111 protein-coding genes (2 of these 111 only partly in view) are annotated in these 112,623 nt (G+C 64.5%); 59 read left to right on the top strand and 52 right to left on the bottom strand.

Annotated elements, in window-relative coordinates; translation table 11 throughout:
- A protein-coding gene (locus tag BM374_RS06465) for an RNA pyrophosphohydrolase (protein WP_092289992.1) crosses the window boundary here: on the top strand, window positions 1-29 show its final stretch. The gene continues 472 nt to the left of window position 1, outside the view; only the last 29 of its 501 coding nucleotides appear in the window; the start codon falls outside the window, past its left edge; it ends in the stop codon at window positions 27-29.
- A gap of 77 nt (window positions 30-106) precedes the next feature.
- Here the strand turns inward: BM374_RS06465 and BM374_RS06460 are convergent, their stop codons facing one another.
- The 6 genes from BM374_RS06460 to BM374_RS06435 form a co-directional block, all read right to left on the bottom strand.
- Window positions 107-1,756, bottom strand: a complete 1,650-nt coding sequence (locus tag BM374_RS06460; protein ID WP_092289991.1) for an adenylate/guanylate cyclase domain-containing protein — start codon at window positions 1,754-1,756, stop codon at window positions 107-109.
- Window positions 1,757-1,907: 151 nt separating this feature from the next.
- A complete protein-coding gene (locus BM374_RS06455; protein WP_092289989.1) occupies window positions 1,908-2,315 on the bottom strand; it encodes a F0F1 ATP synthase subunit epsilon in 408 nt (135 codons plus the stop codon).
- An 87-nt stretch (window positions 2,316-2,402) separates the two neighbouring features.
- The gene (gene atpD / locus BM374_RS06450) at window positions 2,403-3,836 is read right to left on the bottom strand and encodes a F0F1 ATP synthase subunit beta (protein WP_027561880.1); all 1,434 of its coding nucleotides are present in this window, start codon (window positions 3,834-3,836) and stop codon (window positions 2,403-2,405) included.
- Between the two features lie 82 nt (window positions 3,837-3,918).
- A complete protein-coding gene (locus BM374_RS06445) occupies window positions 3,919-4,791 on the bottom strand; it encodes a F0F1 ATP synthase subunit gamma (RefSeq protein ID WP_092289987.1) in 873 nt (290 codons plus the stop codon).
- 147 nt (window positions 4,792-4,938) lie between these two features.
- Window positions 4,939-6,468, bottom strand: coding sequence for a F0F1 ATP synthase subunit alpha (gene atpA, locus BM374_RS06440; protein WP_035702888.1), 1,530 nt, complete (start codon window positions 6,466-6,468; stop codon window positions 4,939-4,941).
- The gene (locus BM374_RS06435; protein WP_092289984.1) at window positions 6,468-7,028 is read right to left on the bottom strand and encodes a F0F1 ATP synthase subunit delta; all 561 of its coding nucleotides are present in this window, start codon (window positions 7,026-7,028) and stop codon (window positions 6,468-6,470) included. Before BM374_RS06435 ends, atpA begins: the two co-directional genes overlap by 1 nt.
- A gap of 637 nt (window positions 7,029-7,665) precedes the next feature.
- Here BM374_RS06435 and BM374_RS06430 point away from each other — a divergent pair.
- Complete coding sequence (locus tag BM374_RS06430; RefSeq protein WP_092289983.1) at window positions 7,666-8,166, top strand: septal ring lytic transglycosylase RlpA family protein; 501 nt, start codon at window positions 7,666-7,668, stop codon at window positions 8,164-8,166.
- Between the two features lie 229 nt (window positions 8,167-8,395).
- On the opposite strand, the gene BM374_RS06425 is transcribed toward BM374_RS06430, so the two are convergent.
- Window positions 8,396-10,606 carry a primosomal protein N' gene (locus tag BM374_RS06425; protein WP_092289982.1) on the bottom strand — a complete coding sequence of 737 codons (2,211 nt, stop codon included), beginning with the start codon at window positions 10,604-10,606 and terminating at the stop codon, window positions 8,396-8,398.
- Between the two features lie 113 nt (window positions 10,607-10,719).
- On the opposite strand from BM374_RS06425, the gene BM374_RS06420 reads away from it, so the two are divergent.
- Window positions 10,720-11,685 (top strand): tyrosine recombinase XerC, encoded by a 966-nt coding sequence (locus BM374_RS06420; RefSeq protein WP_092289981.1) that lies wholly within the window; start codon window positions 10,720-10,722, stop codon window positions 11,683-11,685.
- A 235-nt stretch (window positions 11,686-11,920) separates the two neighbouring features.
- A complete protein-coding gene (locus BM374_RS06415; RefSeq protein WP_092289978.1) occupies window positions 11,921-12,511 on the top strand; it encodes a DUF4337 domain-containing protein in 591 nt (196 codons plus the stop codon).
- 196 nt (window positions 12,512-12,707) lie between these two features.
- Here the strand turns inward: BM374_RS06415 and BM374_RS06410 are convergent, their stop codons facing one another.
- From BM374_RS06410 to BM374_RS06350, 13 genes are all read right to left on the bottom strand, one after another.
- Window positions 12,708-13,238 carry a hypothetical protein gene (locus BM374_RS06410; RefSeq protein WP_092289975.1) on the bottom strand — a complete coding sequence of 177 codons (531 nt, stop codon included), beginning with the start codon at window positions 13,236-13,238 and terminating at the stop codon, window positions 12,708-12,710.
- A gap of 34 nt (window positions 13,239-13,272) precedes the next feature.
- Complete coding sequence (gene lpdA, locus BM374_RS06405; RefSeq protein WP_092289974.1) at window positions 13,273-14,673, bottom strand: dihydrolipoyl dehydrogenase; 1,401 nt, start codon at window positions 14,671-14,673, stop codon at window positions 13,273-13,275.
- A gap of 55 nt (window positions 14,674-14,728) precedes the next feature.
- On the bottom strand, window positions 14,729-15,490 hold the full coding sequence (locus BM374_RS06400; protein WP_092289973.1) for an SDR family oxidoreductase: 762 nt from the start codon (window positions 15,488-15,490) through the stop codon (window positions 14,729-14,731).
- A gap of 55 nt (window positions 15,491-15,545) precedes the next feature.
- Window positions 15,546-16,787, bottom strand: a complete 1,242-nt coding sequence (odhB, locus tag BM374_RS06395) for a 2-oxoglutarate dehydrogenase complex dihydrolipoyllysine-residue succinyltransferase (protein WP_092289972.1) — start codon at window positions 16,785-16,787, stop codon at window positions 15,546-15,548.
- 179 nt (window positions 16,788-16,966) lie between these two features.
- A complete protein-coding gene (locus tag BM374_RS06390; RefSeq protein WP_092289971.1) occupies window positions 16,967-19,924 on the bottom strand; it encodes a 2-oxoglutarate dehydrogenase E1 component in 2,958 nt (985 codons plus the stop codon).
- 136 nt (window positions 19,925-20,060) lie between these two features.
- Window positions 20,061-20,945: a succinate--CoA ligase subunit alpha gene (gene sucD, locus BM374_RS06385; protein ID WP_092289970.1), complete on the bottom strand. Its 885-nt coding sequence runs from the start codon at window positions 20,943-20,945 to the stop codon at window positions 20,061-20,063.
- Window positions 20,946-21,009: 64 nt separating this feature from the next.
- Entirely contained in the window at window positions 21,010-21,471 is a 462-nt protein-coding gene (locus BM374_RS06380; protein WP_092289969.1) for a hypothetical protein, read from the bottom strand.
- A gap of 9 nt (window positions 21,472-21,480) precedes the next feature.
- Window positions 21,481-21,960 (bottom strand): DUF1579 family protein, encoded by a 480-nt coding sequence (locus tag BM374_RS06375; RefSeq protein WP_092289962.1) that lies wholly within the window; start codon window positions 21,958-21,960, stop codon window positions 21,481-21,483.
- Between the two features lie 4 nt (window positions 21,961-21,964).
- The gene (sucC, locus tag BM374_RS06370) at window positions 21,965-23,161 is read right to left on the bottom strand and encodes an ADP-forming succinate--CoA ligase subunit beta (RefSeq protein WP_092289960.1); all 1,197 of its coding nucleotides are present in this window, start codon (window positions 23,159-23,161) and stop codon (window positions 21,965-21,967) included.
- Window positions 23,162-23,359: 198 nt separating this feature from the next.
- A complete protein-coding gene (gene mdh, locus BM374_RS06365) occupies window positions 23,360-24,328 on the bottom strand; it encodes a malate dehydrogenase (RefSeq protein WP_092289958.1) in 969 nt (322 codons plus the stop codon).
- Window positions 24,329-24,580: 252 nt separating this feature from the next.
- A complete protein-coding gene (gene zapE, locus BM374_RS06360; protein WP_092289956.1) occupies window positions 24,581-25,765 on the bottom strand; it encodes a cell division protein ZapE in 1,185 nt (394 codons plus the stop codon).
- A gap of 214 nt (window positions 25,766-25,979) precedes the next feature.
- A complete protein-coding gene (thpR, locus tag BM374_RS06355) occupies window positions 25,980-26,516 on the bottom strand; it encodes an RNA 2',3'-cyclic phosphodiesterase (RefSeq protein ID WP_025032850.1) in 537 nt (178 codons plus the stop codon).
- Window positions 26,517-26,692: 176 nt separating this feature from the next.
- A complete protein-coding gene (locus tag BM374_RS06350; RefSeq protein ID WP_177248150.1) occupies window positions 26,693-27,328 on the bottom strand; it encodes an arylesterase in 636 nt (211 codons plus the stop codon).
- Window positions 27,329-27,383: 55 nt separating this feature from the next.
- Between BM374_RS06350 and BM374_RS06345 the strand changes: the two genes are divergently transcribed.
- From BM374_RS06345 to BM374_RS06330, 4 genes are all read left to right on the top strand, one after another.
- Window positions 27,384-28,106, top strand: a complete 723-nt coding sequence (locus BM374_RS06345; RefSeq protein WP_092289951.1) for an ABC transporter ATP-binding protein — start codon at window positions 27,384-27,386, stop codon at window positions 28,104-28,106.
- A complete protein-coding gene (locus BM374_RS06340; protein ID WP_092289948.1) occupies window positions 28,103-30,673 on the top strand; it encodes an ABC transporter permease in 2,571 nt (856 codons plus the stop codon). The genes BM374_RS06345 and BM374_RS06340 overlap by 4 nt, the downstream gene beginning before the upstream one ends.
- A gap of 283 nt (window positions 30,674-30,956) precedes the next feature.
- The gene (locus BM374_RS06335) at window positions 30,957-31,748 is read left to right on the top strand and encodes a Bax inhibitor-1/YccA family protein (RefSeq protein WP_092289946.1); all 792 of its coding nucleotides are present in this window, start codon (window positions 30,957-30,959) and stop codon (window positions 31,746-31,748) included.
- 277 nt (window positions 31,749-32,025) lie between these two features.
- Window positions 32,026-32,556, top strand: a complete 531-nt coding sequence (locus BM374_RS06330) for a GNAT family N-acetyltransferase (protein ID WP_092289944.1) — start codon at window positions 32,026-32,028, stop codon at window positions 32,554-32,556.
- Between the two features lie 128 nt (window positions 32,557-32,684).
- On the opposite strand, the gene BM374_RS06325 is transcribed toward BM374_RS06330, so the two are convergent.
- From BM374_RS06325 to acnA, 3 genes are all read right to left on the bottom strand, one after another.
- Window positions 32,685-33,056, bottom strand: a complete 372-nt coding sequence (locus tag BM374_RS06325; RefSeq protein WP_092289942.1) for a DUF2794 domain-containing protein — start codon at window positions 33,054-33,056, stop codon at window positions 32,685-32,687.
- Window positions 33,057-33,615: 559 nt separating this feature from the next.
- Window positions 33,616-34,392, bottom strand: a complete 777-nt coding sequence (locus tag BM374_RS06320; protein ID WP_092289940.1) for a DUF1223 domain-containing protein — start codon at window positions 34,390-34,392, stop codon at window positions 33,616-33,618.
- A gap of 220 nt (window positions 34,393-34,612) precedes the next feature.
- A complete protein-coding gene (acnA, locus tag BM374_RS06315; RefSeq protein WP_092289938.1) occupies window positions 34,613-37,333 on the bottom strand; it encodes an aconitate hydratase AcnA in 2,721 nt (906 codons plus the stop codon).
- A gap of 242 nt (window positions 37,334-37,575) precedes the next feature.
- On the opposite strand from acnA, the gene ccmA reads away from it, so the two are divergent.
- From ccmA to BM374_RS06290, 5 genes are all read left to right on the top strand, one after another.
- Complete coding sequence (gene ccmA / locus BM374_RS06310; RefSeq protein WP_092290291.1) at window positions 37,576-38,178, top strand: heme ABC exporter ATP-binding protein CcmA; 603 nt, start codon at window positions 37,576-37,578, stop codon at window positions 38,176-38,178.
- A 253-nt stretch (window positions 38,179-38,431) separates the two neighbouring features.
- Window positions 38,432-39,100, top strand: a complete 669-nt coding sequence (gene ccmB, locus BM374_RS06305; RefSeq protein ID WP_092289936.1) for a heme exporter protein CcmB — start codon at window positions 38,432-38,434, stop codon at window positions 39,098-39,100.
- An 88-nt stretch (window positions 39,101-39,188) separates the two neighbouring features.
- Window positions 39,189-39,974, top strand: a complete 786-nt coding sequence (locus tag BM374_RS06300) for a heme ABC transporter permease (RefSeq protein ID WP_092289934.1) — start codon at window positions 39,189-39,191, stop codon at window positions 39,972-39,974.
- Window positions 39,971-40,156: a heme exporter protein CcmD gene (ccmD, locus tag BM374_RS06295; RefSeq protein ID WP_092289932.1), complete on the top strand. Its 186-nt coding sequence runs from the start codon at window positions 39,971-39,973 to the stop codon at window positions 40,154-40,156. The genes BM374_RS06300 and ccmD overlap by 4 nt, the downstream gene beginning before the upstream one ends.
- On the top strand, window positions 40,153-40,746 hold the full coding sequence (locus BM374_RS06290) for a DsbE family thiol:disulfide interchange protein (RefSeq protein ID WP_092289929.1): 594 nt from the start codon (window positions 40,153-40,155) through the stop codon (window positions 40,744-40,746). The genes ccmD and BM374_RS06290 overlap by 4 nt, the downstream gene beginning before the upstream one ends.
- 144 nt (window positions 40,747-40,890) lie before the next feature.
- Here BM374_RS06290 and BM374_RS06285 read toward each other — a convergent pair whose 3' ends face one another.
- On the bottom strand, window positions 40,891-41,493 hold the full coding sequence (locus BM374_RS06285; RefSeq protein WP_092289927.1) for a septation protein A: 603 nt from the start codon (window positions 41,491-41,493) through the stop codon (window positions 40,891-40,893).
- Between the two features lie 3 nt (window positions 41,494-41,496).
- Window positions 41,497-42,444 (bottom strand): signal recognition particle-docking protein FtsY, encoded by a 948-nt coding sequence (gene ftsY / locus BM374_RS06280; protein ID WP_092289925.1) that lies wholly within the window; start codon window positions 42,442-42,444, stop codon window positions 41,497-41,499.
- 62 nt (window positions 42,445-42,506) lie between these two features.
- Here ftsY and BM374_RS06275 point away from each other — a divergent pair, with 62 nt between their 5' ends.
- Both BM374_RS06275 and BM374_RS06270 read left to right on the top strand, forming a co-directional pair.
- Window positions 42,507-43,208: an RluA family pseudouridine synthase gene (locus BM374_RS06275; RefSeq protein ID WP_177248149.1), complete on the top strand. Its 702-nt coding sequence runs from the start codon at window positions 42,507-42,509 to the stop codon at window positions 43,206-43,208.
- A gap of 104 nt (window positions 43,209-43,312) precedes the next feature.
- Window positions 43,313-44,422 carry a DUF2336 domain-containing protein gene (locus BM374_RS06270; RefSeq protein ID WP_092289923.1) on the top strand — a complete coding sequence of 370 codons (1,110 nt, stop codon included), beginning with the start codon at window positions 43,313-43,315 and terminating at the stop codon, window positions 44,420-44,422.
- Between the two features lie 179 nt (window positions 44,423-44,601).
- Here the strand turns inward: BM374_RS06270 and mtaB are convergent, their stop codons facing one another.
- Both mtaB and dapF read right to left on the bottom strand, forming a co-directional pair.
- Complete coding sequence (gene mtaB, locus BM374_RS06265; RefSeq protein ID WP_092289921.1) at window positions 44,602-45,855, bottom strand: tRNA (N(6)-L-threonylcarbamoyladenosine(37)-C(2))-methylthiotransferase MtaB; 1,254 nt, start codon at window positions 45,853-45,855, stop codon at window positions 44,602-44,604.
- On the bottom strand, window positions 45,855-46,730 hold the full coding sequence (gene dapF / locus BM374_RS06260; protein ID WP_092289919.1) for a diaminopimelate epimerase: 876 nt from the start codon (window positions 46,728-46,730) through the stop codon (window positions 45,855-45,857). The genes mtaB and dapF overlap by 1 nt, the downstream gene beginning before the upstream one ends.
- A gap of 204 nt (window positions 46,731-46,934) precedes the next feature.
- On the opposite strand from dapF, the gene BM374_RS06250 reads away from it, so the two are divergent.
- Together BM374_RS06250 and BM374_RS06245 are read left to right on the top strand one after the other, a co-directional pair.
- On the top strand, window positions 46,935-47,672 hold the full coding sequence (locus BM374_RS06250; protein WP_092289917.1) for a GyrI-like domain-containing protein: 738 nt from the start codon (window positions 46,935-46,937) through the stop codon (window positions 47,670-47,672).
- Between the two features lie 5 nt (window positions 47,673-47,677).
- A complete protein-coding gene (locus BM374_RS06245; protein WP_177248123.1) occupies window positions 47,678-48,382 on the top strand; it encodes an SIMPL domain-containing protein in 705 nt (234 codons plus the stop codon).
- Between the two features lie 199 nt (window positions 48,383-48,581).
- On the opposite strand, the gene BM374_RS06240 is transcribed toward BM374_RS06245, so the two are convergent.
- Entirely contained in the window at window positions 48,582-49,568 is a 987-nt protein-coding gene (locus tag BM374_RS06240) for an MBL fold metallo-hydrolase (protein ID WP_092289915.1), read from the bottom strand.
- Between the two features lie 301 nt (window positions 49,569-49,869).
- Between BM374_RS06240 and ffh the strand changes: the two genes are divergently transcribed.
- From ffh to BM374_RS06205, 7 genes are all read left to right on the top strand, one after another.
- A complete protein-coding gene (gene ffh, locus BM374_RS06235; protein WP_092289914.1) occupies window positions 49,870-51,414 on the top strand; it encodes a signal recognition particle protein in 1,545 nt (514 codons plus the stop codon).
- Window positions 51,415-51,514: 100 nt separating this feature from the next.
- Window positions 51,515-51,847, top strand: coding sequence for a 30S ribosomal protein S16 (gene rpsP, locus BM374_RS06230; RefSeq protein ID WP_061850367.1), 333 nt, complete (start codon window positions 51,515-51,517; stop codon window positions 51,845-51,847).
- 9 nt (window positions 51,848-51,856) lie between these two features.
- Window positions 51,857-52,411, top strand: coding sequence for a ribosome maturation factor RimM (gene rimM / locus BM374_RS06225; protein WP_092289913.1), 555 nt, complete (start codon window positions 51,857-51,859; stop codon window positions 52,409-52,411).
- Window positions 52,412-52,417: 6 nt separating this feature from the next.
- Window positions 52,418-53,173: a tRNA (guanosine(37)-N1)-methyltransferase TrmD gene (trmD, locus tag BM374_RS06220; RefSeq protein ID WP_092289912.1), complete on the top strand. Its 756-nt coding sequence runs from the start codon at window positions 52,418-52,420 to the stop codon at window positions 53,171-53,173.
- Between the two features lie 110 nt (window positions 53,174-53,283).
- Window positions 53,284-53,664, top strand: a complete 381-nt coding sequence (rplS, locus tag BM374_RS06215) for a 50S ribosomal protein L19 (protein WP_092289911.1) — start codon at window positions 53,284-53,286, stop codon at window positions 53,662-53,664.
- 319 nt (window positions 53,665-53,983) lie between these two features.
- Window positions 53,984-55,390, top strand: coding sequence for a 3-isopropylmalate dehydratase large subunit (gene leuC, locus BM374_RS06210; RefSeq protein ID WP_092290287.1), 1,407 nt, complete (start codon window positions 53,984-53,986; stop codon window positions 55,388-55,390).
- Between the two features lie 84 nt (window positions 55,391-55,474).
- Window positions 55,475-55,684, top strand: coding sequence for a hypothetical protein (locus tag BM374_RS06205; RefSeq protein ID WP_092289910.1), 210 nt, complete (start codon window positions 55,475-55,477; stop codon window positions 55,682-55,684).
- 66 nt (window positions 55,685-55,750) lie between these two features.
- On the opposite strand, the gene BM374_RS06200 is transcribed toward BM374_RS06205, so the two are convergent.
- Window positions 55,751-56,011 (bottom strand): hypothetical protein, encoded by a 261-nt coding sequence (locus tag BM374_RS06200; RefSeq protein ID WP_092289909.1) that lies wholly within the window; start codon window positions 56,009-56,011, stop codon window positions 55,751-55,753.
- 33 nt (window positions 56,012-56,044) lie between these two features.
- Window positions 56,045-56,326, bottom strand: coding sequence for a hypothetical protein (locus BM374_RS06195; protein WP_177248121.1), 282 nt, complete (start codon window positions 56,324-56,326; stop codon window positions 56,045-56,047).
- Between the two features lie 156 nt (window positions 56,327-56,482).
- Between BM374_RS06195 and BM374_RS06190 the strand changes: the two genes are divergently transcribed.
- A complete protein-coding gene (locus BM374_RS06190) occupies window positions 56,483-56,881 on the top strand; it encodes a metallopeptidase family protein (RefSeq protein ID WP_092289908.1) in 399 nt (132 codons plus the stop codon).
- On the opposite strand, the gene BM374_RS06185 is transcribed toward BM374_RS06190, so the two are convergent.
- Complete coding sequence (locus BM374_RS06185; protein WP_177248120.1) at window positions 56,869-57,687, bottom strand: helix-turn-helix transcriptional regulator; 819 nt, start codon at window positions 57,685-57,687, stop codon at window positions 56,869-56,871. The genes BM374_RS06190 and BM374_RS06185 overlap by 13 nt on opposite strands.
- A 92-nt stretch (window positions 57,688-57,779) precedes the next feature.
- On the opposite strand from BM374_RS06185, the gene BM374_RS06180 reads away from it, so the two are divergent.
- From BM374_RS06180 to BM374_RS06150, 7 genes are all read left to right on the top strand, one after another.
- Window positions 57,780-58,349 carry a pyridoxamine 5'-phosphate oxidase family protein gene (locus BM374_RS06180; RefSeq protein ID WP_092289904.1) on the top strand — a complete coding sequence of 190 codons (570 nt, stop codon included), beginning with the start codon at window positions 57,780-57,782 and terminating at the stop codon, window positions 58,347-58,349.
- A 115-nt stretch (window positions 58,350-58,464) separates the two neighbouring features.
- On the top strand, window positions 58,465-59,070 hold the full coding sequence (gene leuD / locus BM374_RS06175) for a 3-isopropylmalate dehydratase small subunit (protein ID WP_061027179.1): 606 nt from the start codon (window positions 58,465-58,467) through the stop codon (window positions 59,068-59,070).
- A 138-nt stretch (window positions 59,071-59,208) separates the two neighbouring features.
- Window positions 59,209-59,994: a glycosyltransferase family 32 protein gene (locus tag BM374_RS06170; RefSeq protein WP_092289902.1), complete on the top strand. Its 786-nt coding sequence runs from the start codon at window positions 59,209-59,211 to the stop codon at window positions 59,992-59,994.
- A 48-nt stretch (window positions 59,995-60,042) separates the two neighbouring features.
- Window positions 60,043-60,777, top strand: coding sequence for an alpha/beta fold hydrolase (locus BM374_RS06165; RefSeq protein WP_092289900.1), 735 nt, complete (start codon window positions 60,043-60,045; stop codon window positions 60,775-60,777).
- A gap of 107 nt (window positions 60,778-60,884) precedes the next feature.
- Window positions 60,885-61,304, top strand: coding sequence for a DUF6455 family protein (locus BM374_RS06160; RefSeq protein WP_092289899.1), 420 nt, complete (start codon window positions 60,885-60,887; stop codon window positions 61,302-61,304).
- A gap of 144 nt (window positions 61,305-61,448) precedes the next feature.
- Window positions 61,449-61,964 (top strand): hypothetical protein, encoded by a 516-nt coding sequence (locus BM374_RS06155; RefSeq protein WP_092289898.1) that lies wholly within the window; start codon window positions 61,449-61,451, stop codon window positions 61,962-61,964.
- 390 nt (window positions 61,965-62,354) lie between these two features.
- A complete protein-coding gene (locus BM374_RS06150; RefSeq protein WP_092290283.1) occupies window positions 62,355-63,143 on the top strand; it encodes a Crp/Fnr family transcriptional regulator in 789 nt (262 codons plus the stop codon).
- 4 nt (window positions 63,144-63,147) lie between these two features.
- Here the strand turns inward: BM374_RS06150 and BM374_RS06145 are convergent, their stop codons facing one another.
- On the bottom strand, window positions 63,148-64,029 hold the full coding sequence (locus BM374_RS06145) for an HpcH/HpaI aldolase/citrate lyase family protein (RefSeq protein ID WP_092289897.1): 882 nt from the start codon (window positions 64,027-64,029) through the stop codon (window positions 63,148-63,150).
- A gap of 112 nt (window positions 64,030-64,141) precedes the next feature.
- On the opposite strand from BM374_RS06145, the gene BM374_RS06140 reads away from it, so the two are divergent.
- The gene (locus tag BM374_RS06140; RefSeq protein WP_092289896.1) at window positions 64,142-64,783 is read left to right on the top strand and encodes a carbonic anhydrase; all 642 of its coding nucleotides are present in this window, start codon (window positions 64,142-64,144) and stop codon (window positions 64,781-64,783) included.
- 68 nt (window positions 64,784-64,851) lie between these two features.
- On the opposite strand, the gene BM374_RS06135 is transcribed toward BM374_RS06140, so the two are convergent.
- Complete coding sequence (locus BM374_RS06135; protein WP_092289895.1) at window positions 64,852-65,886, bottom strand: aspartate-semialdehyde dehydrogenase; 1,035 nt, start codon at window positions 65,884-65,886, stop codon at window positions 64,852-64,854.
- 116 nt (window positions 65,887-66,002) lie between these two features.
- Here BM374_RS06135 and BM374_RS06130 point away from each other — a divergent pair, with 116 nt between their 5' ends.
- Entirely contained in the window at window positions 66,003-66,779 is a 777-nt protein-coding gene (locus BM374_RS06130; RefSeq protein ID WP_092289894.1) for a hypothetical protein, read from the top strand.
- A gap of 156 nt (window positions 66,780-66,935) precedes the next feature.
- The gene (locus BM374_RS06125; RefSeq protein ID WP_092289893.1) at window positions 66,936-67,316 is read left to right on the top strand and encodes a hypothetical protein; all 381 of its coding nucleotides are present in this window, start codon (window positions 66,936-66,938) and stop codon (window positions 67,314-67,316) included.
- 142 nt (window positions 67,317-67,458) lie between these two features.
- Here BM374_RS06125 and leuB read toward each other — a convergent pair whose 3' ends face one another.
- Window positions 67,459-68,571, bottom strand: coding sequence for a 3-isopropylmalate dehydrogenase (leuB, locus tag BM374_RS06120; RefSeq protein ID WP_092289891.1), 1,113 nt, complete (start codon window positions 68,569-68,571; stop codon window positions 67,459-67,461).
- Window positions 68,572-68,792: 221 nt separating this feature from the next.
- On the opposite strand from leuB, the gene BM374_RS06115 reads away from it, so the two are divergent.
- Window positions 68,793-69,992 (top strand): YbfB/YjiJ family MFS transporter, encoded by a 1,200-nt coding sequence (locus tag BM374_RS06115; protein WP_177248119.1) that lies wholly within the window; start codon window positions 68,793-68,795, stop codon window positions 69,990-69,992.
- Between the two features lie 124 nt (window positions 69,993-70,116).
- Here the strand turns inward: BM374_RS06115 and BM374_RS06110 are convergent, their stop codons facing one another.
- From BM374_RS06110 to BM374_RS06095, 4 genes are all read right to left on the bottom strand, one after another.
- Complete coding sequence (locus tag BM374_RS06110; RefSeq protein WP_092289889.1) at window positions 70,117-70,899, bottom strand: molybdopterin-binding protein; 783 nt, start codon at window positions 70,897-70,899, stop codon at window positions 70,117-70,119.
- Window positions 70,900-70,913: 14 nt separating this feature from the next.
- Window positions 70,914-71,543, bottom strand: coding sequence for a cytochrome b/b6 domain-containing protein (locus BM374_RS06105; protein WP_092290279.1), 630 nt, complete (start codon window positions 71,541-71,543; stop codon window positions 70,914-70,916).
- A gap of 184 nt (window positions 71,544-71,727) precedes the next feature.
- On the bottom strand, window positions 71,728-72,282 hold the full coding sequence (locus BM374_RS06100) for a fasciclin domain-containing protein (RefSeq protein ID WP_092289885.1): 555 nt from the start codon (window positions 72,280-72,282) through the stop codon (window positions 71,728-71,730).
- Between the two features lie 299 nt (window positions 72,283-72,581).
- On the bottom strand, window positions 72,582-73,343 hold the full coding sequence (locus tag BM374_RS06095; protein WP_092289883.1) for an SDR family oxidoreductase: 762 nt from the start codon (window positions 73,341-73,343) through the stop codon (window positions 72,582-72,584).
- An 86-nt stretch (window positions 73,344-73,429) separates the two neighbouring features.
- Between BM374_RS06095 and BM374_RS06090 the strand changes: the two genes are divergently transcribed.
- Both BM374_RS06090 and BM374_RS37775 read left to right on the top strand, forming a co-directional pair.
- Entirely contained in the window at window positions 73,430-74,959 is a 1,530-nt protein-coding gene (locus BM374_RS06090) for a malonate--CoA ligase (protein ID WP_092289881.1), read from the top strand.
- Between the two features lie 27 nt (window positions 74,960-74,986).
- Window positions 74,987-75,238: a hypothetical protein gene (locus BM374_RS37775; RefSeq protein ID WP_143270151.1), complete on the top strand. Its 252-nt coding sequence runs from the start codon at window positions 74,987-74,989 to the stop codon at window positions 75,236-75,238.
- Here the strand turns inward: BM374_RS37775 and BM374_RS06085 are convergent.
- Entirely contained in the window at window positions 75,192-76,052 is an 861-nt protein-coding gene (locus BM374_RS06085; RefSeq protein ID WP_177248148.1) for a sulfite exporter TauE/SafE family protein, read from the bottom strand. The two genes, BM374_RS37775 and BM374_RS06085, sit on opposite strands and share 47 nt — an antisense overlap.
- 107 nt (window positions 76,053-76,159) lie before the next feature.
- On the opposite strand from BM374_RS06085, the gene BM374_RS06080 reads away from it, so the two are divergent.
- From BM374_RS06080 to BM374_RS06030, 11 genes are all read left to right on the top strand, one after another.
- Complete coding sequence (locus BM374_RS06080; protein WP_092289878.1) at window positions 76,160-77,065, top strand: LysR family transcriptional regulator; 906 nt, start codon at window positions 76,160-76,162, stop codon at window positions 77,063-77,065.
- A 440-nt stretch (window positions 77,066-77,505) separates the two neighbouring features.
- Window positions 77,506-77,907, top strand: coding sequence for a succinate dehydrogenase, cytochrome b556 subunit (sdhC, locus tag BM374_RS06075; RefSeq protein ID WP_092289877.1), 402 nt, complete (start codon window positions 77,506-77,508; stop codon window positions 77,905-77,907).
- Window positions 77,904-78,308, top strand: a complete 405-nt coding sequence (sdhD, locus tag BM374_RS06070; protein WP_092289876.1) for a succinate dehydrogenase, hydrophobic membrane anchor protein — start codon at window positions 77,904-77,906, stop codon at window positions 78,306-78,308. The genes sdhC and sdhD overlap by 4 nt, the downstream gene beginning before the upstream one ends.
- Window positions 78,309-78,311: 3 nt before the next feature.
- Complete coding sequence (gene sdhA / locus BM374_RS06065) at window positions 78,312-80,147, top strand: succinate dehydrogenase flavoprotein subunit (RefSeq protein ID WP_092289874.1); 1,836 nt, start codon at window positions 78,312-78,314, stop codon at window positions 80,145-80,147.
- Window positions 80,148-80,247: 100 nt separating this feature from the next.
- Window positions 80,248-81,030: a succinate dehydrogenase iron-sulfur subunit gene (locus BM374_RS06060; protein ID WP_092289871.1), complete on the top strand. Its 783-nt coding sequence runs from the start codon at window positions 80,248-80,250 to the stop codon at window positions 81,028-81,030.
- A gap of 192 nt (window positions 81,031-81,222) precedes the next feature.
- On the top strand, window positions 81,223-83,376 hold the full coding sequence (locus BM374_RS06055; RefSeq protein ID WP_092289869.1) for a hybrid sensor histidine kinase/response regulator family protein: 2,154 nt from the start codon (window positions 81,223-81,225) through the stop codon (window positions 83,374-83,376).
- A gap of 39 nt (window positions 83,377-83,415) precedes the next feature.
- Window positions 83,416-85,362, top strand: coding sequence for an ABC transporter ATP-binding protein/permease (locus BM374_RS06050; protein ID WP_092289867.1), 1,947 nt, complete (start codon window positions 83,416-83,418; stop codon window positions 85,360-85,362).
- Between the two features lie 228 nt (window positions 85,363-85,590).
- Window positions 85,591-86,415, top strand: a complete 825-nt coding sequence (locus BM374_RS06045; RefSeq protein ID WP_177248118.1) for an FkbM family methyltransferase — start codon at window positions 85,591-85,593, stop codon at window positions 86,413-86,415.
- A 16-nt stretch (window positions 86,416-86,431) separates the two neighbouring features.
- Window positions 86,432-86,818, top strand: a complete 387-nt coding sequence (locus BM374_RS06040) for a VOC family protein (RefSeq protein ID WP_092289863.1) — start codon at window positions 86,432-86,434, stop codon at window positions 86,816-86,818.
- A 73-nt stretch (window positions 86,819-86,891) separates the two neighbouring features.
- Window positions 86,892-87,134, top strand: coding sequence for a hypothetical protein (locus BM374_RS06035; protein ID WP_177248117.1), 243 nt, complete (start codon window positions 86,892-86,894; stop codon window positions 87,132-87,134).
- A 188-nt stretch (window positions 87,135-87,322) separates the two neighbouring features.
- Window positions 87,323-89,470 carry an OmpA family protein gene (locus BM374_RS06030; protein WP_092289859.1) on the top strand — a complete coding sequence of 716 codons (2,148 nt, stop codon included), beginning with the start codon at window positions 87,323-87,325 and terminating at the stop codon, window positions 89,468-89,470.
- Between the two features lie 150 nt (window positions 89,471-89,620).
- Here BM374_RS06030 and argG read toward each other — a convergent pair whose 3' ends face one another.
- From argG to BM374_RS06000, 6 genes are all read right to left on the bottom strand, one after another.
- Window positions 89,621-90,958: an argininosuccinate synthase gene (gene argG, locus BM374_RS06025; RefSeq protein WP_092289857.1), complete on the bottom strand. Its 1,338-nt coding sequence runs from the start codon at window positions 90,956-90,958 to the stop codon at window positions 89,621-89,623.
- A gap of 92 nt (window positions 90,959-91,050) precedes the next feature.
- Window positions 91,051-91,827 carry a phosphatase PAP2 family protein gene (locus tag BM374_RS06020; protein WP_092289855.1) on the bottom strand — a complete coding sequence of 259 codons (777 nt, stop codon included), beginning with the start codon at window positions 91,825-91,827 and terminating at the stop codon, window positions 91,051-91,053.
- Between the two features lie 154 nt (window positions 91,828-91,981).
- Window positions 91,982-92,476 carry a hypothetical protein gene (locus BM374_RS06015; RefSeq protein ID WP_092289853.1) on the bottom strand — a complete coding sequence of 165 codons (495 nt, stop codon included), beginning with the start codon at window positions 92,474-92,476 and terminating at the stop codon, window positions 91,982-91,984.
- 148 nt (window positions 92,477-92,624) lie between these two features.
- Window positions 92,625-93,827: a dual-specificity RNA methyltransferase RlmN gene (rlmN, locus tag BM374_RS06010; RefSeq protein WP_092289850.1), complete on the bottom strand. Its 1,203-nt coding sequence runs from the start codon at window positions 93,825-93,827 to the stop codon at window positions 92,625-92,627.
- 169 nt (window positions 93,828-93,996) lie between these two features.
- Window positions 93,997-94,638 carry an invasion associated locus B family protein gene (locus tag BM374_RS06005; RefSeq protein WP_092289848.1) on the bottom strand — a complete coding sequence of 214 codons (642 nt, stop codon included), beginning with the start codon at window positions 94,636-94,638 and terminating at the stop codon, window positions 93,997-93,999.
- Window positions 94,639-94,752: 114 nt separating this feature from the next.
- Window positions 94,753-95,592: an SDR family oxidoreductase gene (locus BM374_RS06000; protein WP_092289846.1), complete on the bottom strand. Its 840-nt coding sequence runs from the start codon at window positions 95,590-95,592 to the stop codon at window positions 94,753-94,755.
- A 245-nt stretch (window positions 95,593-95,837) separates the two neighbouring features.
- Between BM374_RS06000 and BM374_RS05995 the strand changes: the two genes are divergently transcribed.
- From BM374_RS05995 to BM374_RS05985, 3 genes are all read left to right on the top strand, one after another.
- On the top strand, window positions 95,838-96,812 hold the full coding sequence (locus tag BM374_RS05995) for an NADPH:quinone oxidoreductase family protein (protein WP_092289843.1): 975 nt from the start codon (window positions 95,838-95,840) through the stop codon (window positions 96,810-96,812).
- 311 nt (window positions 96,813-97,123) lie between these two features.
- Entirely contained in the window at window positions 97,124-97,972 is an 849-nt protein-coding gene (locus BM374_RS05990) for a hypothetical protein (RefSeq protein WP_092289841.1), read from the top strand.
- A 17-nt stretch (window positions 97,973-97,989) separates the two neighbouring features.
- Window positions 97,990-99,144, top strand: a complete 1,155-nt coding sequence (locus BM374_RS05985; RefSeq protein WP_092289839.1) for a TAXI family TRAP transporter solute-binding subunit — start codon at window positions 97,990-97,992, stop codon at window positions 99,142-99,144.
- Between the two features lie 142 nt (window positions 99,145-99,286).
- Here the strand turns inward: BM374_RS05985 and BM374_RS05980 are convergent, their stop codons facing one another.
- Both BM374_RS05980 and BM374_RS05975 read right to left on the bottom strand, forming a co-directional pair.
- A complete protein-coding gene (locus tag BM374_RS05980; RefSeq protein ID WP_092289836.1) occupies window positions 99,287-99,652 on the bottom strand; it encodes a YkvA family protein in 366 nt (121 codons plus the stop codon).
- Between the two features lie 90 nt (window positions 99,653-99,742).
- Window positions 99,743-100,045 carry a 4a-hydroxytetrahydrobiopterin dehydratase gene (locus BM374_RS05975; RefSeq protein WP_092289834.1) on the bottom strand — a complete coding sequence of 101 codons (303 nt, stop codon included), beginning with the start codon at window positions 100,043-100,045 and terminating at the stop codon, window positions 99,743-99,745.
- A gap of 152 nt (window positions 100,046-100,197) precedes the next feature.
- On the opposite strand from BM374_RS05975, the gene BM374_RS05970 reads away from it, so the two are divergent.
- Both BM374_RS05970 and BM374_RS05965 read left to right on the top strand, forming a co-directional pair.
- Window positions 100,198-101,643: a TAXI family TRAP transporter solute-binding subunit gene (locus BM374_RS05970; RefSeq protein ID WP_092289832.1), complete on the top strand. Its 1,446-nt coding sequence runs from the start codon at window positions 100,198-100,200 to the stop codon at window positions 101,641-101,643.
- 105 nt (window positions 101,644-101,748) lie between these two features.
- The gene (locus BM374_RS05965; protein ID WP_092290277.1) at window positions 101,749-103,296 is read left to right on the top strand and encodes an alkaline phosphatase D family protein; all 1,548 of its coding nucleotides are present in this window, start codon (window positions 101,749-101,751) and stop codon (window positions 103,294-103,296) included.
- A 99-nt stretch (window positions 103,297-103,395) separates the two neighbouring features.
- Here the strand turns inward: BM374_RS05965 and BM374_RS05960 are convergent, their stop codons facing one another.
- On the bottom strand, window positions 103,396-103,779 hold the full coding sequence (locus BM374_RS05960) for a response regulator (RefSeq protein WP_177248116.1): 384 nt from the start codon (window positions 103,777-103,779) through the stop codon (window positions 103,396-103,398).
- Between the two features lie 185 nt (window positions 103,780-103,964).
- Between BM374_RS05960 and BM374_RS05955 the strand changes: the two genes are divergently transcribed.
- From BM374_RS05955 to BM374_RS05945, 3 genes are all read left to right on the top strand, one after another.
- Window positions 103,965-104,741, top strand: a complete 777-nt coding sequence (locus BM374_RS05955) for a Crp/Fnr family transcriptional regulator (protein ID WP_092289828.1) — start codon at window positions 103,965-103,967, stop codon at window positions 104,739-104,741.
- A 293-nt stretch (window positions 104,742-105,034) separates the two neighbouring features.
- Window positions 105,035-106,861 carry a translational GTPase TypA gene (gene typA, locus BM374_RS05950; RefSeq protein WP_092289826.1) on the top strand — a complete coding sequence of 609 codons (1,827 nt, stop codon included), beginning with the start codon at window positions 105,035-105,037 and terminating at the stop codon, window positions 106,859-106,861.
- Window positions 106,862-106,962: 101 nt separating this feature from the next.
- Entirely contained in the window at window positions 106,963-108,207 is a 1,245-nt protein-coding gene (locus BM374_RS05945; protein WP_092289824.1) for a flavin monoamine oxidase family protein, read from the top strand.
- Window positions 108,208-108,299: 92 nt separating this feature from the next.
- On the opposite strand, the gene BM374_RS05940 is transcribed toward BM374_RS05945, so the two are convergent.
- Genes BM374_RS05940 through BM374_RS05925 form a run of 4 tightly spaced genes read right to left on the bottom strand, consistent with a single transcriptional unit; the run spans window position 108,300 to window position 111,398 of the window.
- A complete protein-coding gene (locus tag BM374_RS05940) occupies window positions 108,300-108,707 on the bottom strand; it encodes a thiol-disulfide oxidoreductase DCC family protein (RefSeq protein ID WP_092289822.1) in 408 nt (135 codons plus the stop codon).
- Window positions 108,707-110,026: an SDR family oxidoreductase gene (locus BM374_RS05935; protein WP_092290274.1), complete on the bottom strand. Its 1,320-nt coding sequence runs from the start codon at window positions 110,024-110,026 to the stop codon at window positions 108,707-108,709. The genes BM374_RS05940 and BM374_RS05935 overlap by 1 nt, the downstream gene beginning before the upstream one ends.
- Window positions 110,027-110,034: 8 nt before the next feature.
- Window positions 110,035-110,502, bottom strand: coding sequence for a DUF2269 family protein (locus BM374_RS05930; RefSeq protein WP_092289820.1), 468 nt, complete (start codon window positions 110,500-110,502; stop codon window positions 110,035-110,037).
- Window positions 110,499-111,398, bottom strand: coding sequence for an alpha/beta hydrolase family protein (locus BM374_RS05925; protein ID WP_092289818.1), 900 nt, complete (start codon window positions 111,396-111,398; stop codon window positions 110,499-110,501). Before BM374_RS05925 ends, BM374_RS05930 begins: the two co-directional genes overlap by 4 nt.
- Window positions 111,399-111,664: 266 nt before the next feature.
- Here BM374_RS05925 and BM374_RS05920 point away from each other — a divergent pair, with 266 nt between their 5' ends.
- Window positions 111,665-112,174 (top strand): GNAT family N-acetyltransferase, encoded by a 510-nt coding sequence (locus tag BM374_RS05920; RefSeq protein WP_092289816.1) that lies wholly within the window; start codon window positions 111,665-111,667, stop codon window positions 112,172-112,174.
- 240 nt (window positions 112,175-112,414) lie between these two features.
- On the top strand, window positions 112,415-112,623 hold the start of the coding sequence (gene ppa, locus BM374_RS05915) for an inorganic diphosphatase (RefSeq protein ID WP_092289814.1). 328 nt of this gene lie beyond the right edge of the window; the window shows 209 of its 537 coding nt (coding positions 1-209); the start codon lies at window positions 112,415-112,417; its stop codon lies beyond the right edge, outside the window.

The following is a 112,623-nucleotide window of genomic DNA, read 5'->3' as shown; positions in this document are numbered from 1 at the left end:
CGCAAGAATTTGCGGCCTTCGCTGGCTGAAATCGCAAAAACAACCCCATGCACAGTAGAATGGGGATTGAAATCATTGCAGCATTTTCGCCGCGCAGGCCACCGGCCTAATTCGTCGGCGCCACCGTGAACGGGCCGATCGCGATCACGTGGCAGTCGCGGTCGTGCTTGCCGCAGTCGGCGAGCGCGCCGTTGACGGCGCTCTGCTCGTCGACCGCCTTGATACCCAGACCCGGGCGGCCTGCGGTGCCGACCGCGACCGCGTTCCAGCCCATGCCATCGCCGAGCTTGCGCACGACGTCGTCGCGGGCATCGGCAATGATCGAGGGATGAGTCGCGACGTGGAAGAAGCCAACGGCCCTGAGCAGGGTCGGGATCGGCACGACGAAGACGTCGTCGACCGCCACGATCATGCAAGGAGAGCCCGCGATTGCGCCGCAGGACTCCAGCGAACGGCGCGCCGCATCGTCGACCGACGTCGCGCCCAGCGCCATGAAATATTGCCCGCCCGGACCGAGCGCGACCGTGCGCGATTTTGCGGCCACCGCGTAGATGTTCTCGAGCCGGGTCTTGGCCTGGTCACGCAGCATCGGAAAATCCTTCGGCGCGAATGGTCGCTCGGTCGTGCTGTCGTGCCGCACCCAAGGCTGCGGCGGCATCGGCGGACTGCCGTGGCTGTAGACCACCTTGTTGCCGACCGCATAGATCTCGCAGCGCCGCGGTGATTGCGCGGCGTCGGCGCGCTTCTGGCACTGGTCGACCGCAGCGTTGCGCGCGACCTCCTCGGTCGACTGATTGAGCGCGGAGCCGTAGAAGCCGCCGATGTTCAGGGCATAAGCCTTGTAATCTCCGGCGGTCGAATATTCGTTGCTGAGAAACGAACGCTGACGCTCGCCGATGAACGGCACCGCGTCCACGGGAAACTTGCCGTTCGATTCCGCCGGGGCCATTGGCATTGGCGTCGCCGCAGCCATTTGGGTCGGCGCGGAAGTCGGCATGGGCGCGGACATTGACGCCTTCGCGGCCATCGCCGGCGTCGGGCTGGGTGATGGCACGGCAATCGGAGGCGACGATGCGGCGGTGGATTTGACCTGACCGGTCTCGAGCTTGGCGAAATAGAGAAAACCGCCGACGCCGATGGCGACGACCGAGACCACGCCAACCACCAGCGGCCACATCCAGTGCGGCGCGGCTGCCGGTTTGGCGATCTTCTTCAGCTGCGGCGTCGCATAAGACCCATCCTCGCGCCGCATCGCCACCATATAGGCGTGCACCGGCATCGGGATGTTCTTCACCTCCTGCGCGCCGATATCGGCGAACTGCACCGACAACTTGTTGGCGACCTGTTCGTGCACCGCGCGGGAGACGCAGATGCCGCCGACTTCCGCCAGTCCCTCGAGCCGGGCTGCGATGTTGACGCCGTCACCCAGCAGATCGCCGTCGCGCTCGACCACGTCACCGATGGTGATGCCGATGCGGAACGACATCTGCCGGCTCGGCGGATAGGCCATGTTGCGGGTTCGCAAGGACTCCTGGATGTCGATCGCGCAGCGCACCGCGTCAACCGCGCTCGGGAATTCGGCGAGCACTGCGTCACCGGCGGTGTTGAAGATGCGCCCGTTTGCCTTGGCGATGAAGTCGTCAATGACCTCGCGATAGGAGGCCAGACGCCGCAGCGTCTCCTCTTCGTCCTCCGCGACCAGCCTTGAGTATCCGGCAATATCGGCTGCGAAGATCGCTGCGATCTTGCGTTTCATCTGTGACCCGCCCCGGAACAAGTTCCGCGGGCGCAGAATGCCGCTATCTCCGGCGCGGTGCAACAAAGTTTCAGCGCCCGTCACATCAGTGACGAGCGCTGAACCTGTTCAGGAATCTGGAGTTCTATGCCCCGGTGCGATGCGCCGGGGCTTAGTGCATAGCCGTCGTGTTCAGCTGCTGCTGGATGCTCTTGAAGTGATCGAGCCGCTCGATGGCATGATCGAGCTCGTCACCCTCGTGCTCTTTCAGGTTTTCTTCCATCTCCGAGATCGTCTCGGCGAATTGGGCCCGGTCGAGCTCCGCCAGCGAGGTGGCGACGTCGGCGAGCACAGTCAGGCCCTTTTCGGAAACTTCGGCAAGTCCGCCCAGCACGATGATCTTTTCGTGCTTACCGCCGGTGGTGACGGTGAGGATGCCCGGGCGGATCGCAGCCACGACCGGCGCATGACCTGCCAACACACCGAAGTCACCCTCGACGCCGGGAACGTCGACCTGATCGACTTCGCCCGAGAAGGCGAGCTTTTCCGGAGAGACGAGATCGAAGTGGAAGGTGGCCATGGGAAACCTTGCGAATGGTGAGTAGCGAATGGCGAGTGGCGAAAAGAGCAGCGCGTCTATTCGCTGCTCCCTATTCGCCATTCGCCCTTAGGCGGCTTCCGCTGCCAGCTTCTTGCCCTTCTCGACCGCCTCTTCGATGGTGCCGACCATGTAGAAGGCAGCTTCCGGCAGGTGGTCGTACTTGCCTTCCACCAGGCCCTTGAAGCCCTTGATGGTGTCGGCGAGGTCGACGAACTTGCCAGGCGAACCCGTGAAGATTTCGGCGACGTGGAACGGCTGCGACATGAAGCGCTCGACCTTGCGGGCGCGGGCCACGGTCAGCTTGTCCTCTTCCGAAAGCTCGTCCATGCCGAGAATGGCGATGATGTCCTGAAGCGCCTTGTAGCGCTGCAGCACCTGCTGGACCTGACGGGCGACCGCGTAATGCTCCTCGCCGACGACCAGCGGGGAGAGCATGCGCGAGGTCGAGTCGAGCGGATCCACCGCCGGATAGATGCCCTTTTCAGCGATCGAGCGCGACAATGTGGTGGTCGCGTCAAGATGCGCGAACGAGGTCGCGGGCGCCGGATCGGTCAAGTCGTCGGCCGGAACGTAGATGGCCTGCACCGAGGTGATCGAGCCCTTCTGCGTGGTGGTGATGCGCTCCTGCAGCGCGCCCATGTCGGTCGCGAGCGTCGGCTGATAGCCCACCGCCGAAGGAATACGGCCCAGGAGCGCCGACACTTCCGAGCCGGCCTGGGTGAAGCGGAAGATGTTGTCGACGAAGAACAGCACGTCCTGGCCCTGGTCGCGGAAGTCTTCCGCGATGGTCAGGCCGGTGAGCGCGACGCGGGCGCGGGCGCCGGGCGGCTCGTTCATCTGGCCGAACACCAGCGCGCACTTCGACTTCACGCTCGGATCCGGATTCTTCGGGTCGGCGTTGACCTTGGATTCGATGAACTCGTGATAGAGGTCGTTGCCCTCGCGGGTGCGCTCGCCGACGCCGGCGAACACGGAGTAACCACCGTGCGCCTTCGCGACGTTGTTGATCAGCTCCTGAATCAGCACGGTCTTGCCGACGCCAGCGCCGCCGAACAGGCCGATCTTGCCACCCTTCGCATAGGGAGCGAGGAGATCGACGACCTTGATGCCGGTGACGAGAATTTCAGCCTCGGTGGACTGGTCCGTGTAGGTCGGCGCTTCCTGGTGGATGGCGCGCAGGCCTTCGGTCTTGACGGGACCGGCTTCGTCGATCGGCTCGCCGATGACGTTGATGATGCGGCCGAGCGTGCCTTCGCCGACGGGAACGCGGATCGGCGCGCCGGTGTCGGTCACTTCCTGGCCGCGGACCAGACCTTCGGTGGTGTCCATCGCGATGGTGCGGACCGTGGACTCGCCGAGATGCTGGGCGACTTCGAGCACCAGGCGGTTGCCGCCGTTCTTGGTCTCGAGCGAGTTGAGAATGGCCGGGAGGTGGCCTTCGAACTGCACGTCGACGACGGCGCCGATGACCTGGGTGACGCGACCGACCTGGGCTGCCATTGAATGTCTCCTTCGATCCGAACTTCTAAGCCGCGGTCAATTCGACCGGGATGTTGCGTTGATGGGTGCCGATGCGTCTTTGCTAGACGGCTTCGGCGCCCGAGATGATTTCGATCAGTTCCTTGGTGATCTGCGCCTGACGCGTCCGGTTGTAGACCAGCGTCTGCTTGCGGATCATTTCGCCTGCGTTGCGCGTCGCATTGTCCATCGCGCTCATCTGCGCGCCGTAGAACGAGGCGTTGTTTTCGAGCAGTGCGCGGAAGATCTGGACCGCGAGGTTGCGCGGCAGGAGACGGGTGAGGATCTCGTCCTCCTCCGGCTCGTATTCGTAGGACGTCGTGTTGGCGCCAGCGCCCTCCTCGACCACCAGCGGGATGATCTGCTGGGCGGTCGGGATCTGTGCGATCACCGAACGGAAACGCGAGTAGAACAGCGTGCAGACATCGAACTCGCCGGCATCGAACCGCGCCAGAACCTTCTTGGCGATGTCCTCGGCGTTGACGAAGCCGAGCTGGCGCACGCTGCGCAGGTCGAGATGCTCGACGATCTGCTTGTCGAACTGGCGGCGGAGCTGCTCGTAGCCCTTGCGGCCGACGCAGAAGAATTTGACTTCCTTGCCTTGCGCGATCAGCGCCAGCGCACGCTCGCGGGCGAGACGCACGATCGACGAGTTGAACGCGCCTGACAGGCCGCGCTCGCCGGTGCAGACCAGCAGCAAATGAACCTGGTCGCGGCCGGTGCCGGCCAGCAGCGTCGGCGCGCCGGGCGAGCCCGCGGCCGCGCTGGCGATATTCGAGATCACCGCGCTCATCTTGTCGGCATAGGGACGTGCAGCTTCCGCGGCGGTCTGCGCGCGGCGCAGCTTCGAGGCCGCGACCATCTGCATGGCCTTGGTGATCTTTTGCGTCGCCTTGGTGGAGGCGATGCGCACGCGCATGTCTTTAAGTGACGCCATTCTTCGTTCACCCCGGCGGCCTGACCCTTTGGCCTGACCGCAACCCTATCCATTCGTCATGCCCGGGCTCGTCCCGGGCATCCACGTAGCTGCCTCGCACGCCGATAGACGTGGATGGCCGGGACAAGCCCGGCCATGACGGCAGTTTTATGCAAAGGACTTCGCGAAACCTTCGACCACCGACTTCAGCTTGGCAGCGGTGTCGTCGGAGAGATCGCGGCTGTCGCGGATCGCGTTGAGGATGTCGACATGCTTGCCGCGCAGCAGCGAGAGCAGGCCGTCCTCGAACGCCTTGACCTTGTTGAGCGGCAGCGGATCGAGATAGCCGTTGGTGCCGGCCCAAATCACGCAGACCTGCTCTTCCATCTTCAGCGGCGAGAATTGCGGCTGCTTCAGGAGCTCGGTGAGGCGCGAACCGCGGTTGAGCAGGCGCTGCGTCGAGGCATCGAGGTCGGAGCCGAACTGCGCGAACGCCGCCATTTCGCGGTACTGCGCGAGCTCGCCCTTGATCTTGCCGGCGACCTTCTTGGTGGCCTTGGTCTGCGCCGAGGAGCCGACGCGCGACACCGACAGACCGACGTTCACCGCGGGACGGATGCCCTGGAAGAACAGGTCGGTTTCCAGGAAGATCTGGCCGTCGGTGATCGAGATGACGTTGGTCGGGATGTAGGCCGACACGTCGTTGGCCTGGGTTTCGATGACCGGCAGCGCCGTCAGCGAGCCCGAGCCCTGGTCCTTGTTCAGCTTCGCCGCGCGCTCGAGGAGGCGGGAATGCAGGTAGAACACGTCGCCGGGATAGGCTTCGCGGCCCGGCGGGCGACGCAGCAGCAGCGACATCTGGCGGTAGGCGACGGCCTGCTTGGAAAGGTCGTCATAGATGATGACCGCGTGCATGCCGTTGTCGCGGAAGTACTCGCCCATGGTGCAGCCGGTGAAGGGCGCGATGTACTGCATCGGCGCCGGATCGGAGGCCGTGGCGGCGACGACGATGGAGTATTCGAGCGCGCCCTGCTCTTCCAGCACCTTCACGAATTGCGCGACGGTGGAGCGCTTCTGACCGACCGCGACATAGACGCAGTACAGCTTGATGTTCTCGTCCGGCTGCGCGTTGAGCGGCTTCTGGTTCAGGATGGTGTCGAGCGCGATCGCGGTCTTGCCGGTCTGCCGGTCGCCGATGATCAGCTCGCGCTGACCGCGGCCGATCGGGATCAGGGCGTCGATCGCCTTGAGGCCGGTCGCCATTGGCTCGCTCACCGACTTGCGCGGAATGATGCCGGGCGCCTTGACGTCGACGCGCATGCGCTTGTCGGCCTGGATCGGACCCTTGCCGTCGATGGGATTGCCGAGCGCGTCGACGACGCGGCCGAGCAGGCCCTTGCCGACAGGCGCGTCCACGATGGCGCGGGTGCGCTTGACGGTCTGGCCTTCCTTGATCTCGCGGTCGGCACCGAAAATCACGACACCGACGTTATCGGTTTCGAGGTTCAGCGCCATGCCGCGGGTGCCGTTCTCGAACTCGACCATTTCGCCGGCCTGGACGTTGTCCAGACCGTAGACGCGGGCGATACCGTCGCCGACGGACAGCACCTGTCCGACTTCGGAGACTTCAGCTTCCTGGCCGAAATTCTTGATCTGGTCCTTGAGGATCGCGGAAATTTCCGCGGCGCGGATGTCCATCAGCCTGCCTCTTTCATCGCGTGCTTGATCGAATTGAGTTTGGTGCGAAGCGAACTATCGACCATGCGGCTGCCAAGCTTCACGACGAGGCCACCGATGATCGAGGGATCGATCTTCACGTTGAGCGCGACGTCCTTGCCGGTCACCGACTTCAGGGCAACCTTGAGGGCATCGAGATTCTTGTCCGAGAGCGCTTCCGCCACCGTCACATCCGCCGTCGCTTCGCCCTTGAACTTGGCGACCAGGGCGCGATAGGCGCGGATGACGTCAGCTACCGCGAAAAGGCGGCGGTTGGCGGTCAGCACTTTCAGGAAATTGGCGGAGATGCCGGCAATGCCAGCCTTGTCCAGCACGGCCGCGAGGGCCTTGGACTGGGCGTCGGCCGCGAAAACCGGGCTGCGGACGAGGCGCTTCAGATCGGCGCTCTCGTTCAGCAGAGCCTCGAACCTGTCGAGGTCGGCTTTGACCTCGTCGACCACTTTCTGGTCGCGGGCCAGTTCAAACAAGGCCGTTGCATAACGGCCCGACACACCTGAAACGGACGTATCTTCTGCAGCCACAGACGCGCTCTTTGTGCTGTCAAATTCGCAAGGGAAAAACCGTCGCCACAACGCGGCGCCTAGCGATCCAAGCCCTTGGAATTCAAGCGGGACTTCGATTTTCGACCGACACGGGAAGTGCCGGGCTCGTTAAAATCGCGGCTTTGCTAACATAGCAGGCGCGCAGGTGCAACATGACGCCAAATTAAAGGCACGACCTTCTGTCGCCAGTTCGTCGCACATTGCGACAGCTCCGCAGCGATCGACGCGGGACGCGTCATGTCACGGAATTGCCGCGAGCGTTACGGCGGCCTGACGCCCGTTGGTTCCCGCCCTCAGCGCATAGCGGCTATGAACACGGCTCGCTGAGCCGTGACCGGGCTCTGCCCGCCGAATACTTACCGAATTCTAAATGCCGCGAGTAAAGACTTCGCTCTACAGTATTCGCAAGTAATACCTTGGTTAAAGATTCGTTAAAGTGAAATATTACGGAACATCCGCCGATTATCGATTCCGGTCACAAGATATTTCATCAGGACACATACCGGAATTACTGCCCAATTCATGCCTCATTGGGAATCGAAACGCCAACCCGCTCACAAACTGATGGGGGCTCCACTAGCCACATATGTGGCAATACTAGCGTAGGGACCATTCAATGCTGTCTTTGAAGACGCTGGGCACTGTAACCCGGCCGCGTACGGCGATCGCATTCGTCGCTGCAACTCTCCTCGTCGGTGGAACTGCCACCGAAGCTTCGGCCAAATCCAGGCATCACCATCGGGGTTCTCACCGCCACCACGTCCAGGACGCGTCCAACGACGCCTTCGGTTGGCGCAACGCCAATGCGTCGATGACGCCGTCGCAGGGCACGGGCCGCAGTTTCTCGGGCATGGCCTCCTATTACGGCAACGAGTCCGGCAGCCGCACCGCCTCGGGTGCACGCTTCAACCAGAATGCCCTGACCGCTGCGCACCGTTCGCTGCCGTTCGGCACCAAGCTGCGCGTCACCCATGGCGGCCAGAGCGTCATCGTCACCATCAATGACCGTGGCCCGTTCGTGCGCGGCCGCGTGCTCGACCTCTCCACCGGCGCGGCCCGCGCCATCGGCCTCACCGGTGCCGGCGTCGGCCGCGTCACCGCGGAAGTCGTCTCCTAACGGCGCTTCCCGAGCCTGATCTCACACGCGCAGTTTTCATCAGTTTGCTGCGCGAATGAAACAAGCCCGCGGTCTTGGGGGACCGCGGGCTTTTTGTTATTTGGCCAGCGCCCTCAATGTCCGTCATTCCGGGGCGCGCATAGCGCGAGCCCGGAATTCATCAGGCGGCAGAGTTGGCGGATGAATGGATTCCGGGTTCATGCTTCGCATGCCCCGGAATGACGGAGAGCTACAAAAAGCTCTGCGGATCGACGTCGACTTCGAGCTTCTGATTGCCGGTCGGCTTCGGGCACACCGCGAGCCAGTTGCGCAAATAGTCCGAGAGATCGAAACCCCGCGCCGATTTCACCAGGATGCGGAAGCGGTAGCGGCCCTTGATCACGGCGAGCGGGGCTTCGGCCGGGCCCAGCACCACGACGCGCTCGTCGCGCGGCGCAAGTGCAACGAGCTTGCGGCCAAGGCCTTCGGCGCTCGGACGATCGCCGGCGGAGATGATCAGGCTCGCGAGCCGGCCGAACGGCGGATAGAGCGTCTTCTCGCGCAGGTCGATCTCGCTGTCGTAGAAGGCCTCGCGGTCGCAGGCAATCAACGCCTTCATCACGGGATGATCGGGCTGATGCGTCTGCAGATAGCCGACACCGCGGCCCTGCTCGCGTCCGGCGCGGCCGATCACCTGGTTGAGCAATTGCCAGGTGCGTTCCGCCGCGCGCGGATCGCCGTTGGAAAGACCGAGATCGGCATCGATCACGCCGACGAGATTCAGCCGCGGAAAATTGTGCCCCTTGGCGACGAGTTGCGTACCGATGATGATGTCGACGCGCCCGTCGGCGATCTCCGCGAGCTCGCTGCGCATCGTCTCGATCGAGGTGATGAGATCGCTCGACAGCACCATGGTGCGGGCATCAGGGAAGAGCGCGGCCGCCTCCTCCTGCAAGCGCTCGACGCCCGGACCGACCGCAACCAGCGATTCCTCCGCTGCGCAATGCGGACAGGTCGGGGGCCGCGGCATCGAAAAACCGCAGTGATGGCAGACCAGGCGCTGGCGGAATCTGTGGTCGACCAGCCAGGCATCGCAGATGGTGCAGGCGAAGCGATGGCCGCAGGCGCGGCACAGCGTCAGCGGCGCATAACCGCGGCGGTTGAGGAACAATAGCGCCTGCTCGCGCCGCTCGATCGCAGTTCTGATTTCGCCGGCCAGGCGCGGCGAGATGTAGCGGCCACGCGCCGGCGGCTCGCGGCGCAGATCGATGGCCTCGATTTCAGGCATATGCTGGCCGCCGAAGCGCGAGGGCAGCGCGATGCGCTGATAGCGGTTCTTGCGCGCGTTGACCTCGGATTCGACCGACGGCGTGGCGGAGGCCAACACGATCGGGATCTTTGCGATATGCGCGCGCACCACCGCCATGTCGCGAGCGTGGTAATGCACGCCCTCGTCCTGCTTGTAGGCCTGGTCGTGCTCTTCATCGACGACGATGAGCCCGAGATTGGCGTAAGGCAGAAACAGCGCCGAACGCGCGCCGACCACGACCGGCGCGGTGCCTTCCGAGATTGCCGCCCAGTTGCGCGCGCGGGTGCGCGGGGTGAGTTCGGAATGCCACTCGATCGGGCGCACGCCAAAGCGCCGCGCGAAGCGATCGAGGAACTGGCCGGTCAGCGCGATCTCCGGCATCAGGATCAGCGACTGCTTACCGCGACGGATGGTTTCCGCCACCGCCTCGAAATAGACCTCGGTCTTGCCCGAGCCGGTGACGCCGTCGAGCAGCGCGACGTGGAAGGTGCCGTTGGCCGCGAGCGCGCGCATCGCATCGACGCCGGCGCGCTGGAGCGGCGAGAAATCCGGGCGGCCGAACTCGGGATCGGGGCGAGGTGGCGGGGGCGACGGCGGCATCGGCTCGACCGTCAGCGTGCCTTCATCGACGAGGCCGTCGATCACGCCGGCCGAGACGCCGGCTTCCTTGGCGGCCTCGGATTTGCCATGCAGCAGCCGGTCCGACAGCACCTCGATCACGCGCTGCCGCGCCGGCGTCAGGCGCCGCGGCGGATCGCCTGTCAGCCGGACGCCGGCGCGAACCCGCTCGGGGCCGAGGTTCTCGCCCATCCGCAGGCACATGCGCAGCACCATGCCGCGCGGGCTCAGCGTGTAATTGGCGACCCAGTCGACGACCGCACGCAGCTCGGGTTTCAGGGGCGCAACGTCGAGCTTCTCGCTGACCTCCTTGAGGCGGTTGTGCAGGCGTGGATCGGGATTGGCGTTTTCAGCCCAGACCACGGCGAGCACCTCGCGCGCGCCCAGCGGCACACCGACGAGATCGCCCGCCTTCAGCTCCATACCCGCAGGCACCTTGTAGGAATAGGTCTGGTCGAGCGCGACCGGCACCAGCACGTCGACCATGCGGGTCGCGTAGGTGGCGGCGGCGTTGCTGCGCGACGTGTGATCCATGAGGAGAGAATCGGAACCTTGCGGGAGTGAAGGCTAGCGCGCCGTCGGCACCTTAGCGAACAGTAAACCTGTGGGATGCGATATACTGTGCGGAATCATTCCGTCCAGAGCGCATGAGCAAAGCAGCCGCCCCCACAATCGAGCTCGCCAGCGCCGATCCCTCCATTGCCCAGGAGATGGCGCGCTGGCTGTCGCATCTCGGCGCCGAGCGGCGGCTGTCGCCGAAGACGCTAGAAGCCTATGGCCGCGACTTGCGGCAGTGCCTGGATTTCCTCTGCTCCCATTGGGACGAGCGCGTGACGCTGGAGCGCTTCGCCGCGCTCGAAGCCACCGACGTGCGCGCCTTCATGGCGATGCGCCGCGCCGACGATATTGCCGGCCGCTCCTTGATGCGCGCGCTCGCAGGCCTGCGCTCGTTCGGCCGCTTCCTCGAGCGCGAAGGCAAGGGCAAGGTCGGCGCACTCTCCGCCATCCGCGCACCCAAGGTGGCAAAGAGCCTGCCGAAGCCGCTGCCGATGGCATCGGCAAAACGTCTCGCGGACGCCGACGAGCGCGCCGGCGAGGAACGCGAGACCTGGATTCTGGTGCGCGACGCCGCGGTGATGGCGCTGCTCTATGGCTCGGGCCTGCGCATCTCCGAGGCGCTCGGCCTGAAGCGCCGCGAGGTGCCAAAGGCAGGGGAAGGCGATGTGCTCGTCGTCACGGGCAAAGGCAACAAGACCCGCATGGTGCCGGTGCTGCAAAACGTGCTGGCGCTGATCGACGAATATGTCGCGATGTGCCCGCATGCGCTCCCCGCCGACGGTCCAATCTTCGTCGGCGCGCGCGGCGGACCCTTGAGCCCGCGCATCATCCAGCTCGCCATGGAGCGGCTGCGCGGCGCGCTCGGCCTGCCCGACAGCGCCACACCGCACGCGCTGCGGCACTCCTTCGCCACGCATCTTTTATCGCGCGGCGGGGACTTACGCGCGATCCAGGAATTGCTCGGCCATTCCTCGCTCTCGACCACGCAAGTGTATACCGGCATCGATTCCGAGCGATTGCTGGAAGTCTATGCCAGCGCGCATCCAAGGCGGTAGATCAACCGACGCTCTCGTGCCCCGGACGCAGCGCAGCGCTGCTTCAGCGGTGCGTTGCTGAGCCGGGGCCCATTTCGCGGCAAATGACTGGGTCCCTGCTCAGCGTCGCAGCGTTGCACGCTGCGACGTGGCCGGGACACGTTAGCCGCTGACACACTCCCGTCATCACGCGCGTGCCTCTTGCGCAGGCCGCTCGGTTCAGTCAATCGTTGCGGAACCGCGACAGGAGGGATTCATGAGCGCACACGAAAGCATGGAGCACGCCGAGCATGCCGAGCACGCATCCGGCGAGAACAAGAAGATCGCTCTTCTGATCGCGGTGCTGGCGCTGTTCCTGGCAATCTCGGAAACGCTCGGCAAGGGCGCGCAGACCGAATCGATCAGCAAGAACGTCGAGGCCGCCAATCTCTGGGCCTTCTTCCAGGCCAAGAGCATCCGCCGCACCGTGGTGCAGACCGCCGCCGAGCAGGGCAAGCTGACACTGGGGGCTGCCACCGACGACGCCACGAAGGCGGCGGTGCAGAAGCAGATCGATGACTGGCAGAAGACCGCGGCCCGCTATCGCTCGGAGCCCGAGACCGGCGAAGGCACCGAGCAGCTTGCCGAGAAAGCCAAGGAAGCCGAGCACGAGCGCGACGAGGCGACGGCGAAGTATCATCACTTCGAGCTCGCCTCCGCTGCCTTCCAGATCGGCATCGTGCTGGCGTCAGCCACGATCATCACCGGCATGATCGCGCTCGCCTATGTCGGCGGCCTGCTGACGCTCGCCGGCATCGTCATGACCGCGCTCGGCCTGTGGTTGCCGCATCTGCTGCATTTGCATTGAGGGGCTGTTGCCAACGCCTCACTGCTAATTCCGTCATCCTGAGGTGCGACGGCCGCGATGCGACGCATAGCGGGCGGAGCCTCGAAGGATGAACGGCCACAGCTGCAACAGCGCGGAAGGAGTCGGGCCGTCGCCCTTCGAGGGCCGCTGAAGAAGCGGCCACCTCAGGGTGACGGTGACAGAGTGAACATCGCCCTCAGCGCGCTTCGTGCACGCTCTTGCGGAAGCGCTGGATCAGGCGGAACGTGCGCGAGGACCATCCTTCGCCGTTGCCTTTGATCAGCTCGCGGATGCGGCGCTTGACCGGCTCGACCAGTTCGGCCGCCTTGGCGCGAAGCCTCAAGACCAGCTCATAGAGCCGCTCGAACCAGTGCATCTCCAGCAGCTTGTCGCGTGTGACGTCGAACACGAAAGCGGTGACGCCGACGCCGAGCATCTTGGCGAACAGGATCGTGAAGACGGCGCTGGTCCAGTATTCGTGCGTGAGCAGCCACAGGCCGACCAGCTTGAGCGGAAACAGCGGGATGATCGGAACGGCGAAGACGATCAACGTCATCGCCGGCGACAGCGCATCGACACGCTCCGCCAGCCATGCCTTGAACCGGGCAAGCGGGATCAGTGCGACGACCTTGGCGACGATCGGCTCGAGATGGTCCCACAGCCAGGCTTCGATCAGGAAGATGATCGCCAGCAGGACCCAGACCGGTTGAAGAAGGCGGCGCAGCATATGATGTCCCGCCCGTTCGGCTCTGGGCACGAACCTACATATGGATGGCCCGCTTGCCGACTGCAAGCGCGGCTTCCTTCACGGCCTCCGAGCGGGTCGGATGTGCGTGGCAGGTGCGGGCGAGATCTTCCGCGCTGCCGCCAAACTCCATGAGAACGCAGGCCTCATGGATCATCTCGCCGGCCTCAATGCCGATGATGTGCACGCCGAGCACGCGATCGGTCTTCGCATCTGCGAGAATCTTCACGAAGCCATCAGTCGTCTGGTTGACCTTGGAGCGGCCGTTGGCGGTAAAGGGAAACTTCCCGACGGTATAAGCCACGCCCGCCTGCTTCAGCTCTTCCTCGGTTTTGCCGACGGAGGATACTTCCGGCGTGGTATACACGACGCCCGGGATCACGTCGTAATTCACGTGGCCGGCCTGGCCTGCGATGATCTCCGCAACCGCAACGCCCTCGTCCTCGGCCTTGTGCGCGAGCATCGGGCCGGCGACGACGTCGCCGATGGCATAGACGCTCTTCAGGCTGGTGGCGAAATGTGGGTCGATCTGCACGCGGCCGCGCGCGTCGAGCGCGACGCCGGCTTCCTTCAGGCCAAGACCATCGGTGTAGGGCACGCGGCCGATGCAGACCAGCACGACGTCGGCCTCCAGCGTCTCGGCCGCGCCGCCGGCGGCGGGCTCGATCGTCGCCTTCAGCATCTTGCCCGAACTGTCGACCGCGGTGACCTTGGCCCCGAGCTTGAACGCAAAGCCCTGCTTCTCGAGGATGCGCTGGAACTGCTTGGCGATCTCGCCGTCCATGCCGGGCAGGATGCGATCGAGGAATTCGACGACGACGACTTCGGCGCCAAGACGTTTCCACACCGAGCCGAGTTCGAGGCCGATCACGCCGGCGCCGACGATCAGGAGCTTGCCCGGGACCTTGTCGAGCGACAACGCGCCGGTCGAGGACACGATGCGCTTCTCGTCGATCTCGATGCCCTTGAGGCGCGCGATGTCGGAGCCGGTGGCGATGACGATGTTCTTGGTCTCGATTACCTGCGACTTGCCGTCGGCGGAGATCTCGACCTTGCCGGTCCCCAAGATCTTGCCGGTGCCCTTGAGCACGTCGACCTTGTTCTTCTTCATCAGGAACTCGACGCCCTTGACGTTGCCGTCGATGCCCTGCTGCTTGAAGTTCATCATCGCGGGTAGATCGAGCTTCGGCGCAGACACCGACACGCCCATCTTGGCGAAGGAGTGACCGGCCTCCTCGAACATCTCGGAGGCATGCAGCAGCGCCTTCGAGGGCATGCAGCCGACATTGAGGCAAGTGCCGCCGAGCGTGGCGTTCTTTTCGACCACGGCGACTTTCATGCCGAGCTGGCTGGCGCGCACCGCGCAGACATAACCGCCAGGTCCGGTGCCGATGACGACGAGATCGTAGGTAGCCATGAGAGAAAGTCCCGTAAGGTTAGGCGTGATGAGGTGTCAGCGTCCGCGCGGTGCGTCAGCGTCCGCCGGACACATCGAGAATGGCTGAGGTGACGTAAGAGGCATCGTCCGACATGAGCCAGACGATGGTGTTGGCGATTTCATCCGCGGTGCCGACGCGCTTCATCGGCACGAGATGGGCCAGGCGATGGGCGCGGTCGGGCTCGCCGCCGGCGGCGTGGATTTCAGTGTCGATCAGGCCGGGGCGGATCGCTGCGACGCGGATGCCTTCGGCTGCGACCTCATAGCCAAGGCCGATGGTGAAGGAATCGACCGCGCCCTTCGATGCGGCGTAGTCAACGTAAGTATTGGGCGAGCCGAGCTTGGCTGCGACCGACGACAGGTTGACGATGACGCCGCCCTTGCCGCCATGCTTGGTCGACATCCGCTTCACCGCCTCGCGTGCGCAGAGAATGGAGCCGGTGACGTTGACCGCCATCACGCGCTGGATCCGCTCGGCCGACATCTCGTCGACGCGCACGCCGCTCTGGCCGACGATGCCGCCATTGTTGACGAGCGCCCCGAGCGTGCCGAACTTGTCGGCTTCCCTGAACAGGTTGAGGATATCGCTTTCCTCGGCGACGTCGCATTTCACCGCGATCGCCTTGCCGTTGTTGGCCGCGATCTGCGCGACGACCTCGTCGGCGGCCTTCTTGTTGCTGGCATAGCCGACCACGACGCGATAGCCGCGCGCGGCCGCTGCGAGCGCGGTCGCCCGCCCGATGCCGCGGCTGCCGCCGGTGATGACAACGACCTTATCCGTCACATCAGCCTCCATGGTTCGACACGCGCCGTCGCTCACATGAGCGACGGCGCTCGCAGAGCACTAGGGATCAGAGATCGAGCACCAGGCGCGCCGGATCTTCCAGGCTCTCCTTGACGCGAACCAGGAAGGTGACGGCTTCCTTGCCGTCGATCACGCGGTGATCGTAGGACAGCGCCAGATACATCATCGGGCGGACCTCGATCTTGCCGCCGACGACCATCGGGCGATCCTGGATCTTGTGCATGCCGAGGATGCCGGACTGCGGCGCGTTCAGGATCGGGGTCGACATCAACGAGCCGTAGATGCCGCCATTGGTGATGGTGAAGGTCCCGCCCTGCATCTCGTCGATCTTGAGCTGACCGTCACGGGCGCGGCGGCCGAAATCGGCGATGCCCTTCTCGATGTCGGCGATCGACTTGTGGTCGCAGTCGCGCACGACGGGCACGACGAGGCCCTTGTCGGTGCCGACGGCGACGCCGATGTGGTAGTAGTTCTTGTAGATCAGGTCGGTGCCGTCGATCTCGGCGTTGACGGCCGGGATGTCCTTCAGCGCCTGCACGACGGCCTTGGTGAAGAAGCCCATGAAGCCGAGCTTCGAGCCATGCTTCTTCTCGAACGCATCCTTGTAGTGGGCACGCAAGGCCATGACGTTGGTCATGTCGACCTCGTTGAAGGTCGTCAGCATGGCCGCGGTGTTCTGCACGTCCTTGAGGCGGCGCGCGATGGTCTGGCGCAGGCGGGTCATCTTGACGCGCTCTTCGCGGGCTGCGTCATCGGCCGGCGACGGCGCGCGAACCTGCACGGCGGCGGCGGGCTGGTTGACCGGGGTCGGTGCGGAGGCCGCACGCTCGATCGCGGCGAGCATGTCGCCCTTGGTGACGCGGCCGTCCTTGCCGGAGCCGGGAACGGTCGAGGCGTCGATGCCGGTCTCGGCCGACAGCTTGCGCACGGACGGCGCGAGCGGCGCATCGGCCGGCGGCGCCTTTGCGGCGGGAGCAGCAGCCGGCGCGGCGGCAGCAGGTGCCGGGGCAGCAGCGGGCTTGGCGGGCGCGGCAGCGGGCTTCGCAGCGCCGGCACCGTCGGTGATCTGGCCAAGCAGCGCACCGACCGCAACGGTCGCGCCGTCGGCGGCGATGATCTCGCTCAGCGTGCCCGCGGAAGGCGCCGGGACTTCGATGGTGACCTTGTCGGTCTCGAGCTCCACCAAGGGCTCATCGACGGCGACGGGATCGCCAGCCTTCTTGAACCAGCGGCCGATGGTGGCCTCGGTGACGGATTCGCCGAGCGTCGGCACACGAATTTCAGTCATGGTCTTTTCCTCAAGGGGATCGCAGTCGCGGACAGGAATTCATAGGTCAGGCCCCGCCTGGTGCGCCATTGCGCACGGGGGGCGGGGCATCCAGTACTCCGCAACGTTCGTTCTGATCACGAATTTCACGGCGTACTGGATTGCCCGCCTTCGCGGGCAATGACAGGCTTTAAAAAACTTCAGCTCAACGCTTCGTCCAGGAACGCCTTCAGCTGCGCCTGATGCTTGGACATCAGACCCGTGGCGGTCGCAGCGGAAGCGGCGCGGCCGACATAACGCGGACGCCGGCTCGCGCCGTTCACCTGGTTCAGCACCCATTCCAGATAGGGCTCGATGAAGTGCCAGGCGCCCATGTTGCGCGGCTCTTCCTGGCACCAGATCACTTCGGCCTTCTTGAAGCGGGACAGCTCGGCCACCAGCGCCTTCAGCGGCACCGGATAGAGCTGCTCGACGCGCATCAGATAGATGTCGTCGATGCCGCGCTTCTCGCGCTCTTCGTAAAGGTCGTAATAGACCTTGCCGGAGCAGAGCACGATGCGACGGATCTTCTCGTCGGGGACGAGCTTGATCGCCTCGTTCGGCAGCATCTGGGCGTCATCATAGAGGATGCGGTGGAAGGTCGTTCCCTTCGCCAGCTCCTCGAGACGCGACACCGCCCGCTTGTGACGGAGCAGCGACTTCGGCGTCATCATGATCAGCGGCTTGCGGATCTCGCGATGCAGCTGGCGGCGCAGCACGTGGAAGTAGTTCGCCGGCGTGGTCGGGTAGACCACCTGCATGTTGTCTTCCGCGCACATCTGCAGGTAACGCTCGAGGCGCGCCGATGAGTGTTCCGGACCCTGGCCTTCATAGCCGTGCGGCAGAAGGCAGACGAGACCGGACATGCGCAGCCATTTGCGCTCGCCCGAAGAGATGAACTGGTCAAACACGACCTGTGCACCGTTGGCGAAGTCGCCGAACTGGGCTTCCCAAAGAGTGAGCGTGTTCGGCTCGGCGAGCGAGTAGCCGTATTCGAAGCCGAGCACCGCTTCTTCCGACAGCAGCGAGTTGATGACCTCGTAATGGCCCTGCTCGTTGCCGAGATGGTTGAACGGCGTGTAGCGGCTCTCGTCTTCCTGGTCGATCAGCACGGAGTGGCGCTGCGAGAAGGTGCCGCGCTCCGAATCCTGGCCCGACAGGCGGACGTGGTGGTTTTCCTGGAGCAGCGTGCAGAACGCCAGCGCTTCGCCGGTCGCCCAGTCGATGCCGGCACCGGTGTCAATCGCCTTGGCGCGGTTGTCGAGGAAGCGCTGGATGGTGCGGTGAACGCGGAAACCATCCGGCACCTTGGTGATCTTGCGGCCGATGTCCTTCAGAACGGGAAGATCGACGCCGGTGACGCCGCGTCGCGCATCCTCTTCCTGGTCGGCGATCTTGAAGCCGGACCACTTGCCGTCGAGCCAGTCGGCCTTGTTCGGCTTGTAGGAGGTGCCGGCCTCGAACTCGGCGTCGAGCCGCGCACGCCAGTCGGCCTTCAGCTTGTCGACTTCCCCCTCGGTGACCACGCCTTCGGCGACCAGGCGCTTGGCGTAGAGCGTGAGGGTCGAGGGATGGGCCCCGATCCGCTTGTACATCACCGGTTGGGTGAAAGCCGGCTCATCGCCTTCGTTGTGGCCGTAGCGGCGATAGCACCACATGTCGATGACGACGGGCTTGTGGAACTTCTGCCGGAATTCGGTCGCGACCTTCGCGGCAAACACCACGGCTTCCGGATCGTCGCCGTTCACGTGGAAGATCGGCGCGTCGATCATCTTCGCCACGTCAGACGGATAGGGCGAGGAGCGCGAGTAGCGCGGATAGGTGGTGAAGCCGATCTGGTTGTTGACGATGAAGTGCACGGAGCCGCCGGTGCGATAGCCCTTCAGATCGGAGAGACCGAAGCATTCCGCGACCACGCCCTGGCCGGCGAAGGCGGCGTCGCCATGCATCAAGAGCGGCATCACGGAGATGCGCATGTCAGGCGGATCGCCGTGCTGGTCCTGCTTGGCCCGGACCTTGCCGAGCACGACGGGATCGACGATCTCGAGATGCGAGGGGTTGGCAGTCAGCGACAGATGGATGCGGTTGCCGTCGAACTCGCGGTCCGAGGAGGCGCCGAGGTGATACTTGACGTCGCCCGAGCCTTCGACCGCGTCGGGATTGGCCGAGCCGCCCTTGAACTCGTGGAACAGCGCGCGGTGCGCCTTGCCCATCACCTGCGTCAGCACGTTGAGGCGGCCGCGATGCGGCATGCCCAGCACGATTTCCTTCACACCGAGATTGCCGCCGCGCTTGATGATTTGCTCGAGCGCGGGGATCAGGGCTTCACCGCCGTCGAGGCCGAAGCGCTTGGTGCCGGTGAACTTGGTGTCGCAGAACTTTTCGAAGCCCTCGGCCTCGACCAGCTTCATCAGGATGGCGCGCCGGCCTTCGCGGGTGAACGAGATCTCCTTGTCGGGTCCCTCGATGCGCTCCTGGATCCAGGCCTTCTGCGCGGCGTTGCTGATATGCATGAATTCGACGCCGAGCGTCTGGCAGTAGGTGCGCTCGCAGATCGCGGTGATCTCGCGCAAGGTGCCGTATTCGAGGCCGAGCACGTGATCGAGGAAGATCTTGCGGTCGAAATCGGCCTCGGTGAAACCGTAGGTGCGCGGGTCGAGCTCTTCGCGGTTGCGGGGGGCTTCGATGCCGAGCGGATCGAGCTTGGCGTGAAAATGACCGCGCATGCGGTAGGAGCGGATCAGCATCAGCGCGCGGACGGAGTCGCGCGTGGCCTGGAGCAGGTCGGCGGAGGAAATATCGGCGCCCTTCGCCTGCGCCTTCGCGGCGATCTTGCCGCCGACCGCTTTCTCCACCTGGGCCCAATTGCCGTCGAGGGCGGAGGTCAGGTCATCCTGCGGCGTCAGCGGCCAGTTGTCCCGCTCCCAGGACGGGCCTTCCGCATTCTTGCTGATGTCGGCAGGCGGGTCGTTCAGGCTCTTGAAGAACTCCTGCCACTCGGCGTCGACCGAGGAGGGGTCCTTCTGGTAGCGGGCGTAGATTTCGTCGATGTAGGCGGCGTTGGTGCCCTGCAAAAATGAGGACAGGGCAAAGGCTGCGTTCGCGTCCTGGCGAGACATACTGGGTTCCTGGCGATTTCGGTTCGCGCATAACAAACGGCGCTGGCGCCGAGCTCCCCCGACAGGGCTCGACGCGACAGGCACCCTTTACCCTATTTGCTGCGAAACTTCGCCCGGAAAAGTACGAAGAAGTGAATTAGCCTTTCAACTTTTCGGCAAGCGTATGGCCGAGGCGGGCGGGCGACGGGGACACTGTAATCCCTGCCGATTTCATCGCTTCGGTTTTGGAACCGGCATCGCCCTTGCCGCCCGAGATGATCGCACCGGCATGACCCATGCGGCGGCCGGGAGGTGCGGTGACGCCGGCGATGAAGCCGACCATCGGCTTCTTGCGGCCGCGCTTGGCTTCGTCCTTGAGGAACTGGGCGGCGTCCTCCTCGGCGGAACCGCCGATCTCGCCAATCATGATGATCGACTCGGTCTTGGGGTCGGCCAGGAGCATTTCCAGGACGTCGATGAACTCGGTGCCCTTGACCGGATCGCCGCCGATGCCGACCGCGGTGGTCTGGCCGAGCCCTTCCTGGGAGGTCTGGAACACGGCTTCATAGGTCAGCGTGCCCGAGCGGGAGACGATGCCGACCGAACCGGTCTTGAAGATGTTGGCGGGCATGATGCCGATCTTGCACTCGCCGGCGGTCATGACACCGGGGCAGTTCGGCCCGATCAGGCGCGACTTGGAGCCGGCGAGCGAGCGCTTCACACGCACCATGTCGATGACGGGAATGCCTTCGGTGATGCAGACGATCAGCGGGATCTCGGCGTCGATGGCTTCGCAGATCGCGTCCGCTGCGCCCGGCGGCGGCACGTAGATCACCGACGCGTCGGCGCCGGTCTTCTCGCGCGCTTCGCGCACGGTGTCGAACACCGGCAGGCCAAGATGCGTCGCGCCGCCTTTGCCCGGCGAGGTGCCGCCGACCATCTTGGTGCCATAGGCGATCGCGGCTTCGGAGTGGAAGGTGCCGTTCTTGCCGGTGAAGCCCTGGCAGATGACCTTGGTGTTCTTGTCGATCAGGATGGACATGAGACGAGCCTGCTTTCGTGGAGTTCAGTTACCTGGCCGGATGACGGCTATTTGATGTGGCTGTTTAATCGAAAGAGTAACCGCCGAAGAAGATTTCGTGCGGCTCGCCCTTTTCGAAAATGACTGTGTAGACCGCCGATCCGCGTTCGATGCGATCCCACATTCGCTTGTTGGTCGCGACCTGTTCGCGCGTCGGATTCGGCGTTCCGAACAGACGCTCGACGTCGGGCGGAGCCAACGGAAAGGCCGTCATGAATGGCATTCCACTTCCATCGAAGGGCGCGGGCGCGACTTGCGCGATATCGAGGATGGATCGGGTACCGGATTCGTCACACTGCTCCATGACCTCCTCGATCGAAGCATGCCTCGCACCGGGCACGGGCGCAGAGATATCGACTGGAAAGGTCGGAAAAGGCATCACAGGATTGTAGCGACCTGCCTTGAATTCGCGCTCCCGCAACTTCTGCAGCGCTGCACCAAAATCGTCCTCATACGGAACGAAATACCAGTATGGATGTGCTCCCATGGATTCGTCCTAATGCACCCGGCGGTAGACGCCGGTGAGCACGTCGGCCCAGCCTTCCGCGTCCGGCGAGAACTGGATCTTCAACGAATAGCAGTCGTCGTCGATGATTTCATAGACGTGGCGCGCATTGCCGCGGAGCGAGCCGCGCACCAGCGTCAGGGTCTTGCCGACCCACCCGCCCGAGGCGGGCGAGGGCGGCGTGTAGCCGAGCGAATCGTACCAGAACAATTTGTAGGTCCGGTCGTCGCGGTCGAAAGTGAAGAGGCCGTGGGTGGCAAAGCTCTGCTTGCCCTCACGCATCTGGACCGTGTCCTGGATCAGATAGAATCCATTGAGATCCAAGCGCGCGACGACATGCGACGTGGCCGGCCCGCCTTCCGTCCAGCGCGACGGAAAGACCGTCTCTTCGCCATTCCATTCGCCGGCGAACGCGGCGAGACGCGCATGCTCTGCAAGTGGAGATGATGCGGAGAGATGGTCCTGGGCCATGGCCTTAGCCTCCCTTGACGGCCTTCACGATCTTCTGCGCGGCGTCGTCGAGATTGTCCGCCGGCACCACGTTGAGGCCGGATTCGCGGATGATCTTCTTGCCGAGTTCGACATTGGTGCCTTCGAGGCGAACCACCAGCGGCACGCTGAGACCGACCTCGCGCACCGCAGCGGTGACGCCCTCGGCGATCACGTCGCACTTCATGATGCCGCCGAAGATGTTGACCAGGATGCCCTTCACGTTGGGATCGGCAGTGATGATCTTGAACGCGGCCGCGACCTTCTCCTTGCTGGCGCTGCCGCCGACGTCGAGGAAGTTCGCCGGCGCCATGCCGTAGAGCTTGATGATGTCCATCGTCGCCATGGCAAGACCGGCGCCGTTGACCATGCAGCCGATATTGCCGTCGAGCGCGACGTAGTTGAGGTCGTACTTCGATGCCTCGATTTCCTTGGCGTCTTCCTCCGTCTCGTCGCGCAGCGCGAGCACCTCAGGGTGCCGGAACAGCGCGTTGTCGTCGAATGACACCTTGGCGTCGAGCACGCGGAGCTGGCCCTGCTTGGTCACGACCAGCGGGTTGATCTCCAGCATCGACATGTCCTTGGCGACGAAGGCCGCATAGAGCTGCGCGGTAAGCTTCTCGGCCTGCTTGGCGAGATCACCGGAGAGCTTCAGCGCCTTGGCGACGGTGCGGCCGTGATGACCCATGACGCCGGTGGCGGGATCGACCGAGAAGGTCACGATCTTCTCGGGGCTGTTATGGGCAACGTCCTCGATGTTGACGCCGCCTTCGGTCGAGACGACGAAGGAGACGCGCGAGGTTTCGCGGTCGACCAGGATCGAGAGATAGAATTCCTTGTCGATGTCGGAGCCGTCCTCGATGTAGAGGCGGTTGACCTGCTTGCCGGCGGGTCCGGTCTGCACGGTCACCAACGTGGCACCGAGCATCTGCTTGGCGAATTCGGCAACCTCAGCGGCCGACTTGGCGATGCGGACGCCGCCCTTGTCGCCGGCCGAGGCTTCCTTGAACTTGCCCTTGCCGCGGCCGCCGGCATGGATCTGGCTCTTAACGACCCAGACGGGGCCTGGCAGGGCCATGGCTGCGGCGTCTGCATCAGAGGCGCTCAGGACCGGTACGCCCTTGGAGATGGGCACGCCGAACTCATTCAGCAGCGCTTTGGCCTGATATTCATGGATATTCATATGGTCGCTCCCTGAACCCGCGGGCGGTGACCCCTCAAGGCCCACCTCAGTCTTGTGGCTGGCATACCATATACCACATGAACTGCAACCCGGATTCTTTGACATCAAAATCCTGGACCAGACCCACCCCGGTCAGCAGGGTCCGGAAATGAAACCGCCGAAGACCGGGTTTCGATCTTCGGCGGGGAATTTTCGCGCTTAGCGGCCGAGAAGATCGGGCGCGATCTTCTTGCAGGCATCGACGAGGCCCTGCACCGCACCGACCGACTTGTCGAAGGCTTCGCGGTCCTTGCCGGCGAGCTCGATCTCGACGACGCGCTCGACGCCCTTGGAGCCGATCACGACCGGCACGCCGACATACATGTCCTTCACGCTGTATTCGCCGTTCAGATACGCGGCGCAGGGAAGCACGCGCTTCTTGTCACGCAGATAGCTCTCCGCCATCGCAATCGCGGAAGCGGCCGGGGCGTAGAAGGCCGAGCCGGTCTTGAGCAGGTTGACGATCTCGGCGCCGCCGTTGCGGGTACGATCGACGATCTCGTCGAGACGCGCCTGCGAGGTCCAGCCCATCTTGACGAGGTCGGGTAGCGGAATGCCGGCGACGGTGGAGTACTTCACCAGCGGCACCATGGTGTCGCCATGGCCGCCGAGCACGAAGGCGGTGACGTCTTCGACGGAGACGTTGAACTCGTCGGCCAGGAAGTAGCGGAAGCGCGCGGAGTCGAGCACGCCGGCCATACCGACGACTTTCTTGTGCGGCAGGCCGCTAGCCTTCTGCAGCGCCCAGACCATGGCGTCGAGCGGGTTGGTGATGCAGATGACGAAGGCGTCGGGCGCGTACTTCTTGATGCCAGCACCGACCTGCTCCATGACTTTCAGGTTGATGGAGAGGAGATCGTCGCGGCTCATGCCGGGCTTGCGCGGCACGCCGGCGGTGACGATGCAGACCTTGGCGTTGTCGAGCGCTTCGTAGGAGTTGGCGCCGGAATAGTTCGCGTCAAAACCGTCGACCGGCGAGGACTGCGCGATGTCGAGCGCCTTGCCCTGCGGCACGCCCTCGGCGATGTCGAACATCACGACGTCGCCCAGTTCTTTCAGGCCGATGAGGTGAGCCAGCGTTCCGCCGATCTGGCCGGAGCCAATCAAAGCAATCTTGTCGCGCGCCATGTGAACCTGTCCTTTAGACACGTAAGGAGGGGAAAACTGAGAGGGTGGTTATCCCTTTCGCCTCCCCCGTTCAAGTCGGTGGATGCCCATTTGTCGGGCTTGGCGCGATAGCAGCCAGCATACCCCGTCTGTCATTCCGGGGTGCGCCGACAGGCGCAGGCCCGGAATCCATCGGGCGACAGAGATCGAGGCGCGACGGATTCCGGGCTCGCGCTTCGCGCACCCCGGAATGACAGCGCTGGCAAATAGGACTTAAGTCTCCACCAGACCCTTGGTGGAGCCGCTGGCGGTGGAATCCTTGCGGCCGTGAGCGAGCGCCAGATAGGATTCCGAGCTCATCTCGATCAGGCGCGAGGCGGTCCGCTTGAACTCCATGGCCTCGTTGCCCTCGGTGGCAAGATAGAGCGAGATCGGATTGGCGTCTGCGGAGGCCATCAGCTTCACGGCATTGTCATAGAGCGTGTCGATCAGCGTGATGAATCGCTTGGCGGCGTTGCGCTGGGAGAAGTCCATCACTGGAATATGGTCGACCAGGATGGTGTGATAGTCATGCGCCAGCCTGAGGTAGTCGGATGCACCTAACGGCTTCTCGCAGAGATCGGCGAACGAAAATCGCGCCACGCCATGGGCCGCGCACGGCACGTGCAGGGTGCGGCCCTTGATCTTTATGTCGTGCGACTTGCATTTGGCGTTGCCGGTCATCTTCGCCCAGGCGCGGTCGAGCGCGACGTCGGCATCGCCGTCAGCCGGCGTCAGCCACATCGGCACGCCCTGAAGTTTTTCCAGCCGGAAGTCAGTGCGCGCATCGAGCCGCGAGACGTCCATGTGCTCGGTGATCTGCTTGATGAAAGGCAGGAACAGCGCGCGGTTCAAACCGCCCTTGTAGAGATCGTCAGGCGCGACGTTTGAGGTCGCGACCACGATGGTACCGAGCTCGAAGAGTTTTGCGAACAGCCGCCCGAGGATCATCGCGTCGGCGATGTCGGTGACGTGGAATTCGTCGAAGCAGAGCAGCCAGCTTTCCTCGAAGATCGCATTCGCCGTCAGCGCGATGACGTCGCCGTCAGGGATCTGTCCGCGCGCGATGCTCTGGCGATAATCGTAGATGCGCTCGTGCACGTCGGCCATGAATTCGTGGAAATGCGCGCGGCGCTTGTGCTCGACATTCGAGTGCTGGAAGAACAGGTCCATCAGCATGGTCTTGCCGCGGCCGACCTCGCCATGGATGTAGAGCCCGCGCGGCGCCTCGTCCTTGTCGCTGCTGAACAGGCGGGCGAGCAGGCCCTGCTTGCGCTTGGGACTGTAGTTCGCGAGCCGCAGATCCAGCGCCGTATAGGCCTCGGCGACTTCGGCTTGAGCAGCATCCGGCTCGATCGCGCCGGACGCGATCTGGGCCTGGTATGCATCGCTGAAGGAAGAATTCGGGGTGGAGAGCATCGCTCTTTACCGCCAGAGACCGGCGGAAATTGCAAGCCGTCAATTGGTGGACGGGCTATGCGTTCCGTGTCCCGGACGCGCTGCGGCACGGAGTGACGCTGCGCAGAGCCGGGACCCACCATCTCGTATCTCGTCCATCAACATCGTGGAGGATGGCCCCGGCTCGGCAGTGCACCACGTCGTGGCGCGCTGCGTCCGGGGCACGAGAGCGGTGCTACTCACACAGCTCGTAGGCGTCCTCGACCACGTAGGGGCCGCCGCCGGTCGATGCGCGCGAGGAGAACAGCACGAACCGCTCCGCCATGAACGCCTTGCTGGGGAAGTAGCCTCGGATCGAGAGATAGTCGGCGACATCGCGGTCGGAGGCGTCGTGCAGCCGGGCCAGCGTGACATGCGGGATATATTTGCGCCCCTCCGGATCGAGGCCGATCCGCTGCATCATGCGTTCGAGCTCGGCCTGCAATTCCATCAGCGGCTTGCTCGGTGCGATCGTCGCGACGACGGCTCTCGGCTTGCGGCCGCCGAAGCTCGTCAGCCCCTGCACCTTGACCTCGAACGGCTTGCGATCGACGCGAAACAGCATCGATGCGATCTCGTTGGCGGAGGCGCCGTCGATATCGCCGATGAAGCGCAATGTGACGTGATAATTTTCGGGGTCGATCCACCGGGCGCCGGGAAGGCCGCCCCTAAGATTGGAAAGCGACTGGCCGATCTCGGCCGGAATTTCCAGACCAGTGAACAAACGCGGCATCGTTTCGCACTCCCGATGCTTGGGTACGGTCCCTTGGAAGCAAGGACCCTATCCAAATTAGAGCCGGCGACGAATCACCGGTACCCTGATTCCTATCGCAGTTGTGTGACTCTGCGAAGCATCACGCGCCTCGTCCCGGGAAAACCCTGGGAGTTAGGGTTAGCGCTGCCTGTTTTTCAACGCCGATGCTCGTTGATGGTGCCAAGGAATGCCTCGACGGTGGGCAGCATCCTGCTGACGACAATGTCGACGCCTTCAGCGGTCGGGTGAATGCCGTCGGCCTGGTTGAGCTTGGCGTCGGCCGCAACACCGTCGAGGAAGAACGGATAGAGCGGCACGTCGAACTGTTTCGCCAGATCCGGATAAATCGAATTGAAGCGCGCGCCATAGTCGGCGCCGAAATTCGGCGGCGCCAGCATGCCACATAACATCAAGGCGATCTTGCGCGCCTTGAGACGCTGAACGATGTCGGTCAGCGCCGCCCGCGTCAAGTCGGGGTCGATGCCGCGCATCGCATCATTGGCGCCGAGCTCGAGGATCACGCCGTCGGTTCCATCGGGCACCGACCAGTCGAGCCGGTCGCGACCGCCGGACGAGGTGTCGCCCGACACGCCGGCGTTGGTCATCTCAACCTCTATGCCCTTGGCCTGCAAGGCTTTTTGAAGCTTCGCCGGGAACGCATCCTGGGCCGGAAGGCCAAGACCGGCGCTCAGGGAATCGCCGAGAACGACGAGCTTGATCGGTTTTGTCGTTTCGGCCCGAGCCGGATGGGCGAGCGTCATCAAAGCGAACATCAACACGGCTATGTGCATGAACAATCCGTAACGCCCCTCGACCGCGCGTGCGGACTTGCCATATGACCGGACCATGGACAGTCGCATCGAATCCTCTTCGCTCGCCGGCACCGTGCCGGACACCATCGCCATCTCCGACGTCAATCTCTCATTGGGTACGGGAGCGGCACGCGTTCACATCCTCAAGGATATCAGCCTGCGCGTCGGCTCGGGGGAGACGATCGGCCTGATCGGCCCGTCAGGCTCGGGCAAATCCACGCTGCTGATGGTGATGGCGGGGCTGGAGCGTCCTGATAGCGGAGAGGTGGTGGTGTCAGGCACCCGTTTCAATGCCCTCGACGAGGATGCGCTGGCGCGCTTTCGCGGCCGCCAGATCGGCATCGTCTTCCAATCCTTCCATCTGATCCCGACCATGACCGCGCTGGAGAACGTCGCAGTGCCGCTCGAGCTCGCCGGCAATCCCGACGCCGGCAAGCGCGCAGCCGAGGAGCTGCAATCGGTCGGGTTGGGTGATCGCCTGCATCATTATCCGACGCAGCTCTCCGGCGGCGAACAGCAGCGCGTCGCGCTCGCGCGGGCACTGGCGCCCGATCCCGCCATTCTCGTCGCCGACGAGCCGACCGGCAATCTCGATGAGACCACTGGCAAGCAGATCATCGATCTCTTGTTCACTAAGCACGCCGAGCGCGGCATGACGCTGGTTCTGGTCACGCACGATTCCTCGCTCGCGCATCGCTGCGATCGCGTGATCCGCCTGCGCTCAGGCCGCATCGACACGCAGACGACCAACGCATGAGCGTCGCCGTCGAACCGTTGGCGAAGCCGAACGGCGTCGCGCTGTCGCTGCGCTATGCCTTGCGCGAATTGCGCGGAGGCCTGCGCGGCTTCTACGTCTTCATCGCCTGCATCGCGCTCGGCGTGATGGCAATCGCCGGCGTCGGTTCGGTGTCGGCGAGCCTCTCCGATGGTCTCGCGCGCGAGGGACGCACGCTGCTCGGCGGCGACGTCTCCTTCGTGCTGTTCCAGCGCGAGGCGAAACCGGAAGAGGTTGCGTTCCTGCGCTCGCGCGGGACCGTCTCGACGGCGGCCACTCTGCGCGGCATGGCGCGCTCGGCCGAGGGCAAGCTGGCACTGGTCGAGATGAAGGCGGTCGATGACACCTATCCGATGCTCGGGCAGCTGACATTGGCGCCACAGCTGCCGCTGAGCGACGTGCTCGCGGAGCGCGACGGTGCGTTTGGCGCGGCTGCCGATCCGGCGCTGCTGGCGCGGCTGTCACTCAAGATCGGCGACCGCGTCACCATCGGCTCTGCGACCTTCCAGATCCGCGCGAGCGTCGAGGCCGAGCCCGACAAACTCGCCGGCGGCATCGGCTTTGGTCCGCGCTTTTTGATCAGCCAGGCGGCCTTGCGTGCCACCGGGCTGATCCAGCCCGGCAGCCTGGTGCGCTGGGTCTACCGCGTGAAGCTGCCTGACACCGCCAACAGCGATCGCGCCAGCGACGCCTTCATCGCTGATGCCCGCAACGCGGCGCCGCAGGCCGGCTGGGAGGTACGCAGCCGCTCCAACGCCTCGCCGCAGCTCGAACGAAATATCGGCCGCTTCACCCAATTCCTGACCCTGGTCGGCCTTGCAGCGCTGTTGGTCGGCGGCGTCGGTGTCGCCAACGCGGTGAAGAGCCATATCGACCGCCGGCTCGAAGTGATCGCGGCGTTCAAGGCCGTCGGCGCTACCGGTCGCGACGTGTTCCGTATTTATCTCGCGCAGGTGATCCTGCTGGCCGCGATCGGCTCGGTGATCGGGCTGGCGCTCGGCGCAGCGATGCCGTTTGCGATCGTCGGCCTGTTCGGCAAGCTGCTGCCGCTGCCGGTGGTGCCGGCGGTGCATGAGGGCGAGCTCGCGCTCTCCTTCGTCTATGGCCTGCTGACCGCGCTGGCCTTCGGCCTGTGGCCGCTCGGACGCGTGCACGACGTGCCGGTCGCCGCGCTGTTCCGCGACACCGTCGCGGCCGAATGGCACCGGCCGCGCGCGAGTTATCTCGTCTTCATGGGCGTCGTCGTGGCCCTGCTCGTCGCGGTCGTGATCGGGTTGTCCTTCGACAAGCGCATCGCGGCGGTGTTCGTGGTCTCCTCCGTCGTCGTATTCGCGGTGCTGCGCGGTGTCGCCGCCGTGCTGATGGCGATCGCGCGGCGGCTGCCGCGCAGCCGCTTCACCATGCTGCGGCTGGCGATCGCCAACATCCACCGGCCGGGCGCGCTGACGCCCTCGGTCGTGCTCTCACTGGGGCTCGGCCTCGCGGTGCTCGTCACCATCACCCAGATCGACGGCAATCTGCGCCGGCAGTTCCTCGCCGCGCTGCCCGATCGCGCTCCCTCCTTCTACTTCATCGATATTCCGAGCACGCAGGCCGCAGCGTTCGACGATTACCTGCGCCAGGTCGCCCCTGGCGCGAAGGTCGAGGACGTGCCGATGCTGCGCGGGCGTATCGTCGCCGCCCGTGGCGTGCGCGCCGAGGACCTCAAACCGTCGACCGATTCCGAATGGGTGCTTCAGAGCGACCGCGGCCTCACCTACACCGGCGAGGTGCCGAAAGGCTCCAAGGTGGTCGAGGGCGAATGGTGGAGCGCCGACTATTCCGGTCCGCCGCTGGTCTCGATGGAGAAGAAGATCGCCGACGGCCTTGGCCTCAAGCTCGGCGACGAAGTCGTGGTCAACGTGCTCGGCCGCGACATCCCGGCGAAAATCGGCAATCTGCGCACCATCGACTGGCAGGGGCTCGGCATCAATTTCGTGCTGGTGTTCTCGCCCAACGCCTTCAAGGGCGCGCCGCACACCCACATTGCGACGCTGACCGAGACCGGCGGCGATGCTGCGAGCGACGGACAGATCATCAGGCAGGTGGCCGACGCCTATCCGATGGTGACGAGCGTGCGCGTGCGCGAGGTGATGGAGACGGTCGGCTCGGTCGTGACCAACCTCGCACTCGCCATCCGCGGCGCCAGCGCCGTGACCCTGATCTCGGCGATCCTTGTCCTCGGCGGGGCGCTCGCCGCCGGCCATCGCCACCGGGTCTATGACGCGGTGATCCTGAAGACGCTCGGCGCGACGCGGCTGCGGCTGCTCGGCGCCTATGCGCTCGAATATCTCCTGATCGGACTTGCCACCGCCGTCTTCGGCGTGATCGCCGGCAGCATCGCAGCCTGGATGATCGTGACGCGGCTGATGACGCTGAGCTTCGTCTGGCAGGGTGCAAGCGCCGCCGGCGTGGTGGCGGCCGCCCTGGTCGTCACCGTCGGACTGGGACTCGCCGGCACGCTGCTGGCGTTGAACAAAAAGCCCGCCACAGTGTTGCGGAATTTGTGACAAAAGGTAGCGGATGCCGGCGCGGGACCGGAATCGCACGATTCCTGCGATTAACCACGTCTGCTTGTCAGGCTGTCGTCAGGAAGGCGCGCGGAGGGCGACATTCGGCCGCGCGTGGACGGTTGCAGCGGATGTGTTAGTTTCCCACATATCGAGTGGGTTCGGAGCCCCGATTGTTAGCCAAAATTAATGTCGGCGGGCATCGGTATCCGAGATAGAATTTGACGAACCGGCGGCATGGTGACCCCTATGCCGGACCGGACCAACCAACGGGAATTCGACCATGTCGGACCTCAACCGTAACTACGCTTCTCCTTTCGGCAGGGCCGCCGGGCGTGTTGACGCCGCGACGGTCGATGCCGGTCTGCGCGCCTACATGCTGCGCATTTACAATTACATGAGCATTGGCCTGGCCATCACCGGCCTTGCTGCGCTCGGTGTCTATATGGCGGCCGTGACCGACGTCCCGACGGCGGACGCTGTGCGCGTCGGCAAGATCTTCCTGACGCCGTTCGGCTATGCGATGTTCGTCAGCCCCCTGAAGTGGCTGTTCATGCTCGCGCCGCTCGCGATGGTGTTCGTGATCTCGGCGGGCATCAACCGCCTGGCACCCTCCACCGCCCAGATCCTGTTCTGGGTGTTCTCGGCGCTGATGGGTGTCTCGCTGTCGTCGATCTTCCTGGTGTTCACGCATACCTCGATCGTGCGGGTGTTCTTCATCACCGCGGCGACCTTCGGTGCGTTGAGCCTCTACGGCTACACCACCAGACGTGACATGACCGGCATGGGCTCGTTCCTGTTCATGGGCCTGATCGGCATCATCATCGCGAGCCTGGTGAACCTGTTCCTGGCGAGCTCTGCGCTGCAGTTCATCGTCTCGGTGGGCGGCGTTCTGGTATTCGCAGGCCTCACCGCCTGGGACACCCAGCGGCTGAAGAACGACTACATCTACGGCTACGCCTCGGCCGGCGGTGACATCGCAGAGCGCGCGGCCATCACCGGCGCACTGTCGCTGTACTTGAACTTCATCAACCTGTTCACGCTGCTGCTGCAGCTCCTCGGCCAGCGCGATTAGGCGCTAGACCCGAGGGAACAGACACGAACCCCGGCCGAAAGGCCGGGGTTTTTTGTTTGCGCCACGTACATGCCCCGCGCCCGCTGTCGTCGCCCGGCCTTGACCGGGCGATCCAGTACTCCGAGACGTCAGTGATTTATCGAGAAGCCGCGGCGTACTGGATGCCCCGCCTTCGCGGGGCATGACGACGGAGAAAGTGGAGGCTGCGCTCGCAACGACGGGTGTGGAAGCATCGTTGCCCCTTCCAGCCGCTCCGGGAAAGCTCTAGTCTTCCCCCATGTCCGCACCCGAAATCAGGCCCACCCTCGAGGCCGACCTCCCCGCCATCACCGCGATCTACCAGCAGGCCGTCCGCGAGGGCACCGCGACGTTCGAGCTGGAGCCGCCCGACCTCACCGAAATGACGCGCCGCTATCGCGCGCTGGTCGACGGGGGCTACCCCTATTTCGTCGCCATCCTCGACGGCCGCGTCGCCGGCTACGCCTATGCCGGAGCCTATCGGCCCCGTCCGGCCTATCGCTTCACGGTCGAGAACTCGATCTATCTCGACCCCAGCTTCCACCGCCGCGGCATCGGGTCGTTGCTGCTGGAGCGGCTGATAAGGGAATGCGAGGCGCGCGGCTTCCGCCAGATGATCGCAGTGATCGGCGATTCCGCCAATGCCGGCTCGATCGGCGTGCATACCAGAGGCGGCTTCAAGATGATCGGCACGCATCCGAATGTCGGCCTGAAATTCGGCCGCTGGCTGGATACGGTGATGATGCAGCGCGATCTCGGCGAGGGCGCGACGACGCTGCCGGCGAAGTAGGATTCCTGCTTGTCATTCCGGGGCGCGACGAAGTCGAGAGCCCGGAATCCATTCATCCAGCGTCTGTGTCGTTCAATGGATTCCGGGCTCGCGCTACGCGCGCCCCGGAATGACGACCGTTGGTCGGGTTAGACCACCGCCAATTTCCGGTCGATCACCAGCAGCACGCGCTCGAGCTCGTGGCCGCGACGCAGGATCAGGCCGGTCGCCGAAATCACACTGTACATGCCCTGCTTGCGGGCGAGCCGCGGATCTTTCTCGATGCGGTAGATCGGCACTTCGGAGGCACGGCGATAGACCGAGAACACCGCGCGGTCCTTCAGGAAGTCGATGGCATAATCGCGCCACTCGCCGTCGGCGACCATGCGGCCATAGAGGTTGAGAATTCGGTGCAGCTCAAGCCGATTGAACGTCACACGGTTCGGCTGGGCATTTGCAGCGGCGGGGCGCGCCACTGCGCGCTGCTCGCTCGGATCGGCATCCTCCGACGTCAAGCTCATGGGGCGCCTCCTCATCGCATCGCATGACCGCCTCCGCGAAGACCGTCCCCGGAGCCGCGGATCATGACAATGGTATGATTGCGCCAACTGTTCCCCACCGCAAGGGGCTCCTGAACGGCCTGGAGGACCGTGGCCTCCTCGCCGGGGGTTGCGAGCCATGATACACGCAGTGGTGGAACTTCGCAGCGGCAAACCGTCACGGGATCGTTAGCAGGAATCACAGGATCGCCGCTTTTCCGCCCATCGCCTGCCGCCCTGCATTGCGAAAAGACCTGTGTGCGTTGACCCGGTCCTTTCGGTTCCGGATTCCTCAGCCCCCAGCCCCCCGGGGTCGAACAGGATCGGGTCTGTACGCACGACAAGGAGGGCCAGCGCGAGTTGGTCCTTTTTTGTTTGTGGCGGGATGTTTCACTCTCCGCTGTCATTCCGGGGCGCGCGAAGCGCGAACCCGGAATCCATTTCTCAGCTCGGATAGTGGATCGATGGATTCCGGGTTCGCACCGAGAGGCGCGCCCCGGAATGACTGCGACCGGTTTTGCAGAGAGGGCTCGCGTTCGCTTCAATGCAGCGACGTGTACGCCGCGCCCAGCATCGCTCCGGGCTTCTCGCGGCTGCCGTCCTGGACGTAGACCACCGCACCGTCCACGCCGTCGCGCGACGTCAGATTCTCGAGCGGCACGGTCCAGCTTTCCGGATGTCCGTTCCAGTCGCCGACCTTGAGCAGATTGCGCACGACGTTGTGGTAGGTGATCTGCTGTCCGCGGTTTTCGCCGCGGCTGATCTCGATCGGCACCGCTTTCGCGATCGAGCAGATCCAGACCTCGCCATGGGACACTGCAGGCTCCTTGCTCGCGGCCACCGATACGTTGATCTGCCTGCCTGCGAGCGACATCGAAACGGGGACGCTCATCACGCCTAGCCCCTTGTCGGTCTTGCCGATCGCATTTTCGATGCCGGCACGGTCGCTGCCGATGACATGCGTGGCGCCGTTGACCACGACTTGCGGCGTATAGACCTCGCGGTCGCCGCGCATCCGCGAATAAGCGCGCTGCCGCGCCGTGAAGCGCGAGTCCGCCAACGTGTCCTTCCAGCCGAGATAATCCCAGTAGTCGATCGGCATGCTCAGCGCGATGATCGAGGGGTCCTTGGCGAGGTCGCCGATGACCTTGTCGGCGGGCGGGCAGGACGAGCAGCCCTGCGAGGTAAACAATTCGACAACGGCGCGGGGGTCGGCCTGGGCGGGACGGATGATGGCGACGATGGCACAGATACCGAGCGCTCCCGACCAGAATGCACCGGACCAGCGCGTAACGAGATTAGAAGCCATACCAGTCATATCGAACGTCACACACCGTCATTCGTTGGGGAGAAAGCTTATCGCCTGATGGTCACCGTAGTCTTACGGGGCGCGGCACGTTCAACCATCCAGTGCGGGATTTCCGCCAGACGGGCCCATCTGAAGCATGCCGCAAACGCGCGAAGGCGGCCTTTTGATAGGCCGCCTTCGTCTAACCTTCTACTCACGTCGCGGTGAGCCACCGTTCACAAATTCGCGCTTAGGCCGCGAGCTTGCGCAGCACGTAGTGCAGAATGCCGCCGTTCCGGTAGTAATCCAGCTCGTCCAGCGTATCGATGCGGCAAAGCAGCGAAACGCGCTGCAACGAACCGTCGGCGGACACGATCTCCGCGGTCAGCTTCTGGCGCGGCTTCAGATCGCCGACCAGACCACGCAGCGTGACCTTCTCGTCGCCCTTCAGGCCGAGCGACGACCAGGAGGTGCCTTCCTCGAAGGTCAGCGGCAGCACGCCCATACCGACCAGGTTGGAGCGATGGATGCGCTCGAAGCTCTGGCAGATCACGGCGCGCACGCCGAGCAGACGGGTGCCCTTCGCGGCCCAGTCGCGCGAGGAGCCGTTGCCGTATTCGGCGCCGGCGAACACCACCAGCGGCACCTGCTCCTGCTGATACTTCATCGCAGCGTCGTAGATCGACATCTGCTCACCGTCGGGCCAATGCTTGGTGAGGCCGCCTTCCGGAATGTTGCCGTCAGCACCCTTCAGCATGAAGTTCTTGATGCGGATGTTGGCGAAGGTGCCGCGCATCATCACTTCGTGGTTGCCGCGACGCGTGCCGTACTGGTTGAAGTCGGCCGGACGCACCTGGTGCTCGCTGAGATATTTGCCGGCGGGCGAGGTGAGCTTGATCGAACCGGCCGGCGAGATGTGGTCGGTGGTGATCTTGTCGCCGAACATGGCGAGGATGCGCGCCTCGACGATGTCGGTGACCGGCTCCGGCTCCTTCTTCATGCCTTCGAAATAGGGCGGGTTCTGCACATAGGTCGAAGACATGTTCCAGCGGTAGGTCTCGCTCTCGACTGTCTTGATCTTGCGCCAGTTGGTGTCGCCCTTGAACACGTCGGCATACTTCTTCTTGAAGATCGACGCGGTCACGAACTTCTTCATGAAGGCATTGATCTCTTTCGTCGTCGGCCAGATGTCCTTGAGGTACACCGGCTTGCCGTCCTTGCCTTCGCCGAGCGGCTCGACGGCGAGATTCTTGGTGACGCTGCCGGCGAGCGCGTGCGCGACGACCAGCGGCGGCGAGGCCAGATAGTTCGCCTGCACGTCCGGCGAGACGCGGCCTTCGAAGTTGCGGTTACCCGACAGCACGGCGGCGGCAACAATGCCGTTGTCGTTGATCGACTTCGATATCTCCTCGGGCAGCGGACCGGAATTGCCGATGCAGGTGGTGCAGCCGAAGCCGACCAGGTTGAAACCGACCTTGTCGAGTTCCTTCTGGAGACCGGAATCGGCGAGATAGCCCGCGACGACCTGGCTGCCCGGAGCCAGCGAGGTCTTCACCCACGGCTTGGCCTTGAGGCCCTTCGCGGCGGCGTTACGTGCCAAGAGGCCGGCGCCGATCAGCACGCTCGGGTTCGAGGTATTGGTGCAGGAGGTGATGGCGGCAATGACGACGTCGCCATGACCGATCTCATAGTCCTTGCCTTCAACCGGGAAGCGCTTGCTGGGCTCTTCGGCCTTCTTGTACTCGCTGCCGAGCGCGAGCGAAAAACCTTCGGCGACCGACGGCAGCGCGATGCGGCCTTCGGGACGCTTCGGACCGGCCATCGACGGCACGACGTCGGCGAGGTCGAGCGTCAGCGTTTCCGTGAACACGGGATCAGCCGACTTGGCGGTCCGGAACAGGCCCTGCGCCTTGGCATAGGCCTGCACCAGCGCAACGCGCGGCGCCGCGCGGCCGGAGGTCTTGAGATAGTCGATCGCAGCGGCGTCGACGGGGAAGAAGCCGCAGGTTGCGCCGTATTCGGGCGCCATGTTGGCGATCGTGGCCTTGTCGGCGACGGAGAGATTGTCGAGGCCGGGGCCGAAGAACTCGACGAACTTGCCGACCACGCCGAGCTTGCGCAGCATCTGCGTGACGGTGAGCACGAGATCGGTGGCGGTGACGCCTTCCTTCATTGCGCCCTTCAGCTTGAAGCCGACGACGTTGGGCAGCAACATCGACAGCGGCTGGCCGAGCATGCAGGCTTCCGCCTCGATGCCGCCGACGCCCCAGCCGAGCACCGCGAGACCGTTGACCATGGTGGTGTGGGAGTCGGTGCCGACGAGCGAGTCGGGATAGGCGACCTCGAAGGTGCCGGTCTTCTTGCCGACCGTCATCTTCTCCTTCTTGGTCCAGACGGTCTGGGAGAGATATTCGAGATTGACCTGGTGGCAGATGCCGGTGCCGGGCGGCACGACGGAGAAGTTCGAGAACGCCTTCTGGCCCCACTTCAGGAACTCGTAGCGCTCCTGGTTCTGCTTGTACTCTTCAGTGACGTTCTTGGCGAAGGCCTTGTTGTCGCCGAAGAAGTTCACGATCACGGAGTGGTCGATGACGAGGTCGACGGGGACCAGCGGGTTGATCTTCTCGGCATCGCCGCCGAGCTTCTGCATCGCGTTGCGCATCGCGGCGAGATCGACCACCGCGGGCACGCCGGTGAAGTCCTGCATCAGCACGCGCGCCGGGCGGAACGCGATCTCATGCTCCAGCGACTTCTTGCGCAGCCACTTCGACACCGCGACGATGTCTTCCTTCTTGACCGAGCGGCCGTCTTCGTTGCGGAGCAGGTTCTCGAGCAGGACCTTCATCGAATAGGGGAGTTTCGAAATTCCCTTCAGACCATTCTTCTCGGCCGTGGGCAGGCTGTAATAGACATAGGTCTTGGCGCCGACCTTGAGGGTCTTTTTGCATTTGAAGCTGTCGAGCGAGGTCATGTAGGAATCCCAATTGTTAGACATACCCGGCAGAGGGTATTGTAACACCGTCAGCGTATCAGGCTGGGCCGCTTGCAGGGGCAGGTTGAGTTGCTGCATCAAGTAGTTCCGGGCTTATAGAAGCTTTCTAACCGCGCCGCCACAGCCACAATCGTGCCGCAGCAATTCGCCAGCCAAAAATTCCCATGCGCTACCCCAAGTTTTCCTGAGGCCTGGCTTTGAGCTTGATGATGCAAGGCAAGCTGCAGCTTTCCGGACGCGGGGTCGGCTGCGTGCGGGGCGGCCGCGAGGTGTTTTCCCGGCTCGATTTCGAGGCGACCTCCGGCGAAGTCGTGGCCGTCGTCGGCCGCAACGGATCGGGCAAGACCTCGCTGCTGCGACTGATCGCGGGCCTGCTCGTTCCGGCCGGCGGCACGATCGTATTGGAGGGTGGCAACCCCGAGATGACGTTGCCGGAACAGTGTCACTATCTCGGTCATCGCGACGCCCTGAAACCGGCCCTCACCGTTGCCGAAAACCTGTCGTTCTGGGCGGATTTCCTCGGCGGCGAGCGCGCTGATGCGGCCGAGAGCCTCGCCACGGTCGGGCTCGACCATGCCACCCATCTGCCCGCGGGCTTCCTCTCAGCGGGCCAGCGCCGCCGGCTGTCGCTGGCCCGGCTGCTGACGGTCCGGCGGCCGGTCTGGCTGCTGGACGAGCCGACCAACGCGCTTGACGTCGCCGGCCAGGACATGTTTGGCAGCCTGATGCAGCAGCATCTGGCGCGCGGCGGGATGATCATCGCGGCGACTCATGGGCCGCTGGGGGTTGAAACGCGGGAGCTAAGGATCGGGGAGATGGCATGAGTCTGGCCGACCCTCAGCTTTCCAAGCGGCCAGGCGCCGCTCTCTCCGTTCCCTCCCCCCTTGCGGGGGAGGGTCAGGGAGGGGGGTGCCACACGGGGACGCTCTCAATCGACCGAAGTTCTTCTCTACCTCCAAGCGCACCATTTCCTGGGCTACCCCTCTCCCCCGCCCTCCCCCACAAGGGGGGAGGGAGCGCAGTGTGCCCGGGGCGCGAGCTCGGCTCTCATGACCACCTCAGCGCCGAGGCCACCCCATGACCCCCCTCTCCGCTCTCATCCGCCGGGACATCAAGATCGCGCTCCGCGTTGGCGGCGGGGCGCTGATCGGGGTGCTGTTCTTCCTGACCGTCGTCGTGCTGATGCCGTTCGCGGTCGGGCCAGACCTTGCGCTGCTGTCGCGGCTAGGGCCTGCCATCCTGTGGCTCGGCGCGCTGCTGGCGAGCCTGCTGACGCTGGACCGGCTGTTCATGTCCGACCACGAGGACGGCTCGCTCGACCTCATCACCATGAGCCGGACGCCGCTGGAACTCGCCTGTGCCGCCAAGGCGCTGGCGCATTGGCTGGCCGCGGGCCTGCCGCTGATCGTCGCAACCCCCGTGCTGGGTCTCCTGCTCAACCTCGACATGGTCGCAACCGGGGCGGTCGCGCTGACGCTGCTCGCCGGCACGCCGGCGCTGACCTTCACCGGCATGATCGGCGCTGCGCTGGCGGTGACCCTGCATCGCGGCGGGTTGCTGATGGCGGTGCTGGTGCTGCCGCTGTCGATCCCGGTGCTGATCTTCGGCGTCGCTGCCTCGCAGGCCGCGATCGTCGGTCCCATGACGTTCGGCGCGCCGTTCTCGATCCTGTGCGCGCTGTCGCTGGTCAGTCTCGTGATCGGCCCCTTCGCGGCGGCCGCGAGCCTGAAACATGGACTGGACTGAAATGGGCTGATGCCTTGACCCCGATCAACTTTCGCTGCGCGCTTTCATGCTGATTGCGTGAGCAGCCCCCGGTGATTATCACGATACCATGTCGCTGATCGACCTCGCCAACCCCACCAGGTTCCTCGCGCTCTCGGCGCGGGTGTTGCCGTGGCTTGCGGCCGCGACCGCCATCCTGTTTGCGATCGGCCTCTATCTATCCGCTCTCGCGCCCGACGATTATCAGCAGGGCGCGACCGTGAAGATCATGTTCATCCACGTGCCCAATGCGTGGCTGTCGATGTTCGTCTGGGGCGTGATGAGCATCGCCTCGCTCGGCACGCTGGTGTGGCGGCATCCGCTCGCCGACGTCGCAGCCAAGGCCGCAGCCCCGATCGGCGCTGCCTTCACCTTCCTTGCGCTGCTCACGGGCTCGCTGTGGGGCCGGCCGATGTGGGGCACCTATTGGGAATGGGACGCGCGGCTGACCTCGGTGCTGATCCTGTTCCTGATGTATCTCGGCCTGATGGCGCTGTGGCGGGCGGTCGAAGATCCCTCCCGCGCGGCGCGCGCCGCGGCGGTGCTGACGCTGGTCGGGGCACTCAATCTTCCCATCATCAAATTCTCGGTCGACTGGTGGAACACGCTGCACCAGCCGGCCTCGGTGATGCGCATGGGCGGCTCCACGCTCGACAAATCGTTCCTGATTCCGCTGCTGGTGATGGCGGTCGCATTCACGCTGCTGTTCGTCACGCTTCATCTCGCCGCCATGCGCAACGAGATTTTGCGCCGACGCGTGCGCTCCCTGCAGATGATGCAGGCGAGCCGCGTCGCGTTTTCCGGCGACGTGAGTACCGGTTCGCGCCAGGAAAACGCATCGACAGGAGCTGCATGATGATGTCGCTCGGTCCTTACGCGCCCTTCATCGTGACCTCCTACGTCGCCGCAGCCGTCGTGGTCGTGCTCCTGATCGGTTGGATCGTGCTCGATCATCGTAACCAGACGGAACGTCTGCGCGAGCTCGAGCGCAGCGGCATCAGCCGCCGCTCCGGTCGCAGCGCGACGGGCACGCCATGACGGATCAATCGACCTCCGCACCGCCGCAGCGCCGCACCTTCCTGATGGTGCTGCCGCTGCTCGCCTTTCTCGGACTTGCCGTGCTGTTCTGGTTCGGGCTCGGCGGGGGCGATCACTCGCGGATTCCCTCCGCGTTGATCGGAAAGCCCGCTCCACAAATCACGCTGCCGCCGCTCGAGGGACTGCAGGCCGACAGCACGCAAGTGCCGGGGCTCGATCCCTCCGCGTTCAAGGGCAAGGTCAGCCTCGTCAATGTCTGGGCCTCCTGGTGCGTGCCGTGCCATGACGAGGCGCCGCTGCTGACGGAGCTCGCCAAGGACAAACGCTTCCAACTCGTCGGCATCAACTACAAGGATGCGCCTGACAACGCGCGGCGCTTCCTCGGCCGCTACGGCAACCCGTTCGGCCGCGTCGGCGCTGACGCCAACGGCCGCGCCTCGATCGAATGGGGTGTCTATGGCGTGCCGGAGACTTTCATCGTCGGCCGCGAAGGCACCATCGTCTACAAGCTGGTCGGCCCGATCACGCCTGAGAATTACCGGGCGGTGCTGCTGCCGCAGATGGAGAAGGCGTTGAAGGCGGGGAGCTGACCCTGATCTCGCGTGCCCCGGACGCAGCGCAGCGCCTCTTCAGCGGTGCGCTGCAGAGCCGGGGCCCATGTCACCGCGACCGCGCGCTTGGAGAGAGTCTGGATGCCGGCTCGCGCTTCGCGCGTCCGGGACACGAGACCGCGCTCAGCCCTTCCTGATATCCCCCGCCTCGGCCTCGCTGGTCTCCAGCGAGACCGGCTCGACCCCGTAGCGCTTGGTCAGCGGCATCTGGGCGATGGCGAAGAGCATGGTCAGCGGCGTGACGCCGAACACCTTGAAGTTCACCCAGAAGTCCGTGCTCTGGGTGCGCCAGACGATCTCGTTCAGCACCGCCATGCCGGCGAAGAACAGCGCCCAGCGCAGCGTGAGGATGCGCCAGCCCTGCGGGGTCAGGTTGAACATCTGGTCGAACATCACGGCGATGAAGGAGCGGCCGAACAACAGGCCGCCGCCGAGGATCGCGGCGAACAGGCCGTAGATGATGGTCGGCTTGACCTTGATGAAGGTCTCGTCGTGCAGCACCAGTGTCAGCGTGCCGAACACCAGCACGATCACGCCTGTCACGATCGCCATGATCGGGATGTGACGCGTCACTACATAGGAGGCGATCATCGCCGCCACGATCGCCACCATGAAGGCACCGGTCGCGGCGAACAGGTTGAACTTCGCATTGACGAAGAAGAACACGAGCAGCGGACCGAGCTCGGTCGCAAGCTTGAACAGCGGATGCGGCTGGGTCTTGTCCATTCTCTAGCTTTCGATTCCGGCAATCGCGCGGGCAAAATCGCGCGCCGTGAACGGCGCAAGATCGTCGACGCCTTCACCGACACCGATGAAATGCACTGGCAGTTTGAATTTCTCCGCGAGCGCCACCAGAATGCCGCCGCGCGCGGTGCCGTCGAGCTTGGTCATCACCAGGCCTGTGACCCCAGCGGTGCGATGAAAGGCCTCGACCTGCGACAGCGCGTTCTGGCCGACGGTGGCGTCCAATACGAGCAGCACCGCATGCGGCGCCGTTGCGTCCACCTTGCGGATGACGCGCACGACTTTCTCGAGCTCGTTCATCAGCTCGGCCTTGTTCTGCAAACGGCCGGCGGTGTCGATCAGAAGCACATCGATGTTCTGCTCTTTGGCAGCCGTCAGCGCGTTGAAGGCGAGGCTCGCCGAGTCCGAGCCCTGCGCGCCTGCGATGACCGGCGTCTTCGTCCGCTCGCCCCAGACCTTGAGCTGCTCGATGGCGGCGGCGCGAAACGTGTCGCCGGCGGCGAGCATCACCTTGCGGCCTTCGGAGGCGAATTTCTGCGACAGCTTGCCGATCGTGGTGGTCTTGCCGGAGCCGTTGACGCCGACCACGAGGATCACGAACGGCTTCCTGGCCGTATCGATCTCGAGGGGCTTCGCCACCGGCGCCAGCACCTTCTCGACCTCGGTCGCAACCACGTCCTTGACCTCGTCGGCAGAGATCGCCTTGTCATAACGTCCCGTGCCGACCGCATCCGCGATCCGCACCGCGACTGATGTGCCGAGGTCGGCGCGCAGCAGCACGTCCTCGATGTCGTCGAGCATGGCGCGGTCGAGCTTGCGCTTGGTGACGAGGTCGGCGACCGCGGTTCCCAGTGAGGACGAGGTCCGCTTCAGCCCGTTGGACAGGCGGCGCCACCAGCTCAACTTGGGGGGATCTGACGTGGTATCGTTCATGGCGGGGGTGTGTTAGCCGTTCCGGCCTCCAAACGAAAGTCTTGACCCTGAAAGTCTTGCAATTGCTCGATGTTCCCGAATTGACCGCAGATGAGATTTTAGGCCGCGTGCTCCATCGCGACGGCTTGATGCTGGTCATCAACAAGCCGGCCGGTCTGCCGGTGCATCGCGGCCCCAAGGGCGGGCCCAATCTGGAAGATTCCTTCGACGCGCTCCGGTTCGGCCTGCCGCGGCCGCCGGTGCTGGCCCACCGCCTGGACAAGGACACCTCCGGCTGCCTCGTGCTCGGCCGCCATCGCAAGGCCACCGCCTCGCTCGGCCTCCTCTTCAAGCATGGCAAGATCGGCAAGACCTACTGGACCGTGGTCGAGGGCGGACCGGCTGAGGACGAAGGCACCATCGACATGCCGCTCGGCCGGCTCAATGCCGAGCGCGGCTGGTGGCAGAAGCCGGACCCGGAAGGGCAGAAGGCGATCACCAACTGGAAAGTGATGGGCCGGGGTGAGGGTTTTACCTGGCTCGCCATGGAACCGGTGACCGGGCGGACCCATCAATTGCGGGTGCATTCGTCCGCGACCGGCTGGCCGATCTTCGGCGATAATATTTACGGCAATGGCCCGCGCTTCGGCGAGCCGAAGCTGCATCTGCATTCCCGCGAGATCGTGGTGCCGATCTCCCGGAACAAGGAGCCGATCCGCGTCGTCGCGCCGGCCCCGCCCCACATGCACGAGAAGCTCCGCGCTTGTGGCTGGAACGGGGAATAAGGGGCTCTCCAAGCCATGGTTTACCAAACGTTCAGGGCTCGTCGCTAATCCTAACGGTTGCTTAGAACAAGCCTCCGTCATCCGCTCAGGACGAGCAACGCGTCATGTCCACGGCCGCGCTATCTGTTATCGACGAGGTCGAGTCCGCGATCCGGACCGGCTCGCCGGAAAAGGGCCTGGAGACCGCTCGGCGCGTCACCGACCTGTTTCTCTCCTCCGCCGGAAGCTTCAACGACGAACAGATTGCCCTGTTCGATGACGTGCTCGAGCGCCTGATCGGCACCATCGAGCTGCGCGCCATCGCCGATATGGCTGCGCGCATTGCGCTGGCTGAAATCAGCGCCCAGCTCGCGCCGATCGCGCAGGCGCCGCCGTCCGTGATCCGCCGTCTCGCCAACAACGACGAAATTCGCATCGCCGGTCCCGTACTGCAGGAATCCGCGCGCCTCGACGACGGCGAGCTGGTGAAGATCGCCTCCAGCAAGGGCGAGCCTCATCTGCTTGCGGTCGCCGGTCGCTGGTGGCTGAAGGAGATCGTCACCGACGCGCTGCTGGCGCGCCGCTATCCCAGCGTCAGCCGCCGCCTCGCCGCCAACCCCGGCGCGCGCATGTCCGCAAAGGGATTTACCGTCATCGTTGGACAGGCCGAGAGCGATCCCGAGCTCGCGGCAAGCGTCGGCATCCGCGTTGACCTTCCGTCGGATCTGCGCCGCCGATTGCTACGTTCGGCAACCGACGCCGTTCGCACCCGCCTGTTGTCACGCGCCCCGCCTGACCTGTTCGAAGAAATCCAGAATGCGATCGCCGCAGTGACCGTCGGCATCGAGCGCGACATGTCGGGCGTACGCGACTTCGAGGGCGCCAAGCGGGCGATCGCAGGTCTCAAGGCAACGGGGCAGCTCAACGAAGCAACGCTGCTCGGTTTCGCCAGGCAGCGGCGCTACGAAGAAACCGTGGCCGCATTAGCCGCGCTGTCCGGATCGACCGTCGAGGTGATTCGTCCGCTGATGCAAAGCCTGCGCGAAGACGGCCTGCTGGTGCCGTGCAAGGCGGCGCAGCTCAGCTGGGAAACGACGGCGGCCGTGCTGGAAAGCCGTTTTGCGACGGGTGCGATGAAGCCGGCCGATCTCGAGAGAGCGCAAAGCAATTTTGCGCGCATGACCGCTGAGAATGCACGACGCACGCTCAGGTTCTGGCAGGTACGCGCCTCGTAGTTCTTTCCCTCTCCCCTTGTGGGCCCCTTGTGGGAGAGGCTGGCTCGCCGCATGGCGGCGAGACGGGTGAGGGGTATTTCTCCGCGAGTCCACACCTCAGTTTGAGTACGCGGAAGCAACCCCTCATCCGGCGCTTCGCGCCACCTTCTCCCACAAGGGGAGAAGGAAGGACGCAGCTCTTACGTGGCCAGCCGCTCGCCATCGTTGCCAATTATCCTTCGCGGCACAACGCTCCCCACGCGCTCGCCCGCAATCGCCACCGGCAGATAATGCTCGGTACGCCCCTGACCGTCGCTCTCGATCAGCACCTCGCGCGTCGCGCCGATCTCTGCGTTCAATCGTTGCCGCAACGCGACCTCGCCAGCCGCACGCAGCCGCTTCGCGCGCGCCTTGATCGCACCGCCCGCAACCTGCGGCATCTTCGCAGCCGGCGTGCCGGGGCGCGGCGAATAAGGGAAGACGTGCAGGAACGTCAGGCCGCACTCCTCGACCAGATCGAGCGAGCGCGAAAACATCTCCTCGGTCTCGGTCGGGAAGCCCGCGATGATGTCCGCGCCGAACACGATGTCTGGGCGCAGGTGCCGGACCCGATCGCAGAACGCGATTGCATCCTGCCGCGAATGCCGCCGCTTCATGCGCTTCAGGATCATGTCGTCGCCTGACTGCAGCGACAGATGCAGATGCGGCATCAGCCTGATATCGTCGGCAATGGCATCGAGCAGATCGGCGTCCGCCTCGATCGAATCGATCGAGGAGATGCGCAGCCGCTTCAGTTCCGGCACATGCCGCAAGATCTGCTTGGTCAGCATGCCGAGCTTGGGCGCGCCCGGCAGGTCAGCGCCGTAGCTGGTCAGGTCCACGCCGGTCAGCACGATCTCGGCATGACCACGTTCGACCAGGGTGCGAACCTGCTCGACCACGGCGCCCATCGGCACCGAGCGCGAATTGCCGCGGCCGAACGGGATGATGCAGAAGGTGCAGCGATGATCGCAGCCGTTCTGCACCTGCACGAACACGCGCGGCAGGCCGCTCGCATAGCCGTCGATGAGATGCGGCGCCATCTCCCGGACAGCCATGATGTCGCTGACGGCGATCTTCGCGCCGGCGCCGAGATCGAAGGCATCGCGCGCCGCGCGCCAGGCATCGCCGCGCATCTTGTCGTCATTGCCGACGACGCGGTCGACCTCGATCATGTCGGCGAACATCGCGCTTTGCGTCTGCGCCGCGCAGCCGGTGACGACGATGCGCACCTCCGGTCGCTCGCGCTTCAATTTGCGGATCGACTGCCGCGCCTGTGCCACGGCCTCGTTGGTAACGGCGCAGCTGTTGATGACGATGGTGTCGGAGAGGCCCGCATCCTCCGCTTTGCTGCGGATCACCTCGGCCTCGAAGGCGTTGAGGCGGCAGCCGAAGGTGACGACGTCGACGGCCATTAGCCTGCAGGCGCGAACAGCGCCGGATCGAACTTGCCTTCATATTCGAAGGTCGCCGTTCCCGTCATCAACACGTGATCGTCGCGCTCGCGCCATTCGATACCGAGCTTGCCGCCGGGCAGCGTCATCTCGACCTTGCGCTCGGTGCGCTTCAGCCGCGCAGCCGCAACCGCAGTCGCGCAGGCCGCAGACCCGCAGGCCCTGGTCAGCCCGGCGCCGCGCTCCCAGGTGCGCATGGTGATGTGCTCACGATCAACGATATGGGCCAGCGTGATGTTGGCGCGCTCCGGGAAGATCGGATGATTTTCCAGCAGCGGACCGAAACGTTCGAGATCGTAGGCATTGACGTCGTCGACCCAGAAGATCGCGTGCGGATTGCCCATGCTGACCACGGAGGGCGAATGCAGGATCGGATTGTCGATCGGCCCGATCTGCAATTCGATGTAGCGGGTGTCCCGAAACTCTTCCGCCAGCGGAATGTCCTGCCAGCCGAACTTCGGCGCGCCCATATCGACGGTGTAGAGGTCGGGCGCCGGACCCTGCCAGGCATTGAGCAGGCCGGCGGCGGTTTCGAACGTCGCGGTGGTCTGCCCGCTCTTTTCGAAGATCCGGCGCACGACGCAGCGCATGCCGTTGCCACAGGCACCGGCTTCCGAGCCGTCATTGTTGTAGATGCTGATGAAGGCTTCGGTGCCGCCGAGCCGCGGCTTCTGCAGCACCATGAGCTGGTCATAGGGCACGCCGCCATGCGCGGAGGCGACGGCGCGGGCGTCATCAGGCGTGATGCGGCCGGCGGAATCGCGCATGTCGACAACGACGATCTCGTTGCCGATGCCGTTCATCTTGGCAAATGCGTGGTTGGCCAGCGCGCTCATGAAAATTCCCGAATTTCGCCTGCCTTATATGGCGATCCTTGCCGACTTGGCCAGTGATTTGGCTGTGGCAGCCGAGATGAACTGCCATGACGCATCTGTCATGGGACGAATTTGGCACTCGCGTGTTAGAACGGCGCAGTTCGCGCGACCGGGGATGTGCGACCGGATGTGGGCCTTGGTCGTTAAGGCCTTGGGGAGAATAGAATGATTGGGTTTCGTCGTCTTGCTCTGGCCGCGCTGATCCCGGCAGCGGTCTTGTCGCTGGGCTTTTCGGGCGCCCTGGCTCAGAGCCCAAGCCCGGCGCCGTCAGCCTCGGCAAGCCCCTCGCCGGCCCCGTCAGCCGCGCCCTCCCCGGCCGCAAGCGCATCGCCCGCGCCCGCAACAACGCCCTCGCCGGCACCATCGCCTGCGGCCAGCGCCTCACCGAGCCCGGCGGCGCCGCCGCCCGCAGCGGCCGCCACCCCTGCCCCGGTGCAGACCGCCGACCCCTTTGGTCAGGAAACCACGCTCGAGGCCAAGAAGGTCGTGATGGTCAAGGGCACTGCCAATTGGGACACCGCCTTCGACACCCTGATTGACGCCTTCAAGGCGCTGAACGCGCTGCTCGACAAGCAGGGCATCAAGCCATCTGGCAACCCGATGATCGTCTATACCTCGACCGACGACACCGGCTTCACCTTCCTCGCCGAGATCCCGATCGAGCAGGACCCGAAGAACCTGCCGAAGGACATGAGCATCGGCAAGTCGCCCGAGGGCAAGGCGCTGAAATTCGTCCATCGCGGCTCTTACGACAACATGGACAACACCTACGAGGCGATCACCAATCACCTCGACGACAAGAAGCTGGAAGCCAAGGACACGTTCATCGAGGAGTACCTCACCGATCCCTTGAAGACCGTCGAGGACAAGCTCGTGATCAATGTTTTTGTGCCGTTGAAGTGAGACCGATGAAGAAGCCTGCCGTAATCGCCGCCCTTTTCACCGCCGCGCTGCTGGCATCGCCTGCCTTTGCCGATGATTTCCCGTCCGCCATCACCGTAAGCGGCCAAGCAACCGTCTCGGCCGCGCCCGATCTCGCGCAGATCGATGCCGGCGTCGCCAATGACGCCAAGTCGGCGAAGGAAGCCTCCGATACCAACAACGCCGCGATGGGCAAGGTGCTGCTGGCACTGAAGGGCGCCGGCATCCCCGAAAAGGATTACCAGACATCGCGGCTGTCATTGCAACCGCAATATGCGCCGAACCGCTCGAGCGGCGCCTCGCCCGTGGTCGGCTTCCGCGCCTCCAACCGCGTCACGGTGAAGATTCGCGATGTGGCCACGGTCGCTAGCATCATCGACACGCTGGTCAGCGCCGGCGCGAATGATATCGGCAACATCTCGTTCGAGGTCACGCAGGCCTCGAAACTGCTCGACGATGCCCGCGAGCAGGCGGTGGCCGATGCGCGGCGCAAGGCCGAGATCTACGCCAAAGCCACCGGCGTCACGTTGGGTGCGCCACTCAGCGTCTCCGAGGGCGGCGCTCCGATGCCGCTGTTCAAGGGCCGCATGGCCGCAGCCCCGATGGCCGCGCCCGCGGCCGTCGCACCGGGTGAGGAAACGCTGGCGGTGACGGTGAATGTGAGCTGGGCGATCAAGGCGAAAGAGCAATAGGTCTTGAGAGGAGCACTGCCCGCTCCAAGCATAGCTGTCGTCCCCGCGCAGGCGGCGACCCATAACCACAGCGAGTGGTTATGATTCGACGCAGGTAACTCCGAGCCTTCGTCAAACTCCTCCCTTTGGTTATGCATCCCGGGCTCGCGACTTCGTCGCGGCCCGGGACAACGAGCTGTATGTGTTGGAACGGCGGAGATTAAATCTCCACCACTTGCCCCGGTTTCATCGCCACGAACCGCGCCTGCGGAATCTTCGCCGCGTCAAGTGCTTCCACCAGCGCCTTGGCCGGCGCATCGATGGCTTCATCCGTCAGCTGAAACGTGCCGTGATGATGGCCTAGCGCCCGCTCTGCGCCGCAATCGGCGAGCGCCTTCACCGCATCTTCCGGATTCATGTGCTGGTCGCGCATGAACCAGCGCGGCTCGTAAGCGCCGATCGGCAGGATTGCCAGACGCAAAGCTCCGTGCCGCTCGGCGACACGACGAAAATGCGTGCCGTCGCCATAGCCGGAATCGCAGACGACGTAGATCTTCCCCGCAGGTGTCTCCAACACGAAGCTCGCCCACAGCGCCTTGTTGCGGTCGAACAGGCTGCGCGCCGTCCAGTGCCGCGTCGGGACCAGATGCACCGCAATGCCGCCGCCGAGTTCGATCCGATCGTGCCAGTCGAATGCTTCCGCCTTGATGGTGGAGTCAGCCCGGCGCATCGTCACGTCATTGCCGAGCGGCGTCAGCACACGCGGGGCGAAGTTCTTGGCGAGCCGCGACAGCGTCGCGATATCCAGGTGATCGTAATGGCCGTGCGACACCAGCACGACGTCGATGTCAGGCAGGTTCTCGAATGCGATGCCGGGGTCGTTGTGCCGCTTCGGCCCAGCCCAGGCCACCGGCGAGACCCGCATCGACCAGACGGGATCGACCAGGATGTTCAGGCCGCCGGCCTGGATCAGCCAACTGGCATGGCCGACGAAGGAGAGCCGTACCTTGTCGCCCTCGACGCGCCCCGGCGGGATGTCGGCATGAGGGCTCGGGGCCCATTCCGGCCATTTCGCCCGTTCCCGCGCGCTGAACTGCCAGCGCAGCACCTCGCGCAGCGATTTTGGCGGCGCGCCGTCCGGATCAAAGAAGTGCAGGCCATTGAAATGGTCGGAGGCGGGACCGTCATAGGTTTTCATGCGGGACATCAAGGCTGGTGAGGTAAGACATCACCGGCTATATGGGCGGGGTCACCGAAAAAGGAACCCGTGACCGGAAACCTCCTGTTTTCAGGATCTTAGCCCGGCAAAGGCGTCCCGGCACCCTAACTTTCCTTGACTTTTGGCCGGGAGCGGCGTTTAACCCCGCTACTTTCTCGGAAAGGCTTTCTTTTCGACCCGCCGACTGGCCCTGGAGGCCAGAGGTCAACGCCCGACAGCGCGATGCGCCCTCGGGCGCAAAGGTGTTTGGAAGATCGCCATTCTGGCGAGCAGGACAAGGACAACTTCATTGTTCGACAATCTGTCGGAACGGCTTGGCGGCATTCTCGATCGTCTAACGGGGCGCGGTGCGCTGACCGAAAAGGATGTCGACGCCGCGATGCGCGAGGTGCGCCGCGCGCTGCTCGAGGCCGACGTTGCGCTCGAGGTCGTGCGCAGCTTCACCGAACGCGTCCGCGAACAGGCGATCGGCGCCACCGTCGTCAAGTCGGTCACCCCAGGCCAGATGGTGGTCAAGATCGTCCATGACGAGCTGATCAACACGCTCGGCGCGGAAGGCCAGACCATCGACGTCAATTCCGTGCCGCCGGTGCCGATCATGATGGTCGGTCTGCAAGGCTCGGGCAAGACGACCACCACCGCCAAGCTCGCCCGCCGCCTCGTCCAGCGCGACAAGCGCAAGGTGCTGATGGCCTCGCTCGACGTCTATCGCCCGGCGGCGATGGAGCAGCTGGCCGTGCTGGGCCGCGACCTCGACATTCCGACGCTGCCGATCGTGGCGGGCCAGCAGCCGTCGCAGATTGCCAAGCGCGCGCTGGAAGCCGGTAAGCTCGGCGGCTACGACATCGTGCTGCTCGACACTGCCGGCCGCACCACGCTCGACGAAGAGATGATGGCGGAGGCGGCCGCGATCAAAGCCGCGGCCAATCCACATGAAGTGCTGCTGGTCGCCGACAGCCTCACCGGTCAGGACGCCGTGAATCTGGCGCGCTCGTTCGACCAGCGCGTCGGTCTCACCGGCATCGTGCTGACCCGCGTCGACGGCGACGGCCGCGGGGGCGCCGCGCTGTCGATGCGCGCGGTCACCGGCAAGCCGATCAAGCTGATCGGTACCGGCGAAAAGACCGATGCGCTGGAAGACTTCCATCCTGATCGTATCGCCGGCCGTATCCTCGGTATGGGCGACGTGGTGTCGCTGGTCGAGAAGGCCGCCGCCAATATCGATGCCGAGAAGGCCGCGCGTACCGCCGAGCGCATGCGCAAGGGGCAGTTCGACCTCAATGACATGCGCGAGCAGCTGCTGCAGATGGCCAACATGGGCGGCATCAGTGGGTTGATGGGCATGATGCCCGGCATCTCCAAGATGAAGAATCAGATCGCCGCCGCCGGCATCGACGACAAGATCCTGAAGCGCCAGGTCGCCATCATCGATTCCATGACGCGCGACGAGCGCCGTCATCCCGATCTGCTCAAGGCCAGCCGCAAGAAACGCATCGCCGCAGGGTCCGGCCAGAGCGTCGAGCACGTCAACAAGCTGCTGAAGATGCACCGGAACATGGCCGACGTGATGAAGGCGATGGGCTCGGGCAAGCGCGGTCCGCTCGCCGGCATCGCGCAGGCGATGGGCTTTGGCGGCGGCATGAAGATGCCGTCTCCGGAAGAGATGAAAGCGCTTCAGGAAAAGATGGGCGGCGGCGGACAGGGTCTGCCCAGCCTGCCCAAGGATTTGCCGCCCGGTCTTCGCACCGGCCTGCCGAACCTGCCCGGACTGACCGGGCTGAGCGGCAAGCCGACGCTGCCGGGTCTCGGCGGTTTCCCGGGCAAGAAGAAATGAGGAATTCGTCGCAAGGGATCGCATCGGTCTCGCGCGACGCGGAATACCAATCAACCGAACAAAACGTACTTTGCAAACCACACTTTCAAGGAGAAACTGAATGTCCGTCGTTATCCGCCTCGCCCGCGCAGGCACCAAGAAGCGTCCCGTCTATCACGTCGTCGTCGCCGACTCGCGCTTCCCGCGCGATGGCCGCTTCATCGAGCGTCTCGGCTATTTCAACCCGCTGCTGCCGAAGGACAACGAAACCCGCCTGAAGCTCGACATGGACAAGGTGAAGGCCTGGCTCGCCAAGGGCGCGCAGCCGTCGGACCGCGTGTCCCGCTTCCTCGACGCCGCCGGCGTCAAGAAGCGCGAAGCGCGCAACAACCCCGAGAAGGCCGTGCCGCGCAAGGAGCGCAAGGCGCAGGCCGAAGCGGCTGCGAAGAGCTAAGGCGAGACCATGTCGGCGCTGATCTGCGTCGCGCGGATCGGCGCTGCGCATGGTGTGCGCGGCGCGGTCAAACTGTGGACTTTCACCGAAGATCCCTTTGCCGTGAAGCGCTACGGTCCGCTCCTCTCCAAGGACGGCAAGCGCCAGTTCGAACTGGCGCAAGTCCGCGAAGCCCGGGATCATCTGGTCGCGACCTTCAAAGGCGTCGCGACCCGCGATGAGGCCGAGCGCCTCAACGGCATCGAACTCTACGTCGCGCGCGAAAAACTGCCCGCCACCGATGAGGACGAATATTACCACGCCGATCTGATCGGGCTCGCCGCCGTCACCACCGACGGCGATGCGCTCGGTCGCGTGCTCGCGATCCATAATTTCGGCGCCGGCGACATCATCGAGATCGCACCCCTCAAGGGGGCGACGATGCTGGTGCCGTTCTCCAACGCAGTGGTGCCTGAGGTCGATATTGCGGGCGGCCGCGTGGTGATCGCGCTGCCGCAGGAGATCGAGGGCGACAGGGACGCGGACGATGATCTCTCCCCGGATCGTCCCCGCGAAGGCAACTGAGATCGAATGAGCAATCCCTCACCCTGGCACGTGACGGTGCTGACGCTGTTTCCGGAGATGTTTCCGGGGCCCCTCGGCGTGAGCCTGGCCGGCCGGGCCCTCGCCACCGGGATCTGGCAGATCGAAGCGCGGGACATCCGGGCCTCAGCCACGGACCGTCATCGCAGCGTCGATGACACTCCGGCGGGCGGTGGCCCCGGCATGGTGCTGCGGGCGGACGTTCTGGCGGCCGCCATCGATGCCGCTGATATCGCTCCCGAGCGGCCCAGATTGCTGATGAGCCCACGCGGTCGGCCATTGACCCAGGCGCGCGTCATGGAACTCGCGCAAGGCCCCGGCCCCCTGATCGTCTGCGGGCGATTCGAGGGGATCGACCAGCGGGTGATTGACGGCCGCAGCCTGGAGGAGCTCTCGATCGGGGATTACGTGCTATCGGGGGGCGAAATCGCCGCGATGGCGCTCGTCGACGCCTGCGTCCGGCTACTGCCGGGCGTCATGGGCAAGGAAGCCTCGGGGACCGAGGAGAGCTTTTCCGACGGCCTGCTCGAATACCCCCAATACACCCGCCCGCAGCTGTTCGAGGGGGTTCCGATCCCTGAGATCCTGACCTCCGGCGACCATGCCAAAGTCGCTGCCTGGCGGCGGGCGCAATCCGAAGCCCTGACGGCGGCCCGGCGGCCGGATTTATGGGCCCAAATCCCGCCCAAAGCCCCGAATCGGCCCGGACGCCAAAAAACGCCAAAAAACAAGACAGACGGGTGACAAACGCTCCGGCTTGCCTTATAGGAGCGCCCACATCCGCAATGGCTGGATAAACGAATTTCGCGCGGCCCCCGTTTTCGAAGGCTGGGCGCGCCGATGGAGATTTACCCATGAACCTGATCCAACAGCTTGAAAAAGAGCAATTCGACAAGCTCTCCGCCAGCAAGGACATTCCGGAATTCGGTCCCGGCGACACCGTGATCGTCAACGTGAAGGTCGTCGAAGGCGACCGCACCCGCGTGCAGGCCTATGAAGGCGTTTGCATCGGCCGTTCCGGCGGCGGCCTCAACGAGAGCTTCACCGTCCGCAAGATCTCTTACGGTGAAGGCGTGGAGCGCGTGTTCCCGGTGATGTCGCCGATGATCGACTCGATCAAGGTGGTGCGTCGCGGCAAGGTGCGTCGTGCCAAGCTCTATTATCTCCGCAACCTGCGCGGCAAGTCGGCCCGCATCGTGGAGAAGAGCGAGCACGCCAAGGCCGTCAACGAGTAAGCTTCGCCACGAGGCGATTTTTCGAAAGCGCGGGCAGGTCCCGCGCTTTTTTGTTGCGTCAGCCGTGCGCGTCAAACCACTCGCGCTTCCAAACCGGCCTGCTATATATTCCTGGAATGTTTCCAGATCTGACCAGCTTCGTGAGCCCCCGGCGCATCGTCATCGACGATCGCTCGCGGCTGCCTGGCCGATTTTTCGGACGCTTCGCGACCTCGGCAACGTCAGAGCTTATTCGCGCAGCCTGAGAGCTGCGCCGACGATTTGTTGCCCGCGCGTACTCGCGCACATCCGCTTCACACATTCTTTGGAGCTGACGCTCATGTCCAAGCCGACCACCCTGTACGACAAGATCTGGAACGACCATCTGGTGCACGAAGCCGACGACGGCACCTGCCTGCTCTATATCGACCGCCACCTGGTGCACGAGGTGACCTCGCCACAGGCCTTCGAAGGCCTGCGCGCCACGGGACGCAAGGTCCATGCGCCTGAGAAGACGCTCGCGGTCGTCGACCACAACGTGCCGACCACCGACCGCACCAAGCCGAATCCCGATCCTGAAAGCATCGAGCAGATCAAGGCGCTGGCCGAGAACGCCAAAGAGTTCGGCATCGAATATTACAACGAGTTCGACAAGCGCCAGGGCATCGTCCACGTCATCGGCCCCGAGCAGGGCTTCACGCTGCCCGGCACCACCATCGTCTGCGGTGACAGCCACACCTCGACGCATGGCGCGTTCGGCGCGCTCGCGCACGGCATCGGCACATCAGAGGTCGAGCACGTGCTGGCGACGCAGACGCTGATCCAGAAGAAAGCGAAGAACATGCGCGTCACCGTCGACGGCAAATTGCCCGACGGCGTGACCGGCAAGGACATCATCCTCGCCATCATCGGCGAGATCGGCACCGCAGGCGGTACCGGCTACGTGCTGGAATATGCCGGCGATGCAATCCGCGCGCTCAGCATGGAAGGCCGCATGACGGTCTGCAACATGTCGATCGAAGGCGGCGCGCGCGCCGGCCTCGTCGCGCCCGACCAGAAGGCGTACGACTTCCTGCGCGACCGTCCGAAGTCGCCGAAGGGCGCGGATTGGGATGCGGCGATGCGCTATTGGGAGAAGCTGCGCTCCGACGACGGCGCGCATTTCGACCACGAGCTGCGGCTCGATGCGGCCAAGCTGCCGCCGATCGTGACCTGGGGTACCAGCCCTGAGGACGTGATCTCGGTGACCGGCATCGTGCCCGACCCCGATAAGATCGCAGACGAGGCCAAGCGCATCTCCAAGCATCGGGCCCTGAAGTACATGGGTCTGACGGCGGGGACGAAGATCACCGACATCAAGCTCGACCGCGTCTTCATCGGCTCCTGCACCAACGGCCGCATCGAGGATCTGCGCGCCGCTGCGAAGATCGCCGAAGGCAAGACCGTTTCGGCGAATGTCAACGCCATGGTCGTGCCTGGCTCCGGCATCGTGAAGGAGCAGGCCGAGGCCGAAGGTCTGGACAAGATCTTCATCAAGGCCGGCTTCGAATGGCGCGAGCCCGGTTGCTCGATGTGCCTTGCGATGAACCCGGACAAGCTGAAGCCGGAAGAGCGCTGCGCCTCGACCTCGAACCGCAATTTCGAGGGCCGTCAGGGCTTCAAGGGCCGCACGCATCTGGTATCGCCGGCGATGGCGGCGGCCGCCGCGATCGCGGGCCATTTCGTCGACGTCAGGGATTGGCGCTAAGCTGCTCCCGACAATTGTAACTGATGCGGCAAGCCGCCGTTAATCGCCTGCACCGACACTGCGCCCTCGCGAGGACGCAGTGTCATGGCCAACAAGCCTGAATATGTCGACCTGATCAGCGATGCGACGCGCCAGCACCGGCGGCGCGCAACGCGCTTGCGCATCGTCGCCAAGCCCGAGGTCGAGGAGAGCTCGAAGCTGAGCCGCTGGCCGCCGGCGATGTTCCGGAAATGGAAGATCGAGACGCTGATGCGGTGGAAGCCGTCGTCATGGAATGTGAAGGATTGGCTTTGAGTCACGCACCAAGGGCGCCATGAAACAGCGGCGTGAACGCGCCCTGAATGAGCGAGGTTGCTGGCGTCACCAGAACGGCCCGTAGCCGAACACGAACGGCGCGGGCACGCGGTAGGGATAGGGACGGTAATAGACCGGCCGCGCGTAATAGTACGGATCGGGACGCGGCGTGTACCGCGCAACGTCGTATCGCGCATGCCGCCGCCCGTCGAACACCGCGCGCCCGGCGGAGGCATCGGGCAGCTTGGTCACGCGCTGCGTCGCGGACGCCCGGGACAGGCCGGTCGCAAGTGCGACGACAACAGCGAATGCGATCCATCTCGTCATGCTGACCTCCGCTGCAACATCGGGCAGCGCGTATCAGCCGCGGCGCCAGTAGCAGCTCATATGCGGCGTGATCACCGTGCCGCTCGGCCTGTGTTCCTGCACATAGGCGACATTGCACTCGCGCACCGCATCGGGGCCCGGATTGTAGCGCGGATAAACACCATCAGGACTGTAATAGGGCGTAACGCGCAGACGGGTCTGGGGCCGCCTGTGGGGCGGAGGGACGTCGTCGGGCGAGACCGCCTGGGCGATACGGACTTCGGTACCGGCTGTCTGGGCCTGCGCGCTCACGGCAACTTGCGAAAACAACCCCATGCACAGTAGAGCTACCGCTGTTCTTGCTCGCATTTTTGCGCCCACCTGAACTGTCCTCGACCTAGCGCCCACGCTCCCCGTTTTGGCGGCGCCCGTCAACCTCGCGCGCTTATAAAGCTGGATGCGCCAGCGGGAAACCCGCGCTAAGACAAGCCGATGTGGACGAACCTGAAAGCGCCCTCGCTGGCCGAGATGGAGGTGGCGGCGCACGACATTTTCGAGCGCCTGCCGGCAGAGTTTCGACGGCTGTGCGAAGGCCTGATCATCCGCGTCGACGACTTCCCGACCGAGGAGGTCCTGGACGAGATGGAGTGCGAGAGCGAGTTCGACCTGCTCGGCCTGTTCCAGGGCGTCGGCCTGCCCCAGCAGAGCCTTGGCGACGTGGCGCGGCTGCCCAACATGGTCTGGCTCTACCGCCGGCCGATCCTGGACTACTGGGCCGAGCACGATGAAAGCCTCGGCCATATCGTCCGCCACGTCCTGATCCACGAGATCGGCCACCATTTCGGCCTCTCGGACGACGATATGGCTGATATCGAGGCTCAGGCGGAGTAGGAGGCGGATTTGTCAAGGCGCGGTGCGGGGAGAAGCATCGTCAGTCGATAATCGGGCCAGCCCGCGAGAGACAGCGACACCTGCTGATAGTTCAGCAATCCCATGGTCGGATGATTGAAGGCGCGTTCGCCACCTTCGCGTGCCAGCACCCCATGCGTCTCCCAGCAGCGTGCGAAGTCGGGGCTTGCAATTCTCAGCTCGTCGACGAGCCGGCGAATATCCGGATCGTCGGAGTAGGCCGTCACCGCGGCGCGGAACTCCGCGACGACGCGATGCGCACGGGCCATCCAGTCAAGGATGAGCGTTTTGGCCTCAGGCCTGAGAAAGATGTAGCGTAGCAGGTTCGTCTCGCCGCCGGCATCGAGCCACTCCGCAAACAGTCGGGACGCTTTCGCATTCCAGCGACGCGCGCTCCATGTGCGATCGAGGATGTAGGCGGGACCGTCGATCGCATCGACGCAGGCCAGCACCGCCTCGGGTGGATCATCGCCGCCGCCCGGGCGCTCGGGGTCGCGCTTGCCGGCCACTTCGAACAGATAGCTGCGCTCGGCCCGTGACAGCCGCAATCCGCGTGCGAGGCGCGCAAGGGTCGAAGCCGAAACGGAGACATCGCGACCCTGCTCGATCCAGGTGTACCAGGTGGCGCTCAATCCGCAGAGCTGAGCGACCTCTTCGCGCCGAAGCCCGGGCGTGCGCCGTCGTGATCCGCCGGCGAGGCCGAATTCTGCCGGAGATTGCCGCTCCCGGAGCGCCCGCAGGAATGCGCTGAGCGAGAGAGCCGGGGCGGTCGGATCTGTTCCCTTCATGGTGGTTTTTATACCAGCATAAACAACTCTCTTAAACGGGTATATCTTACCTGATAGCTTTTGCGGCGGCGCTGCGCAAAGGACGCACGGACATGGGCAAGCAATTCGCGAAGATCGAACCAGAGCATCAGGCGTTCATCGAGCGGCAGAAGATATTCTTCGTCGCGAGCGCCCCGCCGAAGGGACGCATCAACGTGTCCCCCAAGGGCCTGTCCTCCTTCCGGGTGCTCGGAGACAGCGATGTCGCCTATCTCGATTGCACCGGCAGCGGCAGCGAGACCCGCGCACATCTGATCGCCTCCGGCGACAAGCGGCTGACCATCATGTTTTGCGCCTTCGATGGCCCTCCGATGATCCTGCGACTGTACGGCCAGGGCCGATCGATCATGCGCGGCACGCCTGAGTACGCCAATCTTGCCCCTCGGTTCGAGGACATGGCCGGGGCGCGCCAGATCGTGCGCCTTTCGGTCGACCTCGTGCAGACATCGTGCGGTATGGGCGTGCCCCTGTTCGACTACAAGCAGGAGCGCGGCAGCCTCATCCGTTACTGGACGGCGCAGGGCGTCAACAACTTACGCAAGTACTGGGGCCTGAAGAACGTGAAGAGCATCGACGGGCTGCCGACCGGCTTTGCCCCCGACAGCATGGCTCCGCAGATCTGACAGGTCACCGCTGACAGATCAGGTCTGACAGACCAAGATTGCCGAATCCGGCCTAGGATTTGTATTCCAACCGGGCTAAACAGCCCACCCTGACTGCAACCCGGGAAGCGCAACCATGGACAAGTTCACCACGCTGGAAGGCGTCGCGGCGCCGCTGAAGATCATCAATGTCGACACCGACATGATCATTCCGAAGCAGTACCTCAAGACGATCAAGCGCACCGGTCTTGGCAAGGGGCTCTTCTCCGAGCAGCGCTATAAGGACGACGGCAGCGAGAACCCGGATTTCGTCCTCAACCAACCCGCCTATCGCAACGCGAAGGTGCTGGTCGCCGGTGATAATTTCGGCTGCGGCTCGAGCCGCGAGCATGCGCCGTGGGCGCTGCTCGACTTCGGCATCCGCTGCGTGATCTCGACCTCGTTCGGCGACATCTTCTACAACAACTGCTTCAAGAACGGCATTCTGCCGATCCGCGTGTCGCAGGAAGATCTCGACAAGCTGTTCGACGACGCCGAGCGCGGTGCCAACGCGACGCTGACGATAGACCTGCCGAACCAGGAGATCCGCGGCCCCGACGGCGGCACGGTCAAGTTCGAGATCGACCCGTTCCGCAAGCACTGCCTGATCAACGGCCTCGACGACATCGGTCTCACCATGGAGAAGAAGGCCTCGATCGACACCTATGAAGAGAAGCTCAAGCGCGAGCGCGCCTGGGCCTGAGATCATATCTTTTGAGCATGATCTTTTCGGAAAACCGCTGCACACTTTTCCGGATCATGCTCTGAATTTCGTTCGAGCCCCGGTGCGTGCCGCGCGCCGGGGCTTTTTCTTTGCCCTTGATATCCCTATAGCTCGCCTATGCTGCCCGAGATCGTCACCTTCTGGCATGGCCCGATGGACGCATTGCGCCAGACCTGTCTGCGCTCGCAGCTGGCGGCCGGCCATAAGGTCACCGTCTACAGCTTCGACCCCATTCCCGGTCTGCCTGCCGGGATCGAGAATGCGGAGGCGGAAGCGATCTTGCCGCACGCGTTCTCCGAACGACTGCGACCGCCGCAGCCTGATGGCAGCTGGCGCGACTGGACCATTCTGCAGTTCAGCGATTTCTTCCGCATGAAGCTGATGGCGAGGGGTCTCGGCCTCTGGCTGGATGCCGACGTGCTGCTGCTCAAACCCGTCGAGATCGATCCGGCAAAAACCTATTTCGCCTGGGAGCGGCCGCGCCAGCTCGGCAATTCCGTGATCTATCTTCCGCCCCAGCACGGCATCGTGCGCGCGTTCGAGGAGCTGATGGCGCAAGAGGAGCTGACGCCGAACTGGCTGTCGCTGCGCCATCGCATCACCTTCGCGATGCGCCGCCTGCGCGGCGGCTCCAACCGTCTCTCCGATATTCGCGTCGCGATCTACGGCCCGGCCGCGCTCACGGCGCTCGCGCGCCGCACCGGCGAACTGCACAACGCGCTGCCGAAGCAGTCGTTCTACGCCGTGCATGCCGAGCCAAAGCTGTTCTTCGATCCCTCCAGCTATCTCGGCCTCGTCACCAACCCCGAGATCATCGGCCTGCACATCTCTCCTAAGGGCCGCGGCGGCGAAAAACCGATCCCGGGGAGTCTTTATGCGTGGGCGACGGAGCGGTTTGCATGAGGCTCCTGCGGCCGCTTACGATCCACGAGAGATGAGGCTCATGACCTCATGACCCATCGGATTTTCCTGCACGGTGTCCCCGATACGCCCACGATCTGGCAGCCTCTGATCGACAGGCTGGGCGAACCGGTGAGCGTCCCCTGCCTGCCTGGCTTCTGCGCACCAGCCCCGGACGGGTTCGGCTGCAGCAAGGATGAATACGTGCAATGGCTGGCCCAGCTGCTCGAGAGCCGATGCGAGCAAGACGGTCCGGTCGATCTGGTCGGTCATGATTGGGGAGCCCTGTTTACGCTTCGCGCCGCCTCGCTGCGTCCGGAGCTGATCCGGTCCTGGGCAATCTGCGGTGCGGCCATCGATCCCTCATATCGAGGTCACCTGATCGCCCGCATCTGGAACACCCCCATGCTGGGGGAGATCGCCATGGCGTTGTCGGGGAAGCCGGCCATCGAGAGCAGTTTTCGCCGAGGCGGGCTCCCGGCCGGACTGGCGCGACAGGAAGCGTCGGCCTGGACCCCTCACATGCGCAGCGCGATCCTCAGGCTTTATCGTTCGGCAAACGGCCTCCGTTTCGAAGGGGATTGGGTCGACCGCCTCGACCGGCTCCCCAAACGCGGGCTCGTGGTCTGGGGTGCCCTGGACCCCTACGTGCCGCTGTCCGTCGCCGAACGCTTTGCCGCAAGACATGCCAGCAAGCTTCACATCGAAGCGGACGCAGGCCATTGGCAGATCGTGGAGCGTGCGGAGACCGTTGCCGAGGCTCTGCTCGCGCACTGGCGCGATTGAGACTTTGCGGGCGCCGCGGCTTCCATTCCCAGTTTGATCCAGCGCAACGCGCCTCTGCATCATTGTGCTTAATTCGCTCCAATTCCGCCGTCCGAAGGGAGCTTTCCATGAGCACCGCAAGCAGGCCCTATCCCCTCGTCCAGGATCTCATCGAGTCCTTTGCCGGCTGGCTGAAGCATCGCCGCGAGCTGAGCGAGATACGGCAGCTCGATCGTTTCGATTTTGACCGGATCGCGAACGATCTCAGGATCGCGCCTGATGATCTCGAGGAGCTGGTTCGTCACGGCAAGCATTCCGCCGACGAGCTGCCGAAAATGCTGGAGCAGCTCGGCATCAGCGCGGAGCGGCTCGGGCAAGTGCAACCGCTTCTGCTGCGCGACATGGAGCGGGTCTGCTCGCTCTGCCAACACAAGGCACAATGCGACCGCGACCTTGCCGACGGCACCGCCCCGGAGAACTACCACGGCTATTGCGGCAATGCCGCGACGCTGGAATCCCTCGACCGCGCCGACGTCGCGCAGCATTGAGGCGGAAGACGCCGTCAGCGCCACGAATCGATGCCGGAGGGTCATCGAATCTGACCCTTCGCCTCAGCTGGATTCGAATCAGAACCATTCTTAAGAACGAACGCTGAGCCACCGAGTTACACAGGAAACTCGCGAGGTGAGACCATGCGTCGCTCAGATCTAGCAATCGTCTTCATCGTGGCCTCTGCATTGATTCCTGCCACGGCATTGGCTCAGCAGAGCGCAACCGACACCAACCAATCTTCGAGCCAGGTTGGGCCCAACGGCAATCCGCTGCAGGCCGGACCATCCCAAACTCAGAGCACACCAACTCAGCCGGAGCGCACGCCGCAGCAGTCCGACGAGCACCGTGAGCGAGATCGCCGCAGCGCGGAAGACACGCGCATCAATCGGGACTGGACGACGCGGCAACGTGATCGCGATACAATGGACATGGATCGTATGCGACAACGGCAGATGGGTCGCATGATGGACCAGGACGAGGAGCATCGGACCACGGGCCGGAATTGGCGGCGAGACGACGACGACATGGATCGCGGCCACAGATATGGCTCAGGAGACCGGAGCGAAGGTCGCTACTATGACGAGCCCCGGCGTCCTCGCGTGAAGACCTGCATCGAATACGAGAATGGCGACGAGTTCTGCCGGTACCGCGACTGAGCACTCTGCCGACGAGCGCGCCGTGCAGCGATAAGGCACGATGTGACCGCGAGCTTCCCGACGGCACCGCCGTCGAGAACTAGCAGAGCTATTGCGGTAACGCCGCGGGCTGGAATCGCTCGATCGCGTAGACGTCGCGCCGCACTGAGGCGGAACATTCGCCAGCGCGGATCAGACGTTTCCGCCGAGCCATGAGATCGTGAATAGTCATACGAATGCAAGATTTTGCTTGCGGGGCGGGCGCCCGCAATTGTCCGTGCTTGATCTCGACCGATGGCTCTGTTTGGATCAATTCGGTTCGACAATTGGTATCTCGTATCTCCGATCATCATGGTGAATGAAATCGTTGGATTGCGTCGTCCGTTGGGTGCCCGTTCACACGGAAGCACCGTGACCGCCCACCGCGCTGGCGTCGGGAATCGGCTACTGGCGGCGTTGCCGGCGGCGGATCTCGGCCTGCTCACGCCCTATTTCCAGAAGGTCTCATTCGAACCCGATGCCGTCCTGGTACGGTCGGGCGAAGAGCTCGACCCGGTTTATTTTCCCCATAGCGGCGCAATCGCTTTCATGCTCGATATGCCGGACGGGCAAACGGTCGCCACCACCCTGATGGGGCGGGAAGGCGCCTTGGCCTCATTCTCCGTGCTCGGCCCGTCGCCTTCATCCGTCACTGCAATTGCTCGCGTGGCGGGCACGGCATCGCTGATTTCCGCCGCCAAATTTCGGGCTGCCTTTGCGCAAAGCGCCGCCATCAGGCACGTCGTGCAGGTCCATGCCCGCGCGGTCTTGTTGCAGCTCCAGCATGTCGCCGCTTGCAACGCGCTGCACCGGGTGGATGGCCGCATGGCGCGCTGGCTCCTGCAGCTTCACGACCGCGTTCCCGATGACATGCTTCCGGTCACGCAGGAGGCGCTCGCGCAATTGCTCGGGGTGCGGCGCACGACAGTGACTCTAACGATGAGCAAGCTGCGCGAGGTCGGCGCCGTTCCGTCTGACCGACGCGGGTTCGTCGAAATCGATCGAGCGCGGCTCGAGAAGGCCGCATGCCATTGCTATGCGCTCATGCAGCGCACGATCGACCAGATGTATTGCGAGGAACTGGCCGCATCGCCGCCTGCTCCCGGCGAACAGAAGATGCCCGCCTGGAGCGGAGCAGCGGACCGCGCTTTTCCACGTTGATGCCTTAGCCCTTCCCCATCGCCGCGATCGCATCCGCGATCTCGATCGTGCGCCTGGCCATGTCGGCGTGCAGGCGCTCCACCATCGCGCCGTCGAGACGGATCGCGCCGCGCGAGGCGTTCTCCGGCAGCTCGAACGCCGCGATGATTTTTCGGGCGCGCGCGACTTCCTCTTCCGGCGGCGTGAAGATCGCGTTGCAGGCCTCGATCTGCGAGGGATGGATCAGCGTCTTACCGTCGAAGCCGAGGTCGCGGCCTTGCGCGCATTCGGTGGCAAAGCCGTCGGAATTGGCAATGTCGCTGTAAGGGCCATCGAGGATCTCGAGGCCGGCGGCGCGCGTTGCCAGGATGCAATGGGTGATCATCGGGATCATCGCGGCGCGGCCGGGCAGCATCTTGATCCGCGTCTCGCGCGAGATGTCGTTCGGGCCGAACACGAAGCCTGCCAGTCGCGATTTGGGATCGCGACCGGCCTCGGCCAGTTCCTCGGCATGCAGCACGGCCCGCGCAGTCTCGATCATCGCCCAGACCTTCACCGTCGGCGCCGCGCCGAGCCCGGCGAGGTCGCGGCCGATGGTCTGGAGTTCCTCGATGCTTGAAACTTTTGGAACCAGGATGCCGTCCGGCGATGCCTTGGCGGCCATCGCGATGTCTTCAGCCCACCACGGCGTGTCCAAGCCGTTGGTCCGGATCAGGATCTCGCGCTTGCCAAATCCCCTGGCCGCGATCGCGGCGGCGATGCCGTCGCGCGCCGCCGCCTTGGCGTCGGGGGCGACGGAATCTTCGAGGTCCAGGATCAGGCCGTCGGCGGCGAGGTTCCGCGCCTTTTCCAGAGCGCGAGGGTTGGAGCCGGGCATGAACAGATGGCTGCGGCGCGGGCGGGTCATGCTGATGGTCCTTCCGGTTTCCTCACGCGGGCTATTTCCTGGAGGCGATAGCATCCGGCCTGCCTGTTCGAAAGGCTTGTTCGCTCCAGCGGTATATGATTAGGCATAGGCCATGATCACATTCCCGAAGTCCTTGCTGGAAGGGTACAAAGCCTTCGCCACCCAGCGGCTCCCCGACGAGCAAAGCCGCTATCGCGAGCTGTCGGTGAAGGGGCAGTCACCTGAAGTGATGGTAATCGGCTGCTGCGACAGCCGCGTCTCACCCGAGGTGATTTTCGACGTCGGCCCGGGCGAATTGTTCGTCGTGCGCAACATCGCCAATCTGGTGCCGACCTATCAGCCCGACGAGAACGCGCATGGCGTCTCCGCCGCGCTGGAATATGCGGTGACCGTGCTGAAGGTGAAGCACATCGTGGTGCTCGGCCACGCCCAGTGCGGCGGTATCCGCGCCTTCGTCGACAAGATCGAACCGCTCACGCCCGGCGATTTCATCGGCAAATGGATGCAGATGTTCATCAAGCCCGGCGAAGTGGTCGAGCAGCGCGACCACGAGACGATGGCGCAATTCGTCGAGCGCATCGAGAAGGCCGCGGTGTTCCGCAGCCTGGAAAATCTCATGACGTTTCCGTTCGTGCGCAAAGCCGTCGAGAACGGCCAGATGCAGCTGCACGGCGCCTATTTCGGCGTCGCGGAGGGAACGCTGTTCGTGCTGGACAAGGCGACCAAGGAATTCAAAAAGGCGAATGGCGAATAGGGAGTGGCGAATGGCGCGTTGCGAATGGAAAATCCATTCGCCATTCGCTACTCACCACTCGGCTCGTTTCAGGCCGCCTGCTTCTTCGCGCTGATCAGCTTGCGGTTGATCAGGACTTCCGCGATCTGGATCGCGTTCAGCGCTGCGCCCTTGCGTAAGTTGTCGGATACGCACCACAGCACGAGGCCGTTCTCCACCGTCGCGTCCTCGCGGATGCGGCTGATATAGGTGGCGTCCTCGCCGGCGGCTTCATAGGGCGTCGCGTAGCCGCCGGGCTCCTGCTTGTCGATCACGAGGCAGCCGGGCGCCTTGCGCAGGATCTCGCGCGCTTCGTCGGCGGTGATGGGATTCTCAAACTCGATGTTGACGGCCTCGGAGTGACCGACAAAGACGGGCACGCGCACGCAGGTGGCGGTGAGCTTGATCTTGGGATCGAGAATCTTCTTGGTCTCCGCCATCATCTTCCACTCCTCCTTGGTGAAGCCGTCTTCCATGAAGACGTCGATGTGGGGGATGACGTTGAAGGCGATGCGCTTGGGGAATTTCTTCGCGATCAGCTCGTCATTGGTGTAGACGGCCTTGGTCTGCGAGAACAATTCGTCCATCGCGTCCTTGCCGGCGCCCGACACCGATTGATAGGTCGAGACCACGACGCGCTTGATCGTTGCCTTGTCGTGCAGCGGCTTCAGCGCGACCACGAGCTGCGCGGTCGAGCAGTTCGGGTTGGCGATGATGTTCTTCTTCTTGAACCCTTCGGTCGCAGCCGCATTCACCTCAGGCACGATCAGCGGCACGTCCGGGTCCATGCGCCAGGCCGAGGAATTGTCGATCACGACGGCGCCGGCGGCGCCGATCTTCGGCGACCATTCCTTCGACACCGAGCCGCCGGCCGACATCAGGCAGATGTCGACGTCGGAGAAATCGTAATGCTCGAGCGCTTTGACCTTCAGGGTGCGGTCGCCATAGGAGACCTCGACGCCGACGCTGCGGCGCGACGCCAGGGCCACGACCTCGTCCGCAGGGAATTTGCGCTCATCCAGGATGTTGAGCATTTCCCGTCCGACATTGCCGGTCGCGCCGACGACTGCGACTTTGTAACCCATCGTTCACTCTCCGATGAAAAAGCCCGTTCCTGAAGCTGACGCTTAAACAGGAGGAGCAGCGCTTCTATGCGAGAACCGGCCTCAAGACAACGTTGGACCATCTCTGAAGGCCGTGGATGCAGTCGCCTGAGGCCGGCCCGGCCGTCAGCCCCACCCAGATCCACCTGACGCTCGCCAATTTCGCCGACGAGGTCGTCGGCACGCTGGCGCGCCTGTTCGCCTATGTGGGGACGCTGGCTTTGTTTGCCATGCTCGCCCTCGCAGGGCTCCGCCAGCTGCCTGATTTGCGCGACGATGATCCCGCCGGGAAGCCGGGCTGGGCCGTGGCCACCCGCTCGCGCCCGGCGTTCGCTCTCAGCCGCCTAGATTCGTCCGATAAAACAGCGTCTTACACCATCTTCCGGCACCCCGGGGGCGGCCGGCGCGACATCCTGCGCTGGGCTGGCGATGCCGACAGGCCGGTGGCGGAGCTCGAGATCTACCGGGAAGGCTACGAATTTGACGTCACGCGTCCGGCGGCTGCCGGTCTCGCCGTCCAGATGGGCCTGGATGCGGCCACCGCGCTCGAGCAGGCCGGCCTGATCGAGACCAAATTCGGCCCCGTCGCCCTGTTCCGGCCATCCGGCACCACGGCCTGCCTGGGTTACCTCAAGCGCCACGAGGAACCGGGCTTGCAGATCTCCGGCTTCTCCTGCCAGGGCGACACGATGCCGGCGAGGCGTGCGGCAATCGCCTGCACGCTGAACCGGCTGACGCTGCTGACCTCAGGCAACGAGCCGACGCTCGCCGAATTGTTCGCCCATGCGGAGCTGAAGCGCCGCGCCTGCGACGCGCAGGGCTCGGCGGACTGGCTGGTGGGTGCCGCGAACGCGCAATTGCGCGGCACGCTCTAGGCCGCATCAAGCCCAAGTCGCTGGTATCCATGCAACTTTTGCGGGCGCGCCCCATTATTCCGGCGCGGTGTGACTGAATAGACCTAGTTCCGGTCCCCCCGGCCGGGGTAGTATGGGGTGAAATCGAGTGGCGGCTTGCCGCCTGAAGGGGACGTGATGAGCTCGAAATTCTCTGCCAAACTGGCGGCCTTCTTTGCGGCTGGCGCTGTTGTCGCTGTGGCCTTCGCGGCGCCGGCCTCGGCCGACACCAAGACCAAGCAGCGCTTTGACGATCGCGGCCGGCACTATTACGGCCCTGCTGGTCCCAACGCCGTGTATCAACAAGGCCGCACCCGTATTTACGTGAGCAAGCGCTCCTGGCTCGACGGCGGCACCGAGGTCAATCCGGGCGACCGCAAGTTCACCGATTACGCCTTCCCGCCGGCTGTCGGCTATCCGTCCTTCGCCCGCGAGAACCTCAACCGCCCGATCGATCGCCAGCCGCTGGCGACCCCGGCCGATGTCGGCGGCTACCCGCAGAATTTCCCGCTGTACTGAACGGCGTATCTTTCGAATCAAAACGGCCGGGCTCGCGCCCGGCCATTTTTGTTTGGGGAGATCTCGTAGGGTGGGTTACGCCAAACGGCCTGCGCTTCGCGCAGTCCGCATGGCTAACCCACCCTATGATTCTGTACCCGCCTTACGCGTGCAGCTTCTGCAATTCCTTCAGGATCGCTTCGCCCATTTGCGTGGTCGAGACGGCCGTGGTGCCTTCCGACTTGATGTCGGCGGTGCGGAGACCGCCGGCGAGCACGGCCGATATCGCGGCGTCGACCTTATCGGCGAGCGCGCCCATGTCGAAGGAATAGCGCAGCGCCATGCCGAAGGACGAGATCATCGCGATCGGATTGGCGAGGCCCTTGCCGGCGATATCGGGGGCCGAACCGTGCACGGGCTCGTACAGCGCCTTGCGCTTCTTGGTCTTGACGTCGACCTCGCCGAGCGAGGCCGAGGGCAGCATGCCGAGCGATCCGGTGAGCATCGCCGCGATGTCGGACAGCATGTCGCCGAACAGATTGTCGGTGACGATGACATCGAACTGCTTCGGCCACTTCACCAGCATCATGCCGCCGGAATCGGCGAGCTGGTGCTCGAGCGTGACGTCGGGATATTCGCGCTTGTGGACCGCCGTCATGACCTCGTTCCAGAGCACGCCCGACTTCATGACGTTGCGCTTCTCCATCGACGTCACCTTGTTCTTGCGCTTCCGGGCAAGCTCGAAGGCGACGCGGCCGATGCGCTCGATCTCATAGGTGTCGTAGACCTGGGTATCGATGGCGCGCTTCTGACCGTTGCCGAGATCGGTGATGGTCTTGGGTTCGCCGAAATAGACGCCTCCGGTGAGCTCGCGCACGATGACGATGTCGAGACCCTCGACCGCCTCGCGCTTCAGGCTCGAAGCATCCGCCAGCGCCGGATAGCAGACGGCGGGACGCAGGTTGGCGAACAAAGCGAGATCCTTGCGCAGGCGGAGCAGGCCGGCTTCGGGGCGGACCTCGTAGGGCACCGCATCCCACTTCGGGCCGCCGACGGCGCCGAAGATCACGGCGTCGGCGTCCTTGGCCTTGGCCATGTCGCCTTCCGAGATCGAGACCTTGTGGGCGTCATAGGCCGAGCCGCCGACGAGGCCGGTATCGGTCTCGAACTTGGCGATCCCTGCCGAATTCAGCCAATCGATCAGCCGCTTCACCTCGCCCATCACCTCGGGGCCGATACCGTCGCCGGGGAGCAGCAGCAATTTGTGGGTCGCCATGGTCGTTCTTCCTCAGATTTTTCTCGTCATTGCCGGGCTTGACCCGGCAATCCAGCTCTCTTGAACGATGGATGCCCGGGTCAAGCCCGGGCATGACGAACGGGATGAATTTCGGCCGGAGTGCTAGAGCGGCGTTGCGCGCTTGGCAAGACACCATTGCCGCGCCGCGGCTGTGCAAGGCGGGCGGGGCCTGCCACAGTGCGGGCCGCCGGAGTAGCCCTTTGCACGCGCCTGACCGCTCGCCCCCAGCCCATCCCGCAAGGCTGATCCTGACCCTGTCGCTGGCCGCAACCGTCGGGCTCGGCATCGGCCGTTTTGCCTATGCGCTGGTGCTGCCCGACATGCGGGAGGACCTCGGCTGGTCCTATTCGGCAGCCGGTTTCATGAACACCATCAACGCCGTCGGCTACCTCGTAGGCGCGCTGGCAGCGTCGCGGCTGATCCAGCGCGTGGGCTGGTCGGCGGCGATCCGGCTGGGAACCGTGGCCTGTGTTGCCGCGCTCGCCACTTGTGCGCTGACGGGGAACTTCATCGCGCTGAGCCTTGCGCGCCTGGTGCTGGGCTTAGGTGCCGCGGCGGGCTTCGTCGCCGGCGGCGCGCTGGCCGCGACGATTGCGCAATCGCGACCGGAGCGGGCGAATTTCCTGCTGAGTCTGTTTTACGCCGGGCCCGGCATCGGCATTCTCTCCTCCGGGCTGATCGCACCGTTCACGCTGCAGCATTTCGGCCCGGGATCGTGGTGGATCGTGTGGTGGGCGATGACGCTGCTCTCGGCCGCGATGACGGTGCCGCTGTTCCTGATCCCCATCGAGAGCCGCGCGCGCTTCTCCGAAGACAGCCACGCATCCTTCGCCATTCTTCCCGTGCTGATCTACCTCGCCGCCTATTTCCTGTTCGGCGCCGGTTACATCGCCTACATGACCTTCATGATCGCCTATGTCCGCGACGGCGGCGGCGGCGCCGCAGCGCAGGCGGCGTTCTGGAGCCTGATCGGCCTGTCCGCCTTCGTCACGCCCTGGGCCTGGCGCGGCGTGCTCGCGCTCGACCGCGGCGGGCTCGCCACCGCGATCATCCTCGGCACCAACGCACTGGGTGCGGCCTTGCCGATCCTCGGGCATTCGCCGGCATGGCTCGGAATCTCGGCGGTGGTGTTCGGCGTCGCCTTCTTCGCCGTCGTCGGCTCGACCACCGCGTTCGTGCGCTTCAACTATCCGCCGGAGGTGTGGCCGACCGCGATCGCGGCGATGACGATCTCGTTCGGCATCGGCCAGACGCTCGGCCCGATCGTAGTCGGCGCGATCACGGATGCGCTGGGGAGCTTGAGCTACGCGCTCAACGTGTCGGCGGCGCTGCTGGCGCTGGGAGCGGTGCTGGCGCTGTGCCAGCGAAAGGTGGGGCCGGCCAAGCAACCGGTGCCGTAGGGTGGGTTAGCGCCAGCGTAACCCATCACTTCTGTCACCGTGGAAACGAAAGAGGTGGGTTAGGCCGAGCAGATGCGCTTCGCCCATCTGCAGGGCTAACCCACCCTACAAGGCTACAAAATCGTCAGCTCCCGCTGAACGAATTGTAGCCCTGGTCTTCCCAATAGCCGCCCTTGTAGTCGTTGGTGACTTCCATCGACACCACGTATTTGGGGTTCTTGAAGCCGAGCTTTGTCGGCACGCGGATCTTCATGGGAAAACCATAGGCGCGCGGCAGGATCTCGTTCGCATATTTGAACGTCATCTGCGTCTGCGGATGCAGCGCGGTGCGCATGTCGAGCGGCGAGTTGTAGCCGTCCTTGTCGGCGCACTGGAACCAGACGTATTTCGCGCGGGTGTCGGCGCCGACGAGTTTGAGGAAATCGCGCAAGGACGTGCCGGTCCAGCTGCCGATCGCGCTCCAGCCTTCGACGCAGATATGACGTGTGATCTGCGTGACCTGCGGGAGCTTATAGAGCTCGGGCAATGTCCACGACTTCTTGTTGTCCACGAGGCCGCGCACCTCGAGCTTCCAGTCGGCGCCGTCGACGTCAGGCGCATCGTCGAGATCATAATAGGCGTTGAACGGGAACGGCTTTGTAATCGCGCTCTCCGGGAAGGTCGGTGCCAGCGCATCGGGATTGAAGATGAAGGCCTGCACGGCATCGTTGAACTTCGAGACGCTTTTCAACATCTCCTCGGCCGAGGAGGAGTCGACGACATCGCAACCCGTGAGCAAGGTCAGCGCGCCCAAGCTGGCGCCGCCCGCGATGAAGCGGCGACGGGTGAGATCCGGCATCGTCTTGAGCGAGTCCTTGATCAGCAGCCGCTTGTCGACGCCGGATATCAGGAATGAACGCTTGGCCATGATGGTTCTCCTAATCAGCGACCGATGATCATCGCGCGCAGGCTCTTCGGCACCAGGAACGCGAGCAACACGTGAACGACGAGGAAGGCGCAGATCGCGGCCATGCAGAAGAAATGGACGTAGCGGGCCGTCGGGTAATCGCCGAACAGCTTCACCAGATAATAGAGCTGCACCGGCTTCCACATCGACAGACCCGACAGCACGATCAGCACGCCGACCACGATGATGCCGGCATAGAGCAGGCGCTGGACGTAATTATAGACGGTGAGATCGTCATGACCTAGCTTGAAGGTCAGCGCCGCCCTGACGTCGTGCAGCACGCCCGAGGGCGTGATCGGCAGCAGCTTCTTGCGGAAGCGGCCGGTGGCGAAACCGGTGACGAGATAGGCAAGGCCGTTGACCATCAAGAGCCACATCGCCGCGAAGTGCCAGAGCAGGCCGCCGCCGAGCCAGCCGCCCAGCGTGTACTCGCGCGGGAAGCTGAAGCCGAACAGCGGCGAAGCATTGTAGATCTGCCAGCCCGACAGGATCATCAGGATCATGGCGACCGCGTTGGTCCAGTGCATGACGCGGACCCAGACCGGCTGGATCACCTTGGCCCTGATGGCGCTGGTCTGCTCGTCGGTCATGGTGAGGCTCGACATGATGGTTCCGTCCTGAAGGTCGTCTGACACCCGAATATACGCCGATGCTTCCGCTTTCGTTACGCCCCGCTGGCCATGGAATCGATGTCGGCAGGCTATCAGGGTCACAAAAAGGCGAGCCGGGCACCCCCGGCTCGCGGTTTAACCGCATCCTGTTCGAGGGATGAAACAGGGCGGCGCGGGGTTACGTCGCCGGCATCAGCACGGTGTCGACCACATGGATGACACCGTTGGACTGGTTGACGTTGGAGATCGTCACCATCGAGGTGCCGCCCTTGGCGTCGACGATCCAGACCTTGCCGTCCTGCTTCTTCACCGTCAGTTCCTCGCCTTCGACGGTCTTCAGCTTCTTGCCGTCGGTGAGGTCGGAGGCCTCGAGCTTGCCGGGCACGACATGATAGGTAAGGATCTTGGTCAGGGTCGCCTTGCTCTCGGGCTTGACCAGGGTGTCGACGGTGCCGGCCGGCAGCTTGCCGAAGGCGGCGTTGGTCGGCGCGAACACGGTAAACGGGCCCTTGCCTTCCAGCGTCGGCACCAGGCCGGCCGCCTTCACCGCCGCAACCAGCGTGGTGTGGTCCTTCGAGTTGACGGCGTTCTGGACGATGTTCTTGGACGGGAACATCGCGGCGCCGCCGACCATGACGGTCTTTTCCTCGGCACGCGCGGGCGCAACGATAGTCGCAGTGATGGCCAGGGCGCTGAAGGCAGCGGCGGTGAGATAGGCAATGCGCTTGGACATGGAGAGTCTCCCGAGTTTCGATGATGACCGGCGTTTGCGTTGGGCAACAACGGCAGCGAGCGACAGTTTGACGTGAAGCAGCCGCGCGTCGTTGGCCGAACTACGGGAGGGCTTGCGATGCGGTTTCGGGAAATAATTTATTGTGATGGGTGAAACTATGGAGCGGTGTGGCCGTGTGCTCGCTCCAGCGTCATTGCGAGGAGCCCTTGCGACGAAGCAATCCAGACTGTCTCCGCGGATGGATTCCTGGATTGCTTCGCTTCGCTCGCAATGACGGAGCACGTGGCGCGTATGCCGCCTCAATCCCTGTTGTTCGGCGTCTGGATGAATCCGCGATTATGCGTCGGGCTGATCAAGAGCTCGTTGATGCACACGCGCGGCGGCATCGATGCGATGAACGCGATGGTGCGTCCCAGATCTTCCGGCTGCAGCATCTTGGCCTGTTCTTCCGCGCTCGGCACCACCGGCCGCAGCTTCAAGATCGGCGTCGCCACTTCGCCCGGCATCAGGCAGCAGGCGCGCAGGCCATTGACGCATTCGTCCATGTTGAAGGAGTGGGTCAGCGCCAGCACCGCATGCTTGGTGGTGGTGTAGGCGGGGCCCGGCATCTTCGAGACGTGACGCCCGGCCCAGGACGAGACGTTGATGATCGATCCGTCCTGCTGCTTGCGCATCGTCGGCAGCACCGCGCGCATGCAATAGAGCACGCCGTTGAGGTTGACCTGGACCAGCTTGTCCCAGCCTTCCAGTTCCATGTCCTTCCAGCTGCGCTTGGGGACGTTGATGCCGGCATTGTTGACGAGTAGGTCAATGCGGCCGTGCTTGGCCACGATCTGATCGGCTGCGTTCTGGGCTGCGGCGGCGTCAGCGACGTCAAGCGCAAGCGCCTCGGCCGCCCCGTCGGCCTTGGTAATCTTGGCCACCACGCCTTCCAGGGCATCCTTGCGGCGCCCCGACACCACCACCGTCCAGCCGTCGGCTGCCAGTGCCTCGGCGCCCGCCTCCCCGATCCCGCTGCCGCCGCCCGTGACCCAGGCCACGCGTTTCCCTGATTTTGCCATGCCAACTGTCTCCGTTGCTTCATCGGGGCGGTTTTTGCTAATCCAGCCCTCGGTTTTGACCGGCCCCCGCCGGCGAGGAATGTTGCATGAACAAAGCTGCCAACGCCAATTTGTTTTCCCGCCTGTTCGACGACCTCGACGACCCCAAACGTCTCGCGATCGAGACGCAGGACGGCGCCCATATCAGCTACGGCGATCTGATCGCGCGAGCCGGGCAAATGGCGAATGTGTTGGTCGCGCGCGGCGTCAAGCCCGGTGATCGCGTTGCAGTTCAGGTGGAGAAATCCGTCGCGAATATCGTGTTGTATCTCGGCACCGTCAGGGCCGGTGCGGTCTATCTGCCGCTCAACACCGCCTATACGCTCAACGAGCTCGATTACTTCATCGGCGATGCCGAGCCGTCGCTGGTGGTTTGCGATCCCTCCAAGGCCGAAGGCCTCGGCCCGATCGCCGCCAAGGTGAAGGCCAAGGTTGAGACGCTCGGAGCCGACGGCAAGGGTTCGCTGACCGAGGCGGCGGACAAGGCGAGCTCCGAATTCACCACGGTGTCACGGGCAAACGATGATCTCGCCGCGATCCTCTACACCTCGGGCACCACAGGCCGCTCCAAGGGCGCGATGCTGAGCCACGACAATCTCGCCTCGAACTCGCTCTCGCTCGTCGACTACTGGCGCTTCACCGACAAGGACGTGCTGATCCACGCGCTGCCGATCTACCACACCCACGGCTTGTTCGTGGCGACCAACGTGACACTGTTTGCCCGGGCGTCGATGATCTTCCTGCCGAAGCTCGATCCCGATCTCATCATCAAGCTGATGGCGCGCGCCACGGTGCTGATGGGCGTGCCGACCTTCTATACCCGCCTGCTTCAGAACCCCGCGCTGTCGCGCGAGACCACCAAGCATATGCGGCTGTTCATCTCGGGCTCGGCGCCGCTGCTGGCCGAGACGCATCGCGAATGGTCCGCACGCACGGGTCACGCCGTGCTCGAGCGCTACGGCATGACCGAGACCAACATGAACACGTCGAACCCGTACGACGGCGAGCGCGTGCCCGGCGCGGTCGGCTTTCCCCTCCCCGGCGTCTCGGTGCGCGTCACCGAGCCCGAGACCGGCAAGGAGTTGCCGCGCGAGGAAATCGGCATGATCGAGGTGAAGGGTCCGAACGTCTTCAAGGGCTATTGGCGCATGCCTGACAAGACCAAGGCCGAATTCCGGCCCGACGGCTTCTTCATCACCGGCGATCTCGGCAAGATCGACGCCAAGGGCTACGTCCACATTCTCGGCCGCGGCAAGGACCTCGTGATTTCGGGCGGCTTCAACGTCTACCCCAAGGAAATCGAGAGCGAGATCGACGCCATGCCCGGCGTGATCGAATCCGCCGTGATCGGCGTGCCCCATGCCGATTTCGGCGAGGGCGTGACGGCCGTGCTGGTGCGCCAGCCCGGCGCGAGCATCGATGAAGCGGCCGTGCTGAAGGGCCTGGAAGGGCGCCTTGCGAAATTCAAGATGCCCAAGCGCGTCTTCGTCGTCGACGAACTGCCGCGCAACACCATGGGCAAGGTGCAGAAGAACATCCTGCGCGACACGTACAAGGATATTTACGCGAAGAAATAGGGGCGAATGCTCCGGGCTGGGGAAGACATGAAACTCGATCAGGCGGTCCGGATCAACGATCATCTTCTTGATGCCGGCGCGGCAATGGAAAAGGCCCGAATGGCCATCGCGGGGCTTGGCAAGGTTGAGCGGATCGAGCTCGGAGATTGGCTCGACGCTATGATCGGCGTTCTGGAAGACAAGCTACTCCAGCCAATTTACGCGGCGCGATCGATGCCGGGGTACTCGAGCCTCATTGCCCGCCCAACAAACTCATCACAAAGCGGCTGCCGACGATGAACAGGTAGCACCCAAACGCGGCCTCGAGCGTACGCTTCGACATCGCATGCGCGGCCCGTACACCGAGCGGCGCGGTGACGAGACTCATCGGCATCACCAGCACGGCACCGATCAGCGAGACGTAACCGAGCGCGAATGGGATTTGCAGAGCCGTGACGGCGGGATAATTCGCCGCCGCCGGCCACCCCGCATAGATGTAGCCGAGCGCGCCGGGGATCGAGATCAGCACGGCGAGTGCCGACGAGGTCGCCACCGCCTGATGAATCGGACGGCCGTAGAAGGTCATCAGGAGATTGGAGAACAGACCGCCGCCGATGCCCATCAGCGTCGAGAGAATGCCGACGCAGAAGCCGTAGACGCGCATCAGCGGGCCATCGGGCAGATCGTCGCCGAACTTCCAGCCTTCGCGCGCGAAGATGAGGCGGGCGGCGGCGGAGTAGGCGACGGCGACGAACACGATCTTAAACAGCCGCTCCGGCGCATAGCGCGCGATGACGCTCCCCGAGATGACGCCGATCACGATCGGCAGCCACCACGTGCGCAGGATGGTCATGTCGACGGCGCCGCGCTTGTAATGCGCCTGGAACGAGCGGATCGAGGTCGGGATGATCACTGCGAGCGAGGTGCCGATGCAGAGCGGCATGCGCACCTCGAGCGGGACGCCGGCCATTCGGAAGCATTCGTAGAACACCGGCACCAGGATCGCGCCGCCGCCAATGCCGAACACGCCGGCCAGGAGGCCCGAGAGCGCGCCGACCGCGATCAGCAGCAGAGCGAGCTCCACGAGCTCGGAAATATCGAGACCAGCCATCATCACGTCCCACGCCCGGTTCGCGCTTGCCCCCTGTAGATAGACCCTTTCATATTCCGCGACTATGCGCGAACATCGGCGGGGTATCTTGCGGAAAACGGAAGAGCGGCATGGACCAGCTCGCGGCGATGGCGACCTTCGTTCGGGCGGTGGACGCCGGCAGCCTGTCGGCGGCCGCGCGGGCGATTCCGAGCTCGCTGACATCGGTGAGCCGGCAGATCTCGGCGCTCGAGCAGCATTTCGGCACGCGCCTGCTGCTGCGGACGACACGGCAGCTTGCGCTCACGGAAGACGGACGCATTTTCTACGAACGCGCCCGGTCCGTCCTCGGCGAGATGAAGGAGATCGAGGAAGCGCTGGCGAGAAACCGCCGCGAGCCGGCGGGGCGCCTGCGGGTCAGCGCACCGGCCTTGATGGGGCGCCTGCTGATCGCGCCGCTGCTCGGTGATTTTTTGCGGGCCTGTCCCTCGCTGTCGGTCGACCTGCTGCTGATCGATCGCAACGTCGACTTGATCGAGGAGGACGTTCATCTCGCGCTTCGCGTCGGGCGCGTGGCCGATTCGCAGCTGGTGACGCGAAAGCTCGGTGAGGTGCAGATGATCCATTGCGCCTCGCCGGACTATCTCGCACGCCGCGGCGAGCCGCAGAGCCCGTCCGACCTCGCGCAACATGATTGCCTGGTGTTTTCCGACGCGCCGGGCGTTGCGACGTGGCGATTCGGCCGCGATGCCGGCAGCGGACAGAGGGTGCGGATATCGGGGCGGCTCTGGGTCAACAGCCTCGATGCGCTCGCCACAGCCGCCGAGAGCGGCGCCGGCGTCGTCCGCGTGCCGTCATGGCAGGTCGAGCGCCAGCTCGCCGAAGGGCGCTTGCGGCGGCTGTTGCGGGAGCACGAACCGGCTCCGGCGCCGCTCCACGCGCTCTATCAGCCGTCGCGCCTGGGATCGGCGAAGATCCGGGTGTTCGTCGATTTCCTGGTGGAGCGATGGCGCGGCAGCGATCCGTTCCGCCGATGATCTCCAGAGCGATCCAGCAGCCATCCTCCTGGCGGGGTTGGGATGCGGGGCGCGCATATCCGCCGCGCGACGGAAGATCGGTGCGCATGACGAAATTTGCAGGAGACGTTCGGCTGACCAGGTGGCGCGCAGGTGTGATGAACTGACTAGTTCGAATCCGAGACGCCGCGCTACGTCTTAGAGCCGTTCCAATAGTAATTTCAATGCGCCTCGACAGCTGCACCAAATAGTGAATTAACGTTCCACTCTTGGTCAGTGCACCATCGCCCTGGTATACCAAGCCCCTGATTGGCCTTGGTTCATCAACGTTCTAGAGCTGAACGCTGGTTCGATTTATGGCGATTTGGTGATTGCGCGGGGCAATTCGACTCCGTAAATAGAGCCGACCTTTCGCGATCCCCGCGCGCCCCCTGCTGGGCCGCAACAAACATCAAAAGCCCATGACCGCACGGATCGAACGACCGCTTTCACCACACATGCAAGTCTACCGCTGGACGTTGACGATGGCGCTGTCCATCGTCCATCGCGCCACCGGTATCGCTCTCTATGTCGGGACCCTGCTGCTGGCCTGGTGGCTGATCGCGGCAGCGTCAAACTCCGCCGGGGCCTATGCCAATGTGCAGGCCTTCACCGGCAGCATCATCGGCCGCCTCATCGTGTTCGGCTACACCTGGGCGCTGATGCACCACATGCTGAGCGGTATCAGGCATTTCGTGTGGGACCTCGGCTTCGGCTTCAAGGCCAACGAGCGGGAAGCGCTGACCTGGGGCGCGCTGATCGGCGGCATCGTGCTGACGATCCTGATCTGGATCATCGCCTACGCGATCGGAGGTGTACGATGAGCGCAGCCGATACGCCCAAGCGCTCCATGCGCACCCCGCTCGGCCGCGTCCGCAATCTCGGCGCCGCGCATTCGGGAACATCTGATTTCTGGCGCCAGCGGCTCACGGGCGTCGCAATGACCCTGCTGATGCTGCCGGCGATCGTCGTCGTCATGATGACGCTCGGCAGCAACCAGGCCGGTGCCAAGGTGATCCTCGGCTCGCTGCCGATCGCGGTGATCATGCTGCTCTTCATCATCGCCAGCGCCTGGCACATGAAGATCGGCATGCAGGTCGTGATCGAGGACTACGTCCATAACGAGAAGCTGAAGCTGATCTCGATCATGCTCAACAACTTCTTCTCGATCGCCGTGGCGCTCGCCTCGACCTACGCGATCATCAAACTTTCATCCGGAGTGTAACCCATGGCCACCGAGACAAATGGCAAGGGCAACGGCGCTCCCGCCACCAACGGCAAAGCCTATCCGATCGAAGACCACACCTATGACGTCGTCGTCGTCGGGGCGGGCGGCGCGGGCCTGCGTGCCGTGGTCGGCTGCAGCGAGGCCGGACTGAGAACGGCCTGCATCACAAAGGTGTTTCCGACCCGCTCGCACACGGTGGCGGCGCAGGGCGGCATTTCCGCATCGCTCGGCAACATGCACAAGGACGACTGGCGCTGGCACATGTACGACACCGTGAAGGGGTCGGACTGGCTAGGGGACCAGGACGCAATCGAATACATGGTGCGCAACGCGCCCGAGGCCGTCTACGAGCTCGAGCATTGGGGCGTGCCGTTCTCGCGCACCGAAGACGGCAAGATCTACCAGCGTCCGTTCGGCGGCATGACCATGGACTTCGGCAAGGGCCAGGCGCAGCGCACCTGCGCGGCTGCCGACCGTACCGGCCACGCCATGCTGCACACGATGTACGGCCAGTCGCTGCGCCATGCGGCCGAGTTCTTCATCGAATTCTTCGCCATCGATTTGATCATGGACGACCAGGGCACCTGCCGCGGCGTCATCGCGCTCAAGCTCGACGACGGCACGCTGCACCGCTTCCGCGCCCAGACCGTGATCCTCGCCACCGGCGGCTATGGCCGCGCTTATGCGTCCTGCACCTCGGCGCACACCTGCACCGGCGACGGCGGCGGCATGGTGCTGCGCGCCGGCCTGCCGCTCCAGGACATGGAGTTCGTCCAGTTCCACCCGACCGGCATCTATGGTTCGGGCTGTCTCGTCACCGAAGGCGCGCGCGGCGAAGGCGGCTATCTCGTCAACTCCGAGGGCGAGCGCTTCATGGAGCGCTATGCGCCGTCGGCGAAGGACCTCGCCTCGCGCGACGTCGTCTCGCGCGCGATGACCATCGAAATCCGCGAGGGCCGCGGCGTCGGCAAGAAGAAGGATCATATCTTCCTTCATCTCGACCATCTCGATCCCGCCGTGCTGGCCGAGCGCCTGCCGGGCATCTCCGAATCCGCCAAGATCTTCGCCAATGTCGACGTGACGCGCGAGCCGATTCCGATCGTGCCGACCGTGCACTACAACATGGGCGGCATCCCCACCAATTATCACGGCGAAGTCCTGACCAAGAAGGACGGCGACGACAACGCCGTGATCCCCGGCCTGATGGCGATCGGCGAAGCCGCCTGCGTCTCGGTGCACGGCGCCAACCGGCTCGGCTCGAACTCGCTGATCGACCTGGTCGTGTTCGGCCGCGCTGCCGCGCTCCGTCTCGCCGAGAAGCTGACGCCGAACGCCAAGCAGCCCGAGCTGCCGGCGAACTCCGCCGACCTCGCGCTCGGCCGCCTCGATCATTATCGCTACGCCTCCGGCGGCACGCCGACCGCGAAGCTGCGCGAAGGCATGCAGCACGTGATGCAGAACAATTGCGCCGTGTTCCGCACCGGTGAAGTGCTGAGCGAGGGCCAGAACCTGATCGCGAAGGTCCACAGCGGCATCACCGACATCGCAGTGTCCGACCGCTCGCTGGTGTGGAATTCGGACCTGGTCGAGACGCTGGAGTTCGACAATCTGATCTCGCAGGCGGTGGTGACGATGAACTCGGCCGCCAACCGCACCGAGAGCCGCGGCGCGCATGCGCGCGAGGACTATTCCGAGCGCGACGACAAGAACTGGATGAAGCACACGCTGGCCTGGCTGGACGATGCCGGCAAGGTCAAGATCGAGTACCGCCCGGTTCACGACTACACCATGACCAACGACGTGCAGTACATCCCGCCGAAAGCGCGCGTGTACTGATTGCTGCTTGTCATTGCCGGGCTTGACCCGGCAATCCATCCCTCAAAGATGGCTGCGCGGGTCAAGCCGCGCATGACGAAAGAAACCAGAGGCAGGACTAATGGTTGAATTCGCACTTCCGAAGAACTCGAAAATCACCGGCGGCAAGACCTGGCCGAAGCCCGCGGGCGCGACCGAGACGCGCGAGTTTCACGTCTATCGCTGGAATCCGGACGACGGCAAGAATCCGAGCGTCGACACCTATTACGTCGACGTCAATGATTGCGGCCCGATGGTGCTGGACGGCCTGATCTGGATCAAGAACCACATCGATCCGTCGTTGACCTTCCGCCGCTCCTGCCGCGAAGGCGTCTGCGGCTCCTGCGCCATGAACATCGACGGCCAGAACACGCTGGCCTGCACCCGTTCGATGCACGACGTGAAGGACGGCGCGGTGAAGGTCAATCCGCTGCCGCACCAGCCTGTGGTGAAGGACCTGGTTCCCGACCTGACCAATTTCTATGCGCAATATGCCTCGGTCGAGCCGTGGCTGAAGACGACCTCGCCGACGCCGCAGAAGGAGTGGCGCCAGAGCCACGAGGACCGCGAGAAGCTCGACGGCCTTTACGAGTGCATTCTCTGCGCCTGCTGCTCGACGTCCTGCCCGAGCTACTGGTGGAACAGCGACCGTTATCTCGGCCCCGCGGCCCTGCTCCAGGCCAACCGCTGGGTGTCTGATTCGCGCGACGAAGCCACCGGCGAGCGGCTCGACAATCTCGAGGACCCGTTCCGGCTCTACCGCTGCCACACCATCATGAACTGCGCCAAGGCCTGCCCGAAGGGGCTGAACCCGGCCGAAGCCATCGCCGAGCTCAAGCTGAAGATGGTCGAGCGCCAGATCTAGGACTCTCCTGGTCGCGCACTACCCCGGCCAAAACGGCCGGGGCGTTCTACGAACGGAACAATTTTAGGGAGAATTTTCTCCATCCCGCGCTACGCGCGGATTGGCGGGTTGCAACCTCCGGGTCCGCCACAAGCCGCTTCCTTCCCGGCGCACGATTCAAGTAAGCTCTCCGGTCGGGGGACCGGAGCGACCGTGCAGGGCCTGCAACGTAATTCGCTGAAACTGCTGCGGTGGATGATGGCTGCATCCCTGGCGCTGCCGATTGCGCTGTTCGCCATTGCCTCCGCCATCTCGTACCACTCGACACGAGAGATCGCCGACCGGGAGATCGAGCGCACGCTCGATGTCGCGCATGAGCACGCGCTCAAGGTGTTCGAGACCATCGATCGCAGCCTTGCCGAACTCAACGAGGTCGTGCGCGACCTGCCCGACGATGCCATCCGCTCACGGGAAGGCGCGCTGCACCTGCGCCTGAAGCGGCTGGCCGATGCGCTGCCGCAGCTCAAATCGGCCTGGATCTTCGATGCCAACGGCAAAGCGCTGGTCAACAGCCTGGCATCGCCGCCACCGGATTTGAGCTTTGCCGACCGCGATTACTTCTATGCCCATGTCGACCAGAGCATCGGCACTTACATCGGCGCTACGCTGACGCCACGCCTGCCCTATCAGGGCGCGCGCTTCTTCGGCGTCAGCCGCCGCCGCGAGTCCGAGGACGGCAGCTTCATCGGCGTGATCCAGGCCTCGGTGTTGCCGGAATATTTCGAGAGTTTCTATGCCAGGATCGGTACCGATCCCGGCAGCTTCTTTGCGATGGGACGCGCCGACGGCGTGCTGCTGGCGCATTTCCCGCGGCTCGATCGCGACTTCAGGCTCGATCCGAACGGCCCGGTCGGCCGAAGCATCGCAGCCCATCCCGATCACGGGCTGATGACCATCGCCTGGCCCTCGGACGGGATCGAGCGGCGGATCGGCTACCGGCGCGTCGCCGAATATCCGATCTATGTCAGTGCCGGCTTCGAGACCTCGGCGATCCGCGCACGCTGGCTCGGCACCATCAGCCAGCATCTGGTGTTCGGCGCTCCCGCCACCGCGCTGCTGTTCGTCCTGCTCGCCTTCGCCTTCCGGCGCACCCAGCATCTCCAGCTTGAAGCGGCAAAACGCCGCGAGGCCGAGGAGGCGCTCAAGCACAGCCAGCGGCTGGAGGCGCTGGGCCAGCTCACCGGCGGCGTCGCGCATGATTTCAACAACCTCCTGACCGTGATCCGCGCCTCGGTCGACCTGTTGAACCGGCCGCAGCTGAGCGAGGAGCGGCGGCAGCGCTACATCACGGCGATCGCGGAGGCCGTCGCGCGCGCGGCCAAGCTGACCTCGCAACTCCTCGCCTTTGCGCGGCGCCAGACCTTGAAGCCGGAAGTGTTCGACGTCGGCGAGCGCATGCAGTCGCTGCGCGACATGCTCGCCACGTTGCTGGGACCTGCGATCGAGATCGTCATGCAGCTGCCGGCCGAGCCCTGCCTCGTCAATGCCGATGCCGGACAGTTCGAGACCGCCCTGATCAATATGGCGACCAATGCGCGCGACGCCATGCAGGGCAAGGGCCGGATCGTCTTCACGGTGCACGCGGCGACCACCGTTCCCGACACCGTGACGCACGCTTCGGGCACTCAGACCTCGAAAAATCCCGGCTTCGTCTGCGTCGCGGTCAGCGACACCGGCATCGGCATTCCCGCCGCGCAACTCGGCCGCATCTTCGAGCCGTTCTTCACCACCAAGCAGGTCGGCCAAGGCACCGGCCTCGGCCTGTCGCAGGTGTTCGGCTTCGCCCGGCAATCCGGCGGCGAGGTGACTGTCATCAGCGAGGTCGGCCAGGGCAGCACCTTCTCGCTCTACCTGCCGCGCGTGCCGGCGGCGCTGTTGCCCCGGAGCCAGGCGCCGACCACCGCGCCCGCCGTCGCCGGCAGCGGCATGTCGGTGCTGGTCGTCGAGGACAATATCGAGCTCGGCAATTTCGCCGCCGACGGGCTGACCGAACTCGGCTACAGCATCACGCTGGTCGACAACGCAACCGACGCGCTCGCCGAGCTGGTCAGCGACGCCAATCGATTCGACGTCGTGTTCTCCGACGTCGTCATGCCCGGGATGACCGGGCTCGATCTGGCGCGCGCCATCCGCGATCGCTGCATCAACGTTCCGATCGTGCTGACCACGGGCTACAGCCACGCCTTGTCCCAGGACGGCGCCGCCGGCTTCGAGCTCGTGCAGAAGCCCTATTCGATCGAGGAGCTGTCGCGCGTGCTGCATCGGGCCGCGCGGCTCAAACGGGTGCGCGACGGCGCCGCCGAGTGAGGCGGGGAACTGGAGGGAACCGGACCGCGTTGTCCCCTCATGCAGAAGCCGGTCCGGAAAAAGGAGCAGGGCAAGACAGCGCCCATCGTGAAGGTCACCGGCGAGAACGGCGATGATGTCGCGCCGCCGCCGCCCGAATTGCTGGAGCCTGATCCCGAGCTGACGCCCGAAGAGGCCGAGCAGGCGCGCAAGGATTATCTTCTCACCCGCTTCTGGATCAGCGCGCGCGGTTTCTGGAGCCGCAAGGGCGATCGCCTGGCTTGGCCGTTGTCGATCGGCCTTGCCCTGATGATCGTCCTGACCGTCGGTTTCCAATACGGCATCAATGTCTGGAATCGCGCGATCTTCGATGCCATCGAGAAGCGCGATGCGACCACGGTCTTCCACCTCACCGCAATGTTCTTCCCGCTCGCGATCGGCAGCATCGTGCTCGGCGTCGCGCAGGTGTTTGCGCGGATGGGCATCCAGCGGCGCTGGCGCGCCTGGCTCACGAGCAGCGTGCTGACGCGCTGGCTCGAGAACGGACGTTACTACCAGCTCAATCTCGTCGGCGGCGACCACGACAATCCCGAATACAGGATCGCGGAGGACTTACGCGTCGCAACGGACTCGCCGGTCGACTTTCTCGCCGGCGTCACCTCGGCGCTGCTGTCGGCCGCGACCTTCATCGTCGTGCTCTGGACCATCGGCGGCGCGCTCACCGTCACCTCAGGTGGATCGTCGATCACCATTCCCGGCTTTCTCGTGATCGCCGCGATACTCTACGCCGCCATCGCTTCCGGTTCGATCCTGGTGATCGGTCGTCAATTCGTGCAGGTCTCCGAGGACAAGAATCAGGCGGAAGCCGATTTCCGCTACACGCTGACGCGCGTGCGCGAGAACGGCGAAAGCATCGCGCTGCTCGGCGGCGAGGAAGAGGAGCGCGGCGGCATCGACCGCAACTTCAGCAACGTGTTGCGGCAGTGGGCCCGCCTCGCCGGCCAACACATGCGCACCACGCTGGTGTCGCAAGGGTCAAGCCTCGTTGCGCCTGTCGTCCCCCTCCTGCTTTGTGCGCCAAAATTCCTCGACGGCAGCATGACACTCGGACAGGTGATGCAGGCGGCCTCCGCCTTCACCATCGTGCAGAGTGCATTCGGCTGGCTGGTCGACAATTATCCTCGACTCGCCGACTGGAACGCCTGCGCCCGCCGCATCGCTTCGCTGATGATGTCGCTCGACGGCCTCGAGCGTGCCGAGCAGGGCGACGGCCTCGGCCGCATCAAGCGCGGCGAGACCAGCAACGACGCCATGCTGGAGCTGAACGACCTGTCCGTCACGCTGGACGACGGCACCGCCGTGGTCGGCGAGACCGAGGTGGTGATCGCGCCGGGCGAACGGCTCTTGGTCGCCGGCGAATCCGGCACCGGCAAGAGCACGCTGGTGCGCGCCATTGCGGGCCTGTGGCCATGGGGCGGCGGCAGCGTCAATCTCCACCCCGACAGGCGGCTGTTCATGCTGCCGCAGCGGCCCTACGTACCCTCGGGGTCCTTGCGCCGAGCGGTCGCCTATCCCGGCACGGCCGAGAACTGGAGCGAGGAGGAGATCGGCGAAGCCCTGCACAAGGTCGGCCTCGACCATCTCAAGGAAAAGATCGAGGAGGAGGGGCCGTGGGACCAGACGCTGTCGGGCGGCGAGAAGCAGCGCCTCGCTTTCGCGCGGCTGCTCTTGCACAACCCCGACATCGTCGTGCTGGATGAAGCGACCTCCGCGCTCGACGAGAAGAGCCAGGACAAGATGATGAAGATGGTCACGGACGAGCTGCGAGAGGCCACCATCGTCAGCGTCGCGCATCGCGTCGAGCTGGAGGCCTTCCATAGCCGCAAGATCGTGCTGGAGCGCCGCAAGGGCGGCGCCAGGCTCGTCAGCGACGTCGACCTGATCCCGCGCAGGGGCCGACGCAAGCTGCTTGGCCGCTTCCTAAGGCAGCGCAAGAAGGTGGCATGAGGCTTTGCTCTGCGTCATCCCGGACAAGCGCGCCTCAAAGCGCGCGCAGGTCCGGGATCCATAACCCACAGGGAGAGGTTTGGTGAAGACTCGGAGTGGGTATCTCGCGTCACATTCCTCCCTGTGGTTATGGATCCCGGGCTCGCTTCGCGCCCCGGGATGACAGTGAGTTTGTAGGCCCCACCAAAACCGGCTATGCATGCGCCGCCTGCAACGAGGACCGCCTGCGTGACGCCCGACAATGCCCTTTCGACTGCACCGTTTGGCACCTTTGCACCGAATGCAGCGCAGGCCGCGATTATCAGGCTCGCGCAAGCGTCCAGGCTGAAGCGCGGCGCATTCCGTCCATGGATGTCGCGACTGGTCAATCTGCTGCGCGGCGGCCCGGTCGACGTGCAATATCAGGGCGCCTCGTTCCGCTTCTATCACCAGGGCAGCGCCACCGAACGCGGCGCGCTGTTCAACCCCGACTATAACATCGACGAGCTCGACTTCCTGCGCCGGCACACACCTGAAGGCGGCACCTTCGTCGATGTCGGCGCCAATGTCGGCACCTTTGCGCTGGTGATGGCGCGGCAGGTCGGGACCTCGGGCAAGGTGGTCGCGATCGAGCCGCATCCACTGACGTTTGGACGGCTCTCATTCAACCACGCCGCATCGAACGCAACGCAGGTCCGCCTGGTGCAGGCCGCCGCGGGCGATGCCGACGGCGAGCTGATGATCGAGAGCGGCGGCGGCAATCTCGGCGCCACGCATGTCGTCACCGGGACCGCCAGCACGGATGCGATCAAGGTGCCGTCGTTGCGGCTCACGCGCATCCTCGAAGAGGCCGGCGTCGCACAGGTCGATTCACTCAAAATCGACGTCGAAGGTTTTGAAGACCGCGTCCTGATCGGCTTCTTCCGCGACGCACCGCCATCGCTGTGGCCCCGCGCCGTCGTGATCGAGCATCTGTCACAAAACGAATGGCGCGAAGATTGTATCGCTGACATGGTTGCGCGCGGCTTTGCGATCGCGCGCAAGACGCGTAGCAATACGTTCCTGTCACGTTGAACAGCGGAGGTTGGTGATGATCGATCATTTGGGTTTGTCCGTTTCCGACTATGAGGCCGCGAAGGCGTTCTACGCCAAGGCCCTGGCGCCGCTCGATTACAGCCTGATCATGGAGGTGACGGCGGAGCAGACCGGCCACGCCGCAGCCGCCGGCTTCGGCGCCGAGGGCAAGCCGGATTTCTGGATCGGCGGCGAAGGCGCGATGAACAAGCCGGTGCATGTCGCGATCCGCGCCAAGGACCGCGCGACCGTCGATGCGTTCTACAAGGCCGCGATGGCGGCAGGCGGCCGCGACAACGGAGCGCCCGGCCTTCGCCCGCATTACCACGCGAACTATTACGGCGCCTTCGTGCTCGATCCCGATGGCCACAACATCGAGGCGGTCTGTCACGCGCCGGAATAGGACGGCGCGATGCGGGAACATCGGCGCGGCATCGTCGTTGTCGTTCTCCTGACAACTGATCTTCGTGAGGCCGATGCCAATCGAACCGCCCGAGATACCACCATCGACGCCCGGCACGCCCGCTGAGCCGCCGCCGGGAATTCCGCCGGGCAATCCGCAGCCTGAGATCACGCCACCGGTGCGCGAGCCCGGCGAATCACCGCAGCCCGATGAATTGCCGGGACACATGCCCGAAGAGATTCCATCACGCGGACCGAATGGTCCGCTCACACCCAATCCCGCGACGGATGCCAATTCGTCGCAGGATCACATGTGAGACGAGAGCGATCACATGTTGGGCGATTGCAACCTGCGTCTGAATGCGCAATGAACGTCGCCATCGTGACGTGATTTGCGTGCAGAAATAAATCGGGCCGCGACCGCTTCGCCCGCCACAATGCGGCCTAACGCGTAGCCGTTCATCACCAGACTTCGTCAAAGAACCTTCCGGGGAAGTTGAACCACATGACCAACCTTCGTTTCGTGCTGCTTGCCACGACGGCTCTGACCGCGATGCAATTCGCAAGCTCCGCATCGCATGCGCAATCCGCGCCGCCACTCGTGGTCGCGCAGGCCCAGCCAGAGACGGGCCCTGACGGAAAACCGAAGCAGCCTCCGAAGGAAGCGCCGAAGGGACCGCCGCCCGCCGCGCGTCCGGCGACGCCGCCTCCACCGCCTGCGGCTCCCGCTCATCCGACCGCGCCGCCGCCCGCGGCGGCACCGCCGCATCCGCCTGCCGCACCTCCGCCGGCTGCCGCGCCGTCACGCCCGACGCCGCCACCTCCGCCGCCCGCAAGCCGTCAGGCGCCTCCTCCGCCCCCGCCGCCGCCTGCTGCACCCAAGCCGCCGACGCCGCCTCCGGCCGCGGCTCCGCAGCAACACGCGCCGACACCACCGGCTCCGCCTCCAGCGCCGCAGCAGCACGCGCCGACACCTCCGCCCCCGGCGCCGCAACAGCACGCACCGACACCGCCGCCTCCGGCCGCGGCCCCGCAGCAGCACGCTCCGACACCGACCCCTCCGCCGCCGCCCGTGACGGCACCGGGGCGGCCGGCTGCGCCGCCTCCGCCTGCTGCAGCGACGACGCCGCCTTCGGCTCCTGGCGCACGACCTGCGCCGACGCCGACGCCAGCTCCGACTGCAACGCCATCGCCCGCGGCGCCGGCAGCTCGCCCGGGGACGACGACTGCTACTCCGACTCCGACGCCGTCCGTGACGCCAGCGCCGGGACGCCCCGGCGCTCCGCCGGCCGCGGGGACGCCAGCTCCGGGTGCCACCCCGGCTCCGTCGGCAGCGCCTGCACCCGGCACCACGCGTCCGGGGGCGCCGGCTCCAGGTGCAACCCCGGCTCCGTCGGCAACGCCTGCCCCTGGTGGTGCGACGCCGCTTCCAGGACGTCAGGGTGGAGCGCCGGCTGCGGGCGCGCCCACGGCTGGAACACCGCCTGTGACGCCCCAGGCGGGTGCCGTGCAGCGTCCTCCGGCACCGCCGCCCGGCGCCGCTGCACCGACCGTCGTCCCGGCCACGCCGGCCGCGGCACCGCCGCCCAACAAGGCTCAGTACGCACCGCCAACGGTTGCACCGGCGTTCCGCGCGGCGCCGACGGTTGCCGCACCGCTGCCGCCTCCACCGCCTCCGCCGAAGCGTGACCTGACGCCGCTGGCGTTCGGCGCGGGGATCGTGGCCGGCGCCGTGATCGGCGCCACCATCGCCGACTACCGCAATCAACGGCAGGAAGTCGTCGAAGACGGCCGCACCATCTACACCGAGCCCGACCGCATCATCATCCGCGACCCCAGCGGTCAGGAATATGTCCGCGGCAACGATCTCTATCGCTTCCGCTACGGCGCCCGTGACATCCGCACCGAGACCGTCGGCGGCGAAACCCGCACCGTCGTGTTCCGGCCTGATGGCAGCGAGGTGATCACCGTGGTGGGTCCCGATGGTTCGCTGCTGCGCCGAATCCGCAGGGATCCCAGCGGGCGCGAGATCATCATCATCGACAACACCTATCGCGATCCGCGCGCGGTCGGCGGCTTCTATGTCGACGTGCCGCCGCCGGTCGTGAGCATCCCGTACGATCGCTACATCGTCGATGCCCAGGAAGCATCGCCGGACGTGATCTACGAGACGATGCGAGCGCCGCCGGTGCAGCGGATCGAACGACGCTACTCGCTCGACGAGATCCGCTACTCGCCGAACGTCCGCATGGCGATGCCGAGCGTCGACGTCAACACGATCAACTTCGAGACGGGATCGTGGACCATTCCGCCTGACCAGGCGGCGCGACTCCAGGTGATCGCCGACGGCATCAACCAGGCGATCCGGGCCAATCCGCAGGAGGTGTTCCTGATCGAAGGACACACCGACGCGGTCGGCAACGACGTCGACAATCTGTCGCTGTCGGATCGCCGGGCGCAGGCCGCGGCCGAGTTGCTGACCCAGCAGTTCGGCGTGCCCGCCGAGAACTTGACGTCGCAGGGCTACGGCAAGCAGTACCTGAAGGAGCAGACCGACGGCCCGAGCCGGATCAACCGGCGCGTCACCGTCCGTCGCATCACGCCGCTGCTGAACGGCGGCCAGGCCAACGCTGCCCCGCCGCCGCGCCAGTAAGACGGTCGCAAAAAAGAAAATGGCCGGGAGCGATCCCGGCCATTTTTGTTTTGCCTTGTAGGGTGGGTTAGCCGAAGGCGTAACCCACCGCCGCTTATATCCGCGAAAACAGAAGAGGTGGGTTACGCTACGCTAACCCACCCTACGATCTCAGCCCTTGTCGCTCTCGAGCCGGAAGATCTGCGAGCCTTCGCTGCCCGAGAGCAGGCCGGTCTTCGAATACAGACCGAGCTTGGTGCGGGTGTCGGCGATATCGAGATTGCGCATGGTGAGCTGGCCGATGCGATCGGCCGGCGTGAAGGCGGCATCCTCGACCTTCTCCATGCTGAGCCTTTCCGGCGCATAGGTGAGGTTCGGACTTTCCGTGTTCAAAATAGAATAGTCGTTGCCGCGGCGCAGCTCCAGCGTCACCTCGCCGGTGACGGCGCTTGCAACAAAGCGCTGCGCGGTATCGCGCAGCATCAAGGCCTGCGAGTCGAACCAGCGGCCCTGATAGAGCAGACGTCCGAGCCGCATGCCGCTGATGCGGTACTGCTCGATGGTATCCTCGTTGTGGATGCCGGTGACGAGGCGCTCATAGGCAATATGCAAGAGCGCCATGCCCGGCGCCTCGTAGATGCCGCGGCTCTTGGCCTCGATGATGCGATTCTCGATCTGATCGCTCATGCCGAGGCCATGGCGGCCGCCGATCGCGTTGGCTTCGAGGAACAGCGCGACGGGATCGGGGAAGGTCTTGCCGTTCAGCGCGACTGGCTGGCCTTCCTCGAAACGCACCACGACCTTCTCGGCCTTCACGACGCAGTCATCACGCCAGAACGGCACGCCCATGATCGGATTGACGATCTTGATGCCGCTGGCGAGGCTCTCGAGGTCCTTGGCCTCGTGCGTGGCGCCGAGCAGATTGCTGTCGGTCGAATACGCCTTCTCGGCGCTCATCTTGTAGGCAAAGCCCTGCGCGGTCATGAAGGCCGACATCTCGGCGCGGCCGCCGAGTTCGTCGATGAACTGCTGGTCGAGCCAGGGCTTGTAGATGCGCAAGCTCGGATTGGTCAAAAGGCCGTAGCGATAGAAGCGCTCGATGTCGTTGCCCTTGAAGGTCGAGCCGTCACCCCAGATGTTGACGCCGTCCTCCTTCATCGCCGCGACCAGCATCGTGCCGGTGACTGCGCGCCCGAGCGGCGTGGTGTTGAAATAGGTGATGCCGCCGGTGGAGATGTGGAAGGCGCCGGACTGGATCGCGGCGATGCCTTCGTGAACGAGCTGCGTGCGGCAATCGACCAGCACGGCCTTCTCGGCACCGAACGCTTCCGCCTTGCGCGGGATCTCGTTGTAGTCGGCCTCATCGGGCTGGCCGAGATTGGCGGTATAGGCGTAGCAGCGCGCGCCCTTCTGCTTCATCCAGAGCAGCGCCGCAGAGGTGTCGAGGCCGCCCGAAAAAGCGATGCCGACTTTCTCGCCCTTGGGCAGGCTTTTCAGGATCGTGGTCATGGGGCTTCCAATCGGGTCTCAAAGGCTGATGAGGGGCGTGGTTTGATCGGGCGAATATCAAATTTCGCAGACCGGGGCACGCATTTAATGGCTCAAACCGAGGGCTCGGGACCCGCCTTGCGGCTGAACAGGCGCTGGCGGAGCCTGTAGGCGGGCATGTTCAGCCGGGTCAGGGCCGCATCGACCGCCTCGTCCGAGAACCGGGTCGCCGGCCAGCGGTAGATCAGCGCGAAACCGAACCAGATCACGACGAAGGTGACGAGGCCGGCGGTCGCGACGTCCGTGAAGAAGTGGCCGCCGAAGGCCATCCGCAGCCCGCTGGTCACGGCGCCGAACACCACGGCGCCGGCATAGGCGAGCGGCCGCCATGCCGGCGGCGCCAGCGCGGCCGGCGCCAGGGTCCAGAACGCAGTCGCGCCTTCACCGGAGAAGAACGAGCAATTGCGCGCGCAGCCGCCGCGCGGATCCCACCACGGCACGAATTGCTGGTCGCCGGCAAACTCGGTCACCACCACTGGACGCGGCCGGCCCCAATAGGTCTTGAAGGTGAGGTTGGACAGAATGACGGCCGACAGGATGATCGTCACCAGCAGGAACACGATCGCGCGCCCCGACACCATCAGGGGACGGTCGGGCCTGATCATTTTCGCCACCAGGGCGACCAGCGACGGCAGCACGCAGGCCCAGGAGACCCACATCGCAGCGTTCCGCGCGATCTCGGCCCAGCCGTTCTGCTTGAGCGGAAATGTCCTGGTCGCGGGATCGAAGAACAGCGAAGCGAGCTTGAGATCGAGCTCGGGATAGAGGCCGAAAACGACGCCGATCACGAGCCACAGCGTCAGGGCGATGAAGAGTCCAGTCCGGTTCATGGCGGGCGGTTTAGCGGAGCGGGACGAGGATGAAAACCCTTGCCGGTGTCATTCCGGGGCGGTGCGCAGCACCGAGCCGGGAATCTCGAGATTCTCAGGTGCGCAATTGCGCACCATAGTTCGCGCTACGCGCGCCCCGGAATGACGGTGCAAACTAGCGCGCATCCGGCCGCGAATTCGACGGCAGCGGCGGAGGCGGTTGGCGCGGAGCCGGCGGGATGCGCCAGGCGCCGGCATTGCGGCCGGCGATCAGCCAGTAGACGACGCCGGCAACAATGCCCGCGCCGGTCATGATCTCCAGATGGCGGCGTACGATGCCTTCGAACTGAAACGTATCTGAATCGAACGGGACGAGGCCGAGATAGCAGGCGAGACCGACGAGGCCACCGCCGACCGCGTAGGCCAGCGCACTGCGGATATAGAGGGCTTCCGTGATCGCGACGATCACCGCCGCCGGTACCAGCGCGAAACCAGAAACAAAAATGAAGCCGAAGCCGAGCAGGATATCGATCGTGCCCTGATCGACGGGGCCGGCGCCGAGATCGGAAAATTCCGGAAACAGCAGCGCGCCGACCACGATCGTGCCGCCGACGAAACAGGCGGCGAGGAAGCCGATGAAGATGACGACGAGGCGGCCGATCAGGGACATGACATAAGCAGGTTGTCGACAAACGATGTCGCCACGTTCTCAACCGTCATGCCCGGGCTTGACCCGGGCATCCACGACTTTCTTGCTCGCGGTTCGTGGATGGCCGGGACAAGCCCGGCCATGACGAGAGCGCGTGAGGCACTCATCCTCAATCCGTCATCGCCATCGCGCGCAGCGCTTGACGCTCGCGTGCGCTGAGCTTTTCCGTCTCGGACTTGAGCTGGCCGCAGGCGGCGAGGATGTCGCGGCCGCGCGGCGTGCGCACCGGCGAGGAATAGCCGGCGTTGAAGATGTATTCGGAGAACTTTTCGATCTGGTCCCAGTCCGAGCATTCATAGGCGGTGCCGGGCCAGGGATTGAACGGGATCAGATTGATCTTGGCGTGAATGCCCTTGAGCAGCTTCACCAGCAGCTTTGCATCGTCGAGCGAATCGTTGACGCCCTTGAGCATCACATATTCGAAGGTGATGCGGCGCGCATTCGAAGCGCCGGGATAATCGCGGCAGGCCTGCAGCAGCTCCTTGATCGGATATTTGCGGTTGAGCGGCACCAGCTCGTTGCGCAGCTCGTCGCGCACCGCATGCAGCGAGATCGCGAGCATGACGCCGATCTCCTCGCCGGCGCGCACGATGTTCGGCACCACGCCCGAGGTCGACAGCGTGATGCGGCGGCGGGAGATGCCGATACCCTCATTGTCGCCGACGATCAAAAGTGCATCGCGTACCGCGTCGAAATTGTAGAGCGGCTCGCCCATGCCCATCATCACGATGTTGGTGACGCGGCGCGTGCCGTCCTCGCGGTCGGCCCAATCGTTCAAGCGGTCGCGCGCGACCATGATCTGGCCGACGATCTCGCCGGCGGTGAGATTGCGCACCAGGCGCTGCGTACCGGTGTGACAGAACGAGCAGTTCAGCGTGCAGCCGACCTGCGAGGAGACGCAGAGCGTGCCGCGATCGGTCTCGGGAATGTAGACGCACTCGACTTCATGCGCCTTCTCGACGGAGTCGCCGCTCGGCAGGCGTAGCAGCCATTTGCGGGTGCCGTCGTTGGAGATCTGCTCGGCCACGACTTCGGGCCGGTCGACGGTGAAGCGCTGCGCGAGATCGGCGCGAATGCCCTTCGAAATCGAGGTCATGTCGTCAAAACTCTGGGCGCCGCGGAAATAGAGCCAGTGCCACAGCTGCTGCACACGCATCTTGCGCTGCGCCGGAGCGACGCCGATCTCGCCGAGGCGATCGGCAAGCTCGGTGCGCGACAATCCGATCAGCGAGGGTTTTGCCAGCGGCACATAGGTTTCGAGTGGCGTCTTCTCCACCAGGATTGCGTCGCGCGGCTCGGTCGTCGGTTGCATCGATTAGGCCTGATTGTGTTTTGTCGTTCCGGGGCGGCGCAAAGCGTCGAACCCGGAACCTCGAGATTCCGGGTCTGGTCCTTCGGATCATCCCGGAATGACGGAAAAGCTAGGAACCGCCCTTATATAGCAACCGGAACGGCCGATTGCGACCTTCTCGCCCGCAGCCTTAATGCCTGCAATCCTGCGCGATCTTGTCGAGCGCCTGGGCAAGGCCCTTCAGCGAGAACGTATCGGTCGTCTCCGTGCCCTTGGCCGAGACGCCCTTGACCACGAGATCGGCGGATTTGCGCATGGCCTCCACCATTCGCTCCTCCTCGGCCGCATTCTTGATCCAGAGGCCGTCGCCCTGCGTGTACATGGCAAAAGAGGCGCCGCCGACCTCGATGGTGGATTCGGAGCCCGGCTTCAGCGCGTAGCCGATCATGACCGAAACTTCGTTGTTCACCTTCTCGGCCGGCCGGGTCGAGACGAAGGCATAGGCGGGATCGCGCGGCCGGTTCGGCGGATTGGTCTTGGACGATGACGGCTTGGCCAGCGCAAAGCAGACCTTCTTGCCATTGGGTGCCGCCGAATAGGCACCCCAGGTGCCGAACTGGCCGATCAGGGTCGGCTCTGCGCCGCCCGCAACCGCCGCGGTAGAGGCCGCTGGCTTGCCCTCGGGCTTTGCTGCCGTCTTCGCGGCCGTCTTGGCGGCAGCGGGCTTGGCCGCAGTCTTCGGGGCCGGTTGAGCCGTCTGCGCGCGCGCGGAATCACTGAGTCCCCACGCCGTCACGCCAATCATCAAAGCCAAAAAGAGCACCCGCCACATGCCGGAGTGGTTCCCTCAATATTGTGACTGGAAGATGGCCCGATCGCGCTTTGTCCCCGGTCAGGGATAGCTGGGAAAGTTCAATTTGGGAAGGCAGTTAGCAGGGCGACGCGGCTAGCTTCCGGACCGCGCCGCGCGCTGTTCGGCCCATTGCGCGTCCGACCATTGCAACAAATCCTCGGCGCCGGAACTGCGCAAATGCGCGCCGCCGTCGATCACCACCATCTCACCATTGATGTAAGCAGCGCGATCCGAGACCAGGAAGCTGGCGAGGTCAGCCAGCTCGCTATGCTCGCCGGTGCGGCCCAGCGGATTGCGCGCCGTCCAGCTTTCGTCGCGGCCCTCCGGGCGAAGCTGCCCGGATGCGCCCGGGGTCGGGAACGGTCCCGGCGCGATCGCGACGGTGCGGATGCCTTTCGGGCCCCATTCCACCGCCAGGCTCTTGGTCATCGCCAGCACCGCCGATTTCGCCATCGCGGAGGGAACGGTGAAGGCGCGGCCGGTGATGGTCGAGGTCGAGAGAATCGAGAGCACGACGCCGCCATGCTTGCCTTCGATCCAGCGCTTGCCTGCGGCGAGCGTGCAATACATCGCGCCATGCAGGGTCGGCGCCAGGATGGCATCGGCCGCGCGAAACGACAGATGCTCGCTCTGCGCGATGAAGGTCGCTGCGGCGTTGTTGACGAGGATGTCGAGCGGCGCTTCACGCCAGATCGCATCCATCATCGCATCGACGGCGGCGCCATCGCGAACATCGCAGGCGTTGGTGGTGACCTTGCCGCCGGTCTGCGCGCGCATCCCCGCTGCGGTTGTCTCCAGACGATCGAGCTTGCGGCCGCAGATCACGAGCTCGGCGCCGAGCGTGAGGAAGCGTCGGCCCATCGCAGCGCCAAGGCCCGAGCCGCCGCCGGTGACGAGGATGCGCTTGTTCTTGAGCAGGTCCGTTTCAAACATCGTTTGAATCCCTTCTCCGCGATTTCGTCATTGCGACCGCAGCGACTTGTCCGCCGAAGCTTTAGCGGAGGCTGAAGCAATCCAGAATCCGTCCTGCGGAAATAGCCCGGATTGCTTCGCTTCGCTTGCAATGACGAGGATAGGGCGAACGTCGCCGCAAGCAAAGAATCCGGATTGTCGGACCGCACTAAATCCGGCAAAACCGCACCAACTATAATTCCCCTCGAAACGCTTCAGGTGCCGCCATGAAAGCCATTCTCTGCTCGCAATATTGCCAGCCCGACGACCTCGTGCTCGCCGATGTGCCGGACCCGGTGGCCGGTCCCGGCGAAGCCGTGATCGCGATCAAGGCGGCGGCGCTGAATTTTTTCGACATCCTGATGATTCAAGGAAAGTACCAGATCAAGCCGCCGTTCCCGTTCTCGCCAGCCGCGGAAGTTGCCGGCGTGATCGAGAGCATCGGCCATGGTGTCACTGATCTCAAGGTCGGCGATCGCGTCGTCGCCTCCTGCGGCCACAACGGCGCGCGTGAAAAGATCGCGCTGCCCGCGGCATCAATCGTGAAGATCCCCGACAATCTCGACTACGACCGCGCAGCCGGCATCATCATCATCTACGGCACCGCGCTGCATGCGCTGGAGGATCGCGCCAGCCCCAAGCCGGGCGAGACGCTCGCGGTGCTGGGTGCGGCCGGCGGCACCGGCCTTGCCGCCTGCGAGCTCGGCAAGCTGATGGGCCTGAAAGTGATCGCCTGCGCTTCGTCGGACGAGAAGCTCGCTTTCGCCAGGGCGCACGGCGCCGAGCTGACGCTGAACTACGCCAAGGAAGACCTGAAGGAAGGCTTGCGTAAACTCACCGACGGCAAGGGCGTCGACATCATCTTCGATCCCGTGGGCGGCGCTTACGCCGAACAGGCGCTGCGGTCGATCGCCTGGGAAGGCCGTTTCCTGGTGATCGGCTTTGCCGCCGGTGACATTCCGAAGATGCCGCTGAACCTCGCGCTGTTGAAGGGCTGCGATATCAGAGGCGTATTCTGGGGCGCCTGGACCCGGGTCAATCCCGCCAAGAACCGCGCCAATCTCGAGAAGCTCGTGAAGTGGACGGCGGAAGGAAAGATCTCATCGCATGTCGACCGTACCTTCCCGCTGGCGCAGACCGCCGACGCGCTGAAGGTTCTGGCGGGACGCCAGGCCATGGGCAAGGTGATCCTGCATCCGTGAGGCCGCAGGCGCCCCGCCACATCCACAACCGCCATCGCACGAATCACCGGCGTTGCTGAAGCAGCGCCGGCTTTTTCGCGCGGCGCCGTCTGGTTGAACCGTCCTCAACCATCACCGCCAAAATTGCGGTGCATTCCTCCGCCTCGCCCCAATCAAACCCAACTATTTCCCAATTCGCGCAAAGCGCTGACGTTTTTTGGGCTGATTCAAACGGCGTTTTACCGGCTCCATTTGCGGGACACTTCTGGACAAAAGCAAGAAGACTGAAGCCGGGAATGCCCCCGCGTTGCGTTAGTATGGGGAGCATCACCATGGAGACGACGGCGCATCGCCCGTCGACGGAGTCGAGCGCGCTCGACTCCCATCGAACAGCATCACCTTCACCGACCGCGTCCTTCATCCGCGCGCGTGCCGCACGCGCCGAACTATCGCAGGACGATCCAATTCCACTGTTCCTGTCCGATCCGCTCGGCGCGCCGGACCCACGCGAATATGCGCAGATGGAGGTGCGCTCCAGACTCATCCCGCGTGTTCTTGCGGTCGTTCTGGCGGCATCCTCGCTGGCTGTCTCGGCCGCGCTGTTTCAGTCCGACCTTCGCGGCCTGTTTGCCGCCAACGCCGGTAGCTGGATGGGCATCGCGGCAGACCAGGCCATGGCGTCGACCAATGCGCCGGCCGAGCCGCAGACGCCGCGCAAGGATCCGGCGCGCGCGAGCGACACGAGGCTGGCGAGTGCCGATGCGCAGGACCCCCCTGCGCCGCAAACGCCAAGTCGCGAGGCGATCGCAAGCGCCTATCAGACGGCGCTGCAAGCTCAGACCCCGGCACCTGGGCCGGCGACCGTTGCTGCGCCGCCCGAGCCACCGCCGCCCGCCACGACCCTCGACGCAGACACGCTGGCGGGGCTCATGGCACGGGCCAGGAGCCTGATGAGCGTCGGCGACATCGCCGCGGCGCGGCTCCTGCTCGAACGCGCGGCGAATGCACAAGATGCGACGGCGGCGTACGTGCTGGCGCAGACCTATGATCCAGCCGTGCTGGGCACCAAGGACACGCGGAGCATCACTGCGGACCCCGCAGCCGCGCGCGACTGGTACCAGAAAGCCGCGCAGCTTGGATCGGCCGAGGCGCGGCAGCGCCTCTCCCAACTTCAGAACTAGATTTGGCAGGGGACATCATGCGTTACGCTTTGAAAATGGCGCTTGCCGCCATCATGACCATCTGTTCCTGCGCGGCGCGCGCCGAGCAGACCGAATACGATCCGGCCAAGGTCTCGGACGGTTTGAAAGCCATCTTCCAGTTCGGCTCGAACTCGACCAAGCAGGCGCTGAACGCCAACACCGTCACGCTGATCACAGGCACGATCGGCGGTACCTATGTGCAGTTCGGCGCCGACCTCGCCTCCGTGCTCGACGACGGCAACAAGATCCGCGTGCTTCCGATCGTCGGCCGCGGCTCGGTGCAGAGCGTCGCCGACATTCTGTTCCTGCAAGGTGTCGACCTCGGCGTCGTGCGGGCCGATACGCTCGACTATCTCGAGCGCAAGGGCTTTGCCAAGGACATCAAGAAGCAGTTCACCTATGTCACCAAGCTCTATAACGAGGAGATGCAGGTGATCGCGCCGAAATCGGTCGCGACGCTCAAAGACCTCGAAGGCAAGACGGTCAGCGTGGACCTGCCGAACGGCGGCACCTTCATCACCGCACTCACCGTATTCGAACGGCTCGGAATCAAGGCAAAATTCGTCTATGTCGAGCAGCGGATCGCGATGGAGAAGCTGAAGGCCGGCGAGATCGACGCCGTCGTCGTGGTCGGCGGCAAGCCGTACAAGTCGGTCTCGACCTTCGGCAATGACGGCCGCTTCCACCTGGCGAAGGTTGACTACGCAAAGCCGCTCCAGAGCGACTATCTGCCGGCGACGCTGACGTCAAAGGACTATCCGAACCTGATCAAGGACGGCGAGAGCGTGGACACGATCGCCGTGCCGGCGGTGCTCGCGGCCTACAACTGGGCGCAGAACACCGAACGCTACCGCAAGCTTGCGCTGTTCGTGGACGCGTTCTTCACGAAATTTCCGGCGCTGCAAAACCCGCCCTTCCATCCCAAGTGGAAGGAGGTCTCGCTCGCGGCCCCGCTGGCGGGCTGGAATAGATTGCCGGTGGCGCAGCAATGGCTCGACCGGCACGGCGTCGAGCCGGTGACGCGGCAACGCTTCGAGGCCTTCCTGAAGCAAAGCCCGGCAGGTGCAAAGGTGACCGACGCGGAAAGGGAGACGCTGTTCAAGCAATTCCAGGCCTGGGACGCCGAGAATGCGCGGGCGGAGAAGAAGTAGCGAGCTCGTCTCCACACCTCACTGTCATCGTCCGGCTTGACCGGGCGATCCAGTACTCCTAGACGGCTGTGATTGAATCGAGAGGCCGCGGCGTACCGGATTCCCCGCCTACGCGGGGAATGACAGCGGAATACGGGGCTCGCTACTGTGCCACCTCATCCACGCCGCGCTTCAGCGCGGCGCGGTGCTCCGACGTGATGTGGCTCGCGACCATGCGAATGGCGGTCGCGAGCACGGCGGCATCATCGGTGAAGCCGAGCACTGGCATCACATCGGGGATGAAGTCGAACGGCAGGATGAAATAGGCGATCGCAGCCAGCAGCGACGCCTGGACATGGCGCGGCGTCTGCCGATCGAACGCACAATAATAGGCGGCGAGCAGATCTTCCGCGAACGGCAGCTGCGCGGCGACGCGCTTCAGCTTGCGCCAAAAGCGGCGGCGAACGCTGTCACGATCTTCCGCGAGCCGATCGGCCGGCTCGAAGCCGACGCTGTGTTCGGCAGCCATGTTCGAGAACTCCCCGCTCAATCCGCCGCGGCCGAAGGCCGCATCTGACGACGATCACAACATGGGGATGCGCATCCTGCCTGCAAGATCTCAGCCTGATGTCAGCTTAGCGATGGCGTTCATCGCGGTGGCGAGCGCGATATCACGTTGGGTGACGCCACCGGCGTCATGGGTCGACAGCACCACCTCGACAGTCTTGTAGACATTGCGCCATTCGGGGTGGTGATCCATCTTCTCGGCGACCAGCGCTGCACGGGTCATGAAGCCGAACGCCTCGTTGAAATCCTTGAAGACAAAGGTCTTCCCGATGGCGTCGCGGCCCTGAACCTCGGTCCAGCCCGTGATACCACCCAGCGCCTGCTTGCGTGCGTCCGCCGATAGCCGCTCTGCCATGATGGCCTCCGTTTTTCAGGGGAACTTTACCCTAACACCGTGCTTACGGTCCGGGTCCAAGGGGATTTCGCCCGATCCGCTAACCATGACGGAGATGTAACCCCGCCGGACAAGAAATTTGCTACAATTGCCGGCGTAAATCGCCGGCCAAGATGAAACTGAGCCTGAAGCGCCTGTTTGGGAGATCGATGACCGGGGGATTAGACCTGGCCGAAACGCCCGCTCCGCCTTCGCCACGATCGGCGGCGCGGAAGACGGCGCTCGTGTCTCTGGCGCTGGTGCTCGCCATCATCGGCGCGCTGGCAGGCGGCTACTATTTCGCGATGCGGCCGGTGGTGCTGAAGATCGCGGTCGGTCCAGCCAACAGCGACGACGTCAAGGTGGTACAGACGCTGACGCAGGCCTTCGCGCAGAGCAAGGGTTACGTGCGGCTGCGCCCGATCCAGACCGACGGCGCCATCGCCAGCGCCAATGAGCTCGCCCAGGGCAAGGCCGATCTCGCCATCATACGCGGCGATCTCGAGGTGCCCAAGAACGCGCAAGCCGTCGCGACGCTGCGCAAGAACGTCGTGGTGCTGTGGTCGGTTTCCGGCAAGGGCAAGAAGAAGGGCGCGAAGATCACCAAGATCGCGCAGCTCGCCGGCCATCGCGTCGGCGTGGTCGGCCGGACCCCGGCCAACGTCAATTTGCTCAAGGTGATCCTCCAGCAATACGGCGTCGATCCCGCCAAGGTGGAGGTCGTGCAGTTCCCGGCAAGCGAGGCCGCCGAGGCGATCAAGGCACAGAAGGCCGACGTCTATCTCGCGGCCGGCCCGGTCAACAGCAAGATCACGTCCGACGCGATCGCCGCCTCAGCCAGGGATGGCAGCGCGCCAACCTTCCTCGCCATCGATTCAGCCGATGCGATCGCGCAGAACCATCCGGTCTACGAGTCCTCGGAGATTCCCGCCGGCACCTATGGCGGCTCGCCCGACCGCCCCGACGACGAGGTCAAGACCATCAGTTTCTCGCACCACATCGTGGCACGCAAAGGCCTGTCGGAGACCACGGTCGCGGCCTTCACCCGGCAGCTCTTCGCCGTGCGCCAGCAATTGCTGGCCGATTTCCCGCAGGCCGCGAAGATCGAGACACCCGATACCGACAAGGACGCGGCGATCCCGGTGCACCCGGGCGCGGCCGCCTTCGTCGACGGCGAAGAGAAGACCTTCCTCGACAAGTACAGCGATTACATCTGGTGGAGCCTGATGGCGCTTTCGGCCATGGGCTCGATCGGCGCATGGTTCGCCGGCTACCTGAAAAAGGATGAGCGCAACAGCAACAATCATCAGCGCGAGCGCCTGCTCGACATGCTCGCCGCAGCCCGCAAGAGCGAGACCGCCGACGAGCTCGACCAGATGCAGGCCGAAGCCGACGACATCTTGCGCGACACGCTGCGTTGCTACGATGACGGCGCCATCGAAGAAGGCGCCCTGACCGCCTTCAACATCGTACTCGACCAGTTCCATGCCGCAATTGCCGACCGCAAGGTCGTGCTGTCCAGCCTGCCGCCGAACCTGCAACGCGCCGGCGCGCAATTCCGGGCCGCCGGCAACGCATAAACGCCCGTCCGCGTAATCGCCGCGTCACACTGTCTCAATATAGCGTCGTACTTCGTCCCAGCGACCGTCGCCTTGGCGGGGCTGCGCGATATCGAGGGCATCGTCATGAAGATCAAATTCTCCCGCCGCAAATTCCTCAGCACCAGCGCCGGTGCGCTCGGCGCGATCGCGATGCCGCATCTGTCGCGCGCGGCCGACCGGCCCATGGTCACCCATGGCGTGCAATCCGGCGACGTCACGGTGGACGGCGGGGTGGTCTGGGCGCGGACCGACCGGCCAGCACAGATGCTGGTCGAGGTGGCGACGACGGATTCGTTCAAGAACGCCCGGGCGCTGCCGCCGATCGCTGCGCTGCCCGAGAGCGACTTCACCGCCAAGATGCTGGTGGAAAATCTGCCCGCGGGCCAGGACATCTTCTATCGCGTCCGCTTCCGCGATCTCTCGCACACCGCGATCGAAGGCGAGCCGGTGGTCGGCCGCTTCCGCACCGCGCCGGCCGATCGTCGCGATGTCAGCTTCGTTTGGGGCGGCGACGTCGCAGGCCAGGGCTGGGGCATCAATCCCGAAGACGGCGGCATGCTCACCTTCGAAACCATGCGCAAGCACCGGCCGGATTTCCTGCTGCATTCCGGCGACACCATCTACGCCGACGGCGTGATCGCCTCCGAGGTCAAGCTTGCCGACGGCAAGATCTGGAAGAACCTCACGATCCCCGAGAAGGCCAAGGTCGCCGAGACGCTGGACGAGTACCGCGCCGCGCACAAATACAATTTCACCGACGACAATGTCCGCGCCTTCAATGCCGAAGTGCCAATCTTCGTGCAGTGGGACGATCACGAGGTGACCAACAATTGGTCGCTGTCGAAGGATCTGCCTGCTGCCTACAAGGTGCGCGACATCTCGCTGCTGGCGGCCCGCGCGTCCCGCGCCTTCCACGAGATGTATCCGATGCGCGAGAGCATCAATGAGCCGGGCCGGGTCTATCGCCAGATCTCCTATGGCCCGCATCTCGACGTGTTCGTGCTCGACGAGCGCAGCTATCGCGGCCCGAACGGCGCCAATCTCGAGACGGAGTACGGCCCGGCCAGCTATTTCCTCGGCCCCGACCAGATGGCCTGGCTGAAGCGCGGCCTGCTCAATTCGCGCGCGACATGGAAAGTGATCGCCTCCGACATGCCGCTCAGCATCATCGTTTACGACGATGCGGCGAACAAGAAGGGGTCGGAAGCCTTCGCGCAGGGCGACGGCCCGGTGCGCGGGAGAGAGTTCGAGATCGCCGACATCCTGCGCTTCATCAAGACGGCGCCGATCAGGAATACGGTGTGGCTGACGGCGGACGTGCACTACGCCGCCGCGCATTATTACGATCCCAACAAGGCGCAATTCCAGGATTTCGAGCCGTTCTGGGAATTCGTCTCAGGGCCGCTGCACGCCGGAACGTTCGGCCCGAACGAGCTCGACAACACGTTCGGCCCCGACGTGCGTTTCATCAAGGCGCCCGGCCTCGACAAGCAGAACCTGCCGCCATCCGCCGGCATGCAGTTCTTCGGTCACGTCAAGATCGACGGTGCCTCCGGCCAGATGACGGTGACGTTGCGCGACCGCGCCGACATCGCGCTGTGGTCGACCACGCTGGATCCGAAATTCGCCTGACGCCGATCTAAAGCGCGATGAGATTAGGATGAATCATCATCGCGCTTCAGGTTGTTGTTTGAGCAGGATCTTTTCGGAAAACCGCTTCGCACTTTTCCCTTAGCCGCCGCGGGCCTGCAATGCCGCCTCCAGCGCATCGCTGGAGCACGGCTTTTGCAGCCGCGGCCGTGCGGCAAACTCCGGCGGGATGCTGGTCTCCGCGCCGTAGCCGGTGACGAAGACGAAGGGAATTGCCAGCACTGCGAGCCGCTCGGCGATCGCAAAACTCTTCTCGCGGATCAGCTCGACGTCGAGCAGCGCGAAGTCGGGCGCGCGTGCATTGATCGCGTTCAGCGCCTGCGCCACCGAACCCACGCTGCGCACGCTTTTGACGCCAAAGCCGAGCAGCCGATCCTCGAAATCGATGGCGATAATCGGATCGTCCTCGACGATCAGCACGTCGGCGGGGAGTTCGGCCGGGCGGTCCGGGGAGGCAGGTATCATGGTCCTGACTATTGAGAGCTGCATGTTTCACCGGTCAGGACAGCCCCAAGCCGATACCTGCGCCCAGCGCATCGGAGGGTTCCCGGAACGAAACTCACCACAGAACAGTTCTTACGTCTGTCCACATGTGCACACAGGCCATGAACGGAAGTCGCTACTGTGGAGAGGAGGACCGGGAGTTCGCGATGGACGCGCGTATCAGCACGATAAACGATGTCGAGAGCCGGCCCGCCAACAACCTGCTGCGGCGCTTGCGCCCGGCTGATTATGCGCTGCTCGCACCCTCCGTCACCGTTGACGAGGTCGCCGCGAACCATCTGCTCTACAGTCCCGGCGACGACGTCCAGGTGGTGCATTTTCCCTGCGGTCCGTCCCTCGCAACGTTTCTCGTCCCGAATGAAGACGGCCGCGATGTCGAGACCATTCTGGTCGGTCGCGAGGGCGCGGTGGGCGGCATCGTCAGCGAAGGATTCCTGCCGGCCTATACCCGCATCTGCGTGAAATTCGGCGGCCCGTTCGCGCGGATTCACGTCGGCAAACTGGAGGCGGCCAAGGCCCGCTCGCCGTCGCTGCGCAACATCTTCGCCCGCTACGCCGATTGCATGCTGGCGCAGATCTTCCAGTCGACCGCCTGCAACGCGATTCATTCGATCGAGCAACGCACGGCGAAATGGATCGTCGCGGCGATGGAGCGGACCGGCGACGAGCACAGCGTGCCGCTGACGCACGAGCAGCTTGCGACACTGCTCGGTGTCGGTCGCTCTTATGCCAGTCGCGTGCTGCAATCATTCAAGGCCGAAGGTGTGCTCGATACCAGGCGCGGCGCGATCCTGGTTCGCAACCACGACGGCTTGCGCATGCGCGCCTGCCTCTGCAACGACGCCGTGAAGATGCATTTCGAGGAGGTGCTGCGCGGAGTCTATCCGACAGAGGAGGCGGAGAGCCGCGCCGCGCCGGGCTGACCGGGACAGCCGGGTGCGCGAATATCAGGCCGATTTGGCCGGGATCGCCTAAGCTCCGGGGATTCCCGGACAAAATTCAGTCAACCAACCCCGAAAGAACGCATTGTTTTTTGGCGTTTTTTCCCTATATTGCGGCGCAAACGCGTAGGGCTACCCGGTCGATATGGCCGGGTTTCCTTTTTGGGCATAACAGGCCCCGTTTTCCACGTTTCAGCGTTGTTCCCGCGAAGAGGTCCCGGCTTGACCGGCGAGATCGCGCTTAACCCATTGTCCGACCGCAAAGAAGCTCACTCATGAATCTTCGTAACGTCGCCATCATCGCCCACGTCGACCATGGCAAGACGACCCTCGTCGACAAGCTCCTCCAGCAGTCCGGCACGTTCCGCGAGAACCAGAAGGTGACGGATCGCGCCATGGACTCCAACGACCTGGAGCGCGAGCGCGGCATCACCATTCTGGCCAAGGCGGCCTCGGTGCAGTGGAAGGACACCCGCATCAACATCGTCGACACCCCCGGCCACGCCGATTTCGGCGGTGAGGTCGAGCGCATCCTGAACATGGTGGACGGCGCGCTGGTGCTGGTCGACGCCGCCGAAGGCCCGCTGCCGCAGACCAAATTCGTGGTCTCCAAGGCGCTCAAGGTCGGCCTCAAGCCGATCGTCGTCATCAACAAGGTCGATCGCCCCGACGCGCGCCCGACCGAAGTCATCAACGAGGTGTTCGACCTGTTCGCGGCGCTCGATGCCAGCGAGGAGCAGCTCGACTTCCCCATTCTGTATGGATCAGCCAAGCAGGGCTGGATGGCCGATAGCCCGGAGGGTCCGCAGGACAAGGGCATGGAGCCGCTGTTCGAGCTGGTGCTGCGCCACGTCGCGCCGCCGAAGGTCGAGGAAGGCCCGTTCCGCATGATCGGCACCATCCTCGAGGCCAATCCCTATCTCGGCCGCATCATCACCGGCCGCATCTCGTCCGGCGTGCTCAAGCCGAACCAGCAGGTCAAGGTGCTGCATGCCGATGGCAAGCTGGTCGAGACCGGGCGCATCACCAAGATCCTGGCCTTCCGCGGCCTCGAGCGCACGCCGCTCGAGGAAGCCGAAGCCGGCGACATCGTCGCGATTGCGGGCCTGACCAAGGGTACCGTCGCCGACACCTTCTGCGATCCGACCGTCGAGGTGCCGCTGCCGGCCCAGCCGATCGACCCGCCGACCGTGTCGATGTCGTTCATCGTCAACAACTCCCCGCTCGCCGGCACCGAAGGCGACAAGGTGACGAGCCGCATGATCCGCGACCGTCTCTTGCGCGAGGCCGAGGGCAACGTCGCGCTCCGCGTCGTCGAATCCGCCGACAAGGATGCGATGGAAGTGTCGGGCCGCGGCGAATTGCAGCTCGCGATCCTGATCGAGACCATGCGCCGCGAGGGTTTTGAGCTCTCGGTGTCGCGTCCCCGCGTCGTGTTCCAGAAGGACGAGGCCACCGGCGGCGCGCTGGAGCCGATCGAGGAAGTCGTGATCGATGTCGACGAGGAGCATTCCGGCGTCGTCGTGCAGAAGATGAGCGAGCGCAAGTCCGAGCTGATCGAGATGAAGCCATCAGGCGGCAACCGTCAGCGCCTGGTGTTCTACGCGCCGACCCGCGGCCTGATCGGCTATCAGGGCGAGCTGCTCACCGACACCCGCGGCACCGCGATCATGAACCGCTTGTTCCACGGCTATGCGCCGTACAAGGGCGAGATCCAGGGCCGCCGCAACGGCGTCTTGATCTCCAACGACCAGGGCGAAGCGGTGGCCTACGCCATGTTCAAGCTGGAAGATCGCGGCCCGATGATGATCGAGCCCGGCTGGAAGGTCTACAAAGGCATGATCGTCGGCGAGCACACCCGCGACAACGATCTCGAGATCAACGTGCTCAAGGGCAAGCAGCTCACCAACATCCGCACGACCTCGAAGGACGAAGCGGTGCGCCTGACGCCGCCGATCCGCATGACGCTGGAAAAGGCGCTCGCCTATATCGAGGACGACGAGCTCGTCGAGGTCACCCCGAAGTCGATCCGCCTGCGCAAGAAGCACCTCGATCCGAACGAGCGCAAGCGCGCGGAAAAGGCCAAGGAAGCGGTGGCGTAATTGGGCGAATAAGGCATGGCGAGTAGCGAGTAGGAGCGTTTGGCCGGAGCCTGCGTTTCTTATAATCTATTCGCCATTCGCCACTCACTATTCGCCCCTCCATGTCCTTCCCTTCCTCCGTCGACGTGGCCATCATCGGTGCCGGTGCCGCCGGCCTCGGCGCGGCGCATGCGCTTGAAGGCTCCGGCCTCTCCGTGATCGTGCTGGAGGCACGCGACCGGCTCGGCGGCCGCGCCTGGACCGTGCAGGTCTCGCCTGAGGTCACCTTCGACGTCGGCTGCGGCTGGCTGCACTCTGCGGACAAGAACTCTTTCGTCGCAATCGCACGGCAGCTCGGTTTCGAGCTCAACAAGGATTTGCCGCCCTGGCGCGAGCGGGCCTATGGGAATGCGTTTCCGCAGGAGCTGCGCGACGATTTCATGCGCGCGATGGACGCGTTCTATGAGCGGCTCTGGCACGCCGCGCAAAAAGGCAAGGACGAGCCCGCGAGCCTCGGTCTCGAGCCCGGCAATCGCTGGAATCCCATGATCGACGCGATCTCGACCTACATCAACGGTTGCGAGCTCGCGGACATGTCGACGCTCGACTGGGATGCCTATGAGGACAGCGAGCTCAACTGGCGCGTCCGCCGCGGGTATGGCGCGCTGATCGCGGCCTATGGCGCGCCCTGCCCGGTCGCGCTGGACTGCAACGTCACGCTGATCGATCACTCGGGCAAGCGCGTCCGCATCGAGACATCACGGGGTACGCTGACCGCGGACAAGGTGATCGTCACCGTGCCGACCAACCTGATCGCCGATGAAGCCATCCGCTTCTCGCCACCGTTGCCGGCCAAGCTGAGCGCCGCAGCCGGCCTGCCGCTCGGCGTCGACGACAAGGTGACGCTGGCGCTCGAGGACGCCGAGGCCTTCCCGAAAGAGGGAAACCTGCGCGGCGCCACCATGCGCACGGAAATGGGCACCTACCACATCCGGCCGTTCGGTCAGCCCTGCATCGAAGGCTTTTTCGGCGGCAGCTTTGCCCGCCAGCTGGAAGAGGCCGGCGACGGCGCCATCGCCGCGCACAGCATCGACGAGATCGCCGGCTTCCTCGGCAACGACATCCGCCGCAAGCTGAAGCCGCTCTATGAGTCGCGCTGGGCACTTGATCCGTTTGCGAGAGGCTCCTACTCGCACGCGCTACCGGGGCATGCGGGCGATCGCGCTGTGCTGGCCGCGCCCGTCGATGGGCGGTTGTTCTTCGCGGGGGAAGCGACGTCGCCGACCTTCTTCACGACGGCGCATGGGGCGCGGGACAGCGGAGAGCGAGCAGCGCAGGAAGTGTTGGCGGCTTTGGGAAGGTCCTAGCCGCCCACTGCGTCATTGCGAGCGCAGCGAAGCAATCCAGACTGCCACCGCGGAAAGACTCTGGATTGCTTCGCTGCGCTCGCAATGACGAGTCACTCGATCATCCGCGCCCGCAGATCCGCATCCGGCACGAAGCACGAATCGTACTGGCCGAAGATGCGATAGCGGTTTCGGGCGATCAGGCTGTAGATGGGGTCGCGCAGCGGCTTTGGTACGGCGAAGAGTGCGCGCACCCAGCCCCAGCCGGGAAGCTGGGACAGCACCGTCAGCGCAGCGTCGGACTTCAGGAACGCCTCGCCGCGATGGACGACGGCGTTGGTGTCAGGGTCATCGGGGTCAATGCCGAACGTGCGCGCAAGCTTCGCACCATAGTCCGACTGGATCGGCGTAAAGCGAAACCGTCTCGCTGTGTCACGCTGCGCAACGAAGCGTACCCAGCGCGAGCAGAAGATGCAGACGCCGTCGTACAGAATGACGTCATCGTCGGGCCACCTTGCCATCAGCGATTGTCCAGCATCAACAAGGCGACCAGCATCAGCACGATCGCCGGCCCTGTCTTCACCAGCGCGCCGAGCGGCTCGATCCAGAGATCTGGCGTCAGGATCGCCGCGCCGAGCATGTAGCCGAGCGAAGTGATGATGCCCGCAACCAGACCGGTCGCAGCGGTGCGCCGGAAGGCTATCAGCACGCCGATGCCCATGTCCATCAGGCTGGTGCCGATCGTGATGGGATCGACCAGCGATGGCGGGAAATCATGCGAACTCAGGATCGCGGCGGCGGCGCGGTAGGACACGAACAGCGCGATGAATCCGGAGGCGAGCCAGAATACAACCAGGCTCGCGACAACAAGCGCCTTGATCAGGAACAGCCTTGCGAACCATTTGTCCTGGATGGTGGCGGGATGACGCCCAATCGCATCCCTCAGCGTCTTCGGGACGATGCCGGTGGCAGCGATCCAGGTCGAGGGATCACCCGTTACGCCGCGACGGAGCTCGGCGATGGCGGTGGTGCGCATCGGCGGCATCCAGCCGAAATGATTTGCGAGATCGCCAACTCTTGCGCCGAGATCCAGCATGAAGGACGGCATCGCGACAGCGGGCCATCCCGCCGTCCCAAGCGCAAGCCGGAAATGCTTGATGACACCGGCCATCGTGATGGGCTGGGATTGCATCAGGTCCCAGGTCGCCGCCTTCACGGATGGATCGTCGATGTCGCGCGCGGCAAGCCAGGCGATGGTCGCGGATATATCATCGACCGCAACAGGCTGGAATGGCGTCGCCATCTCGGCAGCAGGCAGATCGAGCGGAAAGGCGGCGAGCGCGCGCAGCATGGCGCTGCCGCCATAGGCTGACGGCGCCACCACGAAGCCCGGCCGCAGGATGGCGTGGGAAATGCCGGAGGCTCCGATCAGCCGCTCGGCCTCGCGCTTGGTCGTGGCGAAGGCGGTGCGATCAGCGTCCGTGGCTCCGGGGATCGAGATGTGCACCAGCCGGATCGCGCGACCGCTACCCGCGATCGCCTGAAGCAGCCGCGAAACGAAATCGCGATGCACCGCCTTTGTGTCGCTACCGGGGCCATCCTGGAGCACGCCAAGGCAGTTCACGACGACATCCACCGCATGTTCGCGCAGCAGTCGCGCCAGCGCGGATGCATCCAGCGAGAGAATCGGCAGCTCGATATCGAGCGCACTCATCTTCTGCGCGGGCGACAGGCTGCGTGCGAGGCCGACCACGCGGAAACCTCGAACGCGCAGATCGTCGGTGACGAATCGGCCGATCAGGCCGGAGGTGCCAAGCACCAAAATGGTCCGCTGCTTCATGGCGTCCTTCAAAACGGTTTTGCGATCATCAGCCAGAGGATCAGCATCGTGGCGCCGAAGCCGGGGAAGCCGAAGCCGAACCAGCGGCGAAACAGCACGAAGTAGCGCTCGGGCAGCGCGGCCTGCTGCTCCGCAGCCTTGCGCGCGAGATCGCGCATCTCGATCTGCATGAAGACGACGGGAATCCAGAACACGCCCGCGATGGCATAGAGCGCGAGCGAAGCGAGGATCCAGCGCTCGGTGATGGCAGTTGCGGAAAACATCATCAGCAGGCCGCCCGTGACCGGTTGCAGGATCACGGCCGAGAGCGTGAAGATCGCATCTGCGATCACCACCACCGAAGCCGTGCGGGCGATGAACTCCGCATTGTCGGTGCGATGCGCCATCAGCATGAAGAAGGCGATTCCTGATCCGGTGCCGAGAATGACGATGGCGCCGAGCACGTGCAGATACTTGACCAGGAAAAACAGCATCATGGCTTCTTGGTCGCCGCTGGTTTCGGCAGGTTCAGCGCGCGCGCGAGCTCGCCGCTCGCGGCCTGGACGCCGGCATCAAGCTCGATCATCCAGTGACCCTCGCTGCCCACCGCCGGTAGCGTGCGAAGATCGTCCTTGCCGCCGCCGCTGCGAAACGCGTCCGCCAATCTTTGCGAAAATGCCGGCGCAAAGTAACTGTCATTGGCTGCGACCAGCGATGTGATGGGAATGCGTGCGGCCTTGCCGAATTCGGCAGCAGCCGCAAGAAGCGTATGCGGCGCGCAGACCTTGTTCGGTTCATCATTGGCGTGACCACCTCGCCCTGGCGCGAACGCGATGATCGCGGAAATCGCTTTCGGATCGGCATTCGCAAGCGCCAGCGCGCCCCACCCGCCGGCGGAATGGCCGATCACGACCGCAGCATCCCGGCGAATAAAATCCTGCTTTTGCAGATAACCCAAAGCGAGCGAAATTTCTTCCGCAGTGGCGCGACCCGCACGTGCATAATCCGCTTCATCGCAACCGTTCTGATCTTCGACATAGCGGCCACCCGTCGCGCCATGGCCGAGCCGCTCCGGCACCAGCACGGCGAAGCCGCGCGCAACGAGAAAGGCTGTCAGCGCGCGATATTCCGGCTGCGGCATTTGCGCACGACGCAGCACATTCTGCGTCGACGCGTGTGCGATCACGGCAAGCCGGAACGGACCCGCCCCAATGGGACGAAATAACAGCGCGCGCGCGGCGATATCGCTATCCGATGACGGCACGCGCCATTCCTGTCGGCGGAATGGTTCGCCCTCCTGTCCCGACGGCCCGAACGTGAGCTGTGCGCACACAGTCGACGGCGTCGGAATGACCAGCAGAAGTACAAGGGCAAGGATGTTGAAGAGCCGCATGAATGGCCGTAGGCGAGCATGGACAGCGACGCCCACCCTAGTAGGAACGAATCATTTGGGGCGGACTTTCTGCGCTGCCATTGCAGTCCATTCGCTTTCGCAACGCAGTTTTGCACCGACCGATGGCAGGTTGGTGCCGTCCGAAGTGGCCTCTTGTCTTTTTTCGGCACAACATGGTTAAAATACTGATGCAGAAAGTCCACAGGTTAACCGATAATTAACGATAGGTCTTGCCGCCAGCGCGGCGACTTGGTTTGATCGCGTCCATGAGCACAACCCTGATCGAGGTCCGTCCGGCCAAAGCCGCAGATGCAACTGCGGTGGCGTCCACCCATGACGAAGCCTGGCGCTCCGCCTATCAGGGCATCATTCCCGGCGCCGAGCTGGAGAAGCTGATCAATCGTCGCGGTCCGCAGTGGTGGGACAGCGCAATCCGCAAAGGCAGCCGCGTCAGCGTGCTGGTGTTCGGCGACAAGATCGCGGGCTACGCCAATTATGGCCGCAACCGCGCCCGCAGCCTGCACTTCGACGGCGAGATCTACGAGCTGTATCTGCGTCCTGAGTTTCAGGGCCTCGGCTTCGGCCGTCGCCTGTTTGCCGCCGCCCGCCGCGACCTCATGCAGAGCAATCTGAACAGCATGGTGGTGTGGGCGCTCTCGGACAACGATCCGGCCACCGAGTTCTACCGTGCCTTGGGCGGCCGCATGGTGGCTCGCTCTTCGGAGCGGTTCGGACCGAAGGCGCTCGACAAAGTTGCCTTCGCTTGGACCAACTAAGGCTTGGACCAACTAAGGCTTGGACCAGCTAAGGCTCGGACCAACCAAGGCTTGGACCAGTTAAGCTGCTGAATAGCCGGAAACGTTTCCCATCCGTCGATACCGCTTGCTTTTTAGCCGCTGATCGCTGGATTCATTTTTTCACAAGAACACCATGGATCGGCGGGCCAAGCCCGCGTATGACAGCGCCAAAATCGCTGCCGGGCGCGATTTACCCTCGGCAACAACGGAGCCTTCTGAATGCGTATCGATGCGGTCTCGATCGGAAAAAACGTACCCCACGACGTCAACGTCATCATCGAAGTCCCCGTGGGCGGCGAGCCGATCAAATACGAGATGGACAAGGAGGCCGGCACGCTGGTCGTCGACCGCTTCCTGTACACGCCGATGCGTTACCCCGGTAATTACGGCTTCATCCCGCACACCCTGTCCGATGACGGCGATCCCTG

The organism is Bradyrhizobium sp. Ghvi, from assembly GCF_900115265.1.
GTDB lineage: Bacteria > Pseudomonadota > Alphaproteobacteria > Rhizobiales > Xanthobacteraceae > Bradyrhizobium.
Note: the sequence above shows the minus strand (reverse complement) of the source record. Positions and strands in the feature narration are given on the sequence as shown.

Coding starts and splice junctions, on each gene's coding strand:
- BM374_RS06460 (WP_092289991.1), bottom strand. CDS start 1,756: ATGAAACGCAAGATCGCAGCGATCTTCGCAGCCGATATTGCCGGATAC.
- BM374_RS06455 (WP_092289989.1), bottom strand. CDS start 2,315: ATGGCCACCTTCCACTTCGATCTCGTCTCTCCGGAAAAGCTCGCCTTC.
- atpD (WP_027561880.1), bottom strand. CDS start 3,836: ATGGCAGCCCAGGTCGGTCGCGTCACCCAGGTCATCGGCGCCGTCGTC.
- BM374_RS06445 (WP_092289987.1), bottom strand. CDS start 4,791: ATGGCGTCACTTAAAGACATGCGCGTGCGCATCGCCTCCACCAAGGCG.
- atpA (WP_035702888.1), bottom strand. CDS start 6,468: ATGGACATCCGCGCCGCGGAAATTTCCGCGATCCTCAAGGACCAGATC.
- BM374_RS06430 (WP_092289983.1), top strand. CDS start 7,666: ATGCTGTCTTTGAAGACGCTGGGCACTGTAACCCGGCCGCGTACGGCG.
- BM374_RS06425 (WP_092289982.1), bottom strand. CDS start 10,606: ATGGATCACACGTCGCGCAGCAACGCCGCCGCCACCTACGCGACCCGC.
- BM374_RS06420 (WP_092289981.1), top strand. CDS start 10,720: ATGAGCAAAGCAGCCGCCCCCACAATCGAGCTCGCCAGCGCCGATCCC.
- BM374_RS06415 (WP_092289978.1), top strand. CDS start 11,921: ATGAGCGCACACGAAAGCATGGAGCACGCCGAGCATGCCGAGCACGCA.
- BM374_RS06410 (WP_092289975.1), bottom strand. CDS start 13,238: ATGCTGCGCCGCCTTCTTCAACCGGTCTGGGTCCTGCTGGCGATCATC.
- lpdA (WP_092289974.1), bottom strand. CDS start 14,673: ATGGCTACCTACGATCTCGTCGTCATCGGCACCGGACCTGGCGGTTAT.
- BM374_RS06400 (WP_092289973.1), bottom strand. CDS start 15,490: ATGGAGGCTGATGTGACGGATAAGGTCGTTGTCATCACCGGCGGCAGC.
- odhB (WP_092289972.1), bottom strand. CDS start 16,787: ATGACTGAAATTCGTGTGCCGACGCTCGGCGAATCCGTCACCGAGGCC.
- BM374_RS06390 (WP_092289971.1), bottom strand. CDS start 19,924: ATGTCTCGCCAGGACGCGAACGCAGCCTTTGCCCTGTCCTCATTTTTG.
- sucD (WP_092289970.1), bottom strand. CDS start 20,945: ATGTCCATCCTGATCGACAAGAACACCAAGGTCATCTGCCAGGGCTTC.
- BM374_RS06380 (WP_092289969.1), bottom strand. CDS start 21,471: ATGGGAGCACATCCATACTGGTATTTCGTTCCGTATGAGGACGATTTT.
- BM374_RS06375 (WP_092289962.1), bottom strand. CDS start 21,960: ATGGCCCAGGACCATCTCTCCGCATCATCTCCACTTGCAGAGCATGCG.
- sucC (WP_092289960.1), bottom strand. CDS start 23,161: ATGAATATCCATGAATATCAGGCCAAAGCGCTGCTGAATGAGTTCGGC.
- mdh (WP_092289958.1), bottom strand. CDS start 24,328: ATGGCGCGCGACAAGATTGCTTTGATTGGCTCCGGCCAGATCGGCGGA.
- zapE (WP_092289956.1), bottom strand. CDS start 25,765: ATGCTCTCCACCCCGAATTCTTCCTTCAGCGATGCATACCAGGCCCAG.
- thpR (WP_025032850.1), bottom strand. CDS start 26,516: ATGCCGCGTTTGTTCACTGGTCTGGAAATTCCGGCCGAGATCGGCCAG.
- BM374_RS06350 (WP_177248150.1), bottom strand. CDS start 27,328: ATGCACATAGCCGTGTTGATGTTCGCTTTGATGACGCTCGCCCATCCG.
- BM374_RS06345 (WP_092289951.1), top strand. CDS start 27,384: ATGGACAGTCGCATCGAATCCTCTTCGCTCGCCGGCACCGTGCCGGAC.
- BM374_RS06340 (WP_092289948.1), top strand. CDS start 28,103: ATGAGCGTCGCCGTCGAACCGTTGGCGAAGCCGAACGGCGTCGCGCTG.
- BM374_RS06335 (WP_092289946.1), top strand. CDS start 30,957: ATGTCGGACCTCAACCGTAACTACGCTTCTCCTTTCGGCAGGGCCGCC.
- BM374_RS06330 (WP_092289944.1), top strand. CDS start 32,026: ATGTCCGCACCCGAAATCAGGCCCACCCTCGAGGCCGACCTCCCCGCC.
- BM374_RS06325 (WP_092289942.1), bottom strand. CDS start 33,056: ATGAGCTTGACGTCGGAGGATGCCGATCCGAGCGAGCAGCGCGCAGTG.
- BM374_RS06320 (WP_092289940.1), bottom strand. CDS start 34,392: ATGACTGGTATGGCTTCTAATCTCGTTACGCGCTGGTCCGGTGCATTC.
- acnA (WP_092289938.1), bottom strand. CDS start 37,333: ATGACCTCGCTCGACAGCTTCAAATGCAAAAAGACCCTCAAGGTCGGC.
- ccmB (WP_092289936.1), top strand. CDS start 38,432: ATGACCCCCCTCTCCGCTCTCATCCGCCGGGACATCAAGATCGCGCTC.
- BM374_RS06300 (WP_092289934.1), top strand. CDS start 39,189: ATGTCGCTGATCGACCTCGCCAACCCCACCAGGTTCCTCGCGCTCTCG.
- ccmD (WP_092289932.1), top strand. CDS start 39,971: ATGATGATGTCGCTCGGTCCTTACGCGCCCTTCATCGTGACCTCCTAC.
- BM374_RS06290 (WP_092289929.1), top strand. CDS start 40,153: ATGACGGATCAATCGACCTCCGCACCGCCGCAGCGCCGCACCTTCCTG.
- BM374_RS06285 (WP_092289927.1), bottom strand. CDS start 41,493: ATGGACAAGACCCAGCCGCATCCGCTGTTCAAGCTTGCGACCGAGCTC.
- ftsY (WP_092289925.1), bottom strand. CDS start 42,444: ATGAACGATACCACGTCAGATCCCCCCAAGTTGAGCTGGTGGCGCCGC.
- BM374_RS06270 (WP_092289923.1), top strand. CDS start 43,313: ATGTCCACGGCCGCGCTATCTGTTATCGACGAGGTCGAGTCCGCGATC.
- mtaB (WP_092289921.1), bottom strand. CDS start 45,855: ATGGCCGTCGACGTCGTCACCTTCGGCTGCCGCCTCAACGCCTTCGAG.
- dapF (WP_092289919.1), bottom strand. CDS start 46,730: ATGAGCGCGCTGGCCAACCACGCATTTGCCAAGATGAACGGCATCGGC.
- BM374_RS06250 (WP_092289917.1), top strand. CDS start 46,935: ATGATTGGGTTTCGTCGTCTTGCTCTGGCCGCGCTGATCCCGGCAGCG.
- BM374_RS06245 (WP_177248123.1), top strand. CDS start 47,678: ATGAAGAAGCCTGCCGTAATCGCCGCCCTTTTCACCGCCGCGCTGCTG.
- BM374_RS06240 (WP_092289915.1), bottom strand. CDS start 49,568: ATGTCCCGCATGAAAACCTATGACGGTCCCGCCTCCGACCATTTCAAT.
- rpsP (WP_061850367.1), top strand. CDS start 51,515: ATGTCCGTCGTTATCCGCCTCGCCCGCGCAGGCACCAAGAAGCGTCCC.
- rimM (WP_092289913.1), top strand. CDS start 51,857: ATGTCGGCGCTGATCTGCGTCGCGCGGATCGGCGCTGCGCATGGTGTG.
- trmD (WP_092289912.1), top strand. CDS start 52,418: ATGAGCAATCCCTCACCCTGGCACGTGACGGTGCTGACGCTGTTTCCG.
- rplS (WP_092289911.1), top strand. CDS start 53,284: ATGAACCTGATCCAACAGCTTGAAAAAGAGCAATTCGACAAGCTCTCC.
- leuC (WP_092290287.1), top strand. CDS start 53,984: ATGTCCAAGCCGACCACCCTGTACGACAAGATCTGGAACGACCATCTG.
- BM374_RS06205 (WP_092289910.1), top strand. CDS start 55,475: ATGGCCAACAAGCCTGAATATGTCGACCTGATCAGCGATGCGACGCGC.
- BM374_RS06200 (WP_092289909.1), bottom strand. CDS start 56,011: ATGACGAGATGGATCGCATTCGCTGTTGTCGTCGCACTTGCGACCGGC.
- BM374_RS06195 (WP_177248121.1), bottom strand. CDS start 56,326: ATGGGGTTGTTTTCGCAAGTTGCCGTGAGCGCGCAGGCCCAGACAGCC.
- BM374_RS06190 (WP_092289908.1), top strand. CDS start 56,483: ATGTGGACGAACCTGAAAGCGCCCTCGCTGGCCGAGATGGAGGTGGCG.
- BM374_RS06185 (WP_177248120.1), bottom strand. CDS start 57,687: ATGAAGGGAACAGATCCGACCGCCCCGGCTCTCTCGCTCAGCGCATTC.
- BM374_RS06180 (WP_092289904.1), top strand. CDS start 57,780: ATGGGCAAGCAATTCGCGAAGATCGAACCAGAGCATCAGGCGTTCATC.
- leuD (WP_061027179.1), top strand. CDS start 58,465: ATGGACAAGTTCACCACGCTGGAAGGCGTCGCGGCGCCGCTGAAGATC.
- BM374_RS06170 (WP_092289902.1), top strand. CDS start 59,209: ATGCTGCCCGAGATCGTCACCTTCTGGCATGGCCCGATGGACGCATTG.
- BM374_RS06165 (WP_092289900.1), top strand. CDS start 60,043: ATGACCCATCGGATTTTCCTGCACGGTGTCCCCGATACGCCCACGATC.
- BM374_RS06160 (WP_092289899.1), top strand. CDS start 60,885: ATGAGCACCGCAAGCAGGCCCTATCCCCTCGTCCAGGATCTCATCGAG.
- BM374_RS06155 (WP_092289898.1), top strand. CDS start 61,449: ATGCGTCGCTCAGATCTAGCAATCGTCTTCATCGTGGCCTCTGCATTG.
- BM374_RS06145 (WP_092289897.1), bottom strand. CDS start 64,029: ATGACCCGCCCGCGCCGCAGCCATCTGTTCATGCCCGGCTCCAACCCT.
- BM374_RS06140 (WP_092289896.1), top strand. CDS start 64,142: ATGATCACATTCCCGAAGTCCTTGCTGGAAGGGTACAAAGCCTTCGCC.
- BM374_RS06135 (WP_092289895.1), bottom strand. CDS start 65,886: ATGGGTTACAAAGTCGCAGTCGTCGGCGCGACCGGCAATGTCGGACGG.
- BM374_RS06130 (WP_092289894.1), top strand. CDS start 66,003: ATGCAGTCGCCTGAGGCCGGCCCGGCCGTCAGCCCCACCCAGATCCAC.
- BM374_RS06125 (WP_092289893.1), top strand. CDS start 66,936: ATGAGCTCGAAATTCTCTGCCAAACTGGCGGCCTTCTTTGCGGCTGGC.
- leuB (WP_092289891.1), bottom strand. CDS start 68,571: ATGGCGACCCACAAATTGCTGCTGCTCCCCGGCGACGGTATCGGCCCC.
- BM374_RS06110 (WP_092289889.1), bottom strand. CDS start 70,899: ATGGCCAAGCGTTCATTCCTGATATCCGGCGTCGACAAGCGGCTGCTG.
- BM374_RS06105 (WP_092290279.1), bottom strand. CDS start 71,543: ATGTCGAGCCTCACCATGACCGACGAGCAGACCAGCGCCATCAGGGCC.
- BM374_RS06100 (WP_092289885.1), bottom strand. CDS start 72,282: ATGTCCAAGCGCATTGCCTATCTCACCGCCGCTGCCTTCAGCGCCCTG.
- BM374_RS06095 (WP_092289883.1), bottom strand. CDS start 73,343: ATGGCAAAATCAGGGAAACGCGTGGCCTGGGTCACGGGCGGCGGCAGC.
- BM374_RS06090 (WP_092289881.1), top strand. CDS start 73,430: ATGAACAAAGCTGCCAACGCCAATTTGTTTTCCCGCCTGTTCGACGAC.
- BM374_RS37775 (WP_143270151.1), top strand. CDS start 74,987: ATGAAACTCGATCAGGCGGTCCGGATCAACGATCATCTTCTTGATGCC.
- BM374_RS06085 (WP_177248148.1), bottom strand. CDS start 76,052: ATGATGGCTGGTCTCGATATTTCCGAGCTCGTGGAGCTCGCTCTGCTG.
- BM374_RS06080 (WP_092289878.1), top strand. CDS start 76,160: ATGGACCAGCTCGCGGCGATGGCGACCTTCGTTCGGGCGGTGGACGCC.
- sdhC (WP_092289877.1), top strand. CDS start 77,506: ATGACCGCACGGATCGAACGACCGCTTTCACCACACATGCAAGTCTAC.
- sdhD (WP_092289876.1), top strand. CDS start 77,904: ATGAGCGCAGCCGATACGCCCAAGCGCTCCATGCGCACCCCGCTCGGC.
- sdhA (WP_092289874.1), top strand. CDS start 78,312: ATGGCCACCGAGACAAATGGCAAGGGCAACGGCGCTCCCGCCACCAAC.
- BM374_RS06060 (WP_092289871.1), top strand. CDS start 80,248: ATGGTTGAATTCGCACTTCCGAAGAACTCGAAAATCACCGGCGGCAAG.
- BM374_RS06050 (WP_092289867.1), top strand. CDS start 83,416: ATGCAGAAGCCGGTCCGGAAAAAGGAGCAGGGCAAGACAGCGCCCATC.
- BM374_RS06040 (WP_092289863.1), top strand. CDS start 86,432: ATGATCGATCATTTGGGTTTGTCCGTTTCCGACTATGAGGCCGCGAAG.
- BM374_RS06035 (WP_177248117.1), top strand. CDS start 86,892: ATGCCAATCGAACCGCCCGAGATACCACCATCGACGCCCGGCACGCCC.
- BM374_RS06030 (WP_092289859.1), top strand. CDS start 87,323: ATGACCAACCTTCGTTTCGTGCTGCTTGCCACGACGGCTCTGACCGCG.
- argG (WP_092289857.1), bottom strand. CDS start 90,958: ATGACCACGATCCTGAAAAGCCTGCCCAAGGGCGAGAAAGTCGGCATC.
- BM374_RS06020 (WP_092289855.1), bottom strand. CDS start 91,827: ATGAACCGGACTGGACTCTTCATCGCCCTGACGCTGTGGCTCGTGATC.
- BM374_RS06015 (WP_092289853.1), bottom strand. CDS start 92,476: ATGTCCCTGATCGGCCGCCTCGTCGTCATCTTCATCGGCTTCCTCGCC.
- rlmN (WP_092289850.1), bottom strand. CDS start 93,827: ATGCAACCGACGACCGAGCCGCGCGACGCAATCCTGGTGGAGAAGACG.
- BM374_RS06005 (WP_092289848.1), bottom strand. CDS start 94,638: ATGTGGCGGGTGCTCTTTTTGGCTTTGATGATTGGCGTGACGGCGTGG.
- BM374_RS06000 (WP_092289846.1), bottom strand. CDS start 95,592: ATGTTTGAAACGGACCTGCTCAAGAACAAGCGCATCCTCGTCACCGGC.
- BM374_RS05995 (WP_092289843.1), top strand. CDS start 95,838: ATGAAAGCCATTCTCTGCTCGCAATATTGCCAGCCCGACGACCTCGTG.
- BM374_RS05990 (WP_092289841.1), top strand. CDS start 97,124: ATGGAGACGACGGCGCATCGCCCGTCGACGGAGTCGAGCGCGCTCGAC.
- BM374_RS05985 (WP_092289839.1), top strand. CDS start 97,990: ATGCGTTACGCTTTGAAAATGGCGCTTGCCGCCATCATGACCATCTGT.
- BM374_RS05980 (WP_092289836.1), bottom strand. CDS start 99,652: ATGGCTGCCGAACACAGCGTCGGCTTCGAGCCGGCCGATCGGCTCGCG.
- BM374_RS05975 (WP_092289834.1), bottom strand. CDS start 100,045: ATGGCAGAGCGGCTATCGGCGGACGCACGCAAGCAGGCGCTGGGTGGT.
- BM374_RS05970 (WP_092289832.1), top strand. CDS start 100,198: ATGAAACTGAGCCTGAAGCGCCTGTTTGGGAGATCGATGACCGGGGGA.
- BM374_RS05965 (WP_092290277.1), top strand. CDS start 101,749: ATGAAGATCAAATTCTCCCGCCGCAAATTCCTCAGCACCAGCGCCGGT.
- BM374_RS05960 (WP_177248116.1), bottom strand. CDS start 103,779: ATGATACCTGCCTCCCCGGACCGCCCGGCCGAACTCCCCGCCGACGTG.
- BM374_RS05955 (WP_092289828.1), top strand. CDS start 103,965: ATGGACGCGCGTATCAGCACGATAAACGATGTCGAGAGCCGGCCCGCC.
- typA (WP_092289826.1), top strand. CDS start 105,035: ATGAATCTTCGTAACGTCGCCATCATCGCCCACGTCGACCATGGCAAG.
- BM374_RS05945 (WP_092289824.1), top strand. CDS start 106,963: ATGTCCTTCCCTTCCTCCGTCGACGTGGCCATCATCGGTGCCGGTGCC.
- BM374_RS05940 (WP_092289822.1), bottom strand. CDS start 108,707: ATGGCAAGGTGGCCCGACGATGACGTCATTCTGTACGACGGCGTCTGC.
- BM374_RS05935 (WP_092290274.1), bottom strand. CDS start 110,026: ATGAAGCAGCGGACCATTTTGGTGCTTGGCACCTCCGGCCTGATCGGC.
- BM374_RS05930 (WP_092289820.1), bottom strand. CDS start 110,502: ATGATGCTGTTTTTCCTGGTCAAGTATCTGCACGTGCTCGGCGCCATC.
- BM374_RS05925 (WP_092289818.1), bottom strand. CDS start 111,398: ATGCGGCTCTTCAACATCCTTGCCCTTGTACTTCTGCTGGTCATTCCG.
- BM374_RS05920 (WP_092289816.1), top strand. CDS start 111,665: ATGAGCACAACCCTGATCGAGGTCCGTCCGGCCAAAGCCGCAGATGCA.